The sequence below is a fragment of the Helicobacter pylori genome, assembly GCF_021062735.1.
Lineage (GTDB): Bacteria > Campylobacterota > Campylobacteria > Campylobacterales > Helicobacteraceae > Helicobacter > Helicobacter pylori_DN.
Map to the genome: position 1 here is coordinate 1 of NZ_JAHXLB010000008.1, position 93,349 is coordinate 93,349.

Annotated in this window: 84 protein-coding genes, 2 tRNA genes and 1 pseudogene; 23 read left to right on the top strand and 64 right to left on the bottom strand. The window is 39.6% G+C overall.

Translation table 11 applies throughout. The features are described from left to right. The first annotated feature begins 520 nt into the window (after nucleotides 1-520). Complete coding sequence (locus KX581_RS04545) at nucleotides 521-1,666, top strand: YbfB/YjiJ family MFS transporter (protein WP_001263617.1); 1,146 nt, start codon at nucleotides 521-523, stop codon at nucleotides 1,664-1,666. Nucleotides 1,667-1,671: 5 nt separating this feature from the next. Here KX581_RS04545 and KX581_RS04550 read toward each other — a convergent pair whose 3' ends face one another. From KX581_RS04550 to rplU, 17 genes are all read right to left on the bottom strand, one after another. Beyond that, complete coding sequence (locus KX581_RS04550) at nucleotides 1,672-2,637, bottom strand: CobW family GTP-binding protein (RefSeq protein WP_180629339.1); 966 nt, start codon at nucleotides 2,635-2,637, stop codon at nucleotides 1,672-1,674. After that, nucleotides 2,637-3,014: a hypothetical protein gene (locus tag KX581_RS04555; protein ID WP_180629338.1), complete on the bottom strand. Its 378-nt coding sequence runs from the start codon at nucleotides 3,012-3,014 to the stop codon at nucleotides 2,637-2,639. The genes KX581_RS04550 and KX581_RS04555 overlap by 1 nt, the downstream gene beginning before the upstream one ends. Before the next feature lie 45 nt (nucleotides 3,015-3,059). Then, on the bottom strand, nucleotides 3,060-3,941 hold the full coding sequence (locus KX581_RS04560) for a polysaccharide deacetylase family protein (protein ID WP_120872153.1): 882 nt from the start codon (nucleotides 3,939-3,941) through the stop codon (nucleotides 3,060-3,062). 12 nt (nucleotides 3,942-3,953) lie between these two features. Beyond that, entirely contained in the window at nucleotides 3,954-4,838 is an 885-nt protein-coding gene (locus KX581_RS04565) for a carbon-nitrogen hydrolase family protein (RefSeq protein ID WP_231175701.1), read from the bottom strand. A gap of 83 nt (nucleotides 4,839-4,921) precedes the next feature. Then, nucleotides 4,922-5,326: a hypothetical protein gene (locus KX581_RS04570; RefSeq protein WP_231175702.1), complete on the bottom strand. Its 405-nt coding sequence runs from the start codon at nucleotides 5,324-5,326 to the stop codon at nucleotides 4,922-4,924. 15 nt (nucleotides 5,327-5,341) lie between these two features. Further along, a complete protein-coding gene (locus tag KX581_RS04575; RefSeq protein ID WP_050842211.1) occupies nucleotides 5,342-5,605 on the bottom strand; it encodes an AtpZ/AtpI family protein in 264 nt (87 codons plus the stop codon). A 5-nt stretch (nucleotides 5,606-5,610) separates the two neighbouring features. Beyond that, entirely contained in the window at nucleotides 5,611-6,903 is a 1,293-nt protein-coding gene (gene hemL, locus KX581_RS04580; protein WP_120872159.1) for a glutamate-1-semialdehyde 2,1-aminomutase, read from the bottom strand. A 9-nt stretch (nucleotides 6,904-6,912) separates the two neighbouring features. Further along, on the bottom strand, nucleotides 6,913-7,467 hold the full coding sequence (locus KX581_RS04585; RefSeq protein WP_000738958.1) for a YceI family protein: 555 nt from the start codon (nucleotides 7,465-7,467) through the stop codon (nucleotides 6,913-6,915). 239 nt (nucleotides 7,468-7,706) lie between these two features. Further along, nucleotides 7,707-8,702, bottom strand: a complete 996-nt coding sequence (locus KX581_RS04590) for an alginate lyase family protein (RefSeq protein WP_120872161.1) — start codon at nucleotides 8,700-8,702, stop codon at nucleotides 7,707-7,709. A gap of 41 nt (nucleotides 8,703-8,743) precedes the next feature. After that, on the bottom strand, nucleotides 8,744-9,826 hold the full coding sequence (gene obgE / locus KX581_RS04595; RefSeq protein WP_120872163.1) for a GTPase ObgE: 1,083 nt from the start codon (nucleotides 9,824-9,826) through the stop codon (nucleotides 8,744-8,746). An 18-nt stretch (nucleotides 9,827-9,844) separates the two neighbouring features. Next, nucleotides 9,845-10,651 carry an ABC transporter ATP-binding protein gene (locus KX581_RS04600; protein ID WP_000770461.1) on the bottom strand — a complete coding sequence of 269 codons (807 nt, stop codon included), beginning with the start codon at nucleotides 10,649-10,651 and terminating at the stop codon, nucleotides 9,845-9,847. Next, complete coding sequence (locus KX581_RS04605) at nucleotides 10,648-11,511, bottom strand: ABC transporter ATP-binding protein (RefSeq protein ID WP_000599881.1); 864 nt, start codon at nucleotides 11,509-11,511, stop codon at nucleotides 10,648-10,650. Before KX581_RS04605 ends, KX581_RS04600 begins: the two co-directional genes overlap by 4 nt. An 11-nt stretch (nucleotides 11,512-11,522) precedes the next feature. Beyond that, nucleotides 11,523-12,380, bottom strand: a complete 858-nt coding sequence (locus KX581_RS04610) for an ABC transporter permease (protein WP_231175703.1) — start codon at nucleotides 12,378-12,380, stop codon at nucleotides 11,523-11,525. Beyond that, nucleotides 12,380-13,384 (bottom strand): ABC transporter permease, encoded by a 1,005-nt coding sequence (locus KX581_RS04615; RefSeq protein WP_000948002.1) that lies wholly within the window; start codon nucleotides 13,382-13,384, stop codon nucleotides 12,380-12,382. Before KX581_RS04615 ends, KX581_RS04610 begins: the two co-directional genes overlap by 1 nt. 10 nt (nucleotides 13,385-13,394) lie before the next feature. Further along, complete coding sequence (locus tag KX581_RS04620; RefSeq protein ID WP_231175704.1) at nucleotides 13,395-15,044, bottom strand: ABC transporter substrate-binding protein; 1,650 nt, start codon at nucleotides 15,042-15,044, stop codon at nucleotides 13,395-13,397. Between the two features lie 116 nt (nucleotides 15,045-15,160). Further along, nucleotides 15,161-15,427, bottom strand: a complete 267-nt coding sequence (gene rpmA, locus KX581_RS04625; protein WP_000940618.1) for a 50S ribosomal protein L27 — start codon at nucleotides 15,425-15,427, stop codon at nucleotides 15,161-15,163. A 14-nt stretch (nucleotides 15,428-15,441) separates the two neighbouring features. Further along, nucleotides 15,442-15,756 carry a 50S ribosomal protein L21 gene (gene rplU / locus KX581_RS04630; protein WP_231175705.1) on the bottom strand — a complete coding sequence of 105 codons (315 nt, stop codon included), beginning with the start codon at nucleotides 15,754-15,756 and terminating at the stop codon, nucleotides 15,442-15,444. 241 nt (nucleotides 15,757-15,997) lie between these two features. On the opposite strand from rplU, the gene flgL reads away from it, so the two are divergent. Next, on the top strand, nucleotides 15,998-18,484 hold the full coding sequence (gene flgL / locus KX581_RS04635) for a flagellar hook-associated protein FlgL (RefSeq protein WP_231175706.1): 2,487 nt from the start codon (nucleotides 15,998-16,000) through the stop codon (nucleotides 18,482-18,484). 81 nt (nucleotides 18,485-18,565) lie between these two features. Here the strand turns inward: flgL and KX581_RS04640 are convergent, their stop codons facing one another. From KX581_RS04640 to KX581_RS04700, 13 genes are all read right to left on the bottom strand, one after another. Next, on the bottom strand, nucleotides 18,566-19,549 hold the full coding sequence (locus tag KX581_RS04640) for an aliphatic amidase (protein ID WP_331273827.1): 984 nt from the start codon (nucleotides 19,547-19,549) through the stop codon (nucleotides 18,566-18,568). Nucleotides 19,550-19,772: 223 nt separating this feature from the next. After that, nucleotides 19,773-21,458 (bottom strand): bifunctional chorismate-binding protein/class IV aminotransferase, encoded by a 1,686-nt coding sequence (locus tag KX581_RS04645; protein WP_231175708.1) that lies wholly within the window; start codon nucleotides 21,456-21,458, stop codon nucleotides 19,773-19,775. After that, entirely contained in the window at nucleotides 21,459-22,331 is an 873-nt protein-coding gene (locus KX581_RS04650; protein ID WP_231175709.1) for a DUF2156 domain-containing protein, read from the bottom strand. A 12-nt stretch (nucleotides 22,332-22,343) separates the two neighbouring features. Beyond that, on the bottom strand, nucleotides 22,344-22,634 hold the full coding sequence (locus tag KX581_RS04655; protein WP_120872175.1) for a chorismate mutase: 291 nt from the start codon (nucleotides 22,632-22,634) through the stop codon (nucleotides 22,344-22,346). Nucleotides 22,635-22,638: 4 nt separating this feature from the next. Further along, nucleotides 22,639-23,856: a diaminopimelate decarboxylase gene (lysA, locus tag KX581_RS04660; protein ID WP_231175710.1), complete on the bottom strand. Its 1,218-nt coding sequence runs from the start codon at nucleotides 23,854-23,856 to the stop codon at nucleotides 22,639-22,641. 47 nt (nucleotides 23,857-23,903) lie between these two features. After that, nucleotides 23,904-32,624, bottom strand: coding sequence for an immunomodulatory autotransporter protein ImaA (gene imaA / locus KX581_RS04665; protein ID WP_231175711.1), 8,721 nt, complete (start codon nucleotides 32,622-32,624; stop codon nucleotides 23,904-23,906). Between the two features lie 47 nt (nucleotides 32,625-32,671). Next, entirely contained in the window at nucleotides 32,672-33,145 is a 474-nt protein-coding gene (locus tag KX581_RS04670) for a DUF4149 domain-containing protein (protein WP_231175712.1), read from the bottom strand. Between the two features lie 12 nt (nucleotides 33,146-33,157). Beyond that, entirely contained in the window at nucleotides 33,158-33,676 is a 519-nt protein-coding gene (bioV, locus tag KX581_RS04675) for a pimelyl-ACP methyl ester esterase BioV (RefSeq protein ID WP_231175713.1), read from the bottom strand. A gap of 2 nt (nucleotides 33,677-33,678) precedes the next feature. Further along, nucleotides 33,679-35,331, bottom strand: coding sequence for an AAA family ATPase (locus KX581_RS04680; RefSeq protein ID WP_231175714.1), 1,653 nt, complete (start codon nucleotides 35,329-35,331; stop codon nucleotides 33,679-33,681). After that, a complete protein-coding gene (gene mtaB, locus KX581_RS04685; protein WP_231175715.1) occupies nucleotides 35,318-36,574 on the bottom strand; it encodes a tRNA (N(6)-L-threonylcarbamoyladenosine(37)-C(2))-methylthiotransferase MtaB in 1,257 nt (418 codons plus the stop codon). The genes KX581_RS04680 and mtaB overlap by 14 nt, the downstream gene beginning before the upstream one ends. Beyond that, nucleotides 36,571-38,142, bottom strand: coding sequence for a mechanosensitive ion channel family protein (locus tag KX581_RS04690; RefSeq protein ID WP_231175716.1), 1,572 nt, complete (start codon nucleotides 38,140-38,142; stop codon nucleotides 36,571-36,573). The genes mtaB and KX581_RS04690 overlap by 4 nt, the downstream gene beginning before the upstream one ends. After that, on the bottom strand, nucleotides 38,133-39,164 hold the full coding sequence (gene aroB / locus KX581_RS04695; protein ID WP_231175717.1) for a 3-dehydroquinate synthase: 1,032 nt from the start codon (nucleotides 39,162-39,164) through the stop codon (nucleotides 38,133-38,135). The genes KX581_RS04690 and aroB overlap by 10 nt, the downstream gene beginning before the upstream one ends. Nucleotides 39,165-39,168: 4 nt before the next feature. Continuing rightward, a complete protein-coding gene (locus KX581_RS04700; RefSeq protein WP_231175718.1) occupies nucleotides 39,169-40,605 on the bottom strand; it encodes a COG3400 family protein in 1,437 nt (478 codons plus the stop codon). Nucleotides 40,606-40,661: 56 nt separating this feature from the next. Here KX581_RS04700 and tgt point away from each other — a divergent pair, with 56 nt between their 5' ends. After that, nucleotides 40,662-41,777, top strand: a complete 1,116-nt coding sequence (gene tgt, locus KX581_RS04705; RefSeq protein ID WP_231175719.1) for a tRNA guanosine(34) transglycosylase Tgt — start codon at nucleotides 40,662-40,664, stop codon at nucleotides 41,775-41,777. A 99-nt stretch (nucleotides 41,778-41,876) separates the two neighbouring features. Here tgt and KX581_RS04710 read toward each other — a convergent pair whose 3' ends face one another. The 19 genes and pseudogenes from KX581_RS04710 to KX581_RS04800 all read right to left on the bottom strand — a co-directional run bounded on the left by KX581_RS04710 (nucleotide 41,877) and on the right by KX581_RS04800 (nucleotide 59,513). Further along, on the bottom strand, nucleotides 41,877-42,863 hold the full coding sequence (locus tag KX581_RS04710) for a lipid A biosynthesis lauroyl acyltransferase (RefSeq protein ID WP_231175720.1): 987 nt from the start codon (nucleotides 42,861-42,863) through the stop codon (nucleotides 41,877-41,879). Continuing rightward, nucleotides 42,853-43,881: a lipopolysaccharide heptosyltransferase I gene (gene waaC, locus KX581_RS04715; protein ID WP_231175721.1), complete on the bottom strand. Its 1,029-nt coding sequence runs from the start codon at nucleotides 43,879-43,881 to the stop codon at nucleotides 42,853-42,855. Before waaC ends, KX581_RS04710 begins: the two co-directional genes overlap by 11 nt. Then, on the bottom strand, nucleotides 43,878-45,332 hold the full coding sequence (locus tag KX581_RS04720) for a Ppx/GppA family phosphatase (RefSeq protein ID WP_231175722.1): 1,455 nt from the start codon (nucleotides 45,330-45,332) through the stop codon (nucleotides 43,878-43,880). The genes waaC and KX581_RS04720 overlap by 4 nt, the downstream gene beginning before the upstream one ends. 9 nt (nucleotides 45,333-45,341) lie before the next feature. Then, on the bottom strand, nucleotides 45,342-45,593 hold the full coding sequence (locus tag KX581_RS04725) for a YfhL family 4Fe-4S dicluster ferredoxin (protein WP_000055470.1): 252 nt from the start codon (nucleotides 45,591-45,593) through the stop codon (nucleotides 45,342-45,344). Nucleotides 45,594-45,649: 56 nt separating this feature from the next. Next, on the bottom strand, nucleotides 45,650-46,207 hold the full coding sequence (locus tag KX581_RS04730) for a beta/alpha barrel domain-containing protein (protein ID WP_180629314.1): 558 nt from the start codon (nucleotides 46,205-46,207) through the stop codon (nucleotides 45,650-45,652). Next, nucleotides 46,195-47,490: a tetratricopeptide repeat protein gene (locus tag KX581_RS04735; protein ID WP_231175723.1), complete on the bottom strand. Its 1,296-nt coding sequence runs from the start codon at nucleotides 47,488-47,490 to the stop codon at nucleotides 46,195-46,197. The genes KX581_RS04730 and KX581_RS04735 overlap by 13 nt, the downstream gene beginning before the upstream one ends. A 36-nt stretch (nucleotides 47,491-47,526) precedes the next feature. Beyond that, entirely contained in the window at nucleotides 47,527-47,925 is a 399-nt protein-coding gene (locus KX581_RS04740; RefSeq protein ID WP_100960057.1) for a YkgJ family cysteine cluster protein, read from the bottom strand. 15 nt (nucleotides 47,926-47,940) lie between these two features. Continuing rightward, nucleotides 47,941-48,480, bottom strand: coding sequence for a hypothetical protein (locus tag KX581_RS04745; protein WP_000803090.1), 540 nt, complete (start codon nucleotides 48,478-48,480; stop codon nucleotides 47,941-47,943). Beyond that, the gene (locus KX581_RS04750; protein WP_001212813.1) at nucleotides 48,477-49,010 is read right to left on the bottom strand and encodes a hypothetical protein; all 534 of its coding nucleotides are present in this window, start codon (nucleotides 49,008-49,010) and stop codon (nucleotides 48,477-48,479) included. Before KX581_RS04750 ends, KX581_RS04745 begins: the two co-directional genes overlap by 4 nt. Continuing rightward, nucleotides 49,000-49,980 (bottom strand): hypothetical protein, encoded by a 981-nt coding sequence (locus tag KX581_RS04755; RefSeq protein ID WP_231175749.1) that lies wholly within the window; start codon nucleotides 49,978-49,980, stop codon nucleotides 49,000-49,002. The genes KX581_RS04750 and KX581_RS04755 overlap by 11 nt, the downstream gene beginning before the upstream one ends. Next, the gene (locus KX581_RS04760; RefSeq protein WP_100965604.1) at nucleotides 49,973-50,626 is read right to left on the bottom strand and encodes a lysophospholipid acyltransferase family protein; all 654 of its coding nucleotides are present in this window, start codon (nucleotides 50,624-50,626) and stop codon (nucleotides 49,973-49,975) included. Before KX581_RS04760 ends, KX581_RS04755 begins: the two co-directional genes overlap by 8 nt. A gap of 38 nt (nucleotides 50,627-50,664) precedes the next feature. Next, nucleotides 50,665-51,978: a tRNA (N6-isopentenyl adenosine(37)-C2)-methylthiotransferase MiaB gene (gene miaB, locus KX581_RS04765; protein WP_231175724.1), complete on the bottom strand. Its 1,314-nt coding sequence runs from the start codon at nucleotides 51,976-51,978 to the stop codon at nucleotides 50,665-50,667. A 9-nt stretch (nucleotides 51,979-51,987) separates the two neighbouring features. Then, a complete protein-coding gene (locus tag KX581_RS04770) occupies nucleotides 51,988-52,230 on the bottom strand; it encodes a nuclease (RefSeq protein WP_000780061.1) in 243 nt (80 codons plus the stop codon). A gap of 60 nt (nucleotides 52,231-52,290) precedes the next feature. Further along, nucleotides 52,291-53,520 (bottom strand): aminofutalosine deaminase family hydrolase, encoded by a 1,230-nt coding sequence (gene mqnF / locus KX581_RS04775; RefSeq protein ID WP_231175725.1) that lies wholly within the window; start codon nucleotides 53,518-53,520, stop codon nucleotides 52,291-52,293. Then, nucleotides 53,505-54,641 carry an amidohydrolase family protein gene (locus KX581_RS04780; RefSeq protein WP_231175726.1) on the bottom strand — a complete coding sequence of 379 codons (1,137 nt, stop codon included), beginning with the start codon at nucleotides 54,639-54,641 and terminating at the stop codon, nucleotides 53,505-53,507. The genes mqnF and KX581_RS04780 overlap by 16 nt, the downstream gene beginning before the upstream one ends. A 9-nt stretch (nucleotides 54,642-54,650) precedes the next feature. Next, a complete protein-coding gene (locus tag KX581_RS04785) occupies nucleotides 54,651-55,370 on the bottom strand; it encodes a cytochrome c biogenesis protein CcdA (protein WP_198994531.1) in 720 nt (239 codons plus the stop codon). 56 nt (nucleotides 55,371-55,426) lie between these two features. Then, entirely contained in the window at nucleotides 55,427-57,997 is a 2,571-nt protein-coding gene (locus KX581_RS04790; protein WP_231175727.1) for an ATP-dependent Clp protease ATP-binding subunit, read from the bottom strand. 72 nt (nucleotides 57,998-58,069) lie between these two features. Beyond that, nucleotides 58,070-58,828: a DNA-methyltransferase gene (locus KX581_RS04795; protein ID WP_001936231.1), complete on the bottom strand. Its 759-nt coding sequence runs from the start codon at nucleotides 58,826-58,828 to the stop codon at nucleotides 58,070-58,072. Next, nucleotides 58,825-59,513 (bottom strand): annotated as a pseudogene (locus KX581_RS04800) (BsaWI family type II restriction enzyme). Before KX581_RS04800 ends, KX581_RS04795 begins: the two are co-directional and overlap by 4 nt. 193 nt (nucleotides 59,514-59,706) lie before the next feature. Here KX581_RS04800 and KX581_RS04805 point away from each other — a divergent pair. Together KX581_RS04805 and KX581_RS04810 are read left to right on the top strand one after the other, a co-directional pair. Then, a complete protein-coding gene (locus tag KX581_RS04805; RefSeq protein ID WP_180620590.1) occupies nucleotides 59,707-60,321 on the top strand; it encodes a hypothetical protein in 615 nt (204 codons plus the stop codon). After that, a complete protein-coding gene (locus tag KX581_RS04810; protein WP_120872221.1) occupies nucleotides 60,314-61,468 on the top strand; it encodes a DNA methyltransferase in 1,155 nt (384 codons plus the stop codon). Before KX581_RS04805 ends, KX581_RS04810 begins: the two co-directional genes overlap by 8 nt. A gap of 35 nt (nucleotides 61,469-61,503) precedes the next feature. Here KX581_RS04810 and xseA read toward each other — a convergent pair whose 3' ends face one another. The 7 genes from xseA to hopF form a co-directional block, all read right to left on the bottom strand. Then, nucleotides 61,504-62,766, bottom strand: coding sequence for an exodeoxyribonuclease VII large subunit (xseA, locus tag KX581_RS04815; RefSeq protein WP_231175728.1), 1,263 nt, complete (start codon nucleotides 62,764-62,766; stop codon nucleotides 61,504-61,506). A gap of 12 nt (nucleotides 62,767-62,778) precedes the next feature. Next, on the bottom strand, nucleotides 62,779-63,834 hold the full coding sequence (gene rseP / locus KX581_RS04820) for an RIP metalloprotease RseP (protein WP_231175729.1): 1,056 nt from the start codon (nucleotides 63,832-63,834) through the stop codon (nucleotides 62,779-62,781). Then, nucleotides 63,831-64,499: a MotE family protein gene (locus KX581_RS04825; protein WP_231175730.1), complete on the bottom strand. Its 669-nt coding sequence runs from the start codon at nucleotides 64,497-64,499 to the stop codon at nucleotides 63,831-63,833. Before KX581_RS04825 ends, rseP begins: the two co-directional genes overlap by 4 nt. Continuing rightward, on the bottom strand, nucleotides 64,492-64,920 hold the full coding sequence (locus KX581_RS04830; RefSeq protein WP_231175731.1) for a flagellar export protein FliJ: 429 nt from the start codon (nucleotides 64,918-64,920) through the stop codon (nucleotides 64,492-64,494). The genes KX581_RS04825 and KX581_RS04830 overlap by 8 nt, the downstream gene beginning before the upstream one ends. Then, complete coding sequence (gene purA / locus KX581_RS04835; RefSeq protein WP_231175732.1) at nucleotides 64,917-66,152, bottom strand: adenylosuccinate synthase; 1,236 nt, start codon at nucleotides 66,150-66,152, stop codon at nucleotides 64,917-64,919. The genes KX581_RS04830 and purA overlap by 4 nt, the downstream gene beginning before the upstream one ends. A gap of 98 nt (nucleotides 66,153-66,250) precedes the next feature. Continuing rightward, nucleotides 66,251-67,669 carry a Hop family outer membrane protein HopG gene (gene hopG, locus KX581_RS04840; RefSeq protein WP_231175733.1) on the bottom strand — a complete coding sequence of 473 codons (1,419 nt, stop codon included), beginning with the start codon at nucleotides 67,667-67,669 and terminating at the stop codon, nucleotides 66,251-66,253. A gap of 12 nt (nucleotides 67,670-67,681) precedes the next feature. After that, nucleotides 67,682-69,124 carry a Hop family outer membrane protein HopF gene (gene hopF / locus KX581_RS04845; RefSeq protein WP_231175734.1) on the bottom strand — a complete coding sequence of 481 codons (1,443 nt, stop codon included), beginning with the start codon at nucleotides 69,122-69,124 and terminating at the stop codon, nucleotides 67,682-67,684. Nucleotides 69,125-69,287: 163 nt separating this feature from the next. Here hopF and KX581_RS04850 point away from each other — a divergent pair. The 3 genes from KX581_RS04850 to KX581_RS04860 all read left to right on the top strand — a co-directional run bounded on the left by KX581_RS04850 (nucleotide 69,288) and on the right by KX581_RS04860 (nucleotide 72,050). Then, nucleotides 69,288-69,363, top strand: a tRNA-Ala gene (locus tag KX581_RS04850). A 104-nt stretch (nucleotides 69,364-69,467) separates the two neighbouring features. Then, on the top strand, nucleotides 69,468-70,490 hold the full coding sequence (locus tag KX581_RS04855) for an ABC transporter permease (protein ID WP_231175735.1): 1,023 nt from the start codon (nucleotides 69,468-69,470) through the stop codon (nucleotides 70,488-70,490). Nucleotides 70,491-70,499: 9 nt separating this feature from the next. Then, nucleotides 70,500-72,050 (top strand): dipeptide ABC transporter ATP-binding protein, encoded by a 1,551-nt coding sequence (locus tag KX581_RS04860; protein WP_231175736.1) that lies wholly within the window; start codon nucleotides 70,500-70,502, stop codon nucleotides 72,048-72,050. 48 nt (nucleotides 72,051-72,098) lie between these two features. Here KX581_RS04860 and KX581_RS04865 read toward each other — a convergent pair whose 3' ends face one another. From KX581_RS04865 to KX581_RS04875, 3 genes are read right to left on the bottom strand one after another with little or no spacing between them, the layout of a single operon-like run. After that, on the bottom strand, nucleotides 72,099-72,638 hold the full coding sequence (locus tag KX581_RS04865) for a DUF2393 domain-containing protein (protein ID WP_180509837.1): 540 nt from the start codon (nucleotides 72,636-72,638) through the stop codon (nucleotides 72,099-72,101). Nucleotides 72,639-72,644: 6 nt separating this feature from the next. Continuing rightward, nucleotides 72,645-73,733 carry a prohibitin family protein gene (locus tag KX581_RS04870; RefSeq protein WP_001121052.1) on the bottom strand — a complete coding sequence of 363 codons (1,089 nt, stop codon included), beginning with the start codon at nucleotides 73,731-73,733 and terminating at the stop codon, nucleotides 72,645-72,647. 20 nt (nucleotides 73,734-73,753) lie between these two features. Continuing rightward, nucleotides 73,754-75,232, bottom strand: a complete 1,479-nt coding sequence (locus KX581_RS04875; RefSeq protein ID WP_231175737.1) for a DEAD/DEAH box helicase — start codon at nucleotides 75,230-75,232, stop codon at nucleotides 73,754-73,756. 188 nt (nucleotides 75,233-75,420) lie between these two features. On the opposite strand from KX581_RS04875, the gene KX581_RS04880 reads away from it, so the two are divergent. The 12 genes from KX581_RS04880 to hcpE all read left to right on the top strand — a co-directional run bounded on the left by KX581_RS04880 (nucleotide 75,421) and on the right by hcpE (nucleotide 85,710). Continuing rightward, nucleotides 75,421-76,449, top strand: coding sequence for a flagellar basal body P-ring protein FlgI (locus tag KX581_RS04880; protein WP_219025734.1), 1,029 nt, complete (start codon nucleotides 75,421-75,423; stop codon nucleotides 76,447-76,449). Then, nucleotides 76,446-76,763 (top strand): hypothetical protein, encoded by a 318-nt coding sequence (locus tag KX581_RS04885; protein WP_000609406.1) that lies wholly within the window; start codon nucleotides 76,446-76,448, stop codon nucleotides 76,761-76,763. Before KX581_RS04880 ends, KX581_RS04885 begins: the two co-directional genes overlap by 4 nt. Next, nucleotides 76,760-77,905: an acid survival sensor histidine kinase gene (gene flgS / locus KX581_RS04890; protein WP_015086852.1), complete on the top strand. Its 1,146-nt coding sequence runs from the start codon at nucleotides 76,760-76,762 to the stop codon at nucleotides 77,903-77,905. The genes KX581_RS04885 and flgS overlap by 4 nt, the downstream gene beginning before the upstream one ends. Nucleotides 77,906-78,109: 204 nt before the next feature. Next, nucleotides 78,110-78,544, top strand: a complete 435-nt coding sequence (dps, locus tag KX581_RS04895) for a DNA starvation/stationary phase protection protein (RefSeq protein ID WP_000846455.1) — start codon at nucleotides 78,110-78,112, stop codon at nucleotides 78,542-78,544. A gap of 20 nt (nucleotides 78,545-78,564) precedes the next feature. Beyond that, nucleotides 78,565-78,849, top strand: coding sequence for a DUF2018 family protein (locus KX581_RS04900; RefSeq protein WP_001206051.1), 285 nt, complete (start codon nucleotides 78,565-78,567; stop codon nucleotides 78,847-78,849). Then, nucleotides 78,842-79,237 carry a hypothetical protein gene (locus KX581_RS04905; RefSeq protein ID WP_231175738.1) on the top strand — a complete coding sequence of 132 codons (396 nt, stop codon included), beginning with the start codon at nucleotides 78,842-78,844 and terminating at the stop codon, nucleotides 79,235-79,237. The genes KX581_RS04900 and KX581_RS04905 overlap by 8 nt, the downstream gene beginning before the upstream one ends. A 9-nt stretch (nucleotides 79,238-79,246) precedes the next feature. After that, nucleotides 79,247-80,170: a polyprenyl synthetase family protein gene (locus KX581_RS04910; RefSeq protein WP_231175739.1), complete on the top strand. Its 924-nt coding sequence runs from the start codon at nucleotides 79,247-79,249 to the stop codon at nucleotides 80,168-80,170. After that, nucleotides 80,170-81,519: a glutamyl-tRNA reductase gene (hemA, locus tag KX581_RS04915; protein WP_231175740.1), complete on the top strand. Its 1,350-nt coding sequence runs from the start codon at nucleotides 80,170-80,172 to the stop codon at nucleotides 81,517-81,519. Before KX581_RS04910 ends, hemA begins: the two co-directional genes overlap by 1 nt. A 3-nt stretch (nucleotides 81,520-81,522) precedes the next feature. Then, nucleotides 81,523-83,256, top strand: a complete 1,734-nt coding sequence (gene proS / locus KX581_RS04920; protein WP_231175741.1) for a proline--tRNA ligase — start codon at nucleotides 81,523-81,525, stop codon at nucleotides 83,254-83,256. A 10-nt stretch (nucleotides 83,257-83,266) separates the two neighbouring features. Then, nucleotides 83,267-84,187, top strand: a complete 921-nt coding sequence (hemC, locus tag KX581_RS04925) for a hydroxymethylbilane synthase (protein WP_231175742.1) — start codon at nucleotides 83,267-83,269, stop codon at nucleotides 84,185-84,187. Further along, entirely contained in the window at nucleotides 84,187-84,552 is a 366-nt protein-coding gene (locus tag KX581_RS04930; RefSeq protein ID WP_231175743.1) for a c-type cytochrome, read from the top strand. Before hemC ends, KX581_RS04930 begins: the two co-directional genes overlap by 1 nt. A gap of 93 nt (nucleotides 84,553-84,645) precedes the next feature. Further along, on the top strand, nucleotides 84,646-85,710 hold the full coding sequence (hcpE, locus tag KX581_RS04935; RefSeq protein ID WP_231175744.1) for a tetratricopeptide repeat protein: 1,065 nt from the start codon (nucleotides 84,646-84,648) through the stop codon (nucleotides 85,708-85,710). 442 nt (nucleotides 85,711-86,152) lie between these two features. Here hcpE and KX581_RS04940 read toward each other — a convergent pair whose 3' ends face one another. Genes KX581_RS04940 through dsbK form a run of 4 tightly spaced genes read right to left on the bottom strand, consistent with a single transcriptional unit; the run spans nucleotide 86,153 to nucleotide 89,343 of the window. After that, nucleotides 86,153-86,683 carry a hypothetical protein gene (locus tag KX581_RS04940; protein ID WP_180629289.1) on the bottom strand — a complete coding sequence of 177 codons (531 nt, stop codon included), beginning with the start codon at nucleotides 86,681-86,683 and terminating at the stop codon, nucleotides 86,153-86,155. Further along, nucleotides 86,683-87,855, bottom strand: a complete 1,173-nt coding sequence (locus KX581_RS04945; protein WP_231175745.1) for a glutathionylspermidine synthase family protein — start codon at nucleotides 87,853-87,855, stop codon at nucleotides 86,683-86,685. The genes KX581_RS04940 and KX581_RS04945 overlap by 1 nt, the downstream gene beginning before the upstream one ends. A 24-nt stretch (nucleotides 87,856-87,879) precedes the next feature. Next, entirely contained in the window at nucleotides 87,880-88,530 is a 651-nt protein-coding gene (locus tag KX581_RS04950) for a UPF0323 family lipoprotein (RefSeq protein WP_000743511.1), read from the bottom strand. 15 nt (nucleotides 88,531-88,545) lie between these two features. Then, the gene (gene dsbK / locus KX581_RS04955) at nucleotides 88,546-89,343 is read right to left on the bottom strand and encodes a protein disulfide-isomerase DsbK (RefSeq protein ID WP_000603217.1); all 798 of its coding nucleotides are present in this window, start codon (nucleotides 89,341-89,343) and stop codon (nucleotides 88,546-88,548) included. Between the two features lie 112 nt (nucleotides 89,344-89,455). Here dsbK and kdsB point away from each other — a divergent pair, with 112 nt between their 5' ends. The 3 genes from kdsB (at nucleotide 89,456) to KX581_RS04970 (ending at nucleotide 92,024) form a co-directional block, all read left to right on the top strand. Beyond that, entirely contained in the window at nucleotides 89,456-90,187 is a 732-nt protein-coding gene (gene kdsB / locus KX581_RS04960; RefSeq protein ID WP_231175746.1) for a 3-deoxy-manno-octulosonate cytidylyltransferase, read from the top strand. Nucleotides 90,188-90,369: 182 nt separating this feature from the next. Then, nucleotides 90,370-91,821 (top strand): porin HopA, encoded by a 1,452-nt coding sequence (gene hopA, locus KX581_RS04965; protein WP_231175747.1) that lies wholly within the window; start codon nucleotides 90,370-90,372, stop codon nucleotides 91,819-91,821. A gap of 128 nt (nucleotides 91,822-91,949) precedes the next feature. Next, a tRNA-Asn gene (locus KX581_RS04970) sits at nucleotides 91,950-92,024 on the top strand. Between the two features lie 33 nt (nucleotides 92,025-92,057). Here KX581_RS04970 and KX581_RS04975 read toward each other — a convergent pair. After that, the gene (locus KX581_RS04975) at nucleotides 92,058-93,215 is read right to left on the bottom strand and encodes a SulP family inorganic anion transporter (RefSeq protein ID WP_231175748.1); all 1,158 of its coding nucleotides are present in this window, start codon (nucleotides 93,213-93,215) and stop codon (nucleotides 92,058-92,060) included. Nucleotides 93,216-93,349 lie beyond the last annotated feature (134 nt).

Below are 93,349 nucleotides of genomic sequence, written 5' to 3' on the forward strand. Positions count from 1 at the left end.
AGGACTTTAGCGATTTTACTGAGATTGTGAAATCCTAGTGTTTAGCCAAATTTTTAAAATTCTTGGCACTTATAGAGTGAAAAGCAACGCTTTTTTATGACTCATGCAGTCATAGCGAGCTGTTTTATAAACTACCCATAACGCCTAAAAAGAACGCAACAATCGCATGCTAACCCTCTAAACCGCTATAAAAAATAACTTAAGCGTTCAACTCTACTTTTTCTCAGTGATGCTTTCCTTTAAGCCTAGCCCATAGTTATTAATCTCTGTTTCAGCAATGAAAACCACCGCAAAGAAGCCTTATTTTTATGAAGTGCTTTAGACACAAGCTCTATAACGCTAATAACCAACTCTTTTTCATTCAATCGTGGGGCCTCTTTAATGATACGTGCGCTCACTAAATAGCATGAACGCTCCTTAAATTTATTCTCATCTCGCTTTTATTATGCACTATCAATTAACAAGTTTTAATATAATATAAGATCTTGTTTTTTTATATTGTCGTTTGTTAAGGATCAAAATGCGCGTGTTTGTTTGCTTTTTAGGGGTTTTTGTGTCTAACGGCTTGGCTCGTTTTGGCTATGTGGTTTTAATCCCCCTACTCATTTTATCAGGGAGTTTAACCCCACACCAAAGCTTCCAACTGGGTATTGCGGTGTTAATGGGCTATGTTTTTGGGAGTTTTTTAATCCAATTTTTAAGCCCGTTAATGTCATTAGAAAGCATCGCTAAAATCAGTTTTGGCTTAATCGCTTTGAGTTTTTTAGTCTGTTATTTTGATAGTATCCCTTTCTTTTGGCTTTGGATCTGGCGTTTTATCGCTGGTGTGGCTAGCAGCGCGTTAATGATTTTAGTCGCTCCTCTCTCTTTGCCCTATGTCAAAGAACATAAAAAAGCCTTAGTGGGAGGGCTTATTTTTAGCGCTGTAGGCATTGGATCTGTCTTTAGCGGGTTTGTTCTGCCTTGGATCAGCTCTTATAATATCAAATGGGCATGGATTTTTTTAGGGGGCAGTTGTCTGATAGCCTTCATCCTTTCCTTAGTGGGGTTAAAAACCCGTTCTTTAAGGAAAAAATCCGTTAAAAAAGAAGAAAGCGCATTTAAAATCCCCTTTCATTTGTGGTTATTGCTCATTTCTTGCGCGCTCAATGCGATTGGTTTTTTACCGCACACGCTTTTTTGGGTGGATTATTTGATCCGCCATTTAAATATCTCCCCCACTATCGCTGGAACTTCATGGGCATTTTTTGGCTTTGGCGCTACGCTTGGTTCTTTAATCAGCGGCCCCATGGCTCAAAAGCTAGGGGCTAAAAACGCCAATATCTTTATCCTCATTTTAAAATCTATCGCATGCTTTTTGCCCATTTTTTTCCACCAAATCTCTTTACTCAATTTAAGCATCTTTATAATGGGAGCGGCCACAACCGCCAATATCAATTTATTCAGCATGATGGCTTTAAAAATTGCAGGCGCGAAGCATTTCGCTCAAGCGTCTTCGTGGGTGGTGTTTTCTTTTGGCATTTTCCAAGCGCTTTTCTCGTATCTTTTTACGATCTTTTTAGGGGATTTGGGCTATGTTTTGATTTTTGTTATTTGTGGGGTGTGTTTGGTTTTAAGCTTTATCGTTCTTTTCCCCATTAAAATGCAAACGGCTACCAATAAATAGAAAAATTATGGGGTTTCAAAACCCTTGATGCCGAGAAAATCCTTAAAACCCTTTAAGGAATTTAAGATTTTTTCACGCTCTAAATGGCGCATGATAAAAACGAGGTTAGAGCCGTTTTGATCCTTTAAAATATGTTTAGGCGGGTAAATGACATGCATCACGCCGTTAATACTCACTAAAAGATCGCTTCCAATATCAATAATCCCCTTTATGCGTAAAATCTGCGTGCCGTATTGATGCAACAACAAACTCAGCCAAATCCCAAACGCGCTCCACTCCATCGTGCCTTCAAACCTAATGCTTAAAGTCTCAAAGCCTTGCGAGTGCGAATCTTTTGGCATTCTTGGCATAAAATTTCGCGCCCTATTGTTGCACGAAAAAAAGCTTTCGTAATCTATATTTTTCTTGTCAAAAATTTCTGCGCTAGGGTTAAGGGCTTGTATCCGCTCTTTTAATTTTATTAAAGCCCTGCTGTCGTTTTGCAAATCCGTTTTGGTCAATAAAACGCTATCAGCAAAAACGATTTGCTCTTTAGCTTCGTTGTTTGTTAAATGCGTTTTAGCGTTCAAAACATCCACGCAAGCCACCACGCTTTGAATCTCAAAATGCACCCCTAAAAAAACATCGCTCAAAATCGTCCATAAAATCGGCGCCGGGTTGGCTAAACCGGTGGTTTCAATGATGATGCGCTTTAAAATTTCGCCGCGCCATTCATAGTTGTTGAGCGTGGCTTTTAGAGACTCCACTAAATCTAAGCGTTTGTTGCAACACACGCACCCTGCGTTAAGATAGAGCATTTTTTCACCGCAATATTGAACGCTTAAGATGCGCTGATCCAAAGCGGCTTGACCGATTTCATTGATAATCAAAGCAACGCCTTGGTGATCTGTTTGGTTTAAATATTCGCTCAAAAAACTCGTTTTACCGCTACCTAAAAAACCGGTGATGAGCGTGATAGGGATTTTGGGCATCAGTGAGTGGCGTGTGTCTGTTGGTTTAAAAACGCTAATAAATTAGAATCTAGCACGTCCATTTCTTTTTTGGCTAATTTTTGCGCCTTATTCCACAAATCGCCTAAATCATTCACGATCACGCTCTGCCCTTTTTTATCGCACAGCACAAATTTCGCACCTTGCCAATCATTAATTTTTAGCCCATAAAACGCCAGGATTTGATTGAGCAATCCCACTCGTTTGAGCCGCGCTCTTTTGCGTTCTCTAGCATTTTCATTCGCGCTAATAAGCACATTTGGCTCTCTCAAATTTTCATCAATCTCATAACTATCGCTCCCATAATTTTCATCACTCCAATGAAAAGAACTGATAAGCTCCCCGCATAAAACGCACATCTTCCAACCTTTTAATCAAACGCCAAAAATCTTTTGGCGTTATCGCTATTTTTTTCTAGGGTTTCGTTTTAAGAAATCATCAGCGATTTCATTGAATGTTACCCAACGCACGCCCTCGTGCTTGTTGATATGCTCAATGATTTTTTCATGCATGAGCAACACTTGCGGGCGGGCGCTCACATCAGGGTGGATTGTCATGCTAAACACCGCATAATCCATCTCACGATAAACCCAATCAAATTGATCGATCCACATTTGCCCTATATCGTGCGGGCTTACAAAACCAAAACTATTGGGGGATTTTTTGATAAACATCATCGGCGGTAAATCGTCCAAATACCAATTCGCAGGGATTTCCACCAGATCGGTTTCCACCCCACGGATTAAAGGTTTCATCCAATCCTTGGCTTCCAAACTATAATCAATCTTGCTCCAACTATCCCCCACGCGCACATAATAGGGCGTGAAATCATTGTGCATGAGCGAGTGGTCGTATTTGAAGCCGTGTTTTAAAAGCAATTCATTAGTGATATTAGAAAACTCCCACCACGGCGCCACATAGCCTGTGGGGGCTTTGCCGGTGAGATCTTTAATCAACTCAACGCTTTTTAACAAAACGTCTTCTTCTTGCTTAGCGCTCATAGCGATAGGGTTTTCATGCGAATACCCATGCGCACCCACTTCATGCCCTGCATCCACAATCATTTTCATTTGCTCATGGAAAGTTTCAATAGAATGCCCAGGCGCAAACCAAGTCGCCGGGAGATGGTATTTTTTAAACAATTTTAAAAGCCGTGGGATCCCCACTTCACCCGCAAAAAGCCCGCGCGAAATATCATCAGGCGAATCCTCCCCACCATAGCTCCCTAGCCAACCAGCCACCGCATCAATATCCACGCCATAAGCCACTAAAATTTCTTTTGCCATAATCGCTCCTTTTTAAGTGAGTTTTCCAAACCCCTTTTTGGTGAGTTTGGTGTCAAAATCTTGTAAATAAGGGATTTTTTGGCGTTGCAGTGCCACTTCGTTTAAATCCATTTCGGCGATAATGACTTCATTAAGCTTGGTGGCTTGTGCGATGATTTTCCCGTTGGGCGCGATGATTCTTGAATCGCCGGCAAACTCTAGCGTTTGTTTCAATTGAGCGTTAGTTTCTTCCCCACTATGATTGCACGCGCACACAAAACAGCCATTTTCTAACGCTCTAGCCTTGCTCAACAAATCCCAATTATAAGCCCTAGCTTTGCCAAACGCGCTAGGATAGATTAAAACCTCCGCCCCTTGTAACGCTAAAAGATTCGCGCCCACGCCAAAGCCGATTTCATAGCAAATTTGCAAACCCACTTTCGCACTAAAATCCCCAAAATCCAGCGTAAAAATCTCATATTTTTTACCCCTTTTGAAGCGCGATTTTTCATCGCCCCACAAATAAATCTTGCGGTGTTTTCCAACGATCCCGCCTTTTGGTGGAATGATATAAGCGCTGTCGTAGAGTTTTTTATCCGTTTTTTCAATGCTGCACGCCACTAAATGCACCTTATTAGATTTTGCAAAATCGCTTAACGCGTTCAACGACTCGTTTTTTAGCGTTTTTTCGCCATGCTCTATCGCTTTAAGATCTATCCCAAAATCCGCATCCTTATCATTCACGCAATAACCGCTATCAAACAATTCCGGTAAAACAATGAGATTTGCACCTTTGTCGCGGGCTTCTTTGGCGAGATTGAGCGCTAATTGCAGGTTTTCACTTAAGGCGTAGGGTTTGGATTGCATTTGAATCACAGCCGTTTTTAGGATTCTTTTAGCGGGATTTTTTGTTTTCAAGATCCACTCCCATTTTTGTTTTTATTGTATAGCATTAGAAATTAAAAGAGGATTAAAGGGGTTAAAATCCATACGAGTTTGTGTCAAAACTTACCATTATTGTTTAAAAATCGTAATAACGCACTAGAGAGCGAGCTCACAAACACGCCGATAAGAAAGATTAACCCGTTAAAAAGATGCAAGAATAAAAGCGCTCCTAAAATGCCTAGTAAAACCCCATACCCCCCTAAACGCCACACATTGAAAGACATTTCCAAACCTAGGGCGAATTTTTGGAATTTTTGCTTTTCTTCTTTTTCTCCTAAATTTTGTTTCCTTAAATCCAAACGCTTTTTAACGCCGTAATACGAAGACAACGCCACGATAAAAAACCCTAAAAACCCCCCTTCAAAATTCAAAACCCCTTGAAACGCTTGGAAAAAATAAACGATGATCGTGCTAACTATATTAATAGAAAGTAAAATAAGCAAGCATTGGATTTGGCACATGGGCTTTGATTGGATTTATTTTGTTTTGTTTTGTGTGTATTTAGGGTCTTTGGCTAATTCTTCATAATCTTTTTGCATGCTTTTATAAGCTTTATAGACATTGAGAAAGCTCGCTAACACGCCCCAAATAACCCCAAGCCAAAAAAGCCACGAAACATGAGTGAGTTTTTTAAGCCCATAGCCTATAACCACGCCCATAAGGATCGCTACCACCATAGAAAGCCCCAAGCTCAAATAATTCGCCCCCTCTATGAATTTATAATACTTTGGCTTTTTCAAAAAATTCACACACCTTTTATGATTTCATCAAAACTTTCATCGGCTTTTGCAACCGCTAAATCAATCATCTCTTCAGTCATAGGCTCACAAATAAAGCCGGTTTCAAAGCTTGAACATGCCAAATACACGCCCTTAAAAAGCATTTTTTGGTGGAATTTTGCAAACATCTCCGTATCGCTTTTTAAAGCGTCATCAAAATCACGCACCGCATTTTCGTTAAAGAAAAAGCCAAACATGCTCCCCATGTTAAGCGTCTCTAAAGCGATGTTATAGTTTTGAGCGCTCTTTTTTAAACCTTGAGTCAAACGAACGGCTAAAGCGTTTAAGCGGGTATAAAGGGTTTTGTCTCTTTTGATTTTATAAAGCGCACTCAACCCCGCACACACCGCTAGGGGGTTACCGCTCAATGTGCCTGCTTGATACACCCCTCCAATGGGCGAAAGCAAGTCCATAATTTCCGCACGCCCCCCAAAACACGCCAAAGGAAGCCCCGCACCTATCACCTTACCAAAGGTTACCAAATCCGGCACCACGCCATAAAATTCTTGCGAACCGCTCAAGCTCGCTCTAAACCCGCTCATCACTTCATCTAAAATCAGCACCGCTTGGTATTTTTCACACAAAGCCTTTAAGCCCAGTAAAAACTCTTTTTGAGCCGGCACTAACCCCATATTCCCGGCAATGGGTTCAATGATGACACAACCCACATCGCCTTTTTTAAAGCACTCTTCTGTAGAGTTTAAATCGTTATAACGAGCCACTAGAGTGTGTTTGCTAAAATCGTTCGGCACGCCTAAAGAAGAAGGAGAGCCAAAAGTAGCGCACCCGCTACCCGCTTTCACTAATAACGAATCGCTATGCCCATGATAGCACCCTTCAAACTTGATCAAATCATCTTTTTGGCTAAAAGCTCTAGCGAGTCGTATCGTGCTCATGGTCGCTTCCGTGCCGCTACTCACTAAGCGCACCTTATCTAAGCCTTCATAACAAGAAATGATTTCCTTAGCTAAAGTGGTTTCTAACTCCGTGGGAGCGCCAAAAGAAGTGCCTTTTTTTAATGTATTAATAATATTTTCTTCAATCTCTTCATCAGCATGCCCAAAAATCAAAGGCCCCCAGCTTTGCACAAAATCTATATAATGGTTGTTATCCACATCATAAAGATACGCCCCCTTACCCTTTAAAATAAAGGGGGGAGTGCTTTTAACGCTCTTAAACGCTCTCACAGGCGAATTGACCCCCCCAGCGATCACCTGCTTGGCTTCATTAAAATCATTAATGCTGTGCAACAACTCCATGATTTTACATTATCCCTTAATCATGCTTTCAAATTGGATTTCCACTTGCGACCAAGTCAAGCCCTCATGAAAACTCTCGCATCGTTTAGCCAAGCTCGCTAATTCGTTTTTCAAGCCAAAATTCAACAAATCCAAGACCCCTTTAACCACGAGCTTATCCTCAGCAATCGTGTATTGCATAGGCACTTTTACCAGCTTTTCATTCATCCTCACATAAGCCGTAAGAGAACCTTCATGATCGCCTTCTATCACATTCCTGAAAGTTACTTTGATGTTAGTGTTTTTAAAAAGAGCGAAAAAAGCTTCTTTCACATTTTTGTTTTTAGTGTCATCGCCTAAATTGACTTTCAAGCTATCCATGCTCGCGCTCGCTCCTTCTAAAAGGGTTTTTAAACTATCTTGAGATTTACCCAATTTATAGGTGATGCTTTCAAAACTCCCATTTACTGGTGTTTTAGCCTTAGTTTTAAAGGCTGTCCATGTTAGCTTAGCCGAAGATAAATCCAAATTCACCGCTTGCAAAAACCCTGCTAGTAAAACCGATACCAAAACCATTTTTTTCATTCATTATCCTTTAATGTGGTCTTATCAATAACGCTTATTATTTTAGTGTAAATAAACACGCTTACAACTAAAACGATTCATTTTGATAATCATTTGCACTCTAAAGACGACTCAAGAGATACAATTGCGTTTATTTTAAACTCTTTTTGTAAATAATGCTGACTGAACCAAACATTCTGAATCATTCATAAAAAGATTAAAGCGCATGGCTATCGCTATCATCTTGAATACAAAAAAACTCATGGCGATCGGAGTTTCAGCCTGAAACCATCTTCGTGTAAATCGCCTTGCTTTAAAAGCTCATCCGCACTAGGGCTAGAATAATGCTTGGCTAAAATAATGAAATAGGCGTTGTTGTGCACCCCGATAAGGTTAGGCTGGAAATAAGGGAAAGTTTCAGGGTTTAAAATCCATGTTGCAACTTTGTTATACGCCACAGAGAGCCTTTTTCCGGCCTCACTACCCCACAAATCATACCCGTTCTCAAAAAGCAATTCGCCTGATATGGTTAGCGCAAGAAGCGCAAAATTGGTATAAGCTATCCCCTTAATGCCCTTTGTAGGGCCGCCATGATAATCGCTCGTATCGCTCCTGGTGATCGCACTAGCAATAACCCCATTCTCATCTATGGCTTTAAATACCCACTCTTGCCACCGATTAGCGCTATTTTGCAAAAGGGCATAATCATCTAACGCTAGCGCAGAACTCACATCAAAAAGAATGCCCCACGCCCCATGGTTAGTGTTAAGAGCTGATTGAGAATACTGACGCATCCGCTTAATGAAATCTTCATATTCTGGGCTAGGAAACGCCTTTTTGACAAACCAATAAGCCATGTTCATATAAGGCATGTAAAAATTGATATTATCCTCGCTCTGATAAGTGTCTACGCTTTGAAGCTCTTTAGCCCAAGCGTTTAAAATTTCTATAGCTTTTAAGCTGTATTGTTTGTTTTTGCTCACTAAGTAGCCTAGTGCTAAGTCATAAGACATGAGAGCGGATTTTTTAAAACTCTTTGTGCAGGCATCAGGCTCTCTAACCCCAGCAGAAGTGTAGTGTTTTGATGCGTTAAGCTGCGCGCATGGCTGTATTGTTTGGGAGAGCTTTTTATCAAGATGGAGTTTTTGGGGCAAGTCTGTAGATTTAAAATCCCTAAAAAAGTAATCTTGCTCGGCGTAAGCTTGAACGCAAACGCAAACACACATGAGTGATAAAAACAAAACAAATCTTTTCATTCCTCGCCTTTATTTTAATGGATTATTTTAAAGATAGCGTTTTATGGTAACGCTTCCAACAACACAAATTTAAGCGCATGCGCATTAAGGGTGCTAACCGCTGAAAGAGGTAAGACAAAGAGTGCTGATTTTTCATTGGGGTGATTTTCAAAATCGCTGGTTAAATGGGGGTGTAAAAACCCTAAATACGGCTCTAAACCAAACGCCTCTAATTTTTGCGCTTCTAAGTTTAAAAAGGCACAAAAATCCTCAGTCATCTTATCAATGTTTTCTACAACATCGCATTTATTGAGCAACACCCCAAAAGGCTTATTGGCCAAAGCGGGTGAAAATTTTTCCAACTCCAACCTCAAGCGTTGGTATTGCTCTTTAATACCCAAATCCAGCCTAGAAGCGTCTAAAACAAAAGCTAGAACTTTGGTGCGTTCAATATGCTTTAAAAAGCTAATCCCTAAGCCTTTTCCTTGACTAGCCCCTTCAATAATGCCAGGAATATCCGCCATTAGAAATTCGCTTTTCTCATCTACGCTCACAACCCCTAAATTAGGCACTAGAGTCGTGAATTCATAGTTAGCGATTTTAGGCTTAGCGTTAGAGATGGTGGAAATGAGCGTGGATTTACCCGCATTAGGGAAGCCCACTAACCCTATATCAGCGATGAGCTTTAATTCCAAACGCACGCTTTTTTCAACCCCCTCTAAGCCTTTTTGCGCGTAAGTGGGTTGCTGTTTAGTCGCGCTTTTAAAATGCGCATTCCCTAACCCTCCCTTGCCTCCTTTTAAGGCTAACACCCTTTCTTTAGGCGTGATCAAATCAAGCCACAACTCGTCACCTACAAAAACTTGCGTTCCTGGTGGCACGACAATAATTTTGTCTTCGCCCTTTTTGCCCGCGCAATTTCGTGTGCCTCCTGGAGCCCCGTTTTTAGCCTTATGGTGTTTAGTGCCTCTAAAATTCGCTAGAGTGTCGGTATTGTTATCCACTTCAAAATACACATCGCCTCCATCGCCTCCATCGCCCCCATCAGGGCCTCCTTTGATGACAAACTTTTCTCGCCTAAAACTCACCATTCCAGGCCCCCCCTTACCCGAAGCGATGATGATTTCCACGCTATCTACAAACACAGCTTAATACCCTTTCTTTTATTTGGCAAATCTTTGCATGGATTTTTCCAAATGCGGCACCGCATTGAGTAATTTCTGCGTATAAGGGTGCTTTGGAGCGCTTATCACGCTATCCACATCCCCGGTTTCTACGATTTGCCCTTGATTCATCACGATGATTTTATCGCTAATATGCTCCACCACCCCTAAATCATGGCTGATAAAAATATAAGTCAGCCCCATTTCTTTTTGCAAATCCAAGAGCAAATTCAGCACTTGCGCTTGAATGGACACGTCTAGTGCAGACACAGGCTCATCGCAAATCACCACGCTAGGATGCAAAATGAGTGCCCTAGCAATGCCGATTCGTTGCCTTTGACCGCCTGAAAATTGGTGAGGGTAACGATCGATCCATTCTAATTTCAAGCCCACTTTTTGCATGATCTCTAGCACTTTTGCTTTGATTTCTTTTTTTGAAAAGTGAGAATTTAACAGCAAGGGTTCAGCGATAATCTCGCCCACTTTCCACCGAGGGTTTAGGCTAGAATAAGGGTCTTGGAAAATCATTTGCACTTTTTTGCGGTAATCAAACCAATCCTGTTTGCTAAAATGCAAATGGCGCTTACCATTGAAATAAATCGCCCCACTATCTTGCCTTTCAATCCCGGCTAAAATTTTGGCTGTCGTGCTTTTCCCGCAACCGCTCTCCCCCACAATGCTTAAAACTTCATTTTGTTCCACTTCAAAACTGATCCCATTGAGCGCACAAATCACTCTTTTAGGCTTGAATAACCCCCTGTCTATCGCATAGGATTTTTTCAATTCTTTAATTTCTAAGAGCTTCATCGTAACTCCTTTGGAAAACTCAAATAATCTATATTTTCATCCACGGTTTCTAAGCGTTTTTTGCGGTATTCTTTGCCCGGTTTAGGGATCGCACTTAAAAGAGCTTTCGTATAAGGGTGTCTTGGATCAGCAAAAAGCTCTTTGGCGCTCGCTTGCTCCACCACATGCCCTTTATACATCACCACCACTTCATCAGCGATTTGCGCCACCACGCCTAAATCATGGGTGATAAACAAAATAGAAGTGCCTTTTTTTTGCTGCAACTCTTTCATCAATTCTAAAATCTGCGCTTGAATGGTTACATCTAACGCCGTCGTAGGCTCATCAGCGATCAAGATTTCAGGCTCACACACCATAGCCATAGCGATCATCACCCTTTGGCGCTGCCCTCCGCTGAGATTGAAAGGGTATTCATGGTATTTGTCCCCTGCATGGGGAATGCCTACGCGCTCTAACTCATAGACCACCCTTTCTAAGCGTTCTTTTTTATTAAGGTTAGGGTGGTGGATTTTCAACACTTCATTGATTTGAAACCCCACCGTGTAGGAAGGGTTTAGGCTCGTCATAGGCTCTTGAAAGATCATGCCAATTTTTTTGCCTCTGATTTCTTTTTGCATCTGTTTTTCTTTGAGCTGCAACAAATCCTGCCCTAAAAATTGAATGCTCCCCCCCACAATTTGACCCGGTTTTTCAATCAACCCCAAAATAGAAAGCGAAGTGATGCTTTTCCCGCTCCCGCTCTCCCCTACAATGCAGAGCGTTTGAGACTTTTTCAAGCCAAAACTCACGCCATCTACTGCTTTATTCACGCCCTTATCGGTGAAAAAATAAGTTTTTAAATCTTTAACTTCTAAAATCATGCAAGCTCCTTTTAAGAGGCTCGTTTAGGATCTAAAGCGTCCATGATACCATCGCCTACCAGATTAAAACTCATGACCGTTAAAAAAATCATCACCCCAGGGAAAACAAGCATCCAAGGAGCGGTAGCGATGTATTGCATGGAGTTCATCAGCATCGCTCCCCATTCAGGTTTGGGAGGTTGGGCCCCAAGACCTAAGAAGCTCAGCGCGGCCGCTTCCAAAACCGTGGAAGCAAAACCCATTGTCGTTTGCACGATCAAAGGGATAATGCAATTAGGGAAGATCACCTTACACATCAAACGAAGATGCGAAGAGCCATTGATTTTAGAAGCGATCACGTATTCTTTTTCTTTTTCGCCTAGCACAGAACTGCGCACCAATCGTGCAAATCCAGGAATCCCCACAAACCCAATAGCGAGCATGGCGTTAGTGAGTGAAGGCCCTAACACAGCGACCACAATCACGATCAATAAAATGGATGGCAAAGCGAACATGATATCCATGATACGCATGATAATTGCATCTGTTTTCCCTCCAAAATACCCCGCTATTAGCCCTAATATCGTGCCAAAAAAGACCGCAATCCCCATAGAAACAATCCCTATGGTTAAAGAAATCCTAGCCCCATAGATCAAGCGGCTCAAAATATCGTGCCCCAAATCATCGGTGCCTAAAAGGTATTTCGCGTTCCCCCCATGCTCCCATATAGGTTTTAAAAGGCGATCTTGTGCGTTTTGGACATAAGGATCATGCGGGGCTAAAAGGGGCGCAAAAATCGCGCAAACCACCAATAAAAGCACAATCCATGCGCCAACTACTGCCGCCTTATTTTTTTTGAATTGTTGGATAAATTCTCTAAAAGACTCCATTATGACAACCTTATTCTAGGATCAATAAAAGCGTATAAAATATCCACTAAGAGATTAGCCCCAATATACATCATGGCAATAATCAAAGACATGGACTGGATAATCGGGAAATCGCGCTGGTTGAGCGCATTAACGATCCACTTACCAATCCCAGGCCATGAGAAAACCGTTTCAGTTATCATGCTCCCCCCTAAAAGCCCGGCCAACATCAAGCCTGCGATAGTCGTTACAGGGATTAACGCATTACGCAAAGTATGCACAAAAATCACCCTAAAGGAGCTGCACCCCTTAGCTTTAGCGGTGCGTACGTAATCTTCTTTAGACACTTCTGCCATGCTCGCGCGAGTCATTCTGGCAATAACAGCGGTAGAAACCGTGGCTAACACAATGCTAGGCAAAATCAAGTGCTTGATGGTATCCACAAACGCCCCATAATCCCTTGCGATCAGGCTGTCTATCAAATAAAGACCTGTGGGGCCATCTAAATAATACACATCGCTCAAACGCCCAAAAACAGGCAACCACCCCAATTGCACGCTGAAGATATAAATCAGCATAAGCCCTAGCCAAAACACCGGCATAGAAATCCCGGCTAAAGCGAAAGTCATGCTAGAATAATCAAACACGCTATAGCGTTTGATCGCAGCTAACACGCCAACGCTAATACCCAAAACAAGAGCCATAAACAGAGCGATCAAAGCTAATTCCACCGTAGCCGGGAATCGTTGCCAAAACTCATGCATCACAGGCTCACCAGTCATGATAGAAGTGCCAAAATTGCCATGCAACACATTATTGATAAAGAAAAAATACTGCTCTATCAAGGGCTTATTCAAGCCAAATTGCTCTCTTAAAGCGTCAATAGCGGCTTGATTGGCCTTTTCGCCTAAAATCACTAACGCCGGATCTCCTGGCACTAAATGCACCATCATAAACACGATAATGCTCACTCCAAACAGCGTGGGAATCGCCCACAAAATACGCTTAATGATAAAACTCAGCATGCAACCCCTTTTATTTTTCTAAATACACCTTAAAGAAGCGATTCACGCTCACTCCGGTCGTTTTATAGCCTTTGACTTTAGACAAGTGCGGCACCACTGAATAAGGGTAGGCTAAAGGCACATAGGGCGCGTCTTTATGAATAATTTCTTGAGCCTTTAAATAAAGGGCTTCCCTCTCTTTTTGATCCGAAACCCGTTTAGCCTTTATGAGCAGATCGGAAAAGGCGTCGCTCTTATAAAAAGAACCATTTTGAGTGGGTATAGCTGAGGCGGCTTGCTTGCTCCATAAGGTGTATAAGAAATTATCCGGATCCGCAATGTCTGCCATCCAGCCTGCAAACGCCATTTCATGCTCGCCTAAGCCCGTTCTTTTCAAATAAGCCCCCCACTCATACACTTCAATTTTCACGTCAATGCCAATTTTAGCCAGGCTCGCTTGTATGAACACCGCTCCCTTTGGGTTACGAGTGGAAGTGGTAAAAATGGTGGTTTTAAAGCCGTTAGGATAGCCCGCTTGTTTCAATAACTCTTTAGCCTTTTTCAAATCGTATTCATAGGGTTTGATGTTGTAGTTATAACCCCATATGGTGGGCGGGAAAGGATTGACCATTTTTTGGGCAAAGCCTTCATAAATCACCTTAATGTAATCATCAACATTAATCGCATGGTTGATAGCCAAACGCACCAAAGGGTTGTTAAAATACTTTTTTTGCGTGTTCAACGAAAGCCAACTCGCCAACAACCCAGGGCTTTTATCCACCACGACATTAGGAAGTTTTTCTAACTGCTCCACTTCATTGAGATTAGGCCCGGTCATTAGCATGATTTCACCGGTTCTTAACGCCAAAGCGCGAGTGGAAGAATTAGGAATGGTGCGCACCACCACCTTATCTAAATAAGCTTTAGGCCCCCAATAATCTTGATTTTTTAAAAGAATGATTTTTTCATCTTTATTCCACAAAAAGAATTTGAAAGGCCCTGTCCCAACAGGCTTTTTAGCCAACTCGTCTTTTTTATTATTTTGAGCCAAATAATCAGCGTAATCCTTACTCAAAATGCTCAAAAAATCCATGCCTAAATTGGCTAAAAACGGGGCTTCTGGCCCATTAAGCGTGAATTTGATCGTGTAATCATCTAAAGCTTCAATGCTCTTAATAATATGAGACATGCCCATGCCTTCCCAGTATTTATAGCTTTTAGCCCCTGGGCTGTAGTATCGTTTAGCCTTATGCATTTGACGCTCAAACGAAAACAGCACATCTTTAGCACTAAACTCTACTTTTTTATTCCAATACTTCGTCTGGTGGAAATAAACCCCTTTGCGTAAATGAAAGGTATATACAAGACCATCTGAGGATATTTCCCAGCTTGTCGCTAAGGCTGGTTCAATTTCTGTGGTGCCGTATTTGAACTGCACGAGCGTGTCATAAATATTGCCTGTTGCCACATAGCTTTCGCCATCAGTCACTAATGCAGGATCCATGCTCGAGCCATCAGCGCCTCTTGCAAAAACTAAAACGCCTCCAAAACGCTTTTGCTCTTCAACAGAAACATTTTCTTTAGATGGATTAAGAGTGGCGTTTGGGCTTTCTGAGGCTTTCAAAAAGAACCCAAACAACAAAAGAAAAAAAAACAAACCCTTAACAAAAACATTATTCATAAGCCAATCTCCACAACAAATTCTATAAAGGATAGAGATCTAAATTATAAATATTTTATGGCGTTTATAGGTGTTTCACAAACACCCAAAGGTTTAATTAACCTTTAAAGGTTACCCTATTCCCCAAAATTTTGACTAACCACAGAAACCTTCTTGCGGTTTCTGTCTTTATGCTCAAACTTCACAACGCCATCTATGAGCGCGTATAAGGTATGGTCTTTCCCCATGCCCACATTATTACCCGGATGCATTTTAGTGCCTCTTTGGCGCACGATAATATTCCCTGCTCTCACAAACTCTGAGCCAAATTTTTTCACGCCTAAGCGTCTTCCTGCAGAATCTCTGTTATTCTGCGTGCTCCCTTGACCTTTCTTGTGTGCCATTGTTTAATACTCCTTTATGCTACAATTTTAGTGATTCTCACGCGAGTGAAATCTCTTCTAAAACCACGCTTGGTTTTGCTGTCTTTTCGGCGGCGTTTTTTGAGAGTGATGACTTTTTTGCCGCGTCCTTCATTGATCACTTCCGCTTCAATTTTAGCCCCATTCACAAAGGGTTTCCCGCAAGAGAGCTTGCCCTCTTTGGATACGGCTAACACTTCCACTAATTCCACTAAAGCCTTAGGCTCTTTATCCATTTTATCCAATAAAACAATATCGCCTTCAACGACTTTATATTGCTTACCGCCATGCTTGAATATTGCGTATGACATTTCTATTCCTTAAAAATTGAACGCTCTTTTTAAAATAAACGCTTATTATAGTGAGTATTTGCTAAAATGTAACTTTAAATTGAGATTAAATCCACATTAAAAGAATTTTTTTACTCAAAAACACCCCATTTAACCCACCATTATTAACCCGCATTGCCCCACTCAAACCACTTACAATTGCTATTAACTTGTTTTGGAATACTTTTAGCTTGTTTGTTAAAAAACCAATAAGGATTTGATCATGCGCGTTACCTTTGGCTCAAAATACAACCAAATGAATAATTATCAAAACGCTTTACAAAATAAAATCAACGACGCTAACACGCAGATCGCTTCAGGGCTAAAAATCCGTTATGGTTATCAAAACAGCGACATTAACAACCAGAATTTAAAATTCCAATACGAAGAAAACACCTTAGATCAAGGCATTGATGTGGCTCAAAACGCTTACACTTCAACGCTCAATACCGACAAAGCCTTGCAAGAATTTTCTAAAACGATGGAGGCATTTAAAACCAAGCTCATCCAATCCGCTAACGATGTGCATTCAGAGACTTCTCGTGCCGCTATCGCTAACGATTTAGAACGCTTGAGGGAGCATATGATGAATGTTGCTAACACCTCCATAGGGGGGGAATTTTTATTTGGGGGCAGTAAGGTGGATAGACCTCCCATTGATAGTAATGGGAAATACCATGGCAATGGCGAAGATTTAAACACGCTCATTAGCTCTGATAACCTTGTGCCTTATAATATCAGCGGGCAAGATTTGTTTTTAGGCACAGATAAAGACAAGCACAAACTCATCACCACCAACATTAAATTATTCAATCAAAACAAGCTCCACCCTGATGTGATGGACGCTTTAGAGCATTCTTCATTGCCTGAAGAAGTTTTTATTAAACCCGGTGATACCTTGCGAGAACTCATCGGCGATAACGATAAAGATCCCACCAACGACCCTAAAGAGTTTTTTTATTTGCAAGGCGTTAGGCCTGATGGCTCTAGTTTTAAAGAAAAATTCGCGCTCTCTAAAGCCTATCAAAACAAAGAGAGTGCCTCTAAAGTGAGCGATTTGTTAGATAAAATCGGTCATGCTTACGGGAACACTTCGCAAAATAAAGTCGTGGATGTGAGCTTGAATAATTGGGGGCAAATTGAGATCAAAAATCTAACCCCCGGCAGTGAAAATTTGGATTTTCATTTGATTTCTAGCGATGGGGATTTTGATGATTTAGACGCCTTGCGTTCGAGCGGCAAAAGGGTTACTGAATATGTCAAAAGCGCGTTTGTAACGGATAGGAGTTTGAGCCAAGTTAAAGCGGTTCCTAACATGTATAACCCAAAAACGCTTGAAATCCCTAGCGTGTTTATCACTAAAGACAATGTTTTAGCCAACAAAAACACTAAATTGAGCGAGATTTTTGGCGATAAGGTGGAAACTTTAAAAATCAACGCTAGCCGCTTGGACGATGAAAGCACTATTAAAATCCCAAACCTCCCTGTTTATTTGGATATTCCCATTCTTTTAGACGTGAAAAATTCTACGATTAAAGATTTGAAAGACGCAATCAAAAAACGCTTCAATAATGAAGTGGATGTGGAAATTGAAACAAACGGGCGTTTGAGGATTATTGACAATTCTTCTAACCAATCGCCTATTTCTTTTGCTTTAAGCACCTTAGATCAAAAAGGGCTAGAAGTGGCTGGTATCCCTACTAATAACGCGAGCGAATACCAAAAAACCTACTTCAATAAAGAAGGGGCAAAATTAGAAAGCAATGTCGCTCAAACCGCTCAAAATGGCGCAGCTAATGGCTCTACTAAACTGAGTGAAGTCTCTAAGGGGAGTTTAGAAAATAGCGTTTTTAACATGAAATTAAACGATGTGAATGGCTTATTTTTGGAAGCGCAAATGATCTTGGATAATAATGGGGCTTTTTTGAGTTTGCCTAATGGAATTAAAATCCCGCTTTATGACCCCACAAGCGCTGATATTCAAGCTTCTAAACCCAATGAAGTAACTTACAGGCAACTTATGGATGCGATGAGTATCGCGCTCAATTACAGCAATACTGACCCTGCCATCTACCAACAAATCAGCGATAACCCCACTTCCAAAGAAAGCAAGGAGCGCTTTATTGAATTGTTAAAACAAGCTAAAGACAACCTTTCTGTTAATTTGAATGAAGAGGGAAAAGTCATTATCCAAGACAACATGCATTCAAACACCAAAATGCAGTTCATGCTTTTTGATAAAGACGCGAATGATTTTTCTCAAAACGCCTTGCACAGCGACAAACCAAGCCTTAAATTAAACGCTAATAACGCTTTAATTATTGACAAGCCCAGCGTGAATTTTTTTGATCAATTAGAAAATACCATCACTTCTGTAAGAAAAGGGATTTATCGCCCGGACGCTTTAGGGGATACTTATTCTAGCGATATGCGTAATTTAGGCATTCAAAACGGCATCACCCTTATAGATCACTTGAGCGATCACATAGAAAAAATGATCGCTAAAAACGGTGCTCATGGCAAGGCGTTTGAGAACATTATCAGGCGTAATGAAGTTTTAAAAACGCAAGTTCAAAGCATTCGTGGGGAAACGACCGGCACGGATATGGCAGAAACTTACAACAAATTTTCCAATCTCACTAACAATTATAACGCTGTTTTGGCTTCCACGAACAAAATCAATAACTTGTCTTTAACGAAATATTTGTAACCTTTTGGTGGTTTTTAAGCGTTCTAAAAAGAGGTATTAAAATGCTTTTAAGCTTCTATGAAGCCCCCCTCCTTTTGCCCTTTATTTCGTGGGCAAATCGCCCACAGGACAAGCGGCCACACCCACGCTTGGGCGAGTGATTTTTTCTACATTTTCTTGAGCTTTTTTGGGGTCATTAACCCAAGTTTTATAGAACTCAAAAGGGCATTCCGCCACACCCTTATCCCCATCGCCACTAGCAAAAACCCCACTATAACCTCTGTGTAAGAGTTTGAAGAGTTGGTTTTGGCTTTGGTCGTATTTTCTCGCATCACGGATTTGTTGCACGGAAAGTTGAGCGTATTGAAGGCCATTTTCTTCTTCCCCGCATTCGCCCAAAGTATGCCCGTCAAAACCAATAATGCTAGAATGCCCAAAATAGGAATACACCCCATCAAAACCAGTCGCATTCGCTACCGCTACATAGCATTGATTAGCCCACGCCATAGCTTTCACTATCGCAATTTGTTGCTCCTTAGCCGGATACATGTAACCTTGACAGCGCACAATGAGTTCTGCCCCACGCATCGCGCAATCGCGCCAAATTTCAGGGTAGTTTCCATCATCGCAAATGATCAAAGAAACTTTCAAGCCCTTAGGCCCATCAACCACATAAGTTTTATCCCCAGGATACCAACATTCAATAGGGCACCAAGGCAAGATTTTGCGGTATTTTTGCACGATCTCACCCTTATCATTGACAAGAATCAAAGTGTTATAGGGATTCTTTTCAGCTTGCTCGTGTTTTTCCCCTGTCAAAGAGAACACTCCCCAAACCTTGTTTTTCTTACAAGCCTCAGCAAAGATTGCGGTTTCTTCTCCAGGAACGCTTGCGGCTGTGTCAAACATTTCTTGTCTGTCATACATGATCCCATGCGTGCTGTATTCGGGGAAAATGATCAGATCCAACCCGGGCAGACCCTGTTTGACCCCACCAATCACCTTAGCGATATTGCGACAATTTTCCAACACCTCATTCTTAGTGTGGAGTCTAGGCATCTTATAATTAACTACCGCTACACCCACAGTATCTGGGCTGCTACTAATATCTCCATGTCTCATGTTATGTTCCTTATTTTTTGATTGAGAGTTCCTACAAACCCTCTACTTGAATTTATAAAATAGTTGTGTAAATGGATCTATAATGAATATGAAAACTTTAATCATTATGATTATTCTGGGCGAGTTTTAACTTTTTTGCTCTATTTAGTAACCTATTTTTAAAAAATGAGGTTTTAGCCGCTCTATTTTATGGTTGTTTGATTTTCACTTCCACTAAGCCATATAGCGCATTGATGCAATAGATTTTAGCCGCTCTTTGCAAGTCTTGTAATTTTAAAGGGGCATGCCCAACAAGACCCTTTTTTAACAATCCCACAACACCCGTCCCGTTTAACGCGCCCGCACTAAAATAAGGGGTTAAAAGCCTGTTGTGGATTTCTAAAATAAGATTGCTCCTAGCACCCTCAGTGAGTTCCAAATCCTGGTTATAAAAGATTTCATCAAAAATAACGCCTTTTTTAATGAGCGCTCGGGCGTTTTGATAAAAAGGGGCATAAGTGGTCTTATGGTATAAAAAATCATTATGCTTATCAATGGGGGCTTCACTCAAACGAATTTCTAGGCTTTTTAAAGGCTCTAAGGCTTTGTATTCTTTAATGAGCTTGCCCTTTTTATTGAGTAAGACCCTTAAAACCCCTTCTTTTTCTAATTCAAAGTCTAAAAGATTTTCATCATGTTTGAAATTGAAATATTGGGCACTATTCATTAAGCGTTCTTTATGGGCGTTTTTATTGTTAATCTCTAATTTTTGATCCTTTTTGATAATTTTCATCGTTTCTACAATCTCAAATTCTATTTTGGGCATCACAAAAAAGGATTTTAAAAAGCTCTCTTCATATTCTTTGGGCGCTTTACTTTTATAAGTTACCCCACTCCCTACCCCTAAATGCAAAAAATCTTCGCGCGCTCTTTTTTCTAAAGTGCGGATAGGCACGCTAAAAAGGGCTTTTTTTTCTTCAACCATGCCTATCGCTCCGCAATACACCCCCCTAGGGCGTTTTTCTAAACTTTCAATGATTTGCATGGTTTTTATTTTAGGGCATCCGGTCACAGAGCCGCAAGGGAACAACGCCTTAAAAATCTCAAACAAGCTGGTTTTTAGGGGCAATTTCGCTTCAATCTCGCTTATCATTTGATACACGCTAGGCAAGCTGATGATTTCAAACAATTGATTGACTTTCACGCTATTTTTTAAGGCTAAACGGCTCAAATCGTTACGCAGCAAATCCACAATCATCACATTTTCACTTCTATTTTTGTCATCATTTTGCAAAAACAATCGGTTTTTTTCATCTATTAAGGGGTTATTTGAGCGAGCGATCGTGCCTTTCATGGGTTTTGTAATAATCTTAATCGCTGTGTCTAAAAACTCTAATTCAAAAAACAATTCCGGTGAAAAGCTCAAAACGCTCCTAAACTCATTTTCTATAAAAGCCTTAAAAGGCGTATTTTGGTTGTGTATCACTTCCTTAAAAATCCGCTCTAGCCTGGCTTTAGTGTCTAAAAATAAATCCATCGTGAGATTCACTTGATAGGTATCGCCGTTTTTGAGATGTTCTTTAACGGCTTTAAACTGCTTGAAATAAGTTTTTTGATCTAAAGAGCTGTGGATTTTAGGGTAAAACGCATGCTCTTTTAAAGGCTCTAAAGAATATTTTTTTCTTTCTAGAAATTGTTCAAAATACAAAAAAGGGGTTTGGCTTTGAAAATTTTCATCTAAAAACGCTAAGCGCGCTTCGTATAAAAGATACCCCACAAAATACCCATTCCCCCTATTTTGAGAGATGAAATCCAGGGCGTTTTTCAGCTCATTAAGATTAGTGGCTGTGAGTTTTTTAACGCTTTTTTGATATTTAAAATCCCCAAAAATCATTTAATTTCTAGCAACCGCTTCGTATTTGTCTATCAAAAACACCGGATTATAGCTCATTTTAGACCTTCTCAAACCCTCTAATCCCAGATCTTCTTCTCTGTTAGCGTAAGTTAGATGGCTAAATTCATTCAAAAGCAATTGTTGGTTGATGATCTGATACGCGCCTGCAATATCTGTGCGGGCTTTTTCAATGTGGATGAGCGCGCTCTCTTCGTTTAAAACTTCTCCAAAACTAAACGAGACTATTTCTCCATTAACCCTAATAAGCCCCCCTTTCACATCCAAGCTTTCATAATTTTCTAAAACGCTTTGAATGCCCTTATTTTCATTGATTAGCCCTATATCATCGGTTTGGCTTTCTAAAAACCACGTTTTAGAAGCTTCTAAAACTTCCTTTCTGTTTTGAGGAGAAATTTTTTCATAAACAAAATTCGCGCAATTGGTTAAAAACTGGTTTAGGTGGTTTTTTTTCTTATGGTATTTTTTCCCTTTTAAAGCGATCAATTCTTCAATAGAATAAACATAATCGCTCCTGTCTCTGTTATAAGTGAAATCAAACACCCCTACAAAATTGTCTTTCAAATCGTCTTTTTGCTCTAAAGTCAGGGAGTGGAATCTTAAGTTTTTTTCTAATTTCAAAAGCTCTTTCACGCATTCATGCGTATTCTTACCGATAGGATAGAAATAAAAGGGTTTTTGATTTTCATAAGTGGTTTGAATCACCAAACAATCCCTAATCACAGCCACTTGAATAAGCCTTGCGTGCTGCCATAAAAAACAATTGGTAAAACTCACATCTGATAACACGATTTTTTGAGTGCTTAAAAACCTTGAAAACAAGTCCTTATGCGCTAGGGTAATTTTTTCAAACATGGCAACTCTCTTTTATTTTTTTAACTCTTTTAGGGCGTTTTCTTGAAATTTTCTAGAAATCTTAAAAATCTCTGCATAAAAACCCGTAAGAATTTCTCCATTCAAATGTTTGAAGTCCCTTTGACCGAGTCGTTTTAAAATTTCTCGCTCTCTTTTAGGGCAATAAATGGGGCTTTCTTGTTTGATGAGAGCGATTTTTAAAGCGATTTCTAAGCGTTTGTCTAAAAGATCGCTCAATTCATTATCCAACGCATCAATTTCAGCCCTTAAATTTTCTAAAAGACTATCCAAATTCTTTTGCATCTAATCAAACCCCTTTTAAGCCTTCTTCTTCTAACCGCCATAAATCTTCTAAAGCCTCTCTTTTTCTAATCACTCTGATTTTGTGATCTTCTAGGGCTAATTCTAAGAGTTTGGGGCGCGAATTGTATTGACTGGCCATGCTAGAGCCATAAGCCCCAACCTTCTCAATCGCTATTTTATCGCCTGGCTCTAATTCTGGCAAATGGACATCTTTTAAAAAAGTGTCGCTGCTCTCACACACAGGCCCTACCACATCGCAAGGCGAGATCTTACGCCCCTTAGAGGGCGTTATAACCCTTATGGCATGCTTAGCATGATACAAACTGGGGCGTAAAAAATCATTCATGCCCGCATCCACAACCACAAAGCGCTTGTTTTGAGCCTTTTTTTCATACAAAACCTGCGTGATCAATTCCCCACTCTCAGCCACGATCGATCGGCCCGGCTCACAAATAATGGTCAAATCCAAGCCTTGAAGCGCGTTTAAAATCCCTTGCGCGTAATCATAAAGCTTAATCGTTTCTTCATTTTCATAGCTCACGCCAATCCCTCCGCCCACATCAAAAAAACGCAAATCTATCCCTAGCGCTATCAAAGATTTAGCGATTTTAGCCACCTTTTGGCTCGCTTCTATAATCGGCTCCAAATCTAAAAGCTGTGATCCGATATGAAAATGCACGCTAATAGGCTCTAAAAACGCGCTTTTTTTAGCCCAAAGAAACATTTCTAAAGCTTCTTTTTCTCCCACGCCAAACTTATTTTCTTTCAAACCGGTAGAAATATAGGGGTGCGTTTTAGCGTCAATGTTAGGGTTGATCCTAATAGAGATCCTAGCCTTTATCCCTAAAGATTGGGCGATTTTTTCAATCGTTTGCAATTCCATAAAACTTTCTACATTCAAAAATAAAATGTTGAGTTTTAGGGCTTGCTCTATTTCAAATGCGCTCTTACCCACCCCGCTAAACACGATCCTATAAGGCTTGATCCCAGCTTTTAAAGCCCTATATATCTCGCCTATGGAAACGCAATCCGCCCCGCTCCCTAAATGCGCCAATAAGGAGAGGATACTCAAATTGGAATTCGCCTTTAAAGCGTAGCAAATCAAAGATTTACGCCCCTTAAACGCTTCTTTATAATTCAAAAAAGCCTGTTTGATCTTGTCAAAATCATAGAGATAAAAAGGGGTTTTGTGAGTTTGAAACAGCTCTTCATAATTGAACATAGAAAAACCTAATCATAAAATTTGAACGAAGCATTATAGCAAAAAAGCTAAAACGCCACTCGCATGCCCACATTCCCGGTTATATTAATATCTTGGTATTGCAAGCCCATCTTAAGCCCCACCCCCGCATTCACATACATCAAGCGCCACAAATGCATTTCGCCCCCTGTAATCACGCTCGCAAAAGTGTTGAAAACTTCCCCCTTGCGATACAATAAAGTGTTTTCGCCCACAAAACGCACCACATTATCGCCTTTAGATTTGATCAAAAGATCCCTACCCAACCTTGCCGTTACAAAATAATAGGAATTTTTACCAAAATATTTACGGCTCTCCAACCCCATGTTGAGCGTTAAAACCGATTCGTTAGAGGGGTTTGAATGCATGAGAAATTGTTTGTAAGCGGCATCATTCATTTTGCCCTTCATCCCACTCAAGCCTATAAAATGATAGCTCAAACCCACTTGAGGTTTTAACACCACGCTTTTTTGTTTGAACATGAAATCATAGCCGTAATTCCCATTCACGCTCGTTGTCCAAGTGTTATAACTATAGCGTTGGTTCAACACGGAAAGCAAGGGATTAGAAGAATTGATACTATTTGCATTGCCTCCATAAGTTTCATTCGCGCTCAAAGTGAATTCGTTTCTTTTTAAAAAAGCCCTAGCATACATCCCCACATCCACATTATTACCCAAAGAATGCATGATGTTCCCATTAAAGTCGCTATAGCCATAAGCCACATAACCCCCAAGGATCACATTTTTAACTAACCTGTCATAACCCGCATTCAAGCCATAAAGCGTGCCATTGCCCCCAGCAATAAAGCTCGCTCCCCCCACCCCTTGAACCCAAAGGTTATTAGGGTGTTTGCTAAGTTGAGAGTGTTTGACAAAAACCTCTCCAGGGTTAGGATCGCTAAAACGCTTGTTTTTAAGCTCCAACAAACGCTTAGAAAAATCAGACTCTCCCTCTCTAGCCCTAAAATCAGAGAGTTTTGTTAAACGGCTGGTTTGTTGGGTGTAACCCGCCAATTCTAAAAGGTTGGTAGCGTTATCCCTAAAATTAGGGTTAGAAATCAAGCTTGCGGTGTTTTGAAGATCTTTTGTTACGCCTAAGATTTCATTCAAAGAGTGGTTTTTTAAATAAATCGGCGCAAAAAGCGGATTTTCTTTAGTCTCCATCATCAATGTTGAAAGCCACTTGATAGCGTTCCCCCCAACAGCTTCAATTTGATTGAGTGCACTTTGCCCTTGAATGCCCACAATGTAATCTTGTAAAGTAGGGGGGGTAAAATCCATGATCTTGTTGCCATAAGACATTTTAATCTGGTCATGAAGAACAGAAAGGCTTAAAATATGGTTTTGAGAGGCATTATTTGAGTTAGGCAACGCTACGCTTAACAATAACCCCTTATCTTGTAATAAAACCCGTTGGCCCAAATAAGTCAATACGCCGTTTTTTTCCTCTATGTGGTTTCCGTTGATATTGATTAAGGTATAGAGCTTCAAATACGATTGCAAGCTATTAGGGTTGATATTGTAATCAATGTAACGGCTGCTTTTCAATAAAGTGTAAGTCGTGTTATTGGCCATGCTGTTATTGACATTGATAAAAGGCGTTTGGGTGGTGTTGAGATTAATGATCCCCTCTGCTTGAATGAGCGGATTTACAGGCGTTTGAGAATTTTCTAAATTGAAATTAATCGTTCCAAAATGATTCAAAGCCCCCCCTACTCCTAACCCATAAATCCCGGTGCTTAAAGAAGCGTTTGAAGTGATCACTAAATTTTGAAGCACCTCTATTTTTTGCGTGGCGTTGTTGTTAAACGCTCCTTGAATGTTTAAATTATTCGTTACAAAGCTAGCGTTTTTCTCTAACACCGCTTGGTTGGAAATAATGAGGTTGTTGGCTTGGAATTGAGCGTTATTGTAAAGATACAGGTTTTTAATGTTTGCAGAGCCTTTAATCTTTGAAAAATCAACCACCCCGTTAGCGTAAATATTGCCTGAAAAATTGAAATCATTCGCCGTAACCATCAAGCTCTCATCGTTATTATTCAAGGCGATTGGCGCGTTATTTGACGCGTTATTAGAAGAAGCGCCATTTGCGCTTTGGGCGCTAAGCGTGCAAGGGTTTGTAATGTTAGCTGTAGTTGGATTGCTTTGTTGCGTGCAGCTAGCGTTGATAAACAGATTGCCTTGAGACACGGAAACATTGTTATTAGCGGCGTTAATCTTAAGGCCGTTGCTAGCATCAAGCGTAGTGATATTAATGTTAGAAACTTGATTAGACAATAATTGAAGCGTTCCAAAATGGTTAGTGAAAGCGATATGATTGTTTCCGGCAAAAATGAGCGAATTTCCTGCGTTAAAAGAGAGCGTGCCTCCATTGGCGTTAGAGAAAGTGGAATTTTGCACAAAAACATTGCCTTGCGCATTGAAACTAAAATCCCCTTTTTGCCACACTTGACTCAAGCCATAGGGAGCGAAAAGCCCCTTTTTACCAAGATTAGGGATCAAATCCCCCAAACCTTGTTCATAAATAGGCCCTAAGCCTTTAGCCGCTAGGACTTTGTCTAAAACACTTTTAATCTGCTGGTTTTGCAGCAAGCTTTCTAAAGAATTGAGCGTGTCTTGGCCTAAAAATTCGCCAATCATTTGCTTGCCTAAAGCCACTACATCGTTTTGTAAAGCCTCGCTCGGTTTGACAATATCTTGCAACATTACGCTTATGACTTGCCCTATATCGTTAGCGGAAATAAAGCCGGTGATCTGATTGAACAACCCTTTTTTACTCAATAAATCATTGATGGACATGCTCCCTATAAGCTTTTCAGGGTTTTGCAAATCAATGCCCCCTAGTCCGGCTAATCCCCCCACTAGCCCGGTCCAAAAGCCTAATTTTTGTCTGATCAAATCCTTAATCGCCGTGTTCAAACCGCTATCGTTCATGAGGTTATCAAAATTATTCTGCCCTAAAAGCTGGCTTAGGGTTTGATTTTTTTGTTCAGGCGTTAAATACCCCCCAATCACACTACCACTCCCTAGCGTATTTACTATCAAATTCCCTAATCCTCCGGCTTTATTAATGGATTGCACCGCCACTTCGCCCAAAATATTAGCGAGCCCGGCTTGATTGAAAACCTTATTGATGCCCTCTTGGCCTAACATGCTAAAGATCCCATCGGTTTGTGAGCTTACGATATTAGCCTGGTTGAGAATGAGCGAAGTTTGGCTGTTAAAAGTTACGCTAGCGCTCCCCCCAGTCCCCCATGCGTTCCCACTCCCTAAAGTGCCGGTAAGATAAATTTCTTTAGCGTTAAAAGTCGTGTCAATATAGCCCAAATCAGCCGAGCTAGACTCCAAAAGCTGCCCTAAATAAGTGCCTCTAAATTTTTGGCACACAATATCGGTGTAATCGCAAGGCTTTTGATAGCCTAATCCCCCAAAAACCACCGCGCTATTGGTGTCTGTTTGCCCTATTTTAGTCGCTCCTACAATCAAAGTGCCGTTATTGAAATTTTGCACGACCGAATTGTTTGCGTTATCAATCAACTCGTTAATGTTTTTCCAGTCGCTAGGCGTGATGAGTTTGGTAAGCTGGTTTAGTGCATCGCCTTTTAAATCGCTCAAACTTGAAAGCGAAAAATCATTCCCTAATATCTTTTTGATTTCAGGGTAGAGTTTGAGAGCCATTTGCCCTAACGCTTTGATATTATTGAAATTATAGCCTTTGTTATAGACATGTAACGCGCTAATAGGGTTGCCTTGCGCGTTATAGGTTTGCGAAATGATAGAAGATTCAGAGGTTAGATTGTTATTTTTCGTGGTGTTGTTGCTGCCGTTGGCTTGATAGGATTGGTTGGGGTTGTAATAGCCTTTCACATTGCTAGTGAGATAAAACACGCCTTCTGCGTCATCGCTATAAGAATACACGCCATTAGCATTGTTATAAACTTTTTGGTAGTTAAAGACTTCAGAGCCAATGTTATAGAGCGTGTTTTTAATACCCGGGATTTGAGAGAGCGTAACGCTTAGTTGGTTATTTTTAAAGCTCTCGGTGATTTTTAGGGCGTTATTAAGGGGGTTAGTGAAACTATAGGTTTGGTTTTTAGCATCATAAATCCCGTCATTGATGTGCATGCCAAAGAAGCTGATACGCTCATACCAATTACTATTCATGTCCGCTTGAATGATGTTATACACACGATTTTTATTATCGTTTAGATCGCTTAGTAAATCAATGTTAGCGATATTCAAACTCCCTTGATCGCCAAAAACAAGCTGGCTGTTTTTCAAATTCAACACGCTACTGCTGTTAGGGTTTAAGAGGTTGCCTCCCAAACTCAAGGGTGCTTTAACATCAAGGGCTTGATGGAAAGTGATGGGGCTTTGAGAAAAAGCGTTATCATAGAAATTAAACGCCGTGTTAGAGGTAATGGCGCTAGAGCCTTGAAAATCTAAAGAAGAGTTATTGCTTAAATTAAACTGCCCTCCTAAAGAGCTCGCTCCCTTAAACACGATAGAAGAATCATTCAAACTCGTAGTAATATTCGCTGAATTGAAATTAACCGCCCCGTTAAAATTAAGGTGAGAGCCATTACTCGCAATCAAACTCGCATAATCGTTGATCGTGGCGTTGTTGGAAACATTAATCGTGCTTTGGTTGAGGTTGAGCGAGCTGGTGTCGTTTAAATTCAAATCGCCCTGAAGTTCTAAGGTTGAATGGTTGCTCGCATTGATAGAGGCGTTTTGAGAAAGATTGATCGCATTGGCTTTAATACTGCTTGTCCCCACTGAAACGCTTAAATTGGAATTGTCAAACGACACATTATTAGCTGAAATTTGATACAAACCAGAGCTTAAATTCGTGCTGTTGGTGAAATTAATCGTATTCTTGGCATTGAATTTAAAAACAGATTGCGTTTTCCCCACATAGCCTCTAAAAGAGCTGTTAGAAAAATCCAGATTCAAAGCGTTGAAACTAAAATTAGGGTTACCGCCATTTTGTGCGGTATCGTCTATAAAATAGGAGTTTTGAGCCTGAATGTTCGCGCTGTTAGAGATAAAATTCATAGACGAGCTTTGCGTGCCAGCGGCGCGATTATACAAAGTCGCGTTCGTTAAAAGAATGCCTTGAAGGGCGTTAAAATTAAGGCTCGCGCCCCCACCGCTAGAAATGCGATTCCCGCTTTCAATGCTGCCGGTGATGTAAATCTTTTGCGCTTCATAATGCCCTGTAATAAAGCCTATGCATTGCAAATTCCAGCAATGCCCGCTCGCATCATTACTCCCTGCTCCCTTATTGTCCCCAAAGCGAATGATGGTATTAGATTGCGGCGCATCGCTTAAGCTCGTCCATATGCTTTTAGCCCCAAAAACGATCGCACTGTTTTGCCCGGTGAATGTTTGAGAAAATTCCGCTTTAGTGAATAAAGTTTTCCCGCTCGCATAAAAATCAATGCTGTTGTCGTAATAGTAAATGGTGTTGTTTGCATTCCCTAAATTATTGTTATAGCTGTTAGGCATGTAGGTCATAAAACCGAGAGCGTTTTTATAATATAAGTGATCCGATTTTTCCATATCCACATAATCAAACACCATGCTAACGCCCAAACGCCGGATAGAAATGCTGTTTTGTGAAAAAACCTCTTGGAAATTGTAGGTTTGGTTATTGAAAGAATACACCACATCATAGACGCCATTACCCGCGCTAGAGACGAGTTTTTCACTGCTAGCCCCATGCCCTTGGTAGTTGATGAGCTGCCATAGATTTTTACTGAAAGCGTTGTTGTATTCAATTTCTTTAGAAGAGCTTACAAGGGTGATAGGGTTGCCATTAGTGATAGCTTCACCAATATTAATCACCGAATGAGCGTTAAAAGTGATTGTCCCATCGCCAAAAGACAAAGGAGCGTTCAGGTTTTTTAAAGTGATGTTATTTAAAGTAATTTTCCCTTTCACGCTCGTGTTTGTGGGGCCATTAAACACCACATTATCAAAGGTTGCATTCCCTGAAATATTCACAGAGCCGGTATTATTAAAATTAGCGTTATTTTGAGAGTCATTAGCAGAATTTCCAAAAACAGCGTTCCCAGCGATTTGCAAATTTGAATGAGCGTTAGTGAAATCCCCCATAAACGAAGTGGTTGCGTTAGAATTATTGAAGTTAAAAGAAGCGCTGTTGTTAAAGTTAGCGTTATTGAACGAAGCGTTTTTTGCGCTAATTTCAAACGAACCGCTATTGAACTGGTTGTTATTTGAAAAATTCAAGCTATCACCGCTGAATTGGTAACTCCCTCCATTAAAGTTGGTGTTTTCAAAAGTCGCTTGCCCTGCATTGAAAATGAATTTCCCGTCTTTGGCTTGGTTAGTGAAAGTGGTGCCATACACGGAAAGTTTGCCGTTAGAATTTAGGCCATTCAAATTCTGCGAATTGTCCATGTTTTGCGTGGAAAAAGTCATGGAGCTTGAATAAATCCCGGCGTTATGTTGCGTGATGGTAGCGTTAGCGATATTGATACTATCTACCCCATTAAAGACCAGATTGGCTGCCCCACCCGTGCCTATACGATTGCCAGAACGCAGATTCGCTGTGATATACACATGATAAGCGCTATAAGTGCCATTAGTCGTGCCTGTGCATTGGTAATAGGGCCAAGGTCCGCAATGCCCATTAAGAGCGCTCCCTGAAGTGTCCCCAAAAGACACCGTGTCGCTAGAAGAAACATTATGATCAGTCCATGTTGAGTTATACCCAATCACCAGATTACTACCACTAGCGCTAAAAGTTTGTTTAAACGAGTTAGTGTAGCTCCCCCATATTTGAACGCTCGGCAAGTAATAAGTCCCGCTCTCTGTAAAATTTTGGGATTTGGGGATGTAATATTTATGATCATACCAAGGCGTATTAGAATTAATATAATTTGAAGCGGATAAGTCAAATTTGGAGCCGCTAATGACAGGGGGTGGCGTGTAAGTCCCGCTCTCTAAAGCCTGGATAATGATGGAATTAGGGCCAAAAGTTTCTTGCAGTTTGTAGATAGTATCCCCTATTTTGTAGCCCACTTGATAAACTTGCGTGGAGTTTGTAGAAGATTTAGAGGGCGAAGAGTCAGTGGTTTTAGAGGTTGTGGCGTTTTCATTCAAAAGCTGCCCGGTAACCCCATTATAAGTGATCATATCCCACAAACCTTGAGCGAAACTTTGCGGATCTGAAGAGCTTTTGTTCGTTTTTAAGGCGTTTGTTAGGCTGTTGATTGCATGGTTTAAAAGATGATTATAAGTGATCCCACCGCTAGAATTTAAAATCGTTACGCTCTTCTCACTGCTTAAACTTGTGAGGTTGAAAGTCGTCCCTTGAGTGATAGTGATTTTAGAACTCCCAAAATCAAGGGTTGAGCCATTGTTCAAGTCATTCTTACCGCTTAAAGTAACGCCACCGGTAACACTCATGTTGTTTGCATCAACAGAAGTGTTGAATATCGTGTTGTTAAAACTCGCGCTCTCATTAATGGTGATTTTACCGGCATTGTTGAAAGTGGCGTTATTAAACGAAGCGTTTTGGATCGTTAGTTGGTGGTTTGAATTGTTAAAGGCTTGCTCAAAATTCACAGAACCCTTAAGAGTGGTAGCGTTACCACTAAAAGAGCTGTTTTGAATTTGGGGGTGCTGAGCGCTGTTAGCTGGATTAATTTGGTTATTAAAAGTAAAAGTCCCTCCATTAAAGGAGCTGTTTTGGAAAGTGGCTTGATTATTAAAAGTGTATGTGGCGTTACTAAACGAAGCACCATTAAAAGAGCTTGCACCTTTAAAATTAAAACTACCGCTATTAAAGGCGGTATTATTGGTAGCACTAAACTCTTTATTAAAAGTGAATGCCCCCCCATTCCATTTCGCCCCGCTAAAAGTGGCGTTCTCTTCAAAAGTGAAACTGCCGCTTGCATTGCTAAAGGTCGTGTTAGTAGCGTTAGTCGTCCCTTTAAAAGAATAGTTAGGCCCTGAAGTGGAGCAATTAGCCCCTACGCCCACACTAGCTAAAGAACTGCAAGTATCCCCATTTAAAGAAACCGAATTAATGGTAATAACGCTGTTAGCATTGCCTACATTCACTTGCGAAGTTTTATACGCGCTGATATTGGAATTGATAGTAACCTTATTAGCGTTCAAGTTTAAAGTGGCTGTGCCGGTGTGCGTACCAGCTCCCGATCCCACACGATTGCCCACTTCTACGCTGTTATCCACATTGATAGTCCCAGCGCTAAAAGTAACATTAGTATGCCCATTAGGATACCAAGAAGTGAAGCTATTCCCACTACTCGCACCTAGATTAAAAGTAGCGTTACTGCCTAATTCAATGTCTAAATTCCCCCCATTATATTCCCCTCCGGTGTAGTTATACAGACCGCTTAAAAAATAAGTGCCGTTATCATTTTTTAAATTGGCTGTGATATTTTGGTTGTTTTGAGTGTGGTAGTAATTAGCCGCATTACCCCCTGCCCAAGTTTTTGTAATGAGTTGGTTTCCTGTGTATTGTTGTGTTTTTTCCTCCCATTTATCGCAACTCCATACAGCATACCATGGACGATGCACGCATATCTTTTGGCTTTTTTCCCCCCAACTAAGCCCTAAAATATCCGTTCCATCAGCATACACCCCACTAGCAAACCCACCAATCAGTAAAGGTGCAAGCCATAAAGGACGCTTTAAGATTGTTTTTTGATGCGATCGTTTGATACTTTTTGGTTTCTTTTTAAACTTTTTCATTAAATGCTACCCTCTCATTTCCTAGATAGTAAAACCTCTCCTTTAAATCAAACCGCATTTTTTCCAAGCAAACGCCAAAAAAACAAAGCGCACACCAGCACAAACAATTCCTTAAACAGCCATTCGCTTTGAGCGTGCGAGCGGGCAAATTCAGCGCTTTGAAGCACCGCTTCGCCCGCTTTTTGAGCGTTTAAAATATAAGGCGTGTAATAAAAAACAAAGAGCAAACACAACGCCGCTATCGCCACGCCAAGGATCAAATACACTAACGATCTTTTATAATAAATAAACGAAATGATTTCATAAAGTAACACCACAAAACCGATCGCGCCTAAAACATAATTGAAACGCACAAAGATTTGCGCCATGAGTTTCCCGCTCTCAAAGGGAGTTAGATTCAATTCGGGTAAAATGCTTGAAGCTTTGAAAACAATGGGCGCAACTATCGCTCCTAGAATGATCAAAGAGCCGCCCAAAATACCTAAAAGAAGCAAATACACCCCTAAACCAAATTTTTTCATCTTCCACCTTTTTTAAGATTTTTGCAACAAATGGTTGCAATCCTTAAACTGCCACACTTGAACTAAAGGCGTAAAAAATTCTAAAAGGGCTTGAATGTCAGTGATCCTGTCCTTTAACCCGATAAACACTTCAATCTTCACGCCTTTTTCTAATAAAAATCTAATTATAGAATCACTATACTTGTAATTCAATAAAAATTCTAATTCTTCTAAAGAACCCTCTTTTTTAAAACGCTCCAATTGAGCGCTCAAGCCCACTTCTTGATAAAAGTTATCCATGTAGCTTTGTGAGTCTTTTTGAAACGAAGAAAGTTGCAAGCGTTTGAACGCCAAACTCTTATGCGCTAACATGCAAGGCGAAAACAATAACAAAGAATTGATGCGGCGCTGTTGTGAGATTTCATTATAAGCGTATTCTATCGCCTTAATCGCCCCCATAGAAAAGCCTGACACATCATAAGCCCCTTTTAAAAGCCACTCTTCAAACAAAACGCTTTCATTAATGAACCCAAAACCACTAAAAAAACGCATTTTCACCCATTCAATAAATCATACAAATTGGAATGTTCTAAATATTCTTGCTCCAATAACAGAACGCTTAATCGCTTGCAAGCTGCAATTTGTGGCTTTAAAAACTCCAATTGCTCTTCATAAAGAACGCTTAAAGACTCTTTTGTAGGGGTTAAAAGAAGCTCACTGGCCATAAATTCATTCAAAAATTTCGCTTTTTGCAAGTCTTGTTTAGACAGACTGTAACGCTCCTTATAGAGCAACTCTAAAATAATCGTCCCGCTCAAATACACTTTAATGTAATTTTTAATCTCGCTCTCGCTATGGATTTTATTTTCATTAAAAGCGATAAATTCCCCCAATAAAGGCGCTTTATCAAATTCAATTTCTAGCCAATACGCGCTCAAGGCTTTCGCGCTTTGATACAAAGCGACTAATTCCTTTTGGTTTTCGTCTAAGGTTTGGGGCTTTTTCTTGCCGTAAGCGATCTTGTCTTTCACTTCTAAAATGTCGCTCTCAGTGATTTCGCTTCGTTGGTGTTTTAGGGCGTTTAGAGCGCTTTCATTGATTAAAGTCGCTAACATCGCCCCGCTAAAACCCACACAAATTTTAGCGATCTTAAGATAATTAAGCGTGTGCTTTTTGTTTTCTAAAAGCTTTTCTAAAATGCTTTGTCTTTCTAGTAAATCCGGTAAAGAAATGAAAATGCGCCGATCAAAACGCTTGCTCCTTAATAGCGCTTCATCCATCACTTCCATTTGGTTAGTCGCTCCTATCACCACCACCTCATCGTTTTGCAAAAACCCATCCATTTCGGTTAAAAGCTGGTTGAGCGTGGCCTCTCTTTCATCGCTCCTATGCCCTCCCCTAGCCTTACCCAAAGCGTCAATTTCATCAATAAAAATAATAGAGGGGGCATGCCTTTTAGCATGCATGAAAAGTTCATGCACTTTTTTAGCCCCAGCCCCCACATAAATTTGAGAAAACGCGCTCCCGCTTTCATAAAAAAACGGCACTCTGGCTTCAGTTGCTAAGGCTTTAGCGATCATGGTTTTCCCCACTCCAGGAGGTCCGATTAAAAGCACGCCTTTAGGGAGAAAAATCCCTAAATCCTGGTATTTTTTAGGGTTTTTTAAATAATCTATCACTTCTAATAATTCTTCTTTAACTTCATCCACCCCTGCAATATCTTCAAAACGCACCCCTAGCGCATCGTATCGCTGGAATGCATTTTCTAATTCGTTTTTGTGTGCGCTTTCTAAACTCATTTTAGTATCCAATCGTTTAGGCAAGCGCCAAAAGATCCCAAAAAGCATGCTAGAAATGAAAAAAAGCAACGCTAAAAAGATTTTAGAAACCTTGCTTAAATTTTCTCGTTTTTCTATGGGCATGCTTTCTGGGATTTTATAGGCTCTTAAAAAGGCTTCTTTGTTGGTTTTATAAAGACCCTTGTTAGCATAAAAATAATTTTCATCTTCAATTAGAGTTTGCTTAGGGTGAGATTGGATCACATAAAAAAAGTCCTTACCCGATATGAGCCTAGAAACATCGCTTAAAATTAAAAAAAGAAGCAAGCAAAAAGTAAGGATCAAAAACCCTAACGCCAAAACAAGCGAGCGGTTTTTGATGCGTTTGAAAGGAGCGGTGAGGTTTTCTAAATTTTTAGAAAACGGCATGATTTTCCCTCTCCTTAATTTCATACTCTTTGATTTCTAAAAAACTAGCCCTTAAAGGCTTATCGCTTTTGATTTTAATGGGGTTGAAGAATTGATCTAAGGCTTTAAATTCGCCGTCTTTTTGCGCTTCCACTAAGGCTTTTAGGGGCGTATTGAGCTTGAGCTGCAACAGCCTGAACGCCTTATTTTTATGCAAAATCAAATCTTTAATCGCATTCAAACGCTTTTTAGAATCTTCCAAGCTCACGCTATCAGTCATCAAACTAGAGAGGGTGTCTTTTCGTTTGCTGTAAATAAAAGGGTGGATGTGCGTTAAGGGCAAGCTTTCTAAATTTTTAAACGCTTTTTCAAAAACGCTTCCGCTCTCGCCCGGATGCCCTACAATAAAATCCGTGCCAATAGCAAAATTCTTAGAAGCGATTACCTCTAATAATTCCCTATCGCTTTTGGTGCGGTTTCTTCGGTTCATCCTTTCTAGCATGAAATCATGGCTGTGCTGTAAAGCGATATGCAAATGTTTTTCTAAAAAATCCTCTTCTAAAAGCTCTAAAAATTCATCGTTGATTTGATTAGGCTCTAAGCTCCCAATCCTTATGCGTTTTAATCCAGCAATCTGGCTTAATTTTTTAATCAATCTTGCGATATTGCTTCCTTTATCTTTCCCATAGCTCCCCACATTGGTGCCGGTTAAAACCACTTCTTGAACCCCTTTAGAGCATAAAAGGTTCACTTGCTCTAAAATTTTCCTCTCTTCAAAACTCCTAGCCCTCCCTCTCACGCTTGGGATAATGCAATAATTACAATCAAAATCACAGCCTTCTTGGATCTTGATAAACGCTCTAGTTTTTCCCACAAACTCGCTCACCATCGTGGTGTCTAAGTGCTTGTTTTCTAAATTGTCATCTATAAAAAAACGCTTTTTTTCTTGTAAAAGCACGTTAATCTTTTCTTTATTGTCATGCCCAAAAACGCCCTTTAAAAACCCTTTTTCAAAAAGCTCCTTGCCTTGGGTTTTCACCCCACAGCCAGTAAATAACACTTCCTTATCCAATCGCGCCATTTTTTTAGCGTAACTCCTTACCGCGCTATCGGCCCCATTGGTTACGGTGCAAGAATTGATGATAATAATGTCGGCTTCTTGTTCTTCTAAGGTCGTGCTAAAATCCTTCAAATTCTCGCCCATCACTTGCGTGTCAAAAAGATTCGTCCTGCACCCAAAAGTTTTGAAATAGACTTTTTTCATTTTTGTTCCCTTTTGTTCCCAAAACCATCGCCTAGAAAATCAGCATCCACTTTAAGCAGCTTGCTGGTCGTATAAGCGATATGGATATTTTCTTCTTTCAAAAAAGCTTCAACAATTTCAGCCACAATCTTGCTCCTTAAAGACAGGGTCGCATACGAATTGGTTTGATACCACACCGAGATCTTTATCCCGTTACTTTCAGGCATCAAAAAGCATCGAGGCTTCACGCTCAAACTCCTTAAAGAATACCGGTCGCGCATTTTATTGAGCTGTTTATAGGTAATATCCGTGTATTCTTTAGACAATTCTGTAGCGATGTTGAGCGCAATTTTAGAAGCTTTTTTAAAATCAGAATCAAATGTAATGCAAAAATCCACCCCATCCCAAACCGTTTTCATCCCAAAATGGCTGTAATTAGCGAACATGGTGGTGAAAATATAATTATTAGGCACAAAGATAATTCGGCCCGCTCTCCTGTTGTTCGTGTAAGTGGTAAAGGTTACATCTTCTAAAATCGTAATGTGCAACATAGAAATATCCAACACATCGCCAATAAAAATATCCGTCCCCTTAGCGATACGCACCCTATCGCCCACATGCACGCTCCCTCCAATCAAAATAATAAACCACCCAAGCAAGCTCATGAACAAATCTTTCATCGCAATCGCTAAACCCGCACTCGCAAAGCCTAAAACCGTTACCAAGTAAGTAACATTTTCTAAATAAGAAAAAAGAAAGATCAAAATGATCACGCTCACATTCACGAAGTTAATGGCTTTATTCACGGTATAGACGCGCTCATTATTTTCAATATATTTACTGGAAATAATTTTTAAAATCCAAGCAAACACCACGCTCAAAAGGGCTGCTAAAAACACATAAACCAATTTAAAAAGCTGGTTTTTAACTTGAGATTTGACAATGCTTATAGCTTCATCGCTGTCTTTTTGGAAAATCCCGATCGTGGTTTTTAGAATGTTTTGAGCCCCTTGCAATTCCAAGCGTTTGGCTTGAGTTTGATAAATCTCATCGCTTAGTTTCGTGCTTTTATCCAAAGCGTGCCACTGATTTAAAAGCTGGTGTTTTTGATCTAAAAGCTTTAAAACTTCTTCTAAAGAAGTTTGGTTTTTTTTAAGACTTTCATGCTTTAAATGCATGCTTTTAATGAAAGAAATGCCATCAATGATCGCAATAGGGTTAGCGATATTAGGGATATTGGGGATATTAGGGCGCTCTATCAAGTCCTTAAAAGGATTGGCCCCATAGCTTTCAAACATTTTTTGCTGGGATTCTAAAGCCTTTAAGGTGTGCTCTAAGGTGCTAATCTTTAATAAATCCTTGCTTTTTTTGTTTTTTAAACGCCTTAATTCCTGCCTCACGCTCTCTTTTTCGGTATAAATTTGGTTGTAGATCTTATAGTTTTCAAATTTTTTCAACCACACATTATCGTCTTTGGCGAGTTTTTTATCCACCAAAGCCATTTGTTTTTGTATGGACAATAGCTCTTGGCTTTTATCTTCTGCTTGTAAAAACAAAAAACAAAAGAATAACAATACCCTTAATGCCATTTTTCTAACACCTTTATGATCGTTTCTTTAGGGATATGAGAAGCAACCTCAAACGCTCCAACGCCTTTAGGCAGAATGAATTTGATTGTCTTATCCTCGCTTTTTTTGTCTAAAAACAAGCGTTCGTAAAATTTTTGAAGATCAATGATTTTGTAATGGAATATCAAATCAAATTTTTTCAATAAATCTTCTATGCGTTCGTATTCTTTTAAAGTGAGCATGCCTAAAGAAAGGGCTAAATCATTAGCCATGCGCATGCCAATAGCGATCGCTTCGCCATGCAAAAATCGCTCGTAATCAGTCTCTTTTTCTATCGCATGCCCAAAGGTATGCCCATAGTTCAACCCGGCCCTGATATTTTGCTCTTTTTCATCTTGCATAATAACTTGAGCTTTGATACTGACGCTTTGAAAGATTACTTCTTCTAAACAATCTTTTAAATCCTTTGTTTCCAATCTTTCTACCAAGTTTTTATCAAAACATACCGCCATTTTAATGATTTCAGCAACCCCTGCTTGAAATTCCCTTTTTTCAAGGGTTTTTAAAAAAGACAAATCAATATAAACCGCTTTAGGCTGGTGGAACGATCCGATTAAATTCTTGCCATAAGGCGTATTGATCCCTGTTTTCCCCCCCACGCTCGCATCCACTTGAGCGAGTAAAGTCGTAGGGATATTAATAAAATCAATCCCCCTAAAATAAATACTGCTCGCAAACCCCACCATATCGCTTATCACTCCCCCACCAAGGGCTATCATTAAAGAATGGCGGTTTAATTGCATTTCAAAGGCGTTGTTTAAAATGCGCTCTAATGAATTAAAATTCTTGTATTTTTCTCCGGACTCTATCACGCACACTCTGACTTCTAAGGCTTTCAAGCGCTCTAATAAATATGATAAATGCAACCCGGCCACGATGCTATCGCTAATGATGAGAGCTTTTTGTTTCAATTTTATTTCAGGCAGTTCCCCCAAAAACACTTTATAGCTTTTTTCTTTTAAAGGGATTACAATTTCTTGCATTCTTTCACTCCGCTACAGGGATAAAAATTTGAGGGTTATCGTCGTTTAAAAACGCTAATTTTTCCACTTTAGTGGATAAAAACCACCAAAAGCGCGTGTGTGTGATACACTCTTCAAAAGGCATGAAATGCAAAATGGGATTTCTTAAAGAATTGAGATACATGATAGGATTTCTAATATCGGTTTGAAAAATCTCAATCTTGCGGTTGAGCGCGTTGGCTAAATTTTCATAATGATTGACAATCTCGTTTTTATAGCGCCTGTTAGGGTCAAAATCATAGAGCAACAAGCCCAAATCCATTTGCATAGACACATCAAAGATCACTGAAGACATGTCCTCATTAATATCCAAGCTTTCGTTCAAAACCACCACGCTTTGAGAGGTTTTAGACAAGCCGGAAGCGTTGGTTTTATAAACCGGGGTGGCTGTTTTATACAAGGCTTTTCGGTGTTTTTTAGATAAAAAAAGCTCTCTGCCCACCACGATTAGACCCATTTTTTTCTGGTGGTCTTCATGGAGTTTTTGGATAAAACTTTTCCCATAAAAATCAAAATTCACTTCAATGCTTTCGGTTTCTAGTGCTAAAAATTTATGGTAAAACTTAGGGCTAGTGGGGTGTAAAACCTGGATATAGAGCTTGTAGCTCTTTAAATGTTTGTGCAAAAACAAGGCTTGATACACATCGCGCATCATCGCTTTTCTGCTCTGCAAGCGCATATCAATGTATAAATAAATGCTCTTACCAAAGGGGGCTGGGAACTGCCCCACATTGCTTTTGACCTGGAGATACACCGCGTTTAAAATTTCAGGATTACCCGCCACTAAGAGAATGTCTCGTGGCTGGATAACCAAAGATTTAGTGGAGAGCAACAAAACATCGTTACGATAAAGCCCTACAATCCTGTATTCTTTTTGCCTGATAGAGCCAATATGTCTGTAAGCAAAAATACTCCCAAAAGGCACATCAATCTCCATGATCTCGCCCTTGCCTAACCCAAACTCTCTAGGGGTGCTAGGGATATTAGGCAAACGAGAAATGAATTTATTGGCTAAAACTTCAAATTCATCAATTAAAATAAGCTTTTCATCTTTATTTTCTTCATTATTTTCTAAAGTTTTTTCACCATCTCTTTTCACGCTCAAAACCACGCGCATGCGTTTGAAATGGGTTTGAATGATTTTATGAATGATGCGCTGTTCTTTAAAATCTTGTATGATTAAAAACGCATCGCTCACCTCATCGTTTAACGCTTGCAAAAGCCTGAAACTAGAAGTCGCATCAAAACAATGAAAAGCGAAAGTGCTCGGGTAGTTTTTAGGGATAAGGCTCTCATTTTTGACAACCACTATATAAAAATTATGATTAGAATAATGCCTTAGCACCAAGTCTAAAAAATTTTTTGCTACAATGCCATCTAAAATAAGGGCGATTTTTTTCAATTCAAAACTTCCTAAAAAATGATTACGCCATTATATCCAAGATTAAGGCTTAAACGATGGATTTTCAACTCCAAGCGACTGACAATAATGCGCGAGCTGGTCTTTTAAATTTAGCCCATTCTCAAGTGGCAACGCCTGTTTTTATGCCAGTAGGCACGCAAGGCTGCATCAAATCTTTAGACGCTACCGACATGCAAGACATTTTAGGTGCCAAACTCATTTTAGCCAACACCTATCACATGTATTTAAGACCGGGCGAAAAGATCGTTGAAGAGTTAGGGGGCTTGCATCGCTTCGCTCAATTTCATGGGAGTTTTTTAACCGATAGTGGAGGGTTTCAAGCCTTTAGTTTGAGCGATAATGTCAAATTGCAAGAAGACGGGATTGTTTTTAAATCCCATATTGATGGGAGCAAGCATTTGTTCACGCCCGCTAAAGTTTTGGACATTCAATATTCTTTAAATAGCGATATTATGATGGTTTTAGACGATTTAGTGGGTTTGCCCGCTCCCTTAAAACGCCTTGAAGAATCCATTAAAAGAAGCGCTAAATGGGCGAATCTTAGCCTAGAATACCACAAGCAAAAAAACCGCCCCAACAACAACCTTTTTGCCATTATCCAAGGCGGGACGCATTTGAAAATGCGAAGCCTTAGCGTGGGATTAACGCATAAAGGTTTTGATGGCTACGCTATAGGCGGTTTAGCGGTGGGGGAAAGCGCAGATGAAATGCTAGAAACCATCGCGCACACCGCCCCCTTGCTCCCCAAAGACAAGCCTCGCTACTTAATGGGTGTAGGCACGCCTGAAAATATCCTAGACGCTATCGGTTTGGGGGTGGATATGTTTGATTGCGTGATGCCCACCAGAAACGCCAGAAACGCCACCCTTTTCACGCATTCTGGCAAAATTTCTATCAAAAACGTGCCCTATAAATTGGACAACACCCCTATTGAAGAAAATTGTGCATGTTATGCTTGCAAACGCTACTCTAAAGCCTATTTGCACCATCTCTTTAGGGCTAAAGAACTCACTTACGCTCGTTTGGCCAGCTTGCACAATTTGCATTTTTATTTAGAGCTGGTTAAAAACGCCAGAAACGCCATTTTAGAAAAGCGGTTTTTGAGTTTTAAAAAAGAATTTTTGGAGAAATATAATTCTCGCTCTCATTGAATGATGGAATGCAAAAATACTAAAAAGCGTTTTTTACCATCAATAAAAGTTTTCTTAAAAATAAGGCTTTAGTTTTTAATTTTTGATTAAAACAAAACCCTATCTTTGATAAATCTCAGGGTGGGTGCTTTTAAAACGCCTGTGGAACCAAAAATAACTTTCCGGGTGGTTTCTAATCACCTCTTCGCACAAACTCGCTTGGGCTTGCGTGCATTCTAAAATATCGTTTTCAGCATTATCGGTGATTTGAGAGCGGATACTTTCGTAATAAGTCGCTGTGTAATGCGAATAATCGTCATTAAAATCAATGAATACCGGCTGGATGTCTATATTGTAACGGCGCGATAAAATAGAAGCGATCGTGGTGTGCGTAGCGTCTTTATTAAAGAATTTCACCACCACCCCATCTTTAGGCACGACATTTTGATCCACTAAAATCCCCACCAAGCCATTGCCTTGATTATACATTTTAATGAGTTCTTTCATCGCTCCCACTTTATTGACAAAACGCACCCCAAACGCCTCTCGCCTACTCATAATCATGTGATTGATGGGAGCGAATTTAGTCAAACGCCCCAAGCACCCCCTACCATAGTCCTCATAATATTGCGCTAAAGTCGTGCCTACCGCTTCCCAATAGCCAAAATGCATGCATAAAGTGATCGCTTGGCCTTCCTTGTTTAAAGACTTCCACACATTTTCTTCATTGATGAGCGTGAAACGAGCGTCGTATTCATCTTTAGGGATAAAGATCACTCTAATGGTTTCTAAGATAATGAAAGCAAAATTTTCATAACCCTTTTTAATAATCCTTTTTTTCTCTTCTTCGCTTTTAGAATCTCCAAACACAAAATCCAAATTGGCTTTAGCGTCAAAATAACGGCGCCTATCAAAAGTTTTCATCAGCCACGCCACAGCTTTAATGCACCTTAAAAACCACGAATGGGGCATTTTAGCTAAAACAAACCCTAGAATATTCACTAAAGATTCCACGATAAAAATACTCAAAATGTGCAATTCCGTTTTCAAACCCTTGTCGTCTTGTTTTAATATTTTTTCGTGTATGAGTCGTTCTTTATAAGTCATTCTTTTCCTTTAAAATGTTTAAAACGCATTCTTTAATTTTTTTAGGCTCTATGTTTTGGATAGAAAAATCCTTTTTATGGTAGTTAGCGTTTGAATTACCGGTGAGCGAAATATTGATCGGGCTTTCTAATTTAAAACGCTCCATGGGCGTGTTGCCATAAAGGGTGATGCTAGGCTTTTGCAACGCCCATGCTAAATGCGTGATGCCCGTATCGCCCCCAATAATCAAATCCATTTTAAAGAGCAACGCCTTAACTTCGTTTAAAGTGAGTTTAGGGAGCAATAACGCATCGCACTGGTTTTTTAAGGCGCCATAAAGCGCATTAGCCTTATCTTCATCAGCATGCCATAACAAGCAAATTTGAAAATTTTCTAACGCTAACGCCAGATCTTTAAAACGCTCTATGGGGTAAGTTTTATTGATTTTAGAAGTTTCTAAAACAAAAAGGATTTTTAGCTTGTTTTTATTCAAATTTAACGCATCAATTTTTGGAGAATCTTGGTAAGAAAACACTTTAGCCCTAGAGCTTAAGCCCTCTGAAATTTCTTTTAAAATTTCTTTTTGGGGCAAGTTTAGGGCATGAGAAAGGAGCGTGAAATTGCGCTTTAAAACAGGCTCATTATAAGCGATAGAAACTTTTTGCGAGTAAAAAAACGCACTCAAACCCTCCCTAGCCGAAGCGTAATCAAAGCCGACTTTTTTAGGGGCTTTTAACATTTGAGTGATGAGAGCGGATTTGACTAGGCCTTGCATGTCAATGACTATATCGTATTCATAAGCCCTTAAAGATTTAAAAAGTTTGAAAATCTTCAAAGGGTTAAAGGTTGTAAGTGTGCTTTTTAAAGCGATGGGGTGTAATTTATCAATATAAGGGGAATGCTCTAAAATCGCTCCAAATCTTTCATCCACGAACCATTCTATTTGGGCGTTAGGCAGACACTCTTTAATCACCGCCAAAAACACCGCGCCAACGATAATATCCCCAAGCGCTGAAAGCCTGACAATCGCTATTTTCAAGCAAACTCTATCGTCAAAGGAATGGGCTTAATGAGTTTAGGGAGCATCTCTTTAGCCAAGTAAAGCGTATCGTTAGAATGGATCACAAGCTTGTTTTTTTCTAGCGTGTATTTTAGATGATGGCTGTCTGTCAGGCACAAATTTTCGGCTAAAGAAAGGATAAAACTCAGCCATTGTAAGGTTAAAAGGCTTGGCATCATCGCGCTCATGTGGGCGATAGCGTTGTCTTTAGGGATTTTTTTATGGCTGAATTGCGCCAATAAGCAAATGATCGCTCTATCCTGGTGGCTAAAGCCATAACTCAAAGCGTTTAAAATAAAATACGCGCTGTGCTTGTGGGCCAAATAGACGCTTAAAATCTTACCCATGCTCGCTAATTCCCCCGCAATCTTTAAATGGAAAAGGTATTTTTCATCTATTTTATGCAAAGGCGACAAGGCTTCAAACAATTTCACGCATTCTTTTTTGACCTTTTGGCTGTGCTTTTCATGGGGCAAAAAGCGATCTTTTAAAGAGATGAGAGAGGGGTTGATATTAGGGGGGAATTTATGGTAATGGTTTCGTAATAAATCGCTCAAAAACACGCCTTCTCTCACCCCTACCCCACTAGTGATCATCAAAGAAGTTTTTAAATGCTCCAAAACGACTGATAAAATCAACGCCCCGCTCCTGATACTATCCAAACGCTCTTCATTCACCCCTAAAAGCCGTAATTGATCTTCTTTGAGCATGACGATTTTTTCAATGAACGCTAAATTTTTATGCACATCTATTTCATAACCATGCAAAGAATCAATAGGGTAATCAAAGCGTTTCATGAGTATCTTACTCAACGCCCTAATCGTCCCCCCCACCCCAAAGGCATTTTTGTGCTTAAAGGGCAGTTTAGAGACTTCTTTTTGGATAAAGGCTTTAGCCAATTTGACATCTAAGTCCTTGTCTAAAAACATTTCTTTAATGCGAATCGTGCCAACATCAAGCGAGATTAAGTCCTTAATCTTGCCTTTTTCAATCAATGCGCACTCGGTGCTACCCCCTCCAATATCTATCGTGATCCCTGAATTTTTATGCAACAAATTCGCACACGCGATCCCGCCATAGAGCGCTTCTTTTTGCCCATCAATGATTTTGATTTGCAAACCGCAAGCCTTTTTCACCCTCGCTACAAACTCTAATCTGTTAGGGGCATCGCGCACCGCTGAGGTCGCCACGCACAAGATTTTTTTGCTTTTGTATTTGAGGGCGATTTCTTTAAATTCGCTCAAGGCTTTAACGGCTCTTTGCATGGGGATTTCTTGTAAGATTCCATTAAACGCATAACAACCCTCTGAAATCCTAACCTTAGACTTAGTCTCAAAAAGCAAGTAAAACCCAAACTGGCTCGTCTTTTTAAAGACAGCCAAACGCACTGAATTAGAGCCTATATCAATCACGGTTGTGATTTTAGCCATTGCTAGCCTTTAATCTTGCTCTTTTAAGCTTTCGTATTTGTATTTCAATTCCTCTTTGCTCTCTGCATTGTTAGGATCCGGTAAAATCGCATCTACAGGGCATACGCTCACGCAACGAGGCTCATCATCATACCCATAACACTCTGTGCATCTGTCTGGATCAATATTATAAATGGGATCTCCCTCTTCAATCGCCTCACTAGGGCATTCTTCTCTGCAAGCATCGCACGCAATGCATTCATCATTCACCAATAATGACATGACTAACTCCTTTTAAAAAGTTTGAATACGATTTTTACTCTAAATTAGCTTAAAATTCAATCTAAAAAGACTATTTTTTTTTGATTATAAGAATGGGGGCTATTTTCCAACACGCCTAAAACCCCTAAATCTTTTAAATGGGTGTAGTCTTGTTTGTGGGTTTCTACAAACACGCTCAAACCCAAACGCCAAGCGAATTCTACCATGCCTTTTAGATCTTCTTTTAAAAGCTCTTCATCTAAAATGACCCCATCAGATCCTTGAACAAGCGATTCTAAAAGCTGGTAATGGCTGATGAAAAGATCCTGATGGACTATCAAAGAGCTCGCATGGCGGCGCAATAACCCTAAAACTTCTAAATCAAACACGCTTGGCGCGCCTATTTCGTATAATCCTTTGAAATTGACAATGACGCAATCGGTGTGGGTGTTTTCATTCAAAAGCTTTTCTAAAATCTCATCAGGGGTTACAAAAACACAATCTTTAGTTTGAGGAATGATCCTAGGCAAGTAAGGGTTATACGACAGGCTTTTACCTAGCATTTCATAAGAAAGCATGCCCTCTTTTAAGGCTAAGCTTTTTTGTAAATTTTCTAAAATCCCTATTTCTTGCATTCTTGAATGATCTTATTGTGCTCTTTTAATTCGGGTTCGGCTTGGATAGACTCTTTAGCGATGCTAGAAAAAATTTTTTTAGCCTCCAAACAATTCCCTAATTTGTAATAACCCCATGCTAAAGAATCCAAATAAAGCACTGAGCCAGAATCCAACGCTAAGGCTTTCCTCACAAAATCCATACCCCTTTTAATATCTAAGTCATAATCTATTAAGGAATACCCTAAAAAATTATAAAAGAAAGCGTCTTGCGCGTCTTCTTTGTCTTTAGTTTTAGCGAGGATTTGCTGGCGCTCTTTGGTGGCTTGCTCTAATTTTTGAATGATAGGTAGCATCTCTTGTTTGGTGAGTTTTTTATTTTTCGCGCTCAAACTTTCATAATGATAAATAGCCTCTAACCCTAAGAATTTAGGGTCTTTTTTTTCTTGATAGATCAAAGAAGCTTGTTTGGAAGCTTGAGCGAATTTTTTTTGCGCGGTGTATAGGTCTAACAACAAACGCCTATCAAATGGGAATAATTCTGCGATTTGCTGGGCCTTATCAAACTCCTTTAACAAGATTAATACCCCTATGTAAAATTGGGCGTTTTGAACAATAGGGTTTTTTTCATACAAACGAGCAAAAGTCGTTTTAGCCAAATCAAGCTCGTTAAATTGCGTGAAAGTGTTGAGCGCTTTTTGGCACAATTGCTCTGAGCAACCATACCTGTCTATATGAGATTGCAACAAATCCAAGCCCTCTTTTTTACGATTTTGCAAAAAATAGATCGTAATGAGTTTTTCTAGGCTGTCTTCATCATGCACTTGGTTATAAAACTTATTCAACAACGGGAAAGCCTTATCCAAACGCTTTTGAGTCAAATACAAAGTCCCTAACACATTGTCTGTGGCTATGGTTTTTTCTTCTTTACGGATTTTGTGCAGCAATTCAATCGCCTTATCAATCTGCCCCATTTGCGCATAGCCATCCACTAAAATCTTATTGATAGAAACATCGTTACGATTATTGGTGATTTTTTGATAGAGCATGGCTAAATGCATAGCGGTTTTAATATCCCCTAAACTCGCCGCTGAAATGGCCGCTTCTTTAGCATACACCACCTTATTGGTTTGCTTATAGAGATTCATATAGCCTTTTTGAGCGGCAGCAAAATCCCCTCTATGGAAAGCGTCTGAACTCAATAAAATTTGATGGTCTTCTGAAAGGGTTTCAGCGTTGAGGCAAGAAAACAAGCTCAAAAACAACAAACTCGCTAAAAACCTTTTCTTTATTTGAATATTCATTATTTTATTTCCTTTTTTGTGTAACTAAAGTGAATTTTAGCGCACTTTAGTTTCTTTGGTTTTTTGTGTGATGCCCGGACAGCTCTGGCAAAAAGCCTTTTTTTGCTCTTTAGAGAAAGTTTTCACGCTCTCCCAAAAAGGAAAAGTTTGGCATTGTTTAGGGCGCACACTATAAATCTGGCATTTTTTGGTTTCTAAATCCAAAAACACGCACGCCAAACCCAACTCTTTAGCGTCTTTTTCTAATAAAGAGAACTTATACCCTACCTTTTTAACGTATTTTTGACTGAATTCTTCTAATTCCAATTTTAAAAAAGCGCTAATTTGTTGCATTTCTTGGATATTCAAAAAAATATACCCGCTTTCCCCCACGCAACACTTTGCCCCACAACTCTCGCATGCCTTAGGATTAAAACTAAAATCAAAATCTTGCATTAAACTACCCCTATCCTATTGGAGATCAATACTCACGCTAAATTGCACCAACAGCCCTTCATCATCTTTAGAAATTTTTAAGGGCAATTGGCTTTGAGCGCTCGGTAAATATTTGTTGATTAAGGTGAAAAAAAGATAGGTTTTTTCCAATTCGCTCGCTCTGGCCATGATGAAAAATTGGGTTTTTTGAAGAGGGTTTTGAGAGAGCAAGGGTTTGATTTTATAAGCATCAAAACATTTTTTTAAAATCTTTTCTAAGATCCGCCTGGACTCTTCATCATTAAAAATCTTTAATAAGGATTCGCTGGTTTCTTTTTGATTGCGATAGTTCGCTAGGGCTGTTTCAAAATGCCTTTGCGCGTATTCTAAAACGCTTTTTTTACGATTTTCTTCTAAAAGGATTTTTTTTAATTCCAGCATGCTAGGCCATAGAAAATACTCGGTATTGAGCCAACCCAATAAGGAAAAAACCCCTAAAAAAATAAGGTTTTTGATGATAAAACCCACATCGCCTGATTGCTCTCTGTCTAAGTGTGAAAAATGCAATGGCTTCATTTAATAGACTCCGGATTTTTTATCAGTAAGGAATTAGAAAAGTTGGTGGAGACAAAATTAAACCACCCATCGCTTAAAGGGAAAAATTCCGCCCTAGAATAATCAAACATGGGGTTTAATTTGTTTTGAAACAAAAAATAAAAGGCTTCTTTAGAAGGGGTTTTACCACTAACCACCACGCTTTGCTGGTCTATTTCAATGCTATTAATAGTGATGGAGTCCGGCACAATATTCAAAAGCCCTTGCAAAACATCTCGTATATCATCATTGTAATTCAAACGCTTTTTGGCTTCTTTAATGAGTTTTAAGGTTTCATCAGTCTTAACCTGCAAGCGGCTGATTTCATGGCGGTAGAGCCTTTCTTGGATCGTCAAACTGGACGCGTTGTCTTGAGTGCTTTTAATAGCGTTGTGCATAAACCACACTAACCCCCCTATTACCACAAAAGATAAAAAAATGTAAAAAACCCAAATTTTAGAAAGCTTGCTGATAAGGTATTTCGCTCTTGGCTCAATATAGCTAAAACGCATACTTTTCATTCTCCATGCGCGCTAAAATATTCAAGTGCTCCACTAAAGAAAAATCAAGCCTATCCACTTCTATCATCAAAGTTTCTTGCAAATGCATTAACGCTTTGTGGTGGATTTGACAGCTGTCTAAAACAACCACTTTTTCTACAAAGTCTATCTCTCTAGAATGATAGACGCTGTGCAATCCCTCTTGCAAAACATCTGCAATTAAGGGGATATTCGTCATGCCTTCAATCAAACTATAAGCGTTCTCATTTTTTTCGCTATTATCCTTACTGCTGTCTAGGCCTATCGCTTCTTCAAGGCTGTCAATATCTTCTTGGATTTCACTCAAAAACAAATTCACAGCCTCATTATCCATTTCCATAGAATCCTCTTCCTTGCTCTCTATAAACTCTTCAGGTTGTTCTTCTAAAAACACGGATTTGGCTAAAAAAATCTCTTTTTTATCCGCAATCAAAAAATAAAATCTTGAACGCTCCAAAAGCAAATACAACAACGGCTTATTTTCTAAATGATCGCGCACAAAATCATAAATAAGGCTAAAAGGCGAAAACAAAAAATCCACATCCTGGATTTTAAAACGCTTGAAATCCTTTAAAAAATCCTTAGATTCCACATAAACGCAATACTTTTGATTGACTTCACAAGCATGATAATCTTGATTTTCTTGTTTGATTTGTTCAAACGCCTGTTTTTCGCATAAAACCTCTTTAGCCTTACTCATCGCGCTAAAATAAGTGTAGGGGTATTTTTGGCTATAACTTCTGGCGATTTTTAAGGCTTGAATAGGGACTTCACCATTTTTAGTCTCCACTTTAGTCTCAAAAGTTTTAAAAAATTTCTCTTTAATGCGATCGTTTTTGATCCTTATGACTTGAGTGGATAAAAGATTGTGATCCACATTAAAAGAGATATACACTTGAGAGCAAAACCTCTCCTTAAACGCTTTTTTTAACCCCTTAAGCACCCAAACCCCTTTGAGGTTCTTCAAACCCAACAGAATCCATGCGCGTCTTTAAATATTCTTTAGCCCTTGAAAGTTCCCATTCTTTAGGGATGATTACCGATTCTAGCATGTAATAATACACTTCGCTAAAAGGCTTAGGGATTTCAAATTGATCCCAAGTGTTCAACCGCCATGCGTTTTTACAAACCACCCGACAAGCGCTAATCCCCACGCCTGATTTTTGAGCTAAAGCGATCACCCCATCCGCTATGCTGTGTCGTGGGCCTTTGGGGCCATCAGGAGTGATAGCGACATCGCAACCTTCTTTCAATCGTTTAAGCCCTTCTATCAAAACCTTAACCCCCCCTTTTTTGCTAGAGCCTCTAATGTTTTTAAAACCAAAGCTTTCAAACAAACCCGCCGCAATAGAGCCGTCAAAATGCTGGCTTGCGATCACATAAACAGAAGGTTTTTCAAGCCTTAAATACGCAAATCCGATCATGCCAAGCTCCCCATGCCAACAGCTTACAATAAAGGGTTTTTCTTTTAAATTTTGAGCTAAAAAATAGCGGTTTTTACAAGTTTTATGCAACAACCAAAGGACTCCAAACGCCAAACGAGGGACAACCTTTAAAACGATATTTTTCCTGAAAAATTTTAAGCTCAATTCTCGCCTTTAAACCCGCTCTTCATTGGTTATTTTGATTAGTTGCCTTTAATGGCCGCTATCAAGCGCCCTTTGGAATGAGAAACAATCTCCACTTTTACAAGCTCACCCGGGTTTCTTTTTTCTTTACAAGTTACTTCAATGAATTTCCCCGTATCGCTACGCCCCTCAAAACCCACGATTTGATTATTAATTTCACGCCTATTTTCCACCAACACCACATGCGTTTTACCCACTTCCAACTTGGCTTTTTCTTCTAAAATTTCTTTGTGCCTGTTTTGCAACCTCTCTAACCTTGAAGATGAAACCTCTAATGGTACTCTTTCTTTCCAAGCTCCCGCTTCAGTGAAAGGGCGTGGGGAATAAATGAAACTATAGAGCGTGTCAAAGCGCACTTTTTCTAACACTTCCATCGTGTCTTCAAAATCCTTATCGCTCTCATTAGGAAAGCCTACGATAATATCCGTGCTAATGCCCACTTCAGGCACTAAAGCTTTTAACCTCTCCACCCGATTTAAAAACCACTCTTTACTATAACCCCTTCGCATCATCTTTAACACCGCGCTAGATCCGCTCTGTAAGGGCATGTGGATACTCTTGCACACTTTAGGGTTTTTGGCAAAGTGCTCTAAAAATCCATCGTTCATGTGCAAGGGGTGAGGCGAAGTGAATCGTATCCTTTCAATGCCTTGGATTTCACTCAATTTATCCAACAAATCGCTAAAATCCACTTTCGCATGCTCGCTGCTGAAACGCGCGCCGTAATTATTCACATTCTGCCCTAAAAGCATGAGCTCTTTAGTGCCGTTATTCGCTAATTTCTCAGCTTCTTTTAAAATCAAATCCATAGGGATAGAAATTTCTTTCCCCCTAGTGTGCGGGACAATGCAATAAGCGCATTTCTTATCGCAACCTATAGAGATATTTAGTAACGATCTGATTTGAGCCTTTTTTTCAAAAAATTCAAACGCATACGCGCTTTCATCATAATCAATTGCCACTTCAACCGCTTTTTCTTTATGGATCACTTGAGAGATTTTAGACACATTCCTAGCCCCTAACACAAAGCTCACGCTCGGGGCTTTTTTCAAAATATCCGCTCCCATGTGGCTTGCGGTGCACCCACAAACCCCAATTTTGGCGTTGGGTTTTTTGATTTTAGCGAATTGACCGATTTCTGAAAACAATTTCCGTTCAGGCTTTTCGCGCACGCTGCAAGTGTTGATTAAAATCAAATCCGCTGTTTTAGGGTCGCTAGTCTCTTTATAATCCAGTTTGGATAGTTCGCTTAGTAGATGCTCGCTATCCCTAGAATTCATGGCACAACCCATGGTTTCAATATAAACTTTCAATACAAGCCTTTAAATAATGTGCAATTCATAAAGAAAATCTTTTTCATCAGTGCTGACCCTCACCTCATCTAAATAAGCCGTATGGCCTTTTTCTTTGAAAAAATCCACCGCTTTGAGCATGTCTTTGTGGGCGTTTGTGGGGGCAAAATAGAAAATAGAACGCTTGTCTTCACTAAATTTGCGATACAAATCCTCTAATTCCACGCTCTTAGCGTCTGATTTTCTCGTATTCTTAGCTAAAACTAATTTCATTGACTCTTTCCTTAATTGATTTGGATTTCTCATTTTAACGCATTCTGTCTTTAAAACAAATTAGATCACCCTTTTCCCCCCTAAAAACAAGCGCTCCACTTCTTTAGCATGCAATAAAAATTGCAAGATCGCTTGCTCTTTAGTGAATTTTTCATTAAAACCAAACACGCTCAAATCCGCCCTTTTGTTGGCTTCTATCTCGCCATTATTCAAAGCTAAAGCTTTAGCCCCATGCCTAGTCGCCCCTAAAAGGGCTATTTTAGCTAATTCTAATAACGGCATGTTATGGGTGAGCAAGAACGCCCTTAATTCGTCTAAAAGACTCAAAGAAATGTTAGAACTCAAGCCATCAGTGGCCACGCTCACGCTCAAACCGGCTTCTTTAGCTCTCTCTAAATCCAACGCTTTCCCGCTCAATAGGCGGTTAGAAAAGGGGCATGTGATTAAAAAAGCGTTTTTGACTTGAGATTTAATCCTTTTTAACGCTTCTAAAGAAGCGAACTGGTTATGCACGAATAAAGTGTGCGTGTCTTTAAACATGTCAATGTAATCGTTCGCGCCTTTATAGAGCGATTTGAAATGAGACTCCTTTAAAAAATGCTGGTAAAAATTTTCAAACCACCCTTTAGATTTTTCCACCCATTCTAATTCTTCAAGCGATTCTAAAAAATGCGTAGAAAGCAGGCTTTGTGAATCTTTGGCCAATTGGATGACGCTCAAAGCCATGTCTTTTTGGACCGAATAAGGGGCATGCACAGCGAGAGCGGCTTTAAGCTTTGCATCTTCTAAATCTTTTAACTCTTTAAATTTGGCCTCAAACGCCTTTAATTTTTCTAAAGAATAGCTGCTCCCTAAAAACTCTAAAAACACGACAGCATTCAAGGGGCTTTCTTTCAATAAATTAACTTCTATCAGGTGGTTAGAAATCGCTCCCACACTCCCTACCCCGCTTTTTAATTGCGCAGCGATAGCGTTTTGAATAGCCCCTTGGCAATTTTCTAAAATCGCCCCCCCATTGTTTAACACGCTCCCTAACCAGCCAGAAAAACTCCCGTAATCAAAACTCGCCTTGTTGTTGGAAAATTCAAAATGGGTGTGCGCGTTGATAAAAGCGGGCAACAGAACGGAATTTTCAAAAAACTGCGCCTTTAAGTGGGGGTATTTAAGCGTTAAACTTTGATAATCGCCTATTTCAACAATCTTTTCATCAAAGACCACGCCATAATCTTCTAACACTTCGCATTTTTCATTACACAAAAAAACTAAAGACGCTCCTATGATTTCTTGCATGCATTCTCCTTAATAAATGTGGTTTGCCCTTTTAAGATCATTCTTTGCACTTCACCATACAATTCCAAACCATAAAAGGGCGAATTTTGATTACTCACTCTTGTTTGAGCGTTTAAATCTACAATCATCAGATTGGCTAATTGGTTTTCTTTAACCTCGCCTGCATTGAGTTTTAAAAACTTCGCTTGATTGATCGCCATGACTTTAATGAGCTGTTGGAAACTGATAACCTTTTTTTGAACTAAAAAAGTGTAAGCCACGCTAAAAGCGTCCTCTATGCTCTCGCACCCAAACGCGCTTTCTTCAAAAAGCTCTGCGTTAGAATTTTTAAAAGCATGAAGGCTTGTGAGCATGGCGATTTCGTTATTTTTTAGGGCTTCTTTTAGAGCGTTTTGACCTTCCTTATCCCTTAAAGGAGGGGCGATTTTAAATCTGAGCTCATAATCTTCATACACGCTCTCATCTAAGATTAAATGGCTTAAGGGCGTTTGGGCTTGCAAACGCGCTCCTAAATTGTTAAAGGCTTTGATGAGTTTGAGCGTGGCGGTGCTACTCACTTTATCCAAAAGCATAGGGATTTGTAACGCTCTAGAAACTTCCATAAAACGCACCAAGCGCGTGTTTTCAAACGCATTTTCTACAAAATTCTGCCCCAATTCATAGGCTAATGCCCCACTATTTAGGGTTTCAAAAGAATTTTCTAAAGAGATTAAAAGAGGCAAGTTGTAGGATTTGGCGTAATGACTGATGAGTTCTAAAAAAGCGTCAGATTGCGCAATTAAAATTTCCCCCCCTTTATTTTTAAGCGTAGCGATGTCGGCTAGTTGGTTGTTTTTAACCGCCATAATATTTTTAATGCCGCTTTGATCGCAATTAAAAACATTGAGTAACCCTACCCCCCCTTTAAAAGCCTTTTGTTTTAAATTTTCATAACCCTCCAAACCAGTAACGCTCAAATCAATGAAGCTTGGCAGCACGAATAAATCCGTGCACTCAACCACTTCTTCACTTTTGGTAGGGCTTAAGTTTTCTTTAATCTCTATAATGAGAGAATCTTTTAAGCGGATATCCGCTTTTTTTAAGATCTCATCATCATAAAACGAAGCGTTTTTTAACAGCATCAAACCCTCCTAATTTTGCAAGAAATTCGTCAGGCTTTCTAAAGAGTTTGTCATGATCAATATCCCCATTAAAATAAGCACCAACCCTGAAATAATTTCAATCGCGCGGTTGTATTTCTTTAAGGATTTTAAAAACAAAAGCGCTCTTTCTAGCATTAAAGCCACCAATAAAAAAGGGATCGCCAAGCCCATTACAAACACCACCATAAGCATTAAACCATAAGCGTCCTTACTCGCGCTCATGATCACTATAGAAGTGAATATCGGCCCGATGCATGGCGTCCAGCCCAAAGCGAAACTCATGCCCAAAAGAAAGGGGTAAAAGCGCTGCATGCTATTAGATTTGCTCGCCAAACCAACGCTTTGGGTTTTATACAAAAACGAAAAACGAAACACGCCTAAAAAATGCAAACCAAAAAGGATCACAATCCCCCCGGCGATATAATTCACCCAAGAAAACGAAAAGCTATGGATAAGCTTGGCCATAGACATGCCCACGCCCAAAAACACGAGCGAAAACCCCACCACAAACATCAAGGATTTTAAAAAAACCGAAACCCTTTTAGCCTTGCCATCTTTAATATCCTCTAAAGAAATTTGAGAAATATAAGACATATACGCCGGGATTAAAGGCAACACGCAAGGGCTTAAAAAAGTTAAAATCCCAGCTAAAAGCGAAGTTAAAAGAGGCGCTGTGTCAAAGAGATTAACAAGCGTGTTATCAAACATCATTCAATCCTTTTTTAAAAATAACCATTTCTTATCTTTTTTAGAATAACCAAACCTCACTTAATCTTAGACACAATTTCGTTATTTTCTACCACAAACGCCACGCTGTCATTTTCTTTAATTTTATCCTCTAAGATGAGTTCAGCGAGCTTGTCTTCTACCATTTCATAGAGTGCACGCTTTAAGGGTCTAGCGCCATAAAATCTGTCAAATCCCGCTTCAGCGATCAATTCTTTTGCCTCTTCGTCTAGGGTTATATTAATGCCTCTTTCAAGCGCTTTTTTTTGAATGTTTTCAAAGAGAATCCCCACGATATTAGCGACGGCATGGCTATCTAGGGCGTTAAAGGAGATGATTTCATCTAAGCGGTTTAAAAATTCTGGCTTGAAGAATTGCCTCAAACTCTCTTTAATCGCTTTTTGTTTATCGGCTTCACTCAAATTTTCTTCTAAAAGCGCGCCGCTAGCCACATTGCTGGTTAAAATCAAAATCGTGTTTTTGAAATCCACCCTCACGCCCTTACTATCGGTTAAATGCCCTTCATCTAAAACCTGCAACAAGAGGTTAAACACATCCGGATGGGCTTTTTCCACTTCATCTAACAGCACCACGCTATAGGGTTTTCTGCGCACCGCTTCGGTCAATTGCCCGCCTTCTTCATAGCCCACATACCCAGGAGCAGCCCCAATAAGACGGCTTATGGCATGTTTTTCCATGTATTCGCTCATGTCAATTCTTATAAGATTTTTATCGCTATCAAACAAGAATTGCGCCAAAGCTTTAGCGCTCTCGGTTTTACCCACACCCGTTGGCCCTAAAAAGAGAAAGCTCCCTATGGGTTTATTGCTATCGCTAAGCCCGGCCTTATTCCTTTTAATCGCTTTAGCGATCGCTTTGATTGCTTTTTCTTGCCCCACCACTCTTTTTTGCAATTCGCTTTCAATGTTTAAAACCCTATTTTTTTCGCTTTGGAGCATTTTTTGGACCGGGATATGCGTCCATTGGCTCACGATCTCAGCGATGTTGTTTTCGGTTAAAGCGTTTTGCAACAACGCCCCGTTTTGTTGCATCGCTTCCCATTTACGCTGCAATTCTTCTTCTTTCTTTTTGTTTTCAGGGATTTTAGAATATTCAATTTCGCCCGCTTGCTGGTAATCCCCATTGCGCTTAAACCTCTCAGCCTCTTTTTTCAAGCTTTCCATTTCCATTTTCAAGCGTGAAATTTCTTTGAACACTTCTTTTTCGTTTTCAAATTGCGCTTCTAATTGGATTTTTTCTTCTTTCAAATCGCTCAATTCTTTAAGGATTTCTTGCATGCGTTTGGCATTGCTCTCTTTTTTTTCCATTTCAAGGGCTTGTTTTTCCATTTCCAGTCTTTGAATGGAGCGCTTCACGCTAGAGAGTTTGGCCGGCTCTGATTCCATTTGCATTTTTAATTGAGCCGCCCCCTCATCAATCAAATCAATCGCTTTATCGGGTAAAAACCTATCGGTGATATAACGGCTAGAGAGTTTAGCGCTCGCTATGAGCGCGGAGTCATTGATGGTGATATTATGGTGCGTTTCTAAAGTTTCTTTCAACCCCCTTAAAATCTGTAAAGCTTCATTGATGCTAGGCTCATTGAGTAAAATGGGTTGGAAACGCCTTTGTAGCGCCATGTCTTTTTCAAAATACTTGCGGTATTCTTTTAGAGTGGTCGCTCCAATCGTGTGCAATTCCCCCCTAGCGAGCGCGGGTTTTAAAATATTAGCCGCATCCATGCCCCCCTCACTAGCCCCAGCCCCTACAATCGTGTGGATTTCATCAATGAATAAAATCACATTCGCGCTTTTTTTAACTTCTTCAATCACCTTCTTTAGGCGCTCTTCAAACTCGCCTCTGTATTTCGCCCCAGCCACCAACAAGCTTAAATCTAAAGCGATGACTCGTTTGTTTAAAAGCGTTTTAGGCACTTCCTTATTCACAATGCGTTGGGCTAACCCTTCCACAACCGCCGTTTTCCCCACTCCAGGCTCACCTAATAAAATAGGGTTATTTTTTGTTTTTCTTATCAAAATTTGCATCATGCGAATGATTTCTTCATCTCTTCCAATCACCGGATCCAGCTTATTTTCTAGGGCTTTTTGCGTCAAATCAATGCCAAATTTTTCTAAACTTTCCAAATTGGAATCATCGTTTTTACCTTGAATAGTCGCGCCTTTTCTTAAAGATTCTAAAGTTTTTTGCAATTCCTTAGTGTCTAAATAAGGCTTTAAAACGCTTTCAAAAAGGCTCATATTCGCCAAAAGATACACATCGGTAGCGATGAAAGAATCGCCCCTTTTAGCCATCAAGCCTTGAGCGTTTTCTAAACTTTGGATTAAAGCTTGGCTTAATTGGATATTTTGCTTGCTGATTTGTGAGACTTTAGCGAACTTATGCAACTCGCTTTGAACGCTAAGTTTTAAAGCTTCAATATCCACAGGCATTTTTTGTAAGGCTTGAATGAGAATGCCTTGGGAGTTATTAAGCATGGCAAAAAGCATGTGCAAGGGCGTTACTTCAGCGTTTTTGTGGTGTAAGGCTAGAGCGAGCGCGCTGTCTAAAGTCTCATGCAATTGGTCAGTCATTTTTTCAAATAAATTCATTATCAATCCTTTTTGAGTTTTAAAATCTTTACTATTTTACACTATTTTAACCCTCAAAGGTTCTTAAAACGCTCACACTAATGACAAACTCTCCAAAATACGCTTTTTAGACAATTCGCAATATTCTTTTTCAATCTCTAAACCCACGCTAAAACGCCCTAAAGCGTTCGCCTCTAAAATAGTCGTGCCAGATCCGCTAAAAGGATCAAAAATCGTGTCTTCCAAAAAAGAAAACAATTGGATGCAACGCCTGGGTAATTCCCTTGGGAATGGGGCTGGGTGTTTTAAACGTTTTTTAGACTCTCCGCTAAAACTCCATAGCCCGTTCGTGTAGAGCAAAAATTCCTCTTTGCTTATCGTAGAAGTTTGTTTTTTTCGTTTGTATTCGTTTTTATAAAAAACAACGATCAACTCCACAGGAGCGATCGCATAAGGCGCGCTAGCTTGCAGCCAACTCCCCCAAGCGGTGCGTCTTGAAATATTGCTTTCATTCCAAATGATCGTATTTTGATATTTCCAACCGCATTCTTTAGCCACTATAGTAATATCAGCCCCCAAACTTTGCTTGCCATGTTTATTCGTATCCAAAGGGACATTCAAACACAACCTCGCCTGTTCCTTACCCCAAAAATAACAATTTTTAAGCCAATTTTTACACCAATTCAAATAATCATCATAAGCCCTAAAATCATTACTCCCCTGATATTCAATACTCAAATTATAGGGCGGTGAAGTAACGCACAAATCATAAAAACCTTTTTCAAAAGTCTCTAAAACGCTCGCATCGCCATGGTATAAATCCAACTTCTCCAAACTGAAATAAGGTTTCATAAAAGCCTTTTTAAATCTTCTAATAAATTCTCTATGCCCTTGATTTTAGGGCTTTGATCAAAATGGCTTTTGGCTAAATAAAGGCCGTCTAATTCATGTTCCATGACGATCCTGGCTTTTTTAGGCTTATCTTTAAAACTGATTTCATCATCATTATCCGGTGTTATCATGAAAACTTTAATGTGAGAAGTTATAGGCGATTGCAAAAGCTTTAATTTCCAATAAGGCGTCTCTGTAAAACGCTCTCTAAACGAATTTTTACCGATAAAATCGCTAGGATTTTGACATTATCCTTGTTGGTTTGATAAAGAATAATATCTGGCAAAACGCTATACTCTCCAAAATGCACCAATAAAGCCCGTTTGACTTTATCTAATTCGCCATTAATGTGCTTAGCCCTTAAGATTTTATCGTTCGTCATTTTGACATTGTTTTTAATACAGAAATCTTTTAATAAAAGTTCTATGATTTTTTCTAACGCTCTTCCAACCGCACTGACAAAGCCTTGTCTGGCCAAAATACTGGCTTCTTCCTTGCTTTTATTTTGCTTGATATAATCGTTCATTTTATCGTTTAAAAAGCGTTCTTTTTCTTGCACATAAAAAACCTGTAAAAACTTGTAAGGCTCAGGTTGTCCTCTCATGAAATCTTTAAAACGCTCTAAAATAACATCGGCTAAACCCAATCCAAACACCTTTAATCCATAGAAATCCATCAAATTATAATACAAAACTTTTTTATAATGGCTCGCATTTAAAACAAACTTATGATAAATAATGAAATGCAAATTTTAGATATTCTGCTTAAAAGTATTGCTAATGAATCATATATTTTCACTAAAATAATATTGAAAGAATTTAATCAAAGGGCTACTAGATATGCGATTTTTAAATCAATCTTTGGGATTTTTTAATAAAGGGCACTTTGAACCCATTGACAGAAACTTCATTACAGAAAGCTATCAAGCACTAAAGCCGATTGAAGAAATTCAAAATAAATACAATAAACATGACAACGATTCATTTTTGAATGAATTGAGAGACAGTATGGTGGCTTTATATTTAGATTATGAGCTCATCAATACCCAAAAGCATGGCCTTGATGCTAAAAGAAGTTCAAGCGATGAATTTTTAGAAATCAAACAAGTATCTTTTCAAAGTAAAACTTGGAGCGCGACTTTTAATGACACCACTTTAGAAAAAGCCAAAGTTTTTTGCGATATTAAAACGACTTTAGCCGTGGGCGTTTGGAATAATATTTCTAATCTTTTATTTATTGTTTATGGGAAGCACCCTGAAATGGGCTTGTATTTAGAACAAAAAGTAAAAGAGTGTCATAATGAGAGCAGGCGTTCAACTCAAACGATAGGAATTAGTAAATTAATCAAAGAATTTGGTTTTAAAATAAAACCCATTGATTCAAAAGAACAAGAGCTTATCAATCTTTTTAATCTTAAATTTGGTCGTTTTTCTTGGGAAAACCATCTTGCATAAAGTTTTTATCATGGAAGCTTTGGAGTGTTTGAAAAGGATAGAAAAAGAAAGCATCCAAACCATCTATATAGACCCCCCTTATAACACTAAGAGTTCTAACTTTGAATATGAAGACGCTCATGCTGACTATGAAAAATGGATCAAAGAACATTTGATTTTAGCGAAGGCTGTGTTAAAACAAAGCGGTTGTATTTTTATTTCTATAGATGATAATAAAATGGCTGAAGTTAAAATCATTGCCAATGAGATTTTTGGAACGCGCAATTTTTTAGGCACTTTTATCACTAAACAAGCCACAAGGTCTAACGCTAAACACATCAATATTACCCATGAGTATGTTTTAAGCTACGCCAAAAATAAAGCGTTCGCTCCTGGTTTTAAAATCTTACGAACGCTTTTGCCCATTTATGCTAAACCATTGAAAGATTTAATGCGAACGATTAAGAATGTTTTTAAACAAAAAGGACAAGCTCAAGCCCAACTTATCTTAAAAGAACAAATCAAAGAATTATCCCAAAAAGAACATTTTAATTTTTTAAAAAATTATAATTTAGTGGATGAAAAAGGTGAGATTTATTTCGCTAAAGATTTATCCACGCCTTCAAACCCACGCAGTGTAGCGATAGAAGAAATCAATCTTTTTTTAGAACCCTTAAAAAGCAGAGGGTGGAGCAGCGATGAAAAGCTTAAGGATTTATATTATCAAAATAGACTTATTTTTAAGAATAATCGCCCTTATGAAAAATATTACCTAAAAGAATCACAAGATAATTGTTTGAGCGTGTTAGATTTTTATAGCCGACAAGGCACAAAAGATTTAGAAAAATTAGGCTTAAAAGGGCTTTTTAAGACGCCAAAACCTGTAGCATTGATTAAATATTTATTATTATGCTCCACCCCTAAAGATTCTATTATTTTAGATTTTTTTGCAGGCAGTGGGACAACAGCGCAAGCGGTTATAGAAGTTAATAAGGATTATTATTTGAATTGGTCTTTTTATTTGTGCCAAAAAGAAGAAAAAATTAAAAATAACCCGCAAGCTGTTAGCATTTTAAAAAACAAGGGGTACCAAAACACGATTCCAAACATCATGCTATTGCGTTTAGAAAAGATCATCAAAAGCCATGAATACGAAATTTTAAGATAAAACAAATAGCGTTTTAAATATTATTTTTCAAACCCCTACACCCTATCCACGCTCAAAATTTCAGCGCTCGCTCTGGCTTTTTCATTATTTAATTCAATTTTATCGCCCCTTTTTAATGCCTCTAATTCTACCGCTTGATGGTTTTTGCTCACCAACACCCCGAATTGGGGTAATTTCAAATTGGCATGAGCGAGTTTAAGGGCGTTTTCTAGCCTGTTCAATCGCTCTGTTTTAGTTTGTAAAAAAGAGCTTGTCAATGCTTGAATAGAGATTTTTTCTAAAAGCGTTTTTTTAAAGCGTAAAAATTCTAAGGTTTTATTTTCTAAAGCGATTGTTAGTTTCTCTAGCTTTAAAGCGTTTAAATGGTGCTTGTTTTCAAAACTCAATCGTTTTAAAAAATCCGCTAAATGCTCTAAATGCGCCTTTTTTTGATGGAGCAAAATTTTAAACGAGCGGTGCAATTTCACATTAAACCCATCAAGTTTTTGCAACCATTCATCGCTGCTAGGGAGTAAGATTTCCATCGCGTTTGAAGGCGTAGAAGCCCTTAAATCCGCCACTAAATCGCTCAATAAAAAATCGCTCTCATGCCCGATAGCTGATATGCTGAAAGTTTTAGCCAAATGCAGTGCATCAGCGATTTTCTCATCATTGAAAGAATACAAATCCTCCATGCTCCCCCCACCCCTAGCCATTACAATCGCATCAAAAGCGTTTTTTGTGCCATGAAAGCTATCCGCATAAGCGATGCTCTCCACCACGCTTTGAACGCAGCCCTCCCCTTGCATTAACGCATTGATGCAAACCAATTCGCACATCGGCCATCGTTTGGAAGCGATCTTTTGCATGTCCGCCCAAGCGGCTGAATTTTGAGAAGTGATGACTGCCACTCGTTTAGGAAAATGCGGTTTGGGTAATTTATTTTCTTTATCAAAATAGCCTTTAAGGCGTAATTTTTCTTTCAATTGCTCTAAAGCTAGGGTTAATGAACCTATATCTTTAGGCTCTATTTCAAAGCAATTGATTTGATAATCCCCCCTTGGAGCATACACGCTAACACCCCCAAAAACAACCACTTCCTGCCCTTCTTTTAAAGCGAATTTAAGCCTGTTAGCGTTCCCTTTAAACAGCACGCATTTAATAACCGACTGGCTGTCTTTGAGCGAAAAATACGCATGGCCGCTCACCTTATGGATAGTCAAATTACTCACTTCCCCTTGAACCCTAACTTGCAAAAAAGTCGCTTCTAAAAGGGCTTTGATTTGCGCATTGATTTCGCTCACGCTCAATACATGCATCAACTCCCCCTTTTATAGCAAACGAGTGATGTCATTGAAAAGCCCTAAAAACATGATAAAAACCAAAAACCCCACCCCCGCTAGCCACAACGCATTTTGTATGGGCGTTGGCAAAGCGATATGAAAAATATTTTTAAAAACGACCCCTAGCATTTGCGCCCCATCTAAGGCTGGAATGGGTAGTAAATTTAAAATCCCTAGATTGATAGACAAAAACGCCCCAAACAGCAAAAGCATGCTCACGCTATTGGCATGGCTTAACGCTCCCACAATGCCTATTACCCCACTCAATTCCTTAACTGAAGCGCTCCCCATAATCAAACGCCTTAAAGAATCCCCAATCAAAACAACGCCCTCTTTAAACCGACTCAAGGCCTGCTTGAACGCCTGAATTAAGGAATAAGAGACAACGCCTGTTTTTTGCATGTCCGGCTTGATACCTATCGCTTTATACCGGATCATTTCATTAGGATCGTTAGAATCGCTTATTATCGCTACGATTTTGGGGGTCAGCCGTTTTTCTAAAATCTGATGGTTTCGCTCTATTTCTAAAACCAACTCGCCTCTAGCACGCGCCACTACGCTTCTAATCTCTCTAAAACTCGCTATTTTTTTGTGGTTGATAGAAAGGATTTTATCCCCTTTTAACAGCCCAGCTTCTAGCGCGTTACTCTCTAAATCGCCAATGATGGGCAGTAAGACTTTTTCCCCGCTCAATGCCAGAAAAAAATACACTAAAATCGCAAAAAGAAAATTAAAAAACGCCCCCCCAAACAATATCCATAGCTTTTGGAAAGGGCTTTTTTGTGCGTAGCTGTCATTCGCTTGATGGGTTTCATTCGTTTTATTTTCTTCTTTATCCATGCCCTTTAATTTCACATAGCCCCCAAGCGGGATCAAAGACAAAGCGAATTGCGTGCCAAAAAGCTTAAAAAAACAGAGTTTTTTACCAAAACCAATGCTAAAGACTTCTGCCTTCACCCCACAAATCCTAGCGATAGTGAAATGCCCTAATTCATGGACAAAGATTAAAAACGCCAGCATTAAAACCGCTACAATGAACATCATACCCCTGCAGGCTCTTTGGTGTTAGAATCTTTTATCATCGGCTCTTTCGGCTCTTTTAAAGGCGTGGGCGCTATAGGAGGCATGGGTGGTATGGTTTTTTGGCTTTCTTTATTTTCTTTTGGGGGTTTTTGCCACAACTCTGTCAAAGCCGCCGCTTTTTTAGGATCCATTTTGGCTAAAATTTTACCGAGTTCTTGGGGTTTTAGCGCCATTAAAATTTCTAAGGCGTTTTGAGTGGGTAAATTTTCTAAAATCAAGGCGGACTTAGAATCTTTCATTTTAGAATAAGTCTCGCCAATCTTGCTGTCTTTAGCCTGCTTGATTCCTCTCAAAATGCCTTCGTTTTCTTCTATCAAATTTTTAAGGCGTTTTTTTTCTTCCGTTTGTAAGGTTTTAAAGGCTTCTTCTTTAGCGGCTAAATTTTTCAGTTTTTCTTCCACTTCTTTTTCTTTTTGGTTCAACAAATCGGTTTTTTCATCTAAAAGGCGGGCGTTTTCGGTTTGCAAGATCCTTAAAGACTGCTCTTTTTCGCTCAATCGGCGCAAATCGTCTTTCAATTCGGCTTTTTTGGATTCAAAAATCGCAGAGCATTGCAACAATTCTTGCGCGGCTTCTTCGCTAAAGAGCGCTTGTAAAATCAAGCCCATTAACAAGATTTTACGCATGCAAGCCTTCTTTTTGCCAGTGTAAAATCATGGCGTTTTCGTCTAAAAGAGCCTGCTCTTTTTTTTCCAAAATTTCCTTTTCTTTTCGCTTTTCATTTTCTAAAATGATTTTAGCTTTTTCTAATTCTTGGTTAGCCAAAAGACAATCTTTTTCTAAAATTTTTAAATCCTTAATTAAATTCTCGCCCTGTTGTTGGTAACATTCTATCTCCATTCTTAGAGCGCTTTTTAATTGCTGGGTTTGTAAAAAAAGGCTCATTCCCCCCAATTCAGGGTTTTTAAACGCGCTCAGTTGGGCTTGTTTGTCCAAAATTTCTCGCTCATTTTGCCGCCATTCTAAACGCTTGCTTTCAAGCTTTTGTTCTATTTTTTCTAACGCAAGGGTTTTTAATTGCACCCATACAGAAGCGAATTTTTTCATAGAAAAATCGTGTCTTCTCTTTCAGGGCTTGTAGAAATAAGGCGGATTTTTACCCCCACTTCTTTTTCAATAAAGCGGATATACTCTCTAGCGTTTGGCTCTAAATCGTCTAATTTTCTCACGCCCACGCTTTTTTCCCAACCTTTAAAAGTTTGATAGATCGGCGTGCAATCTTTCAAATCGCTAGGGAAAGCCTCTAATCTTTCGCCCTTTCTTTCATAAGCCACGCACACCTTAATCGCATCAATCCCGTCTAAAACATCTAATTTCATTAAAGCCAATTGCGTGCAACCATTCAAAGCGCAAGCGTATTTTAAAGCCACCAAATCCAGCCATCCGCAACGCCTTGGGCGCTTGGTTGTCGTGCCAAACTCCGCACCCTTAGTCCTTAAATGATCGCCCATGGGTGTAGTGTCTTCGCTAGGGAAAGGCCCATTACCCACACGAGTGGAATAGGCTTTCGTGATGCCTATCACTTCATTGATCGCTTTAGGGTTTAAGCCGGTGCTCACGCATGCGCTAGCGCTCGTGGTGTTAGAGCTTGTTACAAAAGGGTAAGTCCCTAAATCAATGTCTAAAAGCGTGCCTTGCGCCCCTTCTAGTAGGATTTTTTCACCCTTTTGGTTCGCTTCTATCAGCATGCTTGTCGTGTCTTTGATAAAGGGGCAGATTTTTGGAGTGTAAGTTTTAAAATACTCTCTCAAATCTTTTTCGTAATTCTTGCTCAAATCATACGCTTCCTTAAAAGGCTCAATGGCTTTGAAATGAGCGTTTAGCCTTTCTTCTAAGATCTTATCGTCTAATAAATCCCCCATTCTTATCCCGCTCCTCGCCATTTTATCCTCATAGCAAGGGCCTATGCCTTTTTTAGTCGTGCCGATGTTTTGAGATTGTTCTTTAAAAGCGTCTTTTTTGGCATGATAAGGCAAGATCACATGGGCTCTGTCGCTGATAAACAAACGATTTTCTAAATCCTCAAACGCGCTGATTTCTTCGCACAAATCCTTAATGCTCACGACCACCGCGCTAGAAATGATGTTCTTGCATTTGGGGTATAAAACCCCTGAGGGCATTAAATGCAAAGAATGCTTAACCCCCTTATGCACAATGGTATGCCCGGCATTATGCCCACCTTGATAGCGCACCACAAAGTCATAATCTTTAGCGATCCTATCAACAATTTTTCCCTTCCCCTCATCTCCCCACTGGATCCCCACAACGACATCTGCCATAAAATATTATCCTTAAAACAAAGTAGATTGGATTGTTTAAAAGCTTGTTAGAATACCAAAAAAAAGTAAAGAGCCTCTTTATAAGCCCTAAAAAGAGCTTAAAAACCTATCGTGTAATTGATATAGAACGCATACAAACGCCTGTAATCCACATCAGCCCCATTCGCTCTCAAATACCTTTGATTGATAGCTGGGATTTTCACGCCAAATTCCATCCCATGCTGAATGCTTTGAGACGCGCTCAAAAACCGGCGGTGCATGGTGCTGGCGAAATGAGCCCTTAAGCCCAAATTGAATAAAAATTGGAAATTCGTGGGAGTGGGGTATTCTTTAAACGAGTTTTCAATTTGACCTCTTAAAGAGCTATCCCAAGTGTTGCCCGCTATTTGAATGCCTCCAAACACCCCCACATTCAAGGACTGATCGCTAAAAACCCTCCTGAAGATATTCCATAAAAAGTCTGTGCCAACACCATAAGTAAAGATATTCGCTTTAACAGCGCTGCTAAGACTGCCCAATTGCGTAAAGCCATAATCAAAGAAAGCGTAATATCGTAAGCCTATATTCCTCTTTCTCCCAAAAAATTGCTTATAACCCATTTGAATGCCAAAGCCATTAATAACCCCATGCTGAGAACTTTTGCCTGGCCCAAATTGGGGCAAGTAGGGCTCATCGTAATGATTCAGCATTCCTCCTAGCTGTTTTAGATTCTCTTGGTAAGTAGCGATTCGATCCGAGATGGTTTTCACATCCTTTTGGAGCATTGATCCTGCACCACCGCTCTTATTCAAGCTTTCTGCGATCTGACCTAGTTTTGCTGAAGAAGTGTCATTAAAAAGCTGCATTTGGGCTAAAAGCCCTTTTAAAAACACCGAATTACTATCCAAATTCACCCTTGTAAGCGCGTTTAAAAGCGCCACGCTCTCCGTGGCTAAAAGACTGAATTCATTTTGAGAACCATAGAGAACTTTTATAATCCCTACATATTCAGGAACTACTCCGTTATTACTGCCATTATTACTATTATTAACCAAGTTATAAAGCACATTACTCAAATACACTTGCAAGGCTTGAACGCTATAAGCGTTTTTATTCGCTTCAAAGCGTTGCTCAATTTGGGGGAGTATTTTTTTAAACTGGGTTAATTCTGCGTTGTTGTTGCCAACAGTTGTATTAGTATTAACAATTTGATTGCCTATCCCCAAAAGAGCGTCCATGGTCGTGTTCGTCGCTAAGGCTAAAAGCCCATTACTCCCTGCCATACCCACGCCCACTTGGCGGAAATCATCAATGACATTATTCCTTAAAGTGCTGCCTTTGTTATTGATGTTTTGTTGCGCACCGCCAATTTGATAGCCCACTCCCATATAAAAGCCATTATCTTCAGCTAACGCCATGCTTAAAGGAAGGCTAAAAAGCAGAGCGGTTTTTAAAAGCCCTTTTTTGAGTGCGTGGTATTGACTATAACCTTTTTTCATTCTTGTATTCTTTATCTCTTTTGTATTGGTATTTTTCATCAAGAGCCTTCCTTAAAAACCGACTGAATAGCCCACATAGAAGCTAAAATTCCTCATATAGCTTGCGCTTGAGCCTTGGGTTGCGAAATATTTATGAGCGATAACAGGGATTTTCACCCCAAATTCTATCCCTTGGTCTAGCTTGTACTTATTGAAATTGGTTTTTGCAAAGTTGGTGCGCACGCCCAAATCAAACAAGAATTGGAACGAACTAGACTTGACATCAGGCCTTTGTCCGCTCAATAAATTCGTTACATTAGTGCTCCAAGTTTGCCCTGCGATTTGAGCGCCAAAGAAAAGACCGATTGTAGTCCTTTCCCTCCTTCTAGAGCGTTCATACACATTGTATAAAAAATCCGTTCCTACCCCATAAGTAACAAGATTCGCTCCCACTTTTAAATTCGTATCGCCAAAATTCGCATAGCCATAATCCAAAAACCCATAATACCTTAAGCCGATATTTTTCTTATGGGTGAAAAATTGTTTATAACCCATCTTAGCCCCAAAGCCGTTCATGCTCGCTGACTGATAATCTCTGAGCGAAAAGAGGTTAGGGATATAAGAAATCTTATAAAGAGAACTAGCCGAAGATTCAAACTGATTTAAGGTCGTATTGATGATGCCTATGACTCTGTCTAGCCCTTTTCTATAGATAAGCTGGTTCCCGCTAAAACAAGACGATGCGCTGCTACAGATATTTTTTTCAATAAAACTCCCTAACCCCAAAGTCTCACGATCTAAAGAAATCCCGCTCTTAATCAAAGCGTTGATCTCGCTCACCGTAGAATTAGCCCCTATCAAGCCCGTTTGCGAAGAAAAATTTTGCATGCCTGTGGCAATATCGCCCACACTCACGCCATTATACGCTCCATTAGTCCCGCCTGCGCCTAAAAGCATGACTTTCACAATGTTTTCGTATAGCTGTTGGTTATTATTTTGTTGGATTTTGCTCAAATCCACTTGCCCTAAAGCTAAAACGATGTTTTGAGCCACTGAGAGCATGCTGTCAGTGATACCGATTTGCTCTTTCCCCACATCCACCACCAAAGGCTTAATGACATTCTGACTGGCGTATTGTTGGGATAGATCCAATAGTTTTCCTAAAATCCCTAGAGATTGCTCTAAATTGGCTAAGGCTTGGTGTGATTGTCCGTTTTGCTGTGATGCTTGCACATTGCCTTTCATGCTTTCACTCAAAAGAGTTTTTGTTTTATTCCCTAAAATATCCAAGTAATAGGATAAGGGAATGGCAGAAGTTTGCAACCTCACAGCCCCATCTCTAATCAACTGCTTTAATTCTTGCGCTTGAGTGAAGCCTGGATTTTTCAATTCCTGTCTGGCCAAACTCGTTTGATAATCTATGACAAAAAACGCCCCATCTTCTTCAGCGTTACACAAAGACATGCTCGCTAGCAAGGAAAGAGCGATCGTTTTTTTAAAGGAGTGGTTTTTCAAAAATATCCTTTTTGCTTTGGCTTTGATAAGTGATTTTACTTAATCCATAAAAAGAAACTTCCTAATTTTAAGATAATCATTCTTAATTTGCTATTAAGCGTTTCAAAAAAGCATCAAATTGACATCTTTTAAGCAAAATGTTATAATGATCGCTTAATTTTATGGGGTGTTAGCTCAGTTGGGAGAGCGCAACGCTGGCAGCGTTGAGGTCAGGGGTTCGAACCCCCTACACTCCACCATTATTATTACGCCTATTCTCTTTCTTTATGGATCAAACCCATTTTCTTGCTAGTATTACCCATAATTAATTATAATCTTAGGAATTGTTTTTCATCAAGGGAGTTTGAGCGTGAACAGTTTGTTTAAAATGCGCATTCTTAGTTTTAAAAAGAATAAGCGGGCGGTGTTTTCACTCTATCTTTTTATCGCTTTATTAGCGTTTTCTCTTTTAGCCCCCTTATGGGTGAATGATCGCCCCTTATTCATCTATAAAGACAATAAGGCGTATTTCCCTATATTTAAAAACTATGCGGAAGTGGAGTTTGGAGGCGATTTTTTCACCCCCACAGATTATAACGATCCTTATGTGAAAAACACGCTTTTAAAAGACGCTTTCATTATCCATGCGCTCATCCCTTATAGCTACGATACGATCATTATGGATTTAGACTCGCCTGCCCCCACCCCCCCAAGCTTCAAACACCTTTTAGGCACAGACGATCAAGCCAGAGATGTGTTAGCCAGACTGGTTTATGGCTATCGTGTTTCGTTAGTGTTTGGGATTTTACTCACCCTTTTTAGCGTTCTTATTGGCGTGAGTTTGGGAGCGTTTCAGGGGTATTATGGAGGGTTAATTGATTTAGTGGGGCAAAGATTGAGCGAGATCTGGAGCGCGATCCCTATGCTTTTTTTACTCATTGTGATTTCCAGCGCGTTTAATTCTAATTTCTGGATCATTTTATTTTTAGTCTTGCTCTTTAGCTGGATGGGGCTTTCTCAAGTCGTGCGCACGGAGTTTTTAAAAGCAAGGAACATGGACTACACTAAAGCTGCTAGAGCGCTTGGGGTGAATGATTTAAAAATCATTTTCTACCATGTTTTACCCAACGCTTTAGTAGCGACGATCACTTATGTGCCATTTTTAATGGCGGCTAGCATTTCTACTTTAGTGTCTTTGGATTTCTTGGGTTTTGGCATGCCTATAGGGAGCGCGAGTTTGGGCGAATTGGTCAATCAAGGCAAGGACAACCTCACCACGCCCCATTTAGCCATCGTTGCGTTTGTAGCCATTAGTTTGTTGCTTTCTGTTTTGGTGTTCATTGGCGAAGGGGTGCGCGATGCTTTTAACGCTAACATGCTCAAATAAGGGGGTTACATGCTAGAAATCAAAAATTTAAACTGCGTTTTAAATGCGCATTTTTCGCTCCAAAACATCAATATTTCGTTAAATCCTAGCGAAAGGGTGGCGATCGTGGGCGAGAGTGGGAGCGGGAAAAGCTCTATCGCTAATCTCATCATGCGTTTAAACCCTAGATTCAAGCCCCATAATGGCGAAGTGCTGTTTGAAACAACCAACCTTTTAAAAGAAAGCGAAGAATTTATGCAGCATTTAAGGGGAAATATTATCGCTTACATCGCTCAAGACCCTTTATCCAGCCTAAACCCCTTGCATAAAATCGGCAAACAAATGAGTGAAGCCTATTTTTTACACCATAAAAACGCTTCTCAAACGCTCCTTAAAGAACAAGTTTTAAACGCCATGAAACAAGTCCAATTAGACGAAAAATTTTTGGATCGTTACCCTTATGAATTGAGCGGAGGGCAACGCCAAAGGGTGTGTATCGCTATGGGCATTATTAATGCACCCAAACTGCTCATTTGCGATGAGCCTACCACCGCATTAGATGCACAAATCCAAAACCAGATTTTAGACTTGCTCAAGCAATTGAGCACAGAAAAAAACATCGCCCTTTTATTCATTAGCCATGATTTAAAAGCGGTCAAACGCTTGGCTGATAGGGTTTATGTGCTAAAAAAAGGCGAGATAGTAGAAACCAATTTGACTAAAGAGCTTTTTAATGACCCCAAGCATGAATATTCAAAACTCCTGCTTCAGGCTTCAAACTTACCCGCTAAAAATTTAAAAGCGCTGGATGAGACGCTTTTAGAAGTAAAAGATTTTAGCGTTTATTACTTGCAAAAACGCTTTTTTAGGCCTTCTTTAAAAAAACCCCTTATCGCATCAGTCAATTTTTCCCTCAAAGCCAAAGAAAACATCGGCATCATTGGCGAAAGCGGGAGCGGGAAAAGCTCTTTAGCGTTGGGGCTTTTAAAACTCGCTTTAAACAGCGGGGAAGAAAAGATTTTAGGCCAAAGCGTGGGGCCTTTAAATTCTAAGGCGTTCAAACCCTACCGCAAGATTTTGCAAATGGTGTTTCAAGACCCTTACGCCTCATTAAACCCTCGCTTAAGCATTCAAAGCATTTTAACAGAAGCTTTGCGCTTTGCTTACCCTAAAGCCTCCAAAGAAGAATGGCACCATCTCGCAAAACTTTGTTTAGAAGAAGTGTGTTTAAACCCTGAATCGCTTAACTTTTACGCTTATGAGCTCAGTGGAGGGGAACGCCAAAGAGTAGCGATCGCTAGAGCGATTGCCTTAAAACCTAAAATCATTCTTTTAGATGAGCCAACCTCTGCTTTAGACAAAAGCATTCAAAAAAGCGTGTTGGAATTATTGTTGGATTTACAAGAAAAGCAGGATTTGAGCTATTTGTTTATCAGCCATGATTTAGATGTGATCAAAGCGTTTTGCGATAAGGTGTTAGTGATAAGTGAGGGGGAAGTCGTAGAAATGGGCGCTATTGAAGAGGTGTTTGACAACCCTAAACACGCTTATACGAAGCGTTTGTTAGAATCCAGGCTTTAAAGCTTTATTTTAAAATTCATGCCTTTAAGCGTTTTTAATCGCTTTTTTCTATAAACAAAACAAAGAAACTTGATAAGGGGCCGTTTTTGAATAAGGGTAGTTGTCAATAAAGAATGAAAAGACCTTAGATTCTTTGGGCAAAATCTTTTCTTTAAAAATTTTTTCATAGCTTTTTTTGACAAACCATTTAAACGCATGCTCTTCTACAAAATTGTGAGGGTTTTTAAGGACTTCTAGGCGTAAAACGCATTTGTTTAGACTGAATTTGGAATGGTTTTTGACTCCCACTTGCAAAGAAAAGGCGTTGCTATAACTTAAAGGGTTAGCGTGTAAAATGCGTGTTTCTATGGGGTAAATCGCTTGAGTGAGTAAAATGTTCAAAACAAAAGGCATGCTTAAAAACGCGCCCAAAAAAGCTGTTGTTGCCATATAGCTAGCTAAGCGGTTTCTTAAAAGCAGAGCCAAAAGGAGCAAAATCGCGCAAAAAAGGATTAAAACGCTCGCTATTAAAACGCTAATTAAAGTCGCTTGATTTAAAAAGCCCTTAAAAGACTCCAAAAAAGCTTGGATAAAGGCAAGAGATGCCATGCGTTTTTAAGGCTCTTTGGTCTCGGCAATACTAGATTTAACCTTACTTTTAGTGTCAATCCAAATATTAGGCACAGCCCCGCCTGGAGTGAGCATGATTTGAGCGTTATTGTTCGTTTTTAACGCTTCATTAAACTGGCCTTGAACTTCAATTTGGCGCAGTCTTAAAAGCTTGTCGCTCAAGCTTTGCGAAATGCTTAAATTAGCTTGAGATTTTGCCTTAGCCTCAATCACTATCGCATCAGCCACGCCCTGAGCCTTAATCCTGTTAGCGTCCGCTTCCCCTTTAGCCAAAGCGGCTTGTTTTTGAGCTTCTTGCTTGGAGCGCTCCACCTCGTATTTCACCCTTTCTGATTCTTGGCGCGCGATTTGGACTTTTTCAATTTGCTCTTTAATCTTAGCGGGCAAGACGATTTCTCTCAATTGGATAGAGCTTAATTCCACAGGGGTGTTGGGGAGCTTAGAAACTTCTTTATTGATACCGCTATTAATAAGAGCGGCGATTTCATTGCGCTTAATGGGTAAATCTTCAGCCGGATAGCGCCCCACGACAGAGCGCACCACATCGCGCACCACAGGGTTGATGATCTTTTGCTCCCAAGACAAGCCATAAGTAGCGATCGTTTGGGGGGTGGTTTGGGGGTTTAGGCGGTATTGCACGGTGAGTTCAATAGAAACGGTCAAGCCCCTACTATCCATCACATTAATAGCATCGTTTCTAAAAATCCCTTGGTTTTTACCCGCCACGCCCATGTCTTCAGTGCGTGAAAAATTGATATTTCTGATCCTTGTATCTACAATGAGGATGTCTTGAATGATAGGCACAAAAAAGTGGATCCCTGGCTGTAAGGGGGTGGGTTCGTATTTCCCGGCGGTAATTTTAATGCCAATTTCTCCTGAGCTAATCACTTCAAAAGGCTTGGCTAAAAAAGCGATAACGCCTAAAAGGACAATGACGATTAAAACCGATAGTTTTTTAGAATTAAAAGAGTTAGACGGCGGGATGAAACGCCCCCCATTATTAGGCGTATTAGGCGTGGGGGTTTCTCTTTGAGGATTTTTCTTTTTTAAATGTTCGTTCAAATCAATGGGCATGAATTTCCTTTTTAAATATTTTAACGGCGTTTGGGTTTTTTAGAATGGTGGTTTGTTTTAGAGCCTTTTTCTCTGTAATGGCCCTTTTTAAAAGAACGCGCTCGCTCATGCTGGTGCGTTTTTTTGTTAGAGGGTTTTGGCGTTTTTTCTTTAGGGTTTTGAATCGCATCAATTTCTTGCTGGTTTAAGCCAATTTTGCTGGTTTCAAACTGCAAACTCAAAAGTTTTAAAACCAATTGAGACGGCTCAAAAATTTCGGTAAGCTGTTCATAAAGGCTGATGATCCCTTCAGACACTTTAGCGTCATGTAAGGTTTTGATGATCTGATTTTCGTTAATGGTGGGGATTTCAAAAAGTTCAATCTCTGAATCAATTTCTTTTTGCATGCGTAAAAGCTCTTTGTATTCTAAGGGGGTTACTAAAGTGATCGCCATGCCTTTTTTGCCCGCTCGCCCGGTTCTTCCAATGCGATGGATATAGCTCTCGGTATTTAGGGGCAAGTGGTAATTAAACACATGGCTTACACCGCTAATATCTAGCCCACGGCTCGCCACATCTGTAGCCACCAACACATCAGCGTCATTTTTTTTAAACGCCATGATAGAATAGCGGCGATCCCTTTGATCCATATCCCCATGCAAGGCGGTGCTTTTGTAATTTTTAGAAGCAAGGAATTGGTGCAATTCATCGGCTTCTTTTTTGGTGCGCGTGAAAACGATGCTCTTTTCAGGTGCTTGGGTGTCTAAAAGGCGCATGATAGCTTCAGCCCTCTCATGCTCGTTGATCACATAAAAGCGTTGGGTGATGTCGGTGTTAGTGATATTAGAAGGAGCGATATGGATTTTAATAGGGTTTTCTAAAATCTTATCCGCTAGCCTTTTGATCGGCTCTGGCATCGTGGCTGAAAAAAGCAAAATCTGTGCTTCGCTAGGGAGGTAGTCAAAAATCTCTTCAATATCGTCTAAAAACCCCATATCCAGCATTTCATCGCTTTCATCTAAAACGACCACTTTAGGCACAAATTTATGGATGCGTTCGTTTTTTAAGTGATCGAGCAGTCTTCCTGGTGTGGCGATCATCACTTGGGGGTTTTTCTTAATGAATTCGCATTGTTTTTTAACGCTCTGGCCTCCATACACGCACACGGTTTTAGTCCTGGTGTGTTTGCCCAATTTAAAAATCTCATCGCTAATTTGCATGGCTAATTCTCTGGTGGGCGTGATCACTAAGGCCTCTATGGTGTGGTTGTTTTTAAGGTTGTTGATAATGGGCAGAGCGAAAGCGGCGGTTTTTCCTGTGCCTGTTTGGGCTTGCGCGATGACATCTCGGCCTTGCAAAACAGCCGGAATGGCCTTTTCTTGAATGGGGCTTGGGGAAGTGAAGCCAGCTTCATAAACGGATTTTAAAACCGATTCTTTTAAGCCCAAATCATTAAAACTCGGCTTATGATAAGCGTCATCATCAATTTCTGTAGGGAGTGGTGGTTGATTCAATTCCATGGGAGATTCATACCTCAATTTAATTTGAAACTTTATAAAAAGCTAATAAAAGGCTAAAATTAAAATCTTTGATTTAAAGTTTATAAGATTTTTGAGTATAGCATAAAAATGCGCTCAATTAAGTTTAAAGTTTTTATAAAAGGCTTATGCTAAAATAATTAGAATTTAAGGAATAAGAAAGGGTTTGATTGAAACGGGTGTTTTTGTGGCTTATTTTTGTATTAGCTTTCCACAAGCTTTTGGCCGAAAAAATAGGCGATATAGCGAGCGTGGTGGGCGTAAGGGATAACCAGCTGATTGGCTATGGGCTTGTGATTGGCTTAAATGGCACAGGGGATAAATCCGGCTCAAAATTCACCATGCAATCCATTTCTAACATGCTAGAGAGCGTGAATGTTAAGATCTCTGCAGACGATATTAAATCTAAAAATGTCGCTGCCGTGATGATTACAGCCTCCTTGCCCCCCTTTGCAAGACAGGGCGATAAAATTGATATTCACATTTCTTCTATTGGGGATGCAAAATCCATTCAAGGAGGGACTTTGGTGATGACCCCTTTAAATGCGGTAGATGGGAATATTTACGCCCTCGCTCAAGGGGCTATCGTTTCGGGTAATTCTAATAACTTGCTCTCAGCCAATATCATCAATGGAGCGACTATTGAAAGGGAGGTTTCGTATGATTTGTTCCATAAAAACGCCATGACTTTAAGCCTAAAAAACCCTAATTTTAAAAACGCTATCCAAGTGCAAAACACTTTAAATAAGGTATTTGGCAATAAAGTAGCCATAGCGCTAGATCCAAAAACCATTCAAATCACCCGCCCAGAGCGTCTTTCTATGGTGGAGTTTTTAGCTTTAGTGCAAGAAATCCCTATCAATTACAGCGCGAAAAATAAGATCATTGTAGATGAAAAATCAGGCACGATCGTTTCAGGAGTGGATATAATAGTGCATCCTATAGTGGTTACAAGCCAGGACATCACGCTTAAAATCACTAAAGAGCCATTAAATGATTTTAAAAACACGCAGGATTTAGACAACAACATATCCTTAGACACCGCTCATAACACGCTGAGTTCTAACGGGAAAAACATCACCATTGCCGGGGTGGTAAAAGCCTTACAAAAAATTGGCGTGAGCGCTAAGGGGATGGTTTCAATCTTGCAAGCCCTAAAAAAAAGCGGCGCGATTAGCGCTGAAATGGAGATACTATGATAAACAACAATAAAGCCATGTTAGAGCAATACAACGTTTCTAAATTAGCGAGCGAAGAGAAATTAAAAGCACTCGCTCAAAATAAAAACGACAAGCTCCTCAAAGAACAAACCGATTCTTTTGAAGCGTTGCTTTTAAAATTCATGCTAGATAGTGCTATGAAAATGGATAACCCTTTGTATCCTAAAGCCCCAGGCGATGAGATTTACACTTCCATGTATAAGGACACTCTTTCTAAAGAATTGAGCGGGAATTTTGGCTATAGCGAAATGCTGTTTAATTTCTTAAAAGAGCAAGAAAAACAAAAACCATGAAAAAATCCAAGCGCTTAAAACGCCCTTATTTAAAGCGTTCCCATTTGAAACACTCTTATAAGGCTTCTTCTTTCAAGGGGTTGTTAAAAAAAGAGGATAATGTGATTTCATTAGAAAATTTTAAACCCAAAGAGAGCGAAGATTTATTAGAAAATTTTTCCAACAAAAAAGACATGCAAGAATTGCTAGGGCTTTTAAACCAATTTATTTTACAAAGCTACAAGGTAGAAAAGGAATTTAAGGATTATAAAGCCCTTTATGAATGGGTCATAGAAATTTTACCGCAAGCCATTTGGGTGATGAATGAAAATGGGAGCTTTTTTTATAAAAATTCTTTAGCCAATCAAAGCCATGAGGTGTTCAATAAGGCTAAATTAGAAAATTTTAACACTGAAATTGAACATGAAAATAAAAGCTATTTAGTCCAGCAAAACAGCATTCAAGGCAAGCAAATCATCACCGCAACCGATATTAGCGCTCAAAAACGCCAAGAGCGGCTCGCTTCTATGGGGAAAATCTCAGCGCATTTAGCCCATGAGATCAGAAACCCTGTAGGCTCTATCTCTCTTTTAGCTTCGGTGTTATTAAAGCATGCGAACGAAAAGACTAAGCCCATTGTTGTAGAATTGCAAAAAGCTTTATGGCGCGTGGAAAGAATCATTAAAGCCACCTTGCTTTTTTCTAAAGGCATTCAAGCCAACCGCACCAAGCAAAGTTTAAAAACGCTAGAGAGCGATCTCAAAGAAGCCCTAAATTGCTACACTTACTCTAAAGACATTGATTTTCTTTTTAATTTTAGCGATGAAGAAGGGTTTTTTGACTTTGATTTAATGGGGATTGTGTTGCAAAATTTCTTGTATAACGCCATTGATGCGATTGAAGCCTTAGAAGAGAGCGAACAGGGTCAAGTGAAGATTGAAGCGTTCATTCAAAACGAATTTATTGTCTTCACTATTATTGATAACGGCAAGGAAGTGGAAAACAAAAGCGCTTTATTTGAGCCTTTTGAAACCACTAAATTGAAGGGTAATGGCTTAGGGTTAGCCCTGTCTTTACAAGTGGTTAAAGCCCATGAAGGGAGCATTGCGCTATTAGAAAATCAAGAAAAAACCTTTGAAATTAAGATTCTTAACGCTTCTTAATTTGGATAACTATCCCCCTTAAAAATGAGTTTTACTATAAAACAAAATTTTAAAAAGATTAAATAATATTGAATTGAATAGGGTTTATCAATATTTGACAAAAATAAGATCAAAAAAATTTTTTATTAACTCTTTTGGTGTAGGATAGCGATCAAGGTTTTTATGAAAATAAAAGCCTAAAACAATTTTAAAAAAGGACTTTTGATGAAAACATTTGAAATTTTAAAACATTTGCAAGCGGATGCGATCGTGTTATTTATGAAAGTGCATAACTTCCATTGGAATGTGAAAGGCACCGATTTTTTCAATGTGCATAAAGCCACTGAAGAAATTTATGAAGAATTTGCGGACATGTTTGATGATCTCGCTGAAAGGATCGCTCAATTAGGGCATCACCCCTTAGTCACTTTATCCGAAGCGCTCAAACTCACTCGTGTTAAAGAAGAAACTAAAACAAGCTTCCACTCTAAAGACATCTTTAAAGAAATTCTAGGCGATTACAAACACCTAGAAAAAGAATTTAAAGAGCTTTCTAACACCGCTGAAAAAGAAGGCGATAAAGTTACCGTAACTTATGCGGACGATCAATTGGCCAAGTTGCAAAAATCCATTTGGATGCTAGAAGCCCATTTGGCTTAAGCTATCAAAAAGAAGCCAGCATGAGAGATTACAGCGAGCTTGAAATTTTTGAGGGAAACCCCTTAGACAAGTGGAATGACATTATTTTTCATGCGAGTAAAAAGCTTTCTAAAAAAGAGCTAGAAAGGCTTTTAGAGCTTTTGGCTCTTTTGGAAACTTTTATAGAAAAAGAAGACTTGGAAGAAAAGTTTGAATCTTTCGCTAAAGCTTTAAGAATGGATGAAGAGTTGCAACAAAAAATAGAAAGCAGAAAAACAGACATCGTGATCCAATCCATGGCGAATATTCTTAGCGGGAATGAATGAGCTTATCCGCTATGGTTTGATATTCCTCTTTTTTTTAAAGGCGTTCGGGCTTGATTATGGGATAGATAAAACGCTAGAATTAAAAAAAGATGAAGTGTTTAAGGCGATCATCAAAGACACTTCAAACGAACAAACCAAAGAAATCACGCTCTATTGGACGCTATATGCAAATAAAGGTTTAGTCATCAACATGCGTTTTAACCATTTCCCTTACCAGTTTATTTTATACACCGATCATGCGAGAAACACCTATAATCTCAAAGTTTTTGAAGAAAAATTTTCTTCTAACAGCACTCTGTCGCTTGTGTTTAAAGGTTTTAAAGAAGATAAAGCCGCTTTAAGGCTTTTAGCCCTTATACCCCTTGTTTTTTCTCCTAAAGAGCCTTAAGGAATTTGCATGCAAGAAAAACAACTCAAAGCCATTCAAAACAAGATCGCTTCTTGGATCAAAGAAATAGAAAGTGGCTTTATAGATGAATTGTTTTCTAAGATTGGCCCTTCAAAAATGTTGCGCTCCAAACTCATGCTCGCTTTGTTAGACGAAAAAACAGACGCTATTTTATTAGATAAAGCCTTCAATTTGTGTGCGATTGTAGAAATGATACAGACCGCTTCTTTATTGCATGATGACGTGATTGACAAAGCGACCATGCGCCGAAAACTCCCTAGCATTAACGCTCTTTTTGGTAATTTTAACGCCGTGATGCTTGGGGATGTGTTTTATTCCAAAGCCTTTTTTGAATTGTCTAAAATGGGCGAAGCAATCGCTCAAATCCTCTCTAATGCGGTTTTAAGGCTCTCTAGGGGCGAGATTGAAGACGTGTTTGTGGGGGAATGTTTTAATAGCGACAAACAAAAATACTGGCGTATTTTAGAAGACAAGACCGCTCATTTCATGGAAGCGAGCTTAAAGAGCATGGCGATTCTTTTAAATAAAGACGCCAAAATGTATGCGGATTTTGGGTTGCATTTTGGCATGGCGTTTCAAATCATTGATGATTTATTAGACATCACTCAAGACGCCAAAACTCTAGGTAAGCCCAATTTTAGCGATTTTAAAGAAGGCAAAACCACTCTACCCTACTTGCTTTTATATGAAAAATTAAATCAGCATGAACAAGGGCTTTTAATTTCTTATTTTAAACAAGATAGTCATGAAATCATAGAATGGACTAAGGAAAAATTCAAGCAATATGGTATCATAGAAGAAACCCTTAAGATCGCTCAAGTTTATTCTAAAAAGGCTCTCGAAGCCATTAAAGGGGAAAACAATTTGATTTTAGAAAAACTAGCACAAGATGTCATTTATAGGACTTTTTAATGGAGTTAGAAACTCATTTATCAAAATATTTCACCCTAGCCTTTACGCATAAAAGCATGAGCTTAGAAATGCGAGAAAAACTCGCTATCAATTCGAGCGCAACGCTTAAAGAATTTTTACAAACCATTAAAACCCACTGCCCTAATATCAAAGAGTGCATGGTGTTATCCACATGCAATCGCTTTGAAATTTATGCGAGCCTGAAACACGGCGCTCATGCTAATGAACAAAAAAACGCGTTACTAAAAATTTTGGCTCAAAATAAAAAAATGAGCGTGTCTGATTTAGAAAAATGCGTTTTAATCAATACTGATGAAAGCGCAGTCCATCATGTCTTTAGCGTGTGCAGCAGTTTGGATAGCTTGGTGGTGGGGGAAACTCAAATCACAGGGCAGATGAAAAACGCCTATAAATTCGCTTTTGAAGAGAAATTTTGCTCCAAAGATTTAACCCGATTGCTCCATTTTGCTTTCAAATGCGCCGCTAAAGTGCGCAATTTAACCGGCATTTCCAAGCAAGGGGTTTCCATTTCTTCAGTAGCGGTCAAAGAAGCGCTTAATATTTTTGAAAAAGAAAGGATTAAGGATAAAAAAGCCCTTGTGATAGGGCTTGGCGAGATGGCTCAATTAGTCATCAAGCACCTTTTAAACAAGCAATTTGAAACGCTTATCTTAGGGCGTAATGAGGCTAAATTTGAAGATTTTGTCAAAGAATTAGAAGAGCCTAAAAAAGTGAGCTTTCAAAATATAGAAAATTTAAACGCTTATATTAATGAATACGAATTGCTTTTTTGCGCCACTTCTTCGCCGCATTTTATCGTGCAAAATTGCATGTTAAAAGAAACGATTTTCAGGCGTTTTTGGTTTGATTTAGCCGTGCCACGGAATATTGAAAAGCCGGTATTGGATAATATTTTCTTATACAGCGTGGATGATTTAGAGCCTATGGTTAAAGAAAATGTGGAAAACAGGCAAGAGAGCAGGACGAAAGCTTATGAGATTGTAGGGCTTGCCACAATGGAGTTTTACCAATGGATCCAAAGTTTAGAAGTAGAGCCTTTGATTAAGGATTTAAGGGAATTGGCTAGGATTTCAGCCCAAAAAGAATTGCAAAAAGCGCTTAAAAAACGCTATGTGCCTAAAGAATACGAAAACAACATTGAAAAGATCTTGCACAACGCTTTCAATACCTTTTTGCACCACCCTACCATCGCCTTAAAAAAGAACGCTCAAAAAGAAGAATCCGATGTGCTTGTGGGCGCGATTAAAAACCTGTTTAATTTAGACAAATCTAGCGCCAATCATGCCCAAAATTTGAATCTCTATAAATGCGAATATTACGAGGAATAATGCATGCTATTTTCAAAACTCTTTGCCCCCACTCTCAAAGAACCCCCTAAAGATGCCGTGTTAAAAAGCCATAAACATTTAGCTCAAGCAGGATACATTTATCAAGTAGGCAGCGGGATTTATAATTTTTTGCCCTTAGCTAAAAAAGTGCTAGACAAGATAGAAAACATCACGCACAAACGCATGCAAGAGCATGGGGCGCAAAATATTTTAATGAGTTTTGTCGTTTTGGCGAGTTTGTGGGAAAAATCAGGCCGTTTGGATAAATACGGCAAGGAATTATTGGTTTTTAAGGACCGAAAAGACAATGATTTTGTTTTAAGCCCCACTTTAGAAGAAAATATCACCGAAATTGCCGCTAATTTCATTAAAAGCTACAAGCAATTACCCATCCATCTCTATCAAATCCACACGAAATTCCGTGATGAAATCCGCCCTCGGTTCGGGCTAGTGAGAGCGAGGGAATTTATCATGAAAGATGGTTATAGCTTTCATGAAGACGCTGAGAGCTTGGATAAGGAATTTTCAAACACGCAAAGCGCTTATAAAGAGATTTTAAGCGATTTGGGTTTGGATTTTCGCATTGTGGAAGCGGATAGCGGGGCGATTGGGGGGAGTAAAAGCAGGGAATTTGTCGTTTTAACAGAATGCGGGGAAGACACGATCGTGGTGTGTAAAAATTGCGATTATGCCGCCAACATTGAAATCGCTAAACGCTCTAAAAGGCCTGAACCTTTGAATGTCCCAAAAGCGCAATTAGCGAAATTCCCTACCCCTAATACCACCAGTGCACAAAGCGTGGCGGAGTTTTTTAAAACAGAGCCTTATTTTGTTTTAAAAGCGCTTGTGAGAAAAGTGATCCATAAAGATAAAGAAACCCTAGCGTGCTTTTTTGTTAGGGGCGATGACAATTTAGAAGAAGTTAAAGCCCTAAACGCCTTGAATCTTTTAGGAGCGAACGCTTTAGAATTGAGAGAGGCCAGTAAAGAAGATTTAAACAACGCAGGGTTGATAGCGGGTTTTATAGGGCCTTATGGCTTGAAAAAGCATGTTTCTTACATTGTTTTTGATGAAGATTTAAAAGAGAGCGATTGCTTGATCGCTGGGGCTAATGAAAAGGATTTTCATGCGGTGGGCGTGGATTTAAAAGGGTTTGAAAATCTTGTTTATGCGGATATTGTTCAGGTTAAAGAGAGCGATCATTGCCCTAATTGTCAAGGAGAATTGAAATACCATAAGAGTTTGGAAGTGGGGCATATTTTCAAACTCGGGCAAGGCTATGCTAAAAGCTTGAAGGCGAGTTTCTTGGATAAGAATGGTAAGGAGCGGTTTTTTGAAATGGGGTGCTATGGGATAGGCATTAGCCGATTGCTCAGTGCGATTTTAGAGCAAAAAAGCGATGATTTAGGCTGTGTGTGGACGAAAAATACCGCTCCTTTTGATGTGGTGATCGTGGTTTCTAATTGGAAAGATGAAGCACAAAAAAAACTCGCTTTTGAAGTGTATGAAAGGCTACTTCAAAAGGGCATTGATGCGCTGTTAGATGACAGAGACGCTCGTTTTGGGGCGAAGATGAGGGATTTTGAATTGATTGGGGAACGATTAGCGCTCATTGTTGGGAAGCAAACTTTAGAGAGTAAAGAATTTGAATGCATCAAACGCGCTAATTTAGAAAAACAAACGCTTAAAGACACAGAATTAGAAGAAAAAATTTTAGAAATGTTAGAAAGCGAATAAGGGGGAGTGAGTGGGAAATTTGGTGATTGGCTCTAGGGGGAGCGAATTAGCCTTATGGCAAGCAAATCACATTAAAGAACGCCTGAAAAAAGAATGTTTTATAGAAAGCGAGATTCAAATCGTTAAGACTAAGGGCGATAAAATCTTAGACACCCCTTTAAATAAGATTGGCGGTAAGGGGCTATTCACTAAGGAATTAGAAGAATTGCTTTTAAAAGGCGAAATTGATTTGGCGGTGCATTCTTTAAAAGATGTGCCGGTCGTGTTTGAAAAGGGGTTAGACTTGGCATGCATCACCAAAAGGGCTGATGCGAGGGACACTTTTTTAAGCATGAAATTCCCTGATTTGATGAGCTTACCTAAAGGGGCAAAGGTTGGCACGACTTCTTTAAGGCGTTCCATGCAGCTCAAATTAAAGCGTCAGGATCTAGACACAGAAAGCTTAAGGGGGAATGTCCAAACCCGTTTGAAAAAGCTTGAATGCGGAGAATTTGACGCTATCATTTTAGCTGAAGCTGGGTTATGCCGCCTAGAAATTCAAGGAGCGAAATACCGCAAGGCTTTTAGCGTAAAAGAAATGATTCCTAGCATGGGTCAGGGGGCTTTAGGGGTAGAAATGCTCAAAAACCACAAGCATTTTGCCACGCTTCAAAAACTCAACGATGAGAAAAGCGCGTTTTGCTGCCATTTGGAAAGGGAGTTTATTAAGGGGCTTAATGGGGGGTGTCAGATCCCTGTAGGCGTGCATGCGAGTTTAATGGGCGATAGGGTTAAAATCCAGGCGGTTTTAGGCTTGCCTAACGGGAAAGAAGCCATCACTAAAGAAAAGCAAGGGGATAAAACTAAAGCGTTTGATTTAGTTCAAGAGCTTTTAGAAGAATTTTTACAAAGCGGGGCTAAAGAGATTTTAGAAAAGGCGCAGTTGTTTTAATGCGTTTGTTTATCGCGCTAGTTATAAGCTTATTCAATTTGAATGCTAAAGAAGCGGATTTCATCTCTGATTTAGAATACGGGATGGCTCTTTATAAAAACCCTAGGGGCGTTGCGTGCGCGAAATGCCATGGCATTAAGGGCGAAAAACAAGAAATCACCTTTTATTATGAAAAAGGCGAGAAAAAAATCCTCTACGCCCCTAAAATCAACCATTTAGATTTTAAAACCTTTAAAGACGCCTTGAGTTTAGGCAAAGGCATGATGCCTAAATACAACCTCAATTTAGAAGAAATCCAAGCGATTTACCTTTACATCACCTCTTTAGAGCATAAAGAAGAGCGTAAGGAACCTTTTAAGCCTTAATCAAAGCGCTTGATTTATGTTAAAATGGAGCGTTGCATTTTTTGTTTTGATTGAAGAGGGTTCTAAAAATCAGAATTTATAAAGAAGGTAAGAATGAGTGTCAAAATTTTAAAAATATTAGTTTGTGGGTTATTTTTTTGGTGCTTGAATGCCCATTTATGGGGGAAAGACAATAGCTTTTTAGGGGTTGCTGAAAAAGCCTATAAAAGCGGGAACTATTCTAAAGCGGCATCCTATTTTAAAAAAGCATGCAACGATGGGGTGAGTGAAGGTTGCACGCAATTAGGAATCATTTATGAAAACGGGCAAGGCACTAGAATAGATTATAAAAAAGCCCTAGAATATTATAAAACCGCATGCCAGGCTGACGATAGGGAAGGGTGTTTTGGTTTAGGGGGGCTTTATGATGAGGGGTTAGGCACGACTCAAAATTATCAAGAGGCCATTGACGCTTATGCTAAGGCGTGCGTTTTAAAACACCCTGAGAGTTGCTACAATTTAGGCATTATTTATGACCGAAAAATCAAAGGCAATGCCGCTCAAGCGGTTACCTACTATCAAAAAAGCTGTAATTTTGATATGGCTAAGGGGTGTTATGTTTTGGGCGTGGCTTATGAAAAAGGCTTTTTAGAAGTCAAACAAAGCAACCATAAAGCCGTCATCTATTATTTGAAAGCGTGCCGATTGGGTGATGGGCAAGCTTGTCGCGCGTTAGGGAGTTTGTTTGAAAATGGCGATGCAGGGCTTGATGAAGATTTTGAAGTGGCGTTTGATTATTTGCAAAAAGCTTGCGGATTAAACAATTCTAGTGGTTGCGCGAGTTTAGGCTCTATGTATATGTTAGGCAGGTATGTCAAAAAAGATCCCCAAAAGGCTTTTGATTATTTCAAACAAGCATGCGATATGGGGAGCGCGGTGAGTTGCTCTAGGATGGGCTTTATGTATTCCCAAGGGGACGCTGTTCCAAAAGACTTGAGGAAAGCCCTTGATAATTATGAAAGGGGTTGTGATATGGGCGATGAAGTGGGTTGCTTCGCTCTAGCGGGCATGTATTACAACATGAAAGATAAAGAAAACGCCATAATGATTTATGACAAGGGCTGTAAGCTAGGCATGAAACAAGCATGCGAAAACCTCACTAAACTTAGGGGGTATTGAAAAATTTAAAACCACCCAAATAGAAAGCCCAAACGCCTTTAGTGTTTGTGATGGATGCTGTTAATCTGTAACATTGCATTCGTATCTGGGGCAAAGGAGTTACGCCTTTAAAGGCATGATGCGTGAGCGGATACACTAGAGATCAAACTCTGTAAAATCCATTAGGGATACAGAATGAAACCCAAACTCTACACATCAGCCTAGGGAAAATCTCAAATACCTTTAGTGTCGCTTCCGCTCCCATATGAATAAGCTTATTCAGCATTAACATTCTTTAATTTTTTAAAAAATGGGATTTTTAGAACTCATAAGGGAATAGAAGGCATTTTGAAATATTCCCCTACAAATCTCAAAACTCCCCATAACCCCATAAGAACGCTAGAGCTATCACTCGATTAGTTCTTTTATTTTGATTGTAAAAAATACCTTTTATTTTTAAACCCTACAAAGACCAATAGATCGCTCCAAAGAAAACGATACTCCCTATCAAAACGCTTATAAACATGCGTTTAGTGTCCTTAAAAGCCACCATTAAAAACGCGCTCAAATAAAACAACAATAAAAACACGCAAAAAATCCCCAAAAGCGCCTTAAACACAACGCCCACCTTAGCCTTATGCAGCATGATGAGCGCGCCTAAAAAGCCCCTTTCAATGGTTTTGATTTTTGTTTGATCGCCTTTAGTTTCAAGGTTGATTTCATACAAAGGCGTGCCAATGACTAACGCTCCCCTATGCTCTCTAGGCTCTATCTTTTTAGGCATAGCGATATGGTTTTCTTTTAGAAAGTCTTTTAAAAAATCCAATCGTTCTTCTTCTTTTAAGGATTTTTCTAAAACCCACTCTTTGATAGTAGCACCAGTGTCTTGGCACACCCCAAAGAGCAATGAAAGCCCGCTAACCGCAAAAAGAAGCGCCAAAGGGAAGAAAAAAGTGGTCGCATAGATGTGGAAATAACGCATCATTGCGGTCATTATTGCAACCTATGGCTCACGAATTTAGAAAAATTATCCAAGATCAACCCCCCTTTTCTAAACCCTAACGCGCAAGATTCATAAGCAAAAAACACATTAGGCTGATAATACAACCCGTTATGCGAATTGAGCTCGTAAAACTCTTGATAAACGGGTTTGTGGTTAGAATAAACGCCGTCCGTTTTCAAAAGCGATTGCATGGAAGCTTCAAAGATTTCACTATTCGCCCCTTCCCTACCAAAAGCCACTTTTTTGATTTGCTTTTTATGGGATAATGGCTCATAGCTCGTTTCTAACAATAAGGGGTGGTTGGGGTATCTGTCCCATAAAAGTTTTAAAAAACGCTTGGATTGGAAAAGGATCGTGTAAGCGGGGTTTAAAAAAATCGTGTTTTTATTTTCCATCATGCTTTGCATCAAAAGGGCTAATTCTGGCTCATCAATAGCGATGTTTTCCCATGGGATTAGTTTGAATAAAAACTCATAATTCAAGCCATTTTTAAACACGCCCTCTTCTATATTAAATTCCACCTCATCAATGTAAGAAAAATCCGTTTCAAACCCCACGCTCTGAGCAGCGTCTTGCAAAAAACGCATGGTACGCTCTTCTTCAATATTCCCCCTAACGCTTGAAAAAAGGATTTTCCACCCCTCATACATTTCCTCAAAACGGCTCGTGTCTTCGCCCAAAGTTACCATGCGTTTAAAATTCTCGCCAAGCGCTTCATAAAGGTTATTGAATTGCTTGTTTTCATCATAGCCATTGGCTTTGAGTAACGCCCATTGAATCACTGCAGTTTCATAGAGCATGGTGGGGGTATCAGCGTTAAATTCCAGTAATTTAATAGGCTTGCCATCAAGCCCCCCGGCTAAATCAAAACGCCCGTAAATGTGCCAATGCACTTCCTCTTCAAAACTCTGTTTGATCATAGGAATGAGCGCGTTAGGAATATCCAATTCAAAAAAGCGATCGTTTTGAATGGCCTCTTCAGCCGTTTCTACAAACATGTCATAAAGCTCATTACAAGCGTCATAATAAGCGTCCGCTTCTTTTTGAGAAACAACCACCATTTCATCAGCGATATAAGACGACATGTCGTCATTAGTGTGCCAATCTAAGCCGATTTCTTCTAAGGTCTTATTGTCTAAAGGTTTTAAAGGAATCACTTGCATTTTTTAGCCTTAAAATAGATTAAATTATGAGTTAAAGCCCCTTGTCCCAGAGCTTACCGCCGGCGAGCTAGTAGGCCTACTAGAGCCAAAAAACCCACTCTGTCCCTTACTCGCTCCTCCCATGCTTGAAGCGCTAGGTGCACTTTTAGAAAAGGAATTTTGAGAGCGTTGGTAAGCTTGTGGGGATTTGTAGGTCCGTTGGGCGTTTTGCTGATAATTAGGGTTATTGAAAAGCTTATTGCCAATATAACTCCCTAAAATCGCCCCCGCCGCACTCCCTAAAATCGCGCTCCCCAAGCCAAAGCCTGAGCCTTCATTACTCCCACCTCCATTATTAGGCTGGACAAGCTTGCTCGTGCCGTTATCAATTTTGGCTTCTTCTTCTTTGATGAGCTTTTGAATCTCTTCATTGCTTAACACGCGTTCATTGCCTTGCAAATCGCGCACTATAATGTGGGTTCTTGAGCTGGGGTATTCTTCAACAACCTTGTAAGATTTATCCTTTTGCTCTTCTAAAATCACAAACGCACCTTTTTGAACGCTTTGGCTTAAAGAGCTTTGCTCTTTTGGTTTGTCATCAGCATTGCTCTTACACCCCACAATGCTTACCATCACTAACGCGCTCAAACCACCCACGATCGCATAATCAGAAATCTTTCTATAGGGTTTTTTCATGAGAATAGCCTTATATCATGCCTTATAATGGTATAAGAAAGGTACACCCTTAATCATGCCAGATTCAAAAATCTTTTTAGTGGTATTTTCCACTTTAGTGCGTAAATCTTCAGGCTCTTTTTGAGCGTTAATATCGTATTGGGTGGAATAAATCTTTTCAAGAATAGAGATCTTATCTTCCACGCTCGCTCCCCTAGCCCTAGCTTTCGCCATTTCTTCTTGGATCAAAGCCGCTTTTTTAGCCGAATTGACCCCAAGCCACCCCACTACAACCATCCTCACGGTGTTTTCTTTCAAGTGATCCCTGAGTTTAGTGAGCTCTTTTTGGCAATGCGGGCACATGGGATCAGAAACAATATAAAGGATTTTATCCTTATTTTTAGCGTTAGTAGAGGGCAACTCTATCGCATAATCAGCCGGTATTTCATTAAAAATAGCGTTCAATTTCGCGCTATTTTGTTGGGTGGCGTTAAGGGCTTGGACTTTTTGATTGGTTTCTGCGACCAATTGCACATCATCGCTTTTATTGCTAAAAAAGATATTGCTAAGCCCTATGACTAAATTACCATCCTTACTCACTACAAGCGGAATATTGTATTTAGTGTCCGGATCTTCAATAACGACCATTTTTAAATCCTGGCTGGATTTTAAAGGTTTGATCTCTAAAATACGCACCTTTTTATTGGTTTGTTTTTCAATCACGCTCACTAAATTATCCTGCATCCGTTTGTCATTAGCTGAAACTGAATGTTTAGGGGCTGCCCCTAAGCCTACAAGAAGTAACGCGCTCAACACACTCGCTCTTAATATCATTAAAACTCCTAAAGTTCAATAGCCTAAACCCTTACAATAAAAGGGATAAGCTTTTAATGGGTATAATACCATAAAAATTCTCTATTTTCATAAGGCTTAAAAAGGTTTAAAGATGATTATCATTCCTGCTAGATTAAAATCCAGTCGTTTTAAAAATAAAGTGCTAGAAGATATTTTTGGCTTGCCTATGGTAGTGCGTTGCGCTAAAAACGCGAATCTAGTAGATGAATGCGTGGTCGCTTGCGATGATGAAAGCATCATGCAAACATGCCAAAAATTCCACATTAAAGCGGTGCTAACCTCCAAACACCATAATAGCGGCACAGAACGCTGTTTGGAAGCGGCACAAATTTTAGGGTTAAAAAACGATGAAAGGGTTTTAAATTTGCAAGGCGATGAGCCTTTTTTAGAAAAAGAAGTCATTTTAGCGTTATTAGAAGCCACCAAAAACGCCCCTTTCATGGCGACTTGCGCTAAAGTCATTGATGAAGAGCAAGCCAAAAACCCTAATTTAGTCAAGGTGGTTTTAGATAGCCAAAATAACGCCTTGTATTTTTCGCGCTCTCTTATCCCCTTTTTACGAGATGCTGATATGAAACGCCAAACCCCCCTTTTAGGGCATATCGGTATTTATGGCTTCCACAATAAAGAAATATTAGAGAAATTATGCGCTTTAAAACCTTGCGTTTTAGAGGAACTGGAAAAATTAGAGCAATTAAGGGCTTTGTATTATCAAAAAAAGATTGCAGTCAAAATCGTTCAAAGTGGGAGCGTGGGCATTGACACCAAAGAGGATTTGCAAAACGCTTTGAAAATTTTTAGCCCCAACTCCTTTGAGCGCTAAAATTTACAGCATTTTCACCATCAAAAACCTCTTTTTAAATCCAAAAAAAAAGCAAAATTTGTTAATTTTTGCTCAATTTTATTAAAAGTTCAATAAATTTATGTCATACTTTAAACTAATTGTAAATAAAGTTTCAATTTGATACGATTTTACAAATAAAACATTACTTTAAGGAACATTTTATGAAAAAAACGATTTTACTTTCTCTTATGGCGTCATCGCTCCTTGCTGAAGATGACGGCGTTTTTATGAGCGTGGGCTATCAAATCGGCGAAGCGGTTCAACAAGTGAAAAACACCGGCGAAATCCAAAAAGTCTCCAACGCTTACGAAAATTTGAACAATCTTTTAACCCGCTATAACGAACTCAAACAAACGGCCTCTAACACCAACTCAAGCACCGCTCAAGCGATTAACAATCTAAAAGAGAGCGCTAGCCGATTAAAAACGACCCCTAATACCGCCAATCAAGCCGTGTCCTCAGCGCTCAGCTCTGCAGTGGGAATGTGGCAAGTGATAGCCTCTAATTTAGCCAATAACTCGCTACCAACTAGTGAATACGACAAAATCAATGCGATTTCTCAAGTGCTCCAAAATACCCTAGAAAATAAAAACAATGATCTTAAAATTGAAAATGACTATGACCATCTTTTAACTCAAGCTAGCACCATTATTAATACCCTTCAAAGCCAATGCCCAGGAATAGACGGAGGCAATGGCAAACCATGGGGCATTAATGCAAGCGGGAACGCATGCGCTATTTTTGGCAACACCTTTAACGCCATAAACAGCATGATAAATAGCGCTAAAGAAGCCGCCGCACAATCCCGAAGAACTGACCCAGAAAGTCCAAACCAACCAAGCGCATTTACCAACGCTGATTTTAATAAAAACCTTAATCAAGTCTCAAGCGTCATTAATGACACTATCTCTTACCTCAAAGGGGATAATTTAGAAACCATCTATAACACCCTTCAAAAAACGCCCGATTCTAAAGGGTTTCAAAGTTTGGTGAGCCGATCTAGCTATAGTTATTCTCTCAACGAAACCCAATATTCTCAATTCCAAACTACCACCAAAGAGTTTGGCCATAACCCTTTTAGAAGCGTGGGATTAATTAATTCTCAAAGCAATAACGGGGCAATGAATGGCGTGGGCGTGCAACTAGGCTATAAGCAATTTTTTGGGAAAAATAAATTTTTTGGGATCCGTTATTATGCCTTTTTTGATTACAACCATGCCTATATCAAATCCAACTTTTTCAACTCCGCTTCTAATGTTTTCACTTATGGCGCAGGCAGTGATCTTTTATTGAATTTCATCAATGGCGGATCCGATAAAAACCGCAAAGTCTCTTTTGGCATTTTTGGAGGCATCGCTCTAGCCGGCACGACATGGCTCAATTCCCAATTGGTGAATTTAAAAACCACCACTAGCATCTACAGCACTAAAATCAACAACACCAATTTCCAATTCTTATTCAATACCGGTTTAAGGCTTCAAGGGATTCACCATGGCGTGGAATTAGGCGTGAAAATCCCCACCATCAACACGAATTACTATTCTTTCATGGGCGCTAAATTAGCATTCCGAAGGCTTTATAGCGTGTATTTCAATTATGTTTTGGCCTATTGATACTGAATCGGTTCTCACTATTAATGAGAACAAAGCCAACTTTTTGGCTCTCAATGAATAACGGCATCATTTTACTTGACTTTTTACAAAAAACACACTAAAATTTCTCTTTATTTTTTGAGCGAAATTCCAGATTAGCTCAGCGGTAGAGTAGGCGGCTGTTAACCGCTTGGTCGTAGGTTCGAATCCTACATCTGGAGCCATACTTTTAACTCATCTTTTTTTTATAGCAAAATTCACGCAATCCCTTTTGATTTGATCCATAACGCATTGACTAAAACCCCCACCACAACCCCTATCGCTAAATTATGCGTGTATAAAACCACCGCCACGACTAAGAGCATGTTGAGCGTGTCATAGGGCTTGATTTTTTTAATGTTAATAATGGATTGGAAATTAAAAGTGGTGAAAGAAATCATCACCATCACCGCCACAACCGCCACAATGGGGATCTTAACCACATATTCATTAAACACTAATATTAGCACCATTAAAGAAAAGCCGGCAAAAAAAGTAGAAAGCCTTGTTTTAGCCCCGGATTTTGCGTTGATGATAGACTGCCCCACTAAAGCGCACCCTGTCATTCCCCCCAAAAGCCCTGAGACGATATTCCCCAAGCCTTGCGCTTTAGTTTCTTTATTTTTATCGCTCACGCCGTCTTTTAAAATCACATCTAAAGTTTTAGCGGTCAATAAACTTTCTATCGTGCCTACTAGCGCTAAAGAAAGAGCGTAAGGCAACAACTCTATCATTATTTTAAAATCCAAATTTTTGGGGATAATGATGAAATGAAAGCCTGAAACCCCTTGCTCAATGCTCCCTAAATTCGGTGCATGCGTGTCAAAAATTAAAGCGATCGCGCTCACTATAAGGATACAAATCAGATTAGAGGGGATTTTTTTAGTGATTAAGGGGAAAAGGTAAATGATCAATATCCCAATAAAAAGTAAGATAAACACCCCTAAATTTTGGTTTTGAAGGAATTTGAATTGCTCCATTAAAAGCAAAATGCCTAATGCGTTCACAAAGCCATACATCACTGATTGGGGGATAAACCTCAAAAGATTCCCTATTTTCAAATAGCCTAAAAGAATTTGCAACACCCCTGCCATAAGAGTCGCCACGCCCGCGTATTCAAGCCCATAGTTTTTAACCACGCCCACTAAAATGAGCGCCACTGAGCCGGCCGCTGCGCTAATCATCGCCTTTCTAGCCCCAAAAAAAGACAAAACAAAAGCCATATAAAAGGTCGTATAAAACGCCACGCCCACATCTAAACCCACCATGATCGCAAAGCCGGCCGTCTCTGGGATCACAGAAAGCCCCACCACAAAACCAGACAACAAATCTTTTTGAATGTTACTCAGCCATTCTTTTTGTATCTTTTCAAACATGCCTTTCTTTCTCATTAGAATGGCTTGATTATAAGATTTAAAAACCAATTTCAAACCAATAAAATTTTTCTTAGCGTTAAGCTTTCTTAAATATTTTATGGTAAAAAATACTTAAAATCGTTTTTTTTTTTTTT

Bases quoted from the DNA above. Each gene is read 5' to 3' on its own strand.
- proS (WP_231175741.1), top strand. From the start codon at position 81,523: ATGCTATTTTCAAAACTCTTTGCCCCCACTCTCAAAGAACCCCCTAAA.
- KX581_RS04865 (WP_180509837.1), bottom strand. From the start codon at position 72,638: ATGGCATCTCTTGCCTTTATCCAAGCTTTTTTGGAGTCTTTTAAGGGC.
- hemL (WP_120872159.1), bottom strand. From the start codon at position 6,903: ATGGAGTTGTTGCACAGCATTAATGATTTTAATGAAGCCAAGCAGGTG.
- KX581_RS04545 (WP_001263617.1), top strand. From the start codon at position 521: ATGCGCGTGTTTGTTTGCTTTTTAGGGGTTTTTGTGTCTAACGGCTTG.
- KX581_RS04720 (WP_231175722.1), bottom strand. From the start codon at position 45,332: ATGGCTAAAATCACAACCGTGATTGATATAGGCTCTAATTCAGTGCGT.
- kdsB (WP_231175746.1), top strand. From the start codon at position 89,456: ATGATTATCATTCCTGCTAGATTAAAATCCAGTCGTTTTAAAAATAAA.
- KX581_RS04945 (WP_231175745.1), bottom strand. From the start codon at position 87,855: ATGCAAGTGATTCCTTTAAAACCTTTAGACAATAAGACCTTAGAAGAA.
- KX581_RS04550 (WP_180629339.1), bottom strand. From the start codon at position 2,637: ATGCCCAAAATCCCTATCACGCTCATCACCGGTTTTTTAGGTAGCGGT.
- KX581_RS04900 (WP_001206051.1), top strand. From the start codon at position 78,565: ATGAGAGATTACAGCGAGCTTGAAATTTTTGAGGGAAACCCCTTAGAC.
- rplU (WP_231175705.1), bottom strand. From the start codon at position 15,756: ATGTCATACGCAATATTCAAGCATGGCGGTAAGCAATATAAAGTCGTT.
- hemA (WP_231175740.1), top strand. From the start codon at position 80,170: ATGGAGTTAGAAACTCATTTATCAAAATATTTCACCCTAGCCTTTACG.
- KX581_RS04785 (WP_198994531.1), bottom strand. From the start codon at position 55,370: ATGTTTGATAACACGCTTGTTAATCTCTTTGACACAGCGCCTCTTTTA.
- KX581_RS04940 (WP_180629289.1), bottom strand. From the start codon at position 86,683: ATGACCGCAATGATGCGTTATTTCCACATCTATGCGACCACTTTTTTC.
- KX581_RS04680 (WP_231175714.1), bottom strand. From the start codon at position 35,331: ATGCCGTTTTCTAAAAATTTAGAAAACCTCACCGCTCCTTTCAAACGC.
- flgS (WP_015086852.1), top strand. From the start codon at position 76,760: ATGAAAAAATCCAAGCGCTTAAAACGCCCTTATTTAAAGCGTTCCCAT.
- KX581_RS04790 (WP_231175727.1), bottom strand. From the start codon at position 57,997: ATGAATTTATTTGAAAAAATGACTGACCAATTGCATGAGACTTTAGAC.
- KX581_RS04615 (WP_000948002.1), bottom strand. From the start codon at position 13,384: ATGCTGAGTTTTATCATTAAGCGTATTTTGTGGGCGATTCCCACGCTG.
- hcpE (WP_231175744.1), top strand. From the start codon at position 84,646: ATGAGTGTCAAAATTTTAAAAATATTAGTTTGTGGGTTATTTTTTTGG.
- KX581_RS04605 (WP_000599881.1), bottom strand. From the start codon at position 11,511: ATGATTTTAGAAGTTAAAGATTTAAAAACTTATTTTTTCACCGATAAG.
- KX581_RS04885 (WP_000609406.1), top strand. From the start codon at position 76,446: ATGATAAACAACAATAAAGCCATGTTAGAGCAATACAACGTTTCTAAA.
- flgL (WP_231175706.1), top strand. From the start codon at position 15,998: ATGCGCGTTACCTTTGGCTCAAAATACAACCAAATGAATAATTATCAA.
- KX581_RS04560 (WP_120872153.1), bottom strand. From the start codon at position 3,941: ATGGCAAAAGAAATTTTAGTGGCTTATGGCGTGGATATTGATGCGGTG.
- KX581_RS04600 (WP_000770461.1), bottom strand. From the start codon at position 10,651: ATGAAGCTCTTAGAAATTAAAGAATTGAAAAAATCCTATGCGATAGAC.
- KX581_RS04610 (WP_231175703.1), bottom strand. From the start codon at position 12,380: ATGGAGTCTTTTAGAGAATTTATCCAACAATTCAAAAAAAATAAGGCG.
- KX581_RS04780 (WP_231175726.1), bottom strand. From the start codon at position 54,641: ATGCTGTTAAAAAACGCTTCGTTTTATGATGATGAGATCTTAAAAAAA.
- dsbK (WP_000603217.1), bottom strand. From the start codon at position 89,343: ATGATATTAAGAGCGAGTGTGTTGAGCGCGTTACTTCTTGTAGGCTTA.
- KX581_RS04905 (WP_231175738.1), top strand. From the start codon at position 78,842: ATGAATGAGCTTATCCGCTATGGTTTGATATTCCTCTTTTTTTTAAAG.
- rseP (WP_231175729.1), bottom strand. From the start codon at position 63,834: ATGATGTTCATTGTAGCGGTTTTAATGCTGGCGTTTTTAATCTTTGTC.
- KX581_RS04590 (WP_120872161.1), bottom strand. From the start codon at position 8,702: ATGAAAAGATTTGTTTTGTTTTTATCACTCATGTGTGTTTGCGTTTGC.
- KX581_RS04725 (WP_000055470.1), bottom strand. From the start codon at position 45,593: ATGTCATTATTGGTGAATGATGAATGCATTGCGTGCGATGCTTGCAGA.
- KX581_RS04860 (WP_231175736.1), top strand. From the start codon at position 70,500: ATGCTAGAAATCAAAAATTTAAACTGCGTTTTAAATGCGCATTTTTCG.
- lysA (WP_231175710.1), bottom strand. From the start codon at position 23,856: ATGTTCAATTATGAAGAGCTGTTTCAAACTCACAAAACCCCTTTTTAT.
- KX581_RS04975 (WP_231175748.1), bottom strand. From the start codon at position 93,215: ATGTTTGAAAAGATACAAAAAGAATGGCTGAGTAACATTCAAAAAGAT.
- bioV (WP_231175713.1), bottom strand. From the start codon at position 33,676: ATGCGTTTTTTTAGTGGTTTTGGGTTCATTAATGAAAGCGTTTTGTTT.
- KX581_RS04825 (WP_231175730.1), bottom strand. From the start codon at position 64,499: ATGCGTAAAATCTTGTTAATGGGCTTGATTTTACAAGCGCTCTTTAGC.
- rpmA (WP_000940618.1), bottom strand. From the start codon at position 15,427: ATGGCACACAAGAAAGGTCAAGGGAGCACGCAGAATAACAGAGATTCT.
- KX581_RS04650 (WP_231175709.1), bottom strand. From the start codon at position 22,331: ATGTTTGAAAAAATTACCCTAGCGCATAAGGACTTGTTTTCAAGGTTT.
- KX581_RS04910 (WP_231175739.1), top strand. From the start codon at position 79,247: ATGCAAGAAAAACAACTCAAAGCCATTCAAAACAAGATCGCTTCTTGG.
- hopA (WP_231175747.1), top strand. From the start codon at position 90,370: ATGAAAAAAACGATTTTACTTTCTCTTATGGCGTCATCGCTCCTTGCT.
- purA (WP_231175732.1), bottom strand. From the start codon at position 66,152: ATGGCAGATGTCGTTGTGGGGATCCAGTGGGGAGATGAGGGGAAGGGA.
- mqnF (WP_231175725.1), bottom strand. From the start codon at position 53,520: ATGCAAGAAATCATAGGAGCGTCTTTAGTTTTTTTGTGTAATGAAAAA.
- KX581_RS04930 (WP_231175743.1), top strand. From the start codon at position 84,187: ATGCGTTTGTTTATCGCGCTAGTTATAAGCTTATTCAATTTGAATGCT.
- KX581_RS04795 (WP_001936231.1), bottom strand. From the start codon at position 58,828: ATGAAACCTTATTTCAGTTTGGAGAAGTTGGATTTATACCATGGCGAT.
- KX581_RS04870 (WP_001121052.1), bottom strand. From the start codon at position 73,733: ATGCCCATTGATTTGAACGAACATTTAAAAAAGAAAAATCCTCAAAGA.
- dps (WP_000846455.1), top strand. From the start codon at position 78,110: ATGAAAACATTTGAAATTTTAAAACATTTGCAAGCGGATGCGATCGTG.
- KX581_RS04950 (WP_000743511.1), bottom strand. From the start codon at position 88,530: ATGAAAAAACCCTATAGAAAGATTTCTGATTATGCGATCGTGGGTGGT.
- KX581_RS04745 (WP_000803090.1), bottom strand. From the start codon at position 48,480: ATGAAGCCATTGCATTTTTCACACTTAGACAGAGAGCAATCAGGCGAT.
- KX581_RS04555 (WP_180629338.1), bottom strand. From the start codon at position 3,014: ATGTGCGTTTTATGCGGGGAGCTTATCAGTTCTTTTCATTGGAGTGAT.
- KX581_RS04645 (WP_231175708.1), bottom strand. From the start codon at position 21,458: ATGATTTTTGGGGATTTTAAATATCAAAAAAGCGTTAAAAAACTCACA.
- KX581_RS04805 (WP_180620590.1), top strand. From the start codon at position 59,707: ATGCGATTTTTAAATCAATCTTTGGGATTTTTTAATAAAGGGCACTTT.
- KX581_RS04690 (WP_231175716.1), bottom strand. From the start codon at position 38,142: ATGGCATTAAGGGTATTGTTATTCTTTTGTTTTTTGTTTTTACAAGCA.
- KX581_RS04875 (WP_231175737.1), bottom strand. From the start codon at position 75,232: ATGGAATTGAATCAACCACCACTCCCTACAGAAATTGATGATGACGCT.
- KX581_RS04750 (WP_001212813.1), bottom strand. From the start codon at position 49,010: ATGCGTTTTAGCTATATTGAGCCAAGAGCGAAATACCTTATCAGCAAG.
- KX581_RS04570 (WP_231175702.1), bottom strand. From the start codon at position 5,326: ATGTGCCAAATCCAATGCTTGCTTATTTTACTTTCTATTAATATAGTT.
- mtaB (WP_231175715.1), bottom strand. From the start codon at position 36,574: ATGAAAAAAGTCTATTTCAAAACTTTTGGGTGCAGGACGAATCTTTTT.
- KX581_RS04740 (WP_100960057.1), bottom strand. From the start codon at position 47,925: ATGCAAGATTTTGATTTTAGTTTTAATCCTAAGGCATGCGAGAGTTGT.
- KX581_RS04770 (WP_000780061.1), bottom strand. From the start codon at position 52,230: ATGAAATTAGTTTTAGCTAAGAATACGAGAAAATCAGACGCTAAGAGC.
- KX581_RS04830 (WP_231175731.1), bottom strand. From the start codon at position 64,920: ATGAAAAAATTCGCTTCTGTATGGGTGCAATTAAAAACCCTTGCGTTA.
- imaA (WP_231175711.1), bottom strand. From the start codon at position 32,624: ATGAAAAAGTTTAAAAAGAAACCAAAAAGTATCAAACGATCGCATCAA.
- KX581_RS04620 (WP_231175704.1), bottom strand. From the start codon at position 15,044: ATGAATAATGTTTTTGTTAAGGGTTTGTTTTTTTTTCTTTTGTTGTTT.
- xseA (WP_231175728.1), bottom strand. From the start codon at position 62,766: ATGCATGTATTGAGCGTGAGCGAAATCAATGCGCAAATCAAAGCCCTT.
- KX581_RS04670 (WP_231175712.1), bottom strand. From the start codon at position 33,145: ATGAAAAAATTTGGTTTAGGGGTGTATTTGCTTCTTTTAGGTATTTTG.
- KX581_RS04585 (WP_000738958.1), bottom strand. From the start codon at position 7,467: ATGAAAAAAATGGTTTTGGTATCGGTTTTACTAGCAGGGTTTTTGCAA.
- KX581_RS04655 (WP_120872175.1), bottom strand. From the start codon at position 22,634: ATGCAAAAGAATTTGGATAGTCTTTTAGAAAATTTAAGGGCTGAAATT.
- tgt (WP_231175719.1), top strand. From the start codon at position 40,662: ATGGATTTTCAACTCCAAGCGACTGACAATAATGCGCGAGCTGGTCTT.
- aroB (WP_231175717.1), bottom strand. From the start codon at position 39,164: ATGCAAGAAATTGTAATCCCTTTAAAAGAAAAAAGCTATAAAGTGTTT.
- KX581_RS04735 (WP_231175723.1), bottom strand. From the start codon at position 47,490: ATGAATATTCAAATAAAGAAAAGGTTTTTAGCGAGTTTGTTGTTTTTG.
- KX581_RS04730 (WP_180629314.1), bottom strand. From the start codon at position 46,207: ATGCAAGAAATAGGGATTTTAGAAAATTTACAAAAAAGCTTAGCCTTA.
- KX581_RS04710 (WP_231175720.1), bottom strand. From the start codon at position 42,863: ATGACTTATAAAGAACGACTCATACACGAAAAAATATTAAAACAAGAC.
- hopG (WP_231175733.1), bottom strand. From the start codon at position 67,669: ATGAAAAATACCAATACAAAAGAGATAAAGAATACAAGAATGAAAAAA.